The organism is Chelativorans sp. AA-79 (assembly GCF_029457495.1).
Taxonomy (GTDB): domain Bacteria; phylum Pseudomonadota; class Alphaproteobacteria; order Rhizobiales; family Rhizobiaceae; genus Chelativorans.
The window spans coordinates 5,134,816-5,246,899 of sequence record NZ_CP120361.1 but is presented as its reverse complement, the minus strand read 5'-3'; the positions used below and the strand labels follow the sequence as shown (position 1 = coordinate 5,246,899).

General features: G+C 63.2%; 110 protein-coding genes, 3 tRNA genes and 4 pseudogenes (1 of these 117 cut by a window edge). 39 read left to right on the top strand and 78 right to left on the bottom strand.

What is annotated here, in order from left to right:
- Nucleotides 1-695 carry the 5' portion of a cytochrome P450 gene (locus tag PVE73_RS25560; protein WP_277364922.1) on the bottom strand. The gene continues 679 nt to the left of window position 1, outside the view, so 695 of the gene's 1,374 nt are visible here — the first part of the coding sequence; its start codon is at nt 693-695; its stop codon lies off the left edge, out of view.
- A 140-nt stretch (nt 696-835) separates the two neighbouring features.
- Between PVE73_RS25560 and PVE73_RS25555 the strand changes: the two genes are divergently transcribed.
- Complete coding sequence (locus tag PVE73_RS25555; protein WP_277364921.1) at nt 836-1,033, top strand: CsbD family protein; 198 nt, start codon at nt 836-838, stop codon at nt 1,031-1,033.
- Nucleotides 1,034-1,096: 63 nt separating this feature from the next.
- On the opposite strand, the gene aztD is transcribed toward PVE73_RS25555, so the two are convergent.
- The gene (gene aztD, locus PVE73_RS25550; RefSeq protein ID WP_277364920.1) at nt 1,097-2,299 is read right to left on the bottom strand and encodes a zinc metallochaperone AztD; all 1,203 of its coding nucleotides are present in this window, start codon (nt 2,297-2,299) and stop codon (nt 1,097-1,099) included.
- Nucleotides 2,300-2,401: 102 nt separating this feature from the next.
- Nucleotides 2,402-3,343, bottom strand: a complete 942-nt coding sequence (znuA, locus tag PVE73_RS25545) for a zinc ABC transporter substrate-binding protein ZnuA (protein ID WP_277367580.1) — start codon at nt 3,341-3,343, stop codon at nt 2,402-2,404.
- Between the two features lie 130 nt (nt 3,344-3,473).
- Here znuA and PVE73_RS25540 point away from each other — a divergent pair, with 130 nt between their 5' ends.
- From PVE73_RS25540 to PVE73_RS25530, 3 genes are read left to right on the top strand one after another with little or no spacing between them, the layout of a single operon-like run.
- Nucleotides 3,474-4,307 carry a metal ABC transporter ATP-binding protein gene (locus PVE73_RS25540; RefSeq protein WP_277364919.1) on the top strand — a complete coding sequence of 278 codons (834 nt, stop codon included), beginning with the start codon at nt 3,474-3,476 and terminating at the stop codon, nt 4,305-4,307.
- Complete coding sequence (locus tag PVE73_RS25535) at nt 4,297-5,118, top strand: metal ABC transporter permease (protein WP_277364918.1); 822 nt, start codon at nt 4,297-4,299, stop codon at nt 5,116-5,118. Before PVE73_RS25540 ends, PVE73_RS25535 begins: the two co-directional genes overlap by 11 nt.
- Nucleotides 5,115-5,525, top strand: coding sequence for a Fur family transcriptional regulator (locus tag PVE73_RS25530; protein WP_277364917.1), 411 nt, complete (start codon nt 5,115-5,117; stop codon nt 5,523-5,525). The genes PVE73_RS25535 and PVE73_RS25530 overlap by 4 nt, the downstream gene beginning before the upstream one ends.
- A gap of 3 nt (nt 5,526-5,528) precedes the next feature.
- Here the strand turns inward: PVE73_RS25530 and PVE73_RS25525 are convergent, their stop codons facing one another.
- From PVE73_RS25525 to cpaB, 7 genes are read right to left on the bottom strand one after another with little or no spacing between them, the layout of a single operon-like run.
- Complete coding sequence (locus PVE73_RS25525; protein ID WP_277364916.1) at nt 5,529-6,527, bottom strand: type II secretion system F family protein; 999 nt, start codon at nt 6,525-6,527, stop codon at nt 5,529-5,531.
- Between the two features lie 7 nt (nt 6,528-6,534).
- Nucleotides 6,535-7,548 (bottom strand): type II secretion system F family protein, encoded by a 1,014-nt coding sequence (locus tag PVE73_RS25520; RefSeq protein ID WP_277364915.1) that lies wholly within the window; start codon nt 7,546-7,548, stop codon nt 6,535-6,537.
- Nucleotides 7,548-9,041, bottom strand: coding sequence for a CpaF family protein (locus tag PVE73_RS25515; protein WP_277364914.1), 1,494 nt, complete (start codon nt 9,039-9,041; stop codon nt 7,548-7,550). Before PVE73_RS25515 ends, PVE73_RS25520 begins: the two co-directional genes overlap by 1 nt.
- Nucleotides 9,042-9,049: 8 nt before the next feature.
- Nucleotides 9,050-10,318: an AAA family ATPase gene (locus PVE73_RS25510; protein WP_277364913.1), complete on the bottom strand. Its 1,269-nt coding sequence runs from the start codon at nt 10,316-10,318 to the stop codon at nt 9,050-9,052.
- An 11-nt stretch (nt 10,319-10,329) separates the two neighbouring features.
- The gene (locus PVE73_RS25505) at nt 10,330-11,013 is read right to left on the bottom strand and encodes a CpaD family pilus assembly lipoprotein (RefSeq protein WP_277364912.1); all 684 of its coding nucleotides are present in this window, start codon (nt 11,011-11,013) and stop codon (nt 10,330-10,332) included.
- 11 nt (nt 11,014-11,024) lie between these two features.
- Complete coding sequence (locus PVE73_RS25500) at nt 11,025-12,584, bottom strand: type II and III secretion system protein family protein (protein WP_277364911.1); 1,560 nt, start codon at nt 12,582-12,584, stop codon at nt 11,025-11,027.
- A gap of 13 nt (nt 12,585-12,597) precedes the next feature.
- The gene (cpaB, locus tag PVE73_RS25495; RefSeq protein WP_277364910.1) at nt 12,598-13,410 is read right to left on the bottom strand and encodes a Flp pilus assembly protein CpaB; all 813 of its coding nucleotides are present in this window, start codon (nt 13,408-13,410) and stop codon (nt 12,598-12,600) included.
- Between the two features lie 401 nt (nt 13,411-13,811).
- Between cpaB and PVE73_RS25490 the strand changes: the two genes are divergently transcribed.
- Entirely contained in the window at nt 13,812-14,033 is a 222-nt protein-coding gene (locus PVE73_RS25490; RefSeq protein ID WP_277364909.1) for a hypothetical protein, read from the top strand.
- 69 nt (nt 14,034-14,102) lie between these two features.
- On the opposite strand, the gene rpsU is transcribed toward PVE73_RS25490, so the two are convergent.
- The 6 genes from rpsU to cysG all read right to left on the bottom strand — a co-directional run bounded on the left by rpsU (nt 14,103) and on the right by cysG (nt 19,231).
- Entirely contained in the window at nt 14,103-14,330 is a 228-nt protein-coding gene (gene rpsU, locus PVE73_RS25485) for a 30S ribosomal protein S21 (protein ID WP_277364908.1), read from the bottom strand.
- Nucleotides 14,331-14,532: 202 nt separating this feature from the next.
- Nucleotides 14,533-15,075: a DUF934 domain-containing protein gene (locus tag PVE73_RS25480; RefSeq protein WP_277364907.1), complete on the bottom strand. Its 543-nt coding sequence runs from the start codon at nt 15,073-15,075 to the stop codon at nt 14,533-14,535.
- 8 nt (nt 15,076-15,083) lie between these two features.
- The gene (locus tag PVE73_RS25475; RefSeq protein ID WP_277364906.1) at nt 15,084-15,821 is read right to left on the bottom strand and encodes a phosphoadenylyl-sulfate reductase; all 738 of its coding nucleotides are present in this window, start codon (nt 15,819-15,821) and stop codon (nt 15,084-15,086) included.
- Entirely contained in the window at nt 15,796-17,466 is a 1,671-nt protein-coding gene (locus PVE73_RS25470; RefSeq protein WP_277364905.1) for a nitrite/sulfite reductase, read from the bottom strand. The genes PVE73_RS25475 and PVE73_RS25470 overlap by 26 nt, the downstream gene beginning before the upstream one ends.
- A 9-nt stretch (nt 17,467-17,475) precedes the next feature.
- A complete protein-coding gene (locus PVE73_RS25465) occupies nt 17,476-17,784 on the bottom strand; it encodes a DUF2849 domain-containing protein (protein ID WP_277364904.1) in 309 nt (102 codons plus the stop codon).
- Between the two features lie 4 nt (nt 17,785-17,788).
- Nucleotides 17,789-19,231 (bottom strand): siroheme synthase CysG, encoded by a 1,443-nt coding sequence (gene cysG / locus PVE73_RS25460; RefSeq protein WP_277364903.1) that lies wholly within the window; start codon nt 19,229-19,231, stop codon nt 17,789-17,791.
- A gap of 229 nt (nt 19,232-19,460) precedes the next feature.
- On the opposite strand from cysG, the gene PVE73_RS25455 reads away from it, so the two are divergent.
- On the top strand, nt 19,461-19,952 hold the full coding sequence (locus PVE73_RS25455) for a host attachment family protein (protein ID WP_277364902.1): 492 nt from the start codon (nt 19,461-19,463) through the stop codon (nt 19,950-19,952).
- A gap of 21 nt (nt 19,953-19,973) precedes the next feature.
- On the opposite strand, the gene PVE73_RS25450 is transcribed toward PVE73_RS25455, so the two are convergent.
- Both PVE73_RS25450 and PVE73_RS25445 read right to left on the bottom strand, forming a co-directional pair.
- Entirely contained in the window at nt 19,974-20,723 is a 750-nt protein-coding gene (locus tag PVE73_RS25450) for an SDR family oxidoreductase (protein WP_277364901.1), read from the bottom strand.
- 63 nt (nt 20,724-20,786) lie between these two features.
- Nucleotides 20,787-22,946 carry a transglycosylase domain-containing protein gene (locus tag PVE73_RS25445; protein WP_277364900.1) on the bottom strand — a complete coding sequence of 720 codons (2,160 nt, stop codon included), beginning with the start codon at nt 22,944-22,946 and terminating at the stop codon, nt 20,787-20,789.
- 282 nt (nt 22,947-23,228) lie between these two features.
- Here PVE73_RS25445 and PVE73_RS25440 point away from each other — a divergent pair, with 282 nt between their 5' ends.
- The gene (locus PVE73_RS25440; RefSeq protein WP_277364899.1) at nt 23,229-23,546 is read left to right on the top strand and encodes an SMR family transporter; all 318 of its coding nucleotides are present in this window, start codon (nt 23,229-23,231) and stop codon (nt 23,544-23,546) included.
- Between the two features lie 12 nt (nt 23,547-23,558).
- Here PVE73_RS25440 and PVE73_RS25435 read toward each other — a convergent pair whose 3' ends face one another.
- On the bottom strand, nt 23,559-23,762 hold the full coding sequence (locus PVE73_RS25435) for a hypothetical protein (RefSeq protein ID WP_277364898.1): 204 nt from the start codon (nt 23,760-23,762) through the stop codon (nt 23,559-23,561).
- A 253-nt stretch (nt 23,763-24,015) separates the two neighbouring features.
- On the opposite strand from PVE73_RS25435, the gene PVE73_RS25430 reads away from it, so the two are divergent.
- Complete coding sequence (locus PVE73_RS25430) at nt 24,016-24,300, top strand: hypothetical protein (protein WP_277364897.1); 285 nt, start codon at nt 24,016-24,018, stop codon at nt 24,298-24,300.
- A 65-nt stretch (nt 24,301-24,365) separates the two neighbouring features.
- Here the strand turns inward: PVE73_RS25430 and PVE73_RS25425 are convergent, their stop codons facing one another.
- From PVE73_RS25425 to PVE73_RS25410, 4 genes are all read right to left on the bottom strand, one after another.
- A complete protein-coding gene (locus PVE73_RS25425) occupies nt 24,366-24,983 on the bottom strand; it encodes a ribonuclease D (RefSeq protein ID WP_277364896.1) in 618 nt (205 codons plus the stop codon).
- A 254-nt stretch (nt 24,984-25,237) separates the two neighbouring features.
- Nucleotides 25,238-26,233, bottom strand: coding sequence for a BMP family ABC transporter substrate-binding protein (locus tag PVE73_RS25420; RefSeq protein ID WP_277364895.1), 996 nt, complete (start codon nt 26,231-26,233; stop codon nt 25,238-25,240).
- 188 nt (nt 26,234-26,421) lie between these two features.
- Complete coding sequence (gene msrA, locus PVE73_RS25415; RefSeq protein ID WP_277364894.1) at nt 26,422-27,084, bottom strand: peptide-methionine (S)-S-oxide reductase MsrA; 663 nt, start codon at nt 27,082-27,084, stop codon at nt 26,422-26,424.
- Nucleotides 27,085-27,105: 21 nt separating this feature from the next.
- Nucleotides 27,106-27,429, bottom strand: coding sequence for a hypothetical protein (locus PVE73_RS25410; RefSeq protein ID WP_277364893.1), 324 nt, complete (start codon nt 27,427-27,429; stop codon nt 27,106-27,108).
- A gap of 199 nt (nt 27,430-27,628) precedes the next feature.
- Between PVE73_RS25410 and PVE73_RS25405 the strand changes: the two genes are divergently transcribed.
- Nucleotides 27,629-27,718, top strand: a tRNA-Ser gene (locus PVE73_RS25405).
- Between the two features lie 523 nt (nt 27,719-28,241).
- Here PVE73_RS25405 and PVE73_RS25400 read toward each other — a convergent pair.
- The 13 genes and pseudogenes from PVE73_RS25400 to PVE73_RS25340 all read right to left on the bottom strand — a co-directional run.
- Nucleotides 28,242-29,311: pseudogene (locus tag PVE73_RS25400) on the bottom strand (IS91 family transposase); the annotation flags it as partial.
- 13 nt (nt 29,312-29,324) lie between these two features.
- Nucleotides 29,325-29,444, bottom strand: a pseudogene (locus tag PVE73_RS25395) (integrase); the annotation flags it as partial.
- 74 nt (nt 29,445-29,518) lie between these two features.
- Nucleotides 29,519-30,451, bottom strand: a complete 933-nt coding sequence (locus PVE73_RS25390; protein WP_277364892.1) for a 3-keto-5-aminohexanoate cleavage protein — start codon at nt 30,449-30,451, stop codon at nt 29,519-29,521.
- Nucleotides 30,452-30,492: 41 nt separating this feature from the next.
- Nucleotides 30,493-31,524, bottom strand: a complete 1,032-nt coding sequence (locus PVE73_RS25385; RefSeq protein WP_277364891.1) for an SMP-30/gluconolactonase/LRE family protein — start codon at nt 31,522-31,524, stop codon at nt 30,493-30,495.
- 21 nt (nt 31,525-31,545) lie between these two features.
- A complete protein-coding gene (locus tag PVE73_RS25380) occupies nt 31,546-32,322 on the bottom strand; it encodes a cyclase family protein (protein WP_277364890.1) in 777 nt (258 codons plus the stop codon).
- A 13-nt stretch (nt 32,323-32,335) separates the two neighbouring features.
- Nucleotides 32,336-33,652, bottom strand: a complete 1,317-nt coding sequence (locus PVE73_RS25375; RefSeq protein WP_277364889.1) for a TRAP transporter large permease — start codon at nt 33,650-33,652, stop codon at nt 32,336-32,338.
- Nucleotides 33,649-34,218: a TRAP transporter small permease subunit gene (locus PVE73_RS25370; RefSeq protein WP_277364888.1), complete on the bottom strand. Its 570-nt coding sequence runs from the start codon at nt 34,216-34,218 to the stop codon at nt 33,649-33,651. The genes PVE73_RS25375 and PVE73_RS25370 overlap by 4 nt, the downstream gene beginning before the upstream one ends.
- A 62-nt stretch (nt 34,219-34,280) precedes the next feature.
- Entirely contained in the window at nt 34,281-35,345 is a 1,065-nt protein-coding gene (locus tag PVE73_RS25365) for a C4-dicarboxylate TRAP transporter substrate-binding protein (RefSeq protein WP_277364887.1), read from the bottom strand.
- A gap of 69 nt (nt 35,346-35,414) precedes the next feature.
- Complete coding sequence (locus PVE73_RS25360) at nt 35,415-36,062, bottom strand: TetR/AcrR family transcriptional regulator (protein ID WP_277364886.1); 648 nt, start codon at nt 36,060-36,062, stop codon at nt 35,415-35,417.
- A 368-nt stretch (nt 36,063-36,430) separates the two neighbouring features.
- Nucleotides 36,431-37,459, bottom strand: coding sequence for a 2-dehydropantoate 2-reductase (locus PVE73_RS25355; RefSeq protein WP_277364885.1), 1,029 nt, complete (start codon nt 37,457-37,459; stop codon nt 36,431-36,433).
- Nucleotides 37,456-38,424: an isoaspartyl peptidase/L-asparaginase gene (locus PVE73_RS25350; RefSeq protein WP_277364884.1), complete on the bottom strand. Its 969-nt coding sequence runs from the start codon at nt 38,422-38,424 to the stop codon at nt 37,456-37,458. The genes PVE73_RS25355 and PVE73_RS25350 overlap by 4 nt, the downstream gene beginning before the upstream one ends.
- A 69-nt stretch (nt 38,425-38,493) precedes the next feature.
- On the bottom strand, nt 38,494-40,083 hold the full coding sequence (locus PVE73_RS25345) for an ABC transporter substrate-binding protein (RefSeq protein ID WP_277364883.1): 1,590 nt from the start codon (nt 40,081-40,083) through the stop codon (nt 38,494-38,496).
- Nucleotides 40,084-40,087: 4 nt separating this feature from the next.
- Nucleotides 40,088-40,657: a MarR family transcriptional regulator gene (locus tag PVE73_RS25340; protein WP_277364882.1), complete on the bottom strand. Its 570-nt coding sequence runs from the start codon at nt 40,655-40,657 to the stop codon at nt 40,088-40,090.
- 145 nt (nt 40,658-40,802) lie between these two features.
- Between PVE73_RS25340 and PVE73_RS25335 the strand changes: the two genes are divergently transcribed.
- From PVE73_RS25335 to PVE73_RS25305, 7 genes are all read left to right on the top strand, one after another.
- Nucleotides 40,803-41,504 carry a creatininase family protein gene (locus tag PVE73_RS25335; protein WP_277364881.1) on the top strand — a complete coding sequence of 234 codons (702 nt, stop codon included), beginning with the start codon at nt 40,803-40,805 and terminating at the stop codon, nt 41,502-41,504.
- Between the two features lie 47 nt (nt 41,505-41,551).
- Nucleotides 41,552-42,523: an ABC transporter permease gene (locus PVE73_RS25330; protein ID WP_277364880.1), complete on the top strand. Its 972-nt coding sequence runs from the start codon at nt 41,552-41,554 to the stop codon at nt 42,521-42,523.
- A complete protein-coding gene (locus PVE73_RS25325; RefSeq protein ID WP_277364879.1) occupies nt 42,520-43,401 on the top strand; it encodes an ABC transporter permease in 882 nt (293 codons plus the stop codon). The genes PVE73_RS25330 and PVE73_RS25325 overlap by 4 nt, the downstream gene beginning before the upstream one ends.
- Nucleotides 43,398-44,375, top strand: a complete 978-nt coding sequence (locus PVE73_RS25320) for an ABC transporter ATP-binding protein (RefSeq protein ID WP_277364878.1) — start codon at nt 43,398-43,400, stop codon at nt 44,373-44,375. The genes PVE73_RS25325 and PVE73_RS25320 overlap by 4 nt, the downstream gene beginning before the upstream one ends.
- Entirely contained in the window at nt 44,372-45,385 is a 1,014-nt protein-coding gene (locus PVE73_RS25315; RefSeq protein WP_277364877.1) for an oligopeptide/dipeptide ABC transporter ATP-binding protein, read from the top strand. The genes PVE73_RS25320 and PVE73_RS25315 overlap by 4 nt, the downstream gene beginning before the upstream one ends.
- A 31-nt stretch (nt 45,386-45,416) precedes the next feature.
- Nucleotides 45,417-46,289 (top strand): polysaccharide deacetylase, encoded by an 873-nt coding sequence (locus tag PVE73_RS25310; RefSeq protein ID WP_277364876.1) that lies wholly within the window; start codon nt 45,417-45,419, stop codon nt 46,287-46,289.
- 337 nt (nt 46,290-46,626) lie between these two features.
- Nucleotides 46,627-46,815, top strand: a complete 189-nt coding sequence (locus PVE73_RS25305) for a hypothetical protein (RefSeq protein ID WP_277364875.1) — start codon at nt 46,627-46,629, stop codon at nt 46,813-46,815.
- A gap of 164 nt (nt 46,816-46,979) precedes the next feature.
- Here PVE73_RS25305 and PVE73_RS25300 read toward each other — a convergent pair whose 3' ends face one another.
- On the bottom strand, nt 46,980-47,717 hold the full coding sequence (locus PVE73_RS25300) for an SDR family oxidoreductase (protein WP_277367579.1): 738 nt from the start codon (nt 47,715-47,717) through the stop codon (nt 46,980-46,982).
- Between the two features lie 50 nt (nt 47,718-47,767).
- Between PVE73_RS25300 and PVE73_RS25295 the strand changes: the two genes are divergently transcribed.
- The 6 genes and pseudogenes from PVE73_RS25295 to PVE73_RS25270 form a co-directional block, all read left to right on the top strand.
- Nucleotides 47,768-48,706 (top strand): AraC family transcriptional regulator, encoded by a 939-nt coding sequence (locus PVE73_RS25295; RefSeq protein WP_277364874.1) that lies wholly within the window; start codon nt 47,768-47,770, stop codon nt 48,704-48,706.
- 398 nt (nt 48,707-49,104) lie between these two features.
- Nucleotides 49,105-49,347 (top strand): hypothetical protein, encoded by a 243-nt coding sequence (locus PVE73_RS25290; protein ID WP_277364873.1) that lies wholly within the window; start codon nt 49,105-49,107, stop codon nt 49,345-49,347.
- 240 nt (nt 49,348-49,587) lie between these two features.
- Nucleotides 49,588-50,346: pseudogene (locus PVE73_RS25285) on the top strand (IS5 family transposase).
- Nucleotides 50,347-50,688: a hypothetical protein gene (locus tag PVE73_RS25280; RefSeq protein WP_277364872.1), complete on the top strand. Its 342-nt coding sequence runs from the start codon at nt 50,347-50,349 to the stop codon at nt 50,686-50,688.
- Between the two features lie 135 nt (nt 50,689-50,823).
- Nucleotides 50,824-52,023, top strand: coding sequence for an IS256 family transposase (locus PVE73_RS25275; RefSeq protein ID WP_277364871.1), 1,200 nt, complete (start codon nt 50,824-50,826; stop codon nt 52,021-52,023).
- Between the two features lie 344 nt (nt 52,024-52,367).
- Nucleotides 52,368-52,861, top strand: a pseudogene (locus tag PVE73_RS25270) (transposase); the annotation flags it as partial.
- Between the two features lie 628 nt (nt 52,862-53,489).
- On the opposite strand, the gene PVE73_RS25265 reads toward PVE73_RS25270, so the two are convergent.
- Both PVE73_RS25265 and PVE73_RS25260 read right to left on the bottom strand, forming a co-directional pair.
- Nucleotides 53,490-54,020 (bottom strand): dihydrofolate reductase family protein, encoded by a 531-nt coding sequence (locus tag PVE73_RS25265; protein ID WP_277364870.1) that lies wholly within the window; start codon nt 54,018-54,020, stop codon nt 53,490-53,492.
- A 375-nt stretch (nt 54,021-54,395) separates the two neighbouring features.
- A complete protein-coding gene (locus PVE73_RS25260) occupies nt 54,396-55,430 on the bottom strand; it encodes a helix-turn-helix domain-containing protein (protein WP_346772390.1) in 1,035 nt (344 codons plus the stop codon).
- Between the two features lie 203 nt (nt 55,431-55,633).
- Here PVE73_RS25260 and PVE73_RS25255 point away from each other — a divergent pair, with 203 nt between their 5' ends.
- A complete protein-coding gene (locus tag PVE73_RS25255) occupies nt 55,634-56,575 on the top strand; it encodes a homocysteine S-methyltransferase family protein (RefSeq protein WP_277367578.1) in 942 nt (313 codons plus the stop codon).
- A gap of 364 nt (nt 56,576-56,939) precedes the next feature.
- Here the strand turns inward: PVE73_RS25255 and PVE73_RS25250 are convergent, their stop codons facing one another.
- Entirely contained in the window at nt 56,940-57,269 is a 330-nt protein-coding gene (locus tag PVE73_RS25250; protein ID WP_277367577.1) for a septal ring lytic transglycosylase RlpA family protein, read from the bottom strand.
- A 303-nt stretch (nt 57,270-57,572) separates the two neighbouring features.
- Between PVE73_RS25250 and PVE73_RS25245 the strand changes: the two genes are divergently transcribed.
- On the top strand, nt 57,573-58,157 hold the full coding sequence (locus tag PVE73_RS25245) for an SH3 domain-containing protein (RefSeq protein WP_277364868.1): 585 nt from the start codon (nt 57,573-57,575) through the stop codon (nt 58,155-58,157).
- Nucleotides 58,158-58,200: 43 nt separating this feature from the next.
- On the opposite strand, the gene PVE73_RS25240 is transcribed toward PVE73_RS25245, so the two are convergent.
- From PVE73_RS25240 to PVE73_RS25215, 6 genes are all read right to left on the bottom strand, one after another.
- Nucleotides 58,201-58,285 (bottom strand) — tRNA-Leu (locus PVE73_RS25240).
- A gap of 102 nt (nt 58,286-58,387) precedes the next feature.
- The gene (locus PVE73_RS25235) at nt 58,388-59,185 is read right to left on the bottom strand and encodes an ABC transporter permease (RefSeq protein ID WP_277364867.1); all 798 of its coding nucleotides are present in this window, start codon (nt 59,183-59,185) and stop codon (nt 58,388-58,390) included.
- Nucleotides 59,182-60,063, bottom strand: coding sequence for an ABC transporter permease (locus tag PVE73_RS25230; protein ID WP_277364866.1), 882 nt, complete (start codon nt 60,061-60,063; stop codon nt 59,182-59,184). Before PVE73_RS25230 ends, PVE73_RS25235 begins: the two co-directional genes overlap by 4 nt.
- Nucleotides 60,056-61,123: an ABC transporter ATP-binding protein gene (locus tag PVE73_RS25225; RefSeq protein ID WP_277364865.1), complete on the bottom strand. Its 1,068-nt coding sequence runs from the start codon at nt 61,121-61,123 to the stop codon at nt 60,056-60,058. The genes PVE73_RS25230 and PVE73_RS25225 overlap by 8 nt, the downstream gene beginning before the upstream one ends.
- A 48-nt stretch (nt 61,124-61,171) precedes the next feature.
- Nucleotides 61,172-62,296 (bottom strand): extracellular solute-binding protein, encoded by a 1,125-nt coding sequence (locus tag PVE73_RS25220; RefSeq protein ID WP_277364864.1) that lies wholly within the window; start codon nt 62,294-62,296, stop codon nt 61,172-61,174.
- A 156-nt stretch (nt 62,297-62,452) separates the two neighbouring features.
- Complete coding sequence (locus PVE73_RS25215; RefSeq protein ID WP_277364863.1) at nt 62,453-63,274, bottom strand: tetratricopeptide repeat protein; 822 nt, start codon at nt 63,272-63,274, stop codon at nt 62,453-62,455.
- A gap of 112 nt (nt 63,275-63,386) precedes the next feature.
- On the opposite strand from PVE73_RS25215, the gene PVE73_RS25210 reads away from it, so the two are divergent.
- From PVE73_RS25210 to PVE73_RS25200, 3 genes are all read left to right on the top strand, one after another.
- On the top strand, nt 63,387-64,757 hold the full coding sequence (locus PVE73_RS25210) for a leucyl aminopeptidase family protein (protein WP_277364862.1): 1,371 nt from the start codon (nt 63,387-63,389) through the stop codon (nt 64,755-64,757).
- Between the two features lie 63 nt (nt 64,758-64,820).
- Nucleotides 64,821-65,171, top strand: coding sequence for a MarR family winged helix-turn-helix transcriptional regulator (locus tag PVE73_RS25205; protein ID WP_277364861.1), 351 nt, complete (start codon nt 64,821-64,823; stop codon nt 65,169-65,171).
- On the top strand, nt 65,168-66,019 hold the full coding sequence (locus PVE73_RS25200; protein WP_277364860.1) for an NlpC/P60 family protein: 852 nt from the start codon (nt 65,168-65,170) through the stop codon (nt 66,017-66,019). Before PVE73_RS25205 ends, PVE73_RS25200 begins: the two co-directional genes overlap by 4 nt.
- 3 nt (nt 66,020-66,022) lie before the next feature.
- Here PVE73_RS25200 and PVE73_RS25195 read toward each other — a convergent pair whose 3' ends face one another.
- The 4 genes from PVE73_RS25195 to PVE73_RS25180 form a co-directional block, all read right to left on the bottom strand.
- Nucleotides 66,023-66,466, bottom strand: coding sequence for a hypothetical protein (locus PVE73_RS25195; RefSeq protein ID WP_277364859.1), 444 nt, complete (start codon nt 66,464-66,466; stop codon nt 66,023-66,025).
- 135 nt (nt 66,467-66,601) lie between these two features.
- Complete coding sequence (locus PVE73_RS25190; protein WP_277367576.1) at nt 66,602-67,210, bottom strand: nucleoside triphosphate hydrolase; 609 nt, start codon at nt 67,208-67,210, stop codon at nt 66,602-66,604.
- A gap of 14 nt (nt 67,211-67,224) precedes the next feature.
- Nucleotides 67,225-67,914: a D-lyxose/D-mannose family sugar isomerase gene (locus PVE73_RS25185; RefSeq protein ID WP_277364858.1), complete on the bottom strand. Its 690-nt coding sequence runs from the start codon at nt 67,912-67,914 to the stop codon at nt 67,225-67,227.
- 80 nt (nt 67,915-67,994) lie between these two features.
- The gene (locus tag PVE73_RS25180) at nt 67,995-68,231 is read right to left on the bottom strand and encodes an Lrp/AsnC ligand binding domain-containing protein (protein WP_277364857.1); all 237 of its coding nucleotides are present in this window, start codon (nt 68,229-68,231) and stop codon (nt 67,995-67,997) included.
- Nucleotides 68,232-68,377: 146 nt separating this feature from the next.
- Between PVE73_RS25180 and PVE73_RS25175 the strand changes: the two genes are divergently transcribed.
- The 3 genes from PVE73_RS25175 (at nt 68,378) to polA (ending at nt 73,528) form a co-directional block, all read left to right on the top strand.
- Nucleotides 68,378-68,809, top strand: coding sequence for a Fur family transcriptional regulator (locus PVE73_RS25175; RefSeq protein WP_277364856.1), 432 nt, complete (start codon nt 68,378-68,380; stop codon nt 68,807-68,809).
- Between the two features lie 61 nt (nt 68,810-68,870).
- The gene (gene gndA, locus PVE73_RS25170) at nt 68,871-70,286 is read left to right on the top strand and encodes an NADP-dependent phosphogluconate dehydrogenase (RefSeq protein ID WP_277364855.1); all 1,416 of its coding nucleotides are present in this window, start codon (nt 68,871-68,873) and stop codon (nt 70,284-70,286) included.
- A gap of 305 nt (nt 70,287-70,591) precedes the next feature.
- Complete coding sequence (gene polA / locus PVE73_RS25165; protein ID WP_277364854.1) at nt 70,592-73,528, top strand: DNA polymerase I; 2,937 nt, start codon at nt 70,592-70,594, stop codon at nt 73,526-73,528.
- 26 nt (nt 73,529-73,554) lie between these two features.
- Here polA and PVE73_RS25160 read toward each other — a convergent pair whose 3' ends face one another.
- Nucleotides 73,555-74,556 (bottom strand): D-glycerate dehydrogenase, encoded by a 1,002-nt coding sequence (locus tag PVE73_RS25160; RefSeq protein WP_277364853.1) that lies wholly within the window; start codon nt 74,554-74,556, stop codon nt 73,555-73,557.
- Nucleotides 74,557-74,838: 282 nt separating this feature from the next.
- Here PVE73_RS25160 and PVE73_RS25155 point away from each other — a divergent pair, with 282 nt between their 5' ends.
- Both PVE73_RS25155 and PVE73_RS25150 read left to right on the top strand, forming a co-directional pair.
- The gene (locus tag PVE73_RS25155) at nt 74,839-75,336 is read left to right on the top strand and encodes an SH3 domain-containing protein (RefSeq protein ID WP_277367575.1); all 498 of its coding nucleotides are present in this window, start codon (nt 74,839-74,841) and stop codon (nt 75,334-75,336) included.
- Nucleotides 75,337-75,646: 310 nt separating this feature from the next.
- Nucleotides 75,647-75,820, top strand: coding sequence for a hypothetical protein (locus tag PVE73_RS25150; protein ID WP_277364852.1), 174 nt, complete (start codon nt 75,647-75,649; stop codon nt 75,818-75,820).
- Between the two features lie 62 nt (nt 75,821-75,882).
- On the opposite strand, the gene irrA is transcribed toward PVE73_RS25150, so the two are convergent.
- Nucleotides 75,883-76,317 (bottom strand): iron response transcriptional regulator IrrA, encoded by a 435-nt coding sequence (irrA, locus tag PVE73_RS25145; protein ID WP_277364851.1) that lies wholly within the window; start codon nt 76,315-76,317, stop codon nt 75,883-75,885.
- Nucleotides 76,318-76,589: 272 nt separating this feature from the next.
- Here irrA and fabA point away from each other — a divergent pair, with 272 nt between their 5' ends.
- Genes fabA through fabI form a run of 3 tightly spaced genes read left to right on the top strand, consistent with a single transcriptional unit; the run spans nt 76,590 to nt 79,212 of the window.
- Nucleotides 76,590-77,102: a 3-hydroxyacyl-[acyl-carrier-protein] dehydratase FabA gene (fabA, locus tag PVE73_RS25140; RefSeq protein WP_277364850.1), complete on the top strand. Its 513-nt coding sequence runs from the start codon at nt 76,590-76,592 to the stop codon at nt 77,100-77,102.
- Nucleotides 77,103-77,150: 48 nt separating this feature from the next.
- A complete protein-coding gene (gene fabB / locus PVE73_RS25135) occupies nt 77,151-78,371 on the top strand; it encodes a beta-ketoacyl-ACP synthase I (protein WP_277364849.1) in 1,221 nt (406 codons plus the stop codon).
- A gap of 10 nt (nt 78,372-78,381) precedes the next feature.
- The gene (gene fabI / locus PVE73_RS25130; protein ID WP_277364848.1) at nt 78,382-79,212 is read left to right on the top strand and encodes an enoyl-ACP reductase FabI; all 831 of its coding nucleotides are present in this window, start codon (nt 78,382-78,384) and stop codon (nt 79,210-79,212) included.
- Nucleotides 79,213-79,221: 9 nt separating this feature from the next.
- Here fabI and PVE73_RS25125 read toward each other — a convergent pair whose 3' ends face one another.
- The 10 genes from PVE73_RS25125 to rimP form a co-directional block, all read right to left on the bottom strand.
- Nucleotides 79,222-80,232, bottom strand: a complete 1,011-nt coding sequence (locus tag PVE73_RS25125) for a class I SAM-dependent methyltransferase (RefSeq protein WP_277364847.1) — start codon at nt 80,230-80,232, stop codon at nt 79,222-79,224.
- A 110-nt stretch (nt 80,233-80,342) separates the two neighbouring features.
- Complete coding sequence (gene pnp / locus PVE73_RS25120) at nt 80,343-82,490, bottom strand: polyribonucleotide nucleotidyltransferase (RefSeq protein ID WP_277364846.1); 2,148 nt, start codon at nt 82,488-82,490, stop codon at nt 80,343-80,345.
- A 267-nt stretch (nt 82,491-82,757) separates the two neighbouring features.
- Entirely contained in the window at nt 82,758-83,027 is a 270-nt protein-coding gene (gene rpsO, locus PVE73_RS25115) for a 30S ribosomal protein S15 (RefSeq protein ID WP_277364845.1), read from the bottom strand.
- 142 nt (nt 83,028-83,169) lie between these two features.
- Entirely contained in the window at nt 83,170-84,885 is a 1,716-nt protein-coding gene (locus PVE73_RS25110; RefSeq protein ID WP_277364844.1) for an HWE histidine kinase domain-containing protein, read from the bottom strand.
- 90 nt (nt 84,886-84,975) lie between these two features.
- Nucleotides 84,976-85,914 carry a tRNA pseudouridine(55) synthase TruB gene (gene truB / locus PVE73_RS25105; protein ID WP_277364843.1) on the bottom strand — a complete coding sequence of 313 codons (939 nt, stop codon included), beginning with the start codon at nt 85,912-85,914 and terminating at the stop codon, nt 84,976-84,978.
- A gap of 46 nt (nt 85,915-85,960) precedes the next feature.
- On the bottom strand, nt 85,961-86,356 hold the full coding sequence (gene rbfA, locus PVE73_RS25100) for a 30S ribosome-binding factor RbfA (RefSeq protein ID WP_277364842.1): 396 nt from the start codon (nt 86,354-86,356) through the stop codon (nt 85,961-85,963).
- A gap of 123 nt (nt 86,357-86,479) precedes the next feature.
- On the bottom strand, nt 86,480-89,047 hold the full coding sequence (gene infB / locus PVE73_RS25095; RefSeq protein ID WP_277364841.1) for a translation initiation factor IF-2: 2,568 nt from the start codon (nt 89,045-89,047) through the stop codon (nt 86,480-86,482).
- Nucleotides 89,044-89,679, bottom strand: coding sequence for an RNA-binding protein (locus tag PVE73_RS25090; protein WP_277364840.1), 636 nt, complete (start codon nt 89,677-89,679; stop codon nt 89,044-89,046). The genes infB and PVE73_RS25090 overlap by 4 nt, the downstream gene beginning before the upstream one ends.
- A gap of 41 nt (nt 89,680-89,720) precedes the next feature.
- Nucleotides 89,721-91,337: a transcription termination factor NusA gene (nusA, locus tag PVE73_RS25085; protein WP_277364839.1), complete on the bottom strand. Its 1,617-nt coding sequence runs from the start codon at nt 91,335-91,337 to the stop codon at nt 89,721-89,723.
- Between the two features lie 55 nt (nt 91,338-91,392).
- Nucleotides 91,393-92,007: a ribosome maturation factor RimP gene (gene rimP, locus PVE73_RS25080; RefSeq protein WP_277364838.1), complete on the bottom strand. Its 615-nt coding sequence runs from the start codon at nt 92,005-92,007 to the stop codon at nt 91,393-91,395.
- 248 nt (nt 92,008-92,255) lie between these two features.
- Here rimP and PVE73_RS25075 point away from each other — a divergent pair, with 248 nt between their 5' ends.
- Nucleotides 92,256-92,420, top strand: coding sequence for a hypothetical protein (locus tag PVE73_RS25075; RefSeq protein ID WP_277364837.1), 165 nt, complete (start codon nt 92,256-92,258; stop codon nt 92,418-92,420).
- 122 nt (nt 92,421-92,542) lie between these two features.
- Here PVE73_RS25075 and PVE73_RS25070 read toward each other — a convergent pair whose 3' ends face one another.
- The 15 genes from PVE73_RS25070 to PVE73_RS25000 all read right to left on the bottom strand — a co-directional run bounded on the left by PVE73_RS25070 (nt 92,543) and on the right by PVE73_RS25000 (nt 107,862).
- Nucleotides 92,543-93,241, bottom strand: coding sequence for a tRNA (guanosine(46)-N(7))-methyltransferase TrmB (locus PVE73_RS25070; protein WP_277364836.1), 699 nt, complete (start codon nt 93,239-93,241; stop codon nt 92,543-92,545).
- 16 nt (nt 93,242-93,257) lie between these two features.
- On the bottom strand, nt 93,258-94,538 hold the full coding sequence (gene metK, locus PVE73_RS25065; protein ID WP_346772389.1) for a methionine adenosyltransferase: 1,281 nt from the start codon (nt 94,536-94,538) through the stop codon (nt 93,258-93,260).
- A gap of 88 nt (nt 94,539-94,626) precedes the next feature.
- Nucleotides 94,627-95,046, bottom strand: a complete 420-nt coding sequence (locus PVE73_RS25060; protein WP_277364834.1) for a helix-turn-helix domain-containing protein — start codon at nt 95,044-95,046, stop codon at nt 94,627-94,629.
- A gap of 792 nt (nt 95,047-95,838) precedes the next feature.
- Complete coding sequence (locus tag PVE73_RS25055) at nt 95,839-96,900, bottom strand: hemolysin family protein (RefSeq protein ID WP_277364833.1); 1,062 nt, start codon at nt 96,898-96,900, stop codon at nt 95,839-95,841.
- Nucleotides 96,901-96,927: 27 nt separating this feature from the next.
- A complete protein-coding gene (gene ybeY, locus PVE73_RS25050; RefSeq protein WP_277364832.1) occupies nt 96,928-97,419 on the bottom strand; it encodes an rRNA maturation RNase YbeY in 492 nt (163 codons plus the stop codon).
- Nucleotides 97,419-98,459, bottom strand: a complete 1,041-nt coding sequence (locus tag PVE73_RS25045) for a PhoH family protein (protein WP_277364831.1) — start codon at nt 98,457-98,459, stop codon at nt 97,419-97,421. Before PVE73_RS25045 ends, ybeY begins: the two co-directional genes overlap by 1 nt.
- A complete protein-coding gene (gene miaB, locus PVE73_RS25040) occupies nt 98,456-99,805 on the bottom strand; it encodes a tRNA (N6-isopentenyl adenosine(37)-C2)-methylthiotransferase MiaB (RefSeq protein WP_277367574.1) in 1,350 nt (449 codons plus the stop codon). Before miaB ends, PVE73_RS25045 begins: the two co-directional genes overlap by 4 nt.
- A 156-nt stretch (nt 99,806-99,961) precedes the next feature.
- Nucleotides 99,962-100,750 (bottom strand): 1-acyl-sn-glycerol-3-phosphate acyltransferase, encoded by a 789-nt coding sequence (locus PVE73_RS25035; RefSeq protein ID WP_277364830.1) that lies wholly within the window; start codon nt 100,748-100,750, stop codon nt 99,962-99,964.
- Nucleotides 100,751-100,777: 27 nt separating this feature from the next.
- On the bottom strand, nt 100,778-101,269 hold the full coding sequence (gene rimI, locus PVE73_RS25030) for a ribosomal protein S18-alanine N-acetyltransferase (protein ID WP_277364829.1): 492 nt from the start codon (nt 101,267-101,269) through the stop codon (nt 100,778-100,780).
- Nucleotides 101,269-101,946: a tRNA (adenosine(37)-N6)-threonylcarbamoyltransferase complex dimerization subunit type 1 TsaB gene (gene tsaB, locus PVE73_RS25025; RefSeq protein ID WP_277367573.1), complete on the bottom strand. Its 678-nt coding sequence runs from the start codon at nt 101,944-101,946 to the stop codon at nt 101,269-101,271. The genes rimI and tsaB overlap by 1 nt, the downstream gene beginning before the upstream one ends.
- 17 nt (nt 101,947-101,963) lie before the next feature.
- On the bottom strand, nt 101,964-102,425 hold the full coding sequence (locus PVE73_RS25020) for a GNAT family N-acetyltransferase (protein WP_277364828.1): 462 nt from the start codon (nt 102,423-102,425) through the stop codon (nt 101,964-101,966).
- Entirely contained in the window at nt 102,413-104,593 is a 2,181-nt protein-coding gene (locus PVE73_RS25015) for a malate synthase G (protein WP_277364827.1), read from the bottom strand. The genes PVE73_RS25020 and PVE73_RS25015 overlap by 13 nt, the downstream gene beginning before the upstream one ends.
- A 61-nt stretch (nt 104,594-104,654) precedes the next feature.
- On the bottom strand, nt 104,655-106,655 hold the full coding sequence (locus tag PVE73_RS25010; RefSeq protein ID WP_277364826.1) for a hydantoinase/oxoprolinase family protein: 2,001 nt from the start codon (nt 106,653-106,655) through the stop codon (nt 104,655-104,657).
- Between the two features lie 168 nt (nt 106,656-106,823).
- Nucleotides 106,824-107,213: a hypothetical protein gene (locus tag PVE73_RS25005; RefSeq protein ID WP_277364825.1), complete on the bottom strand. Its 390-nt coding sequence runs from the start codon at nt 107,211-107,213 to the stop codon at nt 106,824-106,826.
- Nucleotides 107,214-107,553: 340 nt separating this feature from the next.
- Complete coding sequence (locus PVE73_RS25000) at nt 107,554-107,862, bottom strand: hypothetical protein (RefSeq protein ID WP_277364824.1); 309 nt, start codon at nt 107,860-107,862, stop codon at nt 107,554-107,556.
- 598 nt (nt 107,863-108,460) lie between these two features.
- Between PVE73_RS25000 and PVE73_RS24995 the strand changes: the two genes are divergently transcribed.
- The 3 genes from PVE73_RS24995 (at nt 108,461) to PVE73_RS24985 (ending at nt 110,992) form a co-directional block, all read left to right on the top strand.
- Nucleotides 108,461-108,537: transfer RNA gene (locus PVE73_RS24995), tRNA-Arg, on the top strand.
- 452 nt (nt 108,538-108,989) lie between these two features.
- Nucleotides 108,990-109,652 carry a response regulator transcription factor gene (locus tag PVE73_RS24990; protein WP_277364823.1) on the top strand — a complete coding sequence of 221 codons (663 nt, stop codon included), beginning with the start codon at nt 108,990-108,992 and terminating at the stop codon, nt 109,650-109,652.
- Entirely contained in the window at nt 109,652-110,992 is a 1,341-nt protein-coding gene (locus tag PVE73_RS24985; RefSeq protein ID WP_277364822.1) for an ATP-binding protein, read from the top strand. Before PVE73_RS24990 ends, PVE73_RS24985 begins: the two co-directional genes overlap by 1 nt.
- Before the next feature lie 103 nt (nt 110,993-111,095).
- Here PVE73_RS24985 and PVE73_RS24980 read toward each other — a convergent pair whose 3' ends face one another.
- Nucleotides 111,096-111,752, bottom strand: coding sequence for a L,D-transpeptidase (locus PVE73_RS24980; protein ID WP_277364821.1), 657 nt, complete (start codon nt 111,750-111,752; stop codon nt 111,096-111,098).
- Nucleotides 111,753-112,084: the final 332 nt, after the last annotated feature.

Below are 112,084 nucleotides of genomic sequence, written 5' to 3'. Positions count from 1 at the left end.
GCCAGCTTCTCCTTCCGCATCTCCATGGTGCGGGCGACGATGCCGCGGAAGAAGGCGAGCGAGTTGCGCCCCAGGATGCGCGTGATGCGCGGCAGCCAGTCCGGGGCGCCGAGAAGATCGAGCGGGTCGACGCGGCCCATGGTCTCGAACAGCCGGTCCACCTGATGAGCGAAGCCTCCGGAATCTCCGGCGACCTCGCCGGAAAAGAGCGTTTCGGAGAGGATATCGAAGGTGAGCATGGTCATATCGCGGGAGACATCGACCGTAGCGCCGAGCGCCTGCTCGTAACGCTCCGCGAAAGCTTCCGCCTTCTCCAGCATGGGGCGGGCGAAGCCGGCGATGTGGCGCGGCGTGAAGACGGGCGCCATGGCCTTGCGCGAGCGGCGCCAGACCTCGCCTTCGGCGGTGAGCAGCCCATCACGCAGGATGGGCCGCAGGATCTTCTGGCGCACGCGGGCCATCTTGTAGTTCCTGGCGTTGTCCACCAGCACATGGCGGATAAGGCCGGGATCGTTGGCGATGAGCAGGGGACCGCCCACCGCCGCGGTAACGAAGATCCATGGCTCGTTGTAGGACGGCTCGCCCCACAGCTCCAGCGGATTGCGGTAGACGATCCGCATCATCTGCAAGGTCGAGGGCGGCTTTTGCCGCGGGCTCGGCGCTGGCGGGCGGAAGGAGGCGGGGGCGACGTCCATCAAAGTAGCCATGCCTCATAGCTAGGCCTTTGTGGCTGGGGCTTCAATCGGGATGGGGAACGGGGACCCGGTTCCGTGCGTTTGGTATTCAGAAGCCGCGCTTGCAGCCAGCGTCGGTAAACAGGATATGAGGAGCCGAGATGAACTGGAATCAGATCGAAGGAAATTGGGAACAGTTCAGAGGTAAGGCCCAGCAGAAGTGGGGCAAGCTCAGCAATGACGATCTCGATGTGATCAAGGGCAACCGCCGCGAGCTCGCCGGCCGGATCCAGGAGCGCTACGGCAAGACGCAGGAAGAGGCCGAGCGCGAGATCGACGAGTGGGCGTCCCGCCACTGAGCGTTGGGGAAAGATGTCGGAAGGGGCCTGCGGCGAGCCTCGCCGCAGGCATTTTTATGGTGATCAGTCGTGCACGGCGCCCGAGCCGCCGATGGCGACCATCTCGTAAGGCGTACCGCCGGTGATGAGCTCGCGTTTCTTCTCCAGCGTCTCGGCGTCGAGGGCGTGGATGAGGCCACGCAAGGGATCGGTGATCATGATCTCTTCTCCCGCGACGGCGATGCGCGGGCGGGGATCGTTCCAGTGGCCGTCCATGGAATAGGGCTCGGTCACCCCGACGGACTTCACGATCCTGCCCGAAAGCACGTTGATCTGGTGGAGCCGGCCGTCCTCGGTGAAGACATAGGCGAATTTCGGCCGGACCGGATCGACCGCGAAATGCACCCGCCGAAACGGCAGTTCGATGAGCCGGAAGGCGTTCTCGTCTTCCGGATCGATCAGCACGATCGCCTTCTGGCCGAAATTGCCGAGGAAATATTGCAGGCCCTTGCCGCCGAGCAGCGTAGAGACCTTCGCGTCCTCCGGCAGGCCGCTGCCATAGGCGAGATGCGCGATCTCCGGCTTTCCGCCTTCTTCCTTGACGATCAGCAGGCCCGTCTCGCAAGCGATCGCCACGAGATGGCCCGAGGCGGATTCGCCATGAAGACCCGGGCATTCGGCCACCTCGCCCACTTGAGCACCCGACGCGTCCACGACGCGCACGCCCACGGGAAGCTCGGACGGGTCTTCTTTGTTCGGAACAGAGAGCACCAGATGGCCCCCCAGCGGGATTGCGACGCCATGATGCGGCGCAGGTGTCGCGATTGAGCGGATGTCGGGCTTGCCGTCCAGGACGTCCTTCTCCCGGACGAGGCGCACGACGCCCTCACCGTCGTAGAAGATCGCGATCTCGCCGTCATGCGGCACGAAATGCACCGGCTTCTTGCCGGCGATCTCCACGCCGAGCGCCTTCGGCTCGGTGACCTGCAGATCCGCGTGATCGCCGTGATCGTCCATGCCGATACCGGTCGCGAAGGCAGCGGCGATACCGGCATCCGCCTGCACGGCGAAGACCGTCTTGCCGCTTTCGGTGGCGTAGAGGCGGCCCTGGCTCTCGAGCGGGAAGCTCTCGATGATCTTGCCTTCCGCCGCGTCCAGCACATGCACGACGGGCTGATGGCGGTCCGCCACGAACAGGCGCCAAGCGGTCTCCGCTTTCTCGTCCGCCTGCGCCGGCATCAGTCCGAGCGCCAGCCCGAAAGCGAGCGATGAGAGATACGGTCTCACTTCAAACCTCCTATATGTCATAACGTTACAAATGATAGACTGAAGATCGCCGTTCATCCCTTGACGAGCGGCGATGTCCTTAGTGGATGACCGGGGGTGCGGCTATTCCGCGCCGGAAAGGCAGTCGGCCAAGGATTTCGCGAGATTGCCGACGAGCGTGAAGTAAAGGTCGGGACCCTGATCGATGTTCGCCCCCTCCGGATCAAGCATGCCCGTGCGGGCGTCGGTGCCTTCCGTGACGATGTTCACGAACTTCGGCTCGAACTGCGGCTCAGCGAAGACGCAGGCCGCGTTGAGTTCCGTGACTTTGTCGCGGATCTCCTGCAGCCGCTGCGCGCTCGGCATTTGTTCCGGGCTGACGGTAATGGAACCTGCCGCTTCCACCCCGAAGCGATTCTCGAAATAATGATAGGCGTCGTGGAAGACGATAAATGGCTTCCCCCGAACGGGTTCGACGGTCTTCTCGGTGTCGGATATCAGCTTTCCAAGCCGCTCGTCCAAGGCGGCGGCGTTCTTCTCGTAGGTTGCAGCATTCTGAGGATCCGCCTCTACGAGCGTGGATGTGATCTCGCGCGCCATGAGCCGGGCGTTCTCGGGGTCGAGCCAGACATGCATGTCCTTGCCGTGGCCATGATGGTGGTCCGCATGCTCCTCGCCGTGGTCATGGCCCGCTTCCTCGCCTTCATGGTCGTGTTCCTCGTCGCCGTGGCTGTGCGGTTCGAAGGCGCCGCCCTCGCGCATGTCGAGAAGCGTGATGCCGGGGGTCTCGGAAAGGGTAACCACCTTCGCGCCGCCTGCAAGCGAATCGAGCGGCTTTTCCAGGAAGGTCTCGATCCCCTCGCCCACCCAGAAGATCACCTTTGCATCCTCCAGCATGCCGGCCTCCGAAGGCCGCATGGTATAGGTGTGCGGTGAAGCGGCGCCCTTGACCAGAAGCTGCGGCTCCCCCGTGCCGTCTATTATGGCGGCCACAAGCGAATGGACCGGCTTGATGGAGGTCACCACTCCTTCCATCGCAAAGGTCTGGGTGGCGGAAAAGGCCATTGCAAGCGCGGTGGCGACAAGAAGCGTACGTGATTTCATCGGATCCTCGTGCTGAATGTTATGACATTACATGCGGATTGCGTTACGCTATAACGTGTGCCATATGACTTGACAAGAAGGTGCGCGGAGAATGTTGCAATCGATGAGAAATGACGCCGGAACGCTCGTTGAGATGCGGAATGCCGGCGTTCACCGCGCCGGGCGCTGGCTGGTGCGCGGCGTGGATCTCAGCGTCCGGCGCGGCGAGATCGTGACGCTGATCGGGCCCAACGGTTCGGGCAAGAGCACGACTGTCAAGACGGCCATCGGCGTGATCCGGCCCGACGAAGGGACGGTCGCACGGGGGCCGGCGCTGAAGATCGGCTATGTGCCGCAAAAGGTAGTCGTCGATTGGACCCTGCCGCTCAGCGTCGAGCGGTTGATGACGCTGACAGGTTCGCTTGACCGGAAGAAGATTGCCGAGGCGCTGGAAGCGGCGGGCATCGCCCATCTGGCGCGCGCGGAGGTGCAGACGCTTTCGGGCGGCGAGTTTCAGCGGGCACTGCTGGCCCGGGCGCTGGCGCGCGAGCCCGATCTGCTCGTGCTCGACGAGCCCGTGCAAGGCGTGGATTTTTCCGGGGAGATCGCGCTCTATCAGCTCATCCGCGACATCCGCGACCGTACGGGTTGCGGGGTGCTTCTCATTTCACACGACCTGCATGTGGTGATGGCCGAGACGGATACCGTGCTCTGCCTCAACGGTCATGTCTGCTGCCGCGGCACGCCTGAAAACGTGTTGAAGAGCCCGGAATATATGCGGCTGTTCGGCGCCCGTGCCGACGAGACGCTGGCCATCTACCGCCACCATCACGACCACACGCATCTGGCCGACGGCCGCGTGCGCCAGGCGGACGGCACGATCACGGAAAGCTGTTCGGACCACGACCATCACGGCCATCCGGAGGAGCATGGGCATGCTCGATGATTTCTTCACGCGCGCGCTTGTCGCCGGTGTTGGTCTTGCATTGGTGGCTGGCCCGCTCGGCTGCTTCGTCGTCTGGCGGCGGATGGCCTATTTCGGCGACACGATGGCGCATTCCGCACTGCTCGGCGTAGCGCTCGCCTTCCTGTTCGAGATCAACCTGATGGCGGGGGTCTTTATCGTGGCAGCGCTCGCCTCGCTGGCGCTTCTCTTTCTGCAGCGGCACGGCTCGCTTTCCACGGATGCCCTGCTCGGCATTCTCTCCCATTCCACACTGGCGCTCGGATTGGTTATGGTCGCCTTCATGAGCTGGATCAGGATCGATCTCATGGCCTTTCTCTTTGGCGACATCCTCGCCGTCTCGCGCCTGGATATTGCGATGATCTATGGTGGCGGCGCACTGGTGCTCCTGGTGCTCGCCTGGCTTTGGCGGCCGCTTCTCGCCGCGACCGTGAACACCGAGATCGCCGAAGCGGAGGGCATGCGGCCCGAACGGGCCCGATTCCTCTTCATGCTGCTCATGGCCGGCATCATCGCCATCGCCATGAAGATCGTCGGCATCCTGCTCATCACCTCGCTGCTCATCATTCCCGCGGCGGCCGGCCGGCGCCTCGCCGCGACGCCTGAGATGATGGCAGTCGCGGCCTCCATCGCGGGCGCGATCGCCGTCATCGGCGGGCTGACGGCGTCTCTCAACTTCGACACGCCTTCAGGCCCCTCCATCGTGGTCGCCGCACTCATCCTCTTTCTCCTGAGCCTCGCCCCACTGCCAGGCCGGCGGCGGACGCCGCTCTCATCTCCAGGACAGTCATGACCGTTCATCCGGAACTCACCCGCAACCAGTCGCTTGTTCTGAAGGCGCTCGACAAGGCGGAGGGACCACTCAGCGCCTATACGATCCTCGACCGGCTCCGGGACGAGGGCTTCCGCGCGCCGCTGCAGGTCTATCGTGCGCTCGAGAAGCTGCAGGAATTCGGCCTCGTGCACCGGCTGGAGAGCATCAACGCCTTCGTTGCCTGCGCCCATCCGCACTGCCACGGACACTCGATGATCGCCTTCGCCATCTGTGAGACCTGCGGCCGGGTGGACGAGTTCTCCGACGAGATCGTCGAGGCTCGACTCGGCGAGTGGGTGGCCGCCCACCGGTTCAAGCCGGCCAAGACGACGATCGAGATCCGCGGCAAATGCGTCGACTGCGCGGACGCGGCGCAGCTGGCCTGAGGATCAGTTCCCGAACAATCCGTCCCTGGAGAGCTGGATCGCCGCCGGTCCAAGGATGACGGCGAACAGCACCGGCAGGAAGAACATGATCATCGGCACCGTCAGCTTTGGAGGCAAGGATGCCGCCTTCTTCTCCGCCTCGTGCATTCGGGCCTCACGGCTTTCATTGGCAAGCACCCGTAGCGCCTGACTCACAGGCGTCCCGTAGCGCTCCGCCTGGATCAGCGCCTGCGAGACGGCCTTGACCGATTCCAGGCCCGTGCGGGCGGCCAGGTTCTCGTAGGCTTGCCTGCGCTCCTGCAGGAAGGAGAGCTCGGCATTGGTGAGCACGAATTCCTCCGCGAGCGCGACCGACTGGCTGCCGATCTCGTCTGCCACGCGGCGGAAGGCCTGCTCGACCGAGATGCCCGATTCGACGCAGATGAGGAGCAGGTCCAGCGCGTCCGGCCAGGCGAGCTGAATCGACTTCTTGCGCTTGGAGGCCTGGTTGGAAACGTAGAGCACCGGCAGATAGAAGCCGGTATAGGCGGCCAGGATGCACGCGAAGATGCGGATCACGGACGGCTGGCCGGCAAGCCCGCCAAGGAAGAAAACGTAGAAGACGCTCAAGGCAAGGCCGATGAGCGGCAGGACAAGCCGGAAGAAGAGGAATTTCGTCAGGGGACTCTGGCCGCGATAGCCGGCCGTGCGGAGCTTGGCCATGGTCGATTCGTCGGCAAGCGCCCGGCGCAGGTCCAGCCGGTCGACGACGGTGCGCATGGGAGAGCGATCCTCGTGGCGCAGTCCGCCGCGCCGTCGGCGTTCGGCTTCCGCGGCAAGACGCGCCTGCTGCTTGGCGCGCAACTCCTCCCGCTCCAGGGCCACGGACTTCATGCGCGCCTTGAGCGTATCGCCGCCCGTTACCGGGATGACGGTGAAAATCGTCGCGAAGACGGCGATCGAGACCAGGAGTGCGAGCAGGAAACTCGGATCGGCGAGCGTTTTGACGACGGTATCGGCCATGGCGGGCTCACACTTCGAAATTCATCATCTGGCGCATCACGAAAATGCCGATGGACATCCACACCGCCGAAACGCCGAGGATCAGATGGCCGATGCTTTCGGTGAAGAGTGGCATGATGTAGGCCGGGCTCGTGATATAGACGAGGACGGCGACCACGATCGGCAGCGCGCCGATGATGACGGCGGAGGCCTTCGCTTCCATCGAAAGCGCCTGCACCTTGGCCTTCATCTTCTTGCGCTCGCGCAGGACGCGCGAGAGATTGCCGAGCGCTTCCGACAGGTTGCCGCCCGCCTGGGTCTGGATTTGGATGACGATGCCGAAGAAATTGACCTCCGGGCAGGGCATGGTCTCGGACATGCGCATGGCCGCCTCGGCCATCGGGAGGCCGAGTTGCTGGGATTCGACCAGGCGGCGGAATTCGGTCCGAACGGGTTCCTGCGCCTCGCTCGCGATCATGCGCACGGCGTCGTTCAACGGCAAGCCGGACCTGACCGCGCGCACGATGATGTCGAGCGCATTGGGAAACTCGCTGAGGAAGGCCTTCACGCGGCGCTTGCGCAGATAGGCGACAATCCATCGTGGCAGACCGAAAAAGCCGGAAATCGCCGCTCCGCCGACGGCCAGAAGCGGCGCCCCCAAGATGAAGATGATGACGGCGAGAAGCAGTGCCGCAATGCCCGACAGGATGTAGAAGCGCTGGATTCCGATCTCCAGCCCCGCCTGCCGGATCTGGATCTTCAGGGGCGGTCTGGTGATGAAGCGCTCACGGTCCTTCTGCTTGGCTTCAAGATCCTTCAGCGTCTCCTGGATGGACCTGCGCCGCTTGGCCACTTCAGCCGCGCGGTCGCGCGCAACCCGAACGGCACGGCCATCTGTCTCCGCCCGTTTGACCGTCTCCAGCCGCCGCTCGACCTTCTTCTCGCTGGCGATTGTGTTGAACATCAGCGCATAGGCGAGTGCCCCCGCGCTGCCGGCCGCGAGCAGGATGAAGGCGAGCAGGCTGAGCGACATGCCGAACATCAGCCCGCCTGCTTTTCCATTGCTTCCAGCGCGGCCGCAAGATGCGCTTCCTCGCCATAGTAGCGCGCGCGGTCCCAGAAGGCGGGTCGGCCGATGCCGGAAGACACATGTTGACCGAGGATGCGGCCGGAAGCGTCCTCGCCGCTGATGTCGAAGAGCATCAGGTCCTGCGTGATGATCACGTCGCCCTCCATGCCGACCACTTCCGTGACATGGGTGATGCGGCGCGTGCCGTCACGCAGGCGCGCGGCCTGGATGATGACGTCCACCGAGCCCACGATGATCTCGCGCACGGTCCGCTGCGGCAGGGTGAAGCCGCCCATTGCCACCATGGATTCGATGCGGTTCAGGCATTCGCGCGGGCTGTTGGAGTGAATCGTACCCATCGAACCGTCATGGCCGGTGTTCATGGCCTGCAGGAGGTCGAATACCTCCGGCCCGCGCACCTCGCCGACGATGATGCGCTCGGGCCGCATGCGCAGGCAATTGCGCACGAGGTCGCGCATGGTCACCTCGCCCTCGCCTTCCAGGTTGGGCGGCCGCGTCTCGAGCCGCACGACATGCGGCTGTTGCAGTTGGAGCTCGGCCGAGTCCTCGCAGGTGATGATGCGTTCGTCGCGGTCGATAAAGTTCGTGAGGCAGTTGAGCAGCGTCGTCTTGCCGGAGCCGGTGCCGCCGGAGATGATGACGTTGCAGCGCACCCGGCCGATGATCTTGAGCAGTTCCGCACCCTCGGGCGAGATGGTGCCGTAGCGCACGAGCTGGTCGAGCGTCAGCTTGTCCTTGCGGAACTTGCGGATGGTGAGCGAGGGCCCGTCGAGGGCGAGCGGCGGCGCAATGACGTTGACGCGCGAGCCGTCCGGCAGGCGCGCATCGCAGATGGGGCTCGCCTCGTCGACGCGCCGGCCCACCTGGCTGACGATGCGCTGGCAGATATTGAGGAGCTGCTGGTTGTCGCGGAAACGGATATTGGTCTGCTCGACCTTACCTTCGACCTCGATGTAGACGTTGCGGGCGCCGTTCACCATGATGTCGGCGATCTCGTCGCGCGCAAGCAGCGGCTCGAGCGGTCCGAAGCCCAGCACGTCGTTGCAGATGTCCTCGAGCAGCTCTTCCTGCTCGGCGATCGACATCGCGAAGTTCTTGATCGCGATGATGTCGTTGACGATATCGCGGATCTCCTCCCGCGCGCTGTCGGCATCGAGCTTGGCAAGTTGCGACAGGTCGATCGTGTCGATGAGCGCGGAGAAGACCTGGCTCTTCGTGTCGTAGTAGCCTTCGTTACGGTCACGCGGCATGGTCTGCGGCCGCTGCTGCCGAGGAGCCGCGGATTTTTCCGCTACGCTGCGCGCAGGCGGTGGAGCGGCCGCGGGGTCAGGTGCCGGCGTGGACGTCTCCTGCCCGGATCCTTCGCCGAAGGCAGGCTGTCCTACGGGCGAGCCGGGCCGCTGGGACCCGCCGTCGAAACTGCCTGAGCCTCTTCTGCCGAACATGAGCGCGACTATTTCTTCAACCGGCCGAGAAGCGAGGAGAGACCGGATTTCCGTTTCGGTTTGATCTCTCGCCGGCCGGTGAGAACATGTGCCAGCTCATTGATCGTCTGCGCGACCGGGTGGTTGCGATCCATCTCGCCCAGCATGCGGCCATTGTTGGCGGCTCTGCCGAAGAGCTGCGGATCGAAGGGGACGACGGCGAGCGGCGCAATGCCGAGCGGTTCGGCGAAATCCTCTGCGCTGATTTCAGGCCGCTTCGGTACATTCGCCTGATTGATGATGAGCCTCGGAGGATCGTCATTGGGGCGCAGCCGCTTCAGAGCGTCGACGAGGTTCTTGGTGTTGCGCAGATTGGCGAGCTCCGGTGTGGCGGTTATGACGATGTCGTCGGCGCGCGTGAGCGTGGTCCTGGCCCAGCTCGTCCACAGATGCGGGACGTCGAGCACGACCATCGGCGCGGTGCGCTGGGCGATGTCGATGATCTGGGCAAAGGCCTCCGCGTCGAAGTCATAGACGCGGTCGAGCGTTGAGGGCGCCGCGAGGAGGGAGAGGCGCTCGGCGCACTGGGCGAGAAGCCGGTCGAGATAGACCTCGTCGATGCGCTCGGGTGCGAACACCGCCTCGGCAATGCCCTGGGCAGGGTCCTGGTCGAAATTGATGTTGGCGGTGCCGAAGGGAAGGTCGAGATCGGCCACGACGACCTCGCCCTCGAAGAGCGAGGACATCGCCCAAGCGAGATTGTGGGCGAGCGTGGAGGATCCCACCCCGCCCTTGGCACCGACGAAAGCGATGGAGCGGCCCACAGGTGCGGCCTGCGGATCGATGAAGATCCCGGCGATGACGCCAACGATGTCCGTCATCGAGACCGGCGCCACCAAATATTCGGAAATGCCGGCGCGGATCAGCTCGCGATAGAGCCAGACATCGTTGTGGTGGCCGATGACGACGACCTTGGAACTCGGGTCGCAGACATCCGCCAGCTCCTTGAGCAAGGCGATCAGCTCCGTCGGCTCGGCGCGCGTTTCCAGGATGATGAGGTTGGGCGTTGCGGCAGTCTGGTAGAATGTGATCGCGCCGGGTATGCCGCCCATGCTCACCTTGAGGTGGGTCTTGGCCATGCGCCGGTCTTCGCCCGCGCGCGCGATCGGCTTTGCCACCGCCTCGGTTTCGCAGAAGGCCTGGACGGAGATGCGCGGCACCGGCCGCAGCGATTGCAGCAGGCGATCCTGCTCCACGCGCCAGCTCTCCTCATCACGATCGTAGGCAAGGCTGCTCATTGTCTTACGCCCTAGTAGTCGACTTCCGAGCGTACCCAGAAATCGTCAGCCACTTCACCGTTCTTGTACCTGCCGATCGCCGTACCACGGTTCTCCGCATCGATTGGCGTCGTCTTGCGCGGGCCCAGGAAGTCCATCGGGTTGGCGACCTGGGCGGCGAGGTTGTTCTGATAGGCGCAGCCGAAATTGGCGTAATGCCTGTTCCCGGCGTTGTCGAGAAGGTCGTCCGGCCAGCGGCCGCACTGGCCGGTGGCGGCCTTGACCACCGCATAGCTGATGCGGATCGGCGCAACCTGATCCGACGGAGCCTGATAGGGGAGAATTTGGAGCCGCCCCTTGGGTACACCCCCGCGATAAAGGAAAGCCGCGATGTCCTCGGAGACCCGGCCTGCGGCCGGTCCGTTCGGAGAGCCTGCGGGCACCAGGATCGTGACGATCGCCTGCCCGCTCTCGCCATAGTGCTCCATGAAACCGTCGATTGCCGCCTTCTGCTGCGGCGTCATGCGGTAGGCGAGGATGGCGACCGGCAGGTCGAGCGTCTGCTCCTTTTCGGTGAGCACGATGGGGTGGTTCGTGCGGTAGTCGTCGGGAACTGCGCCGACGGCGATGGAGTCGCGCCTGGCGCAACCGGCGATTGCCGCGGCAGCTGCGATGACCAGGATTGCCGCCATCCCACGTTTTAGAGATCCCGACATGGCCGCCCCCGTTATTTGTAGATGTAGCCGACAACGCCGTGGTAGCGGCCGTTGGGCAGGCTGGTCTTCATGGTTCCGTACACCCGGTTGACGCGGCCGAGGAAAATCCCCGCCCCTTCGCTTGCCGGATTGAAATTGTCGTCCGGCTTGGCGAGTGCGGTGCGCGCCACCGGCCGGGCAAGATAGGGTGTAATGATGACGACAAGCTCCGTTTCGTTGCGAACGAAGCCGCGGCTGCGGAAGAGAGCGCCGAGGACCGGGATCTTGGAAAGACCCGGCAGGCCGTTGATCGTCTGGCGCACGTCGTCGCGCACGAGGCCGGCGATCATCATCGAGCCGCCGGAAGGGAGTTCGACCGTGGTATCTGCCAGCCGCTTGCGGATCGAGAGCGCGTTCATGCCGGGAACGTTGTAGCGACCTCCGATCGACGGCGCGCCGAGGGAGACGGAGCCTTCGAAAGTGGGCTCGGAGACCGAGGTCCGCACTTTCAGGCTGATGCGTCCCGGGGACAGCACGGTCGGCGTGAATTCGAGGCCTATGCCGTATTCGATCTTCTCCACCTCGTAGACGATCTGGTCCGACTGCCCCTTCGTGGCATCACCCTGCTCGATTTTCTGCGAGGTGGCCAGGTTGAACTCTCCGCCGACCTTGAAGGTCGCCTTCTCGCCCGAGATCGCAGTCAATGTGGGCTCGGAAAGCGTCTTCATCACGCCTGCCTGCTCCATGGCGTTGAGATAACCCTGGAGAAGCGAGCCGCCGAGTGAAAGCTGCGAAGCGGAAGCGGGCACGCCCAGACCGCTCGGATTGTCGAGGATGGCACCCCAACTGATCCCGTCCACGTTGCCCGAGCCGATCATGTTCACGCCGAGCTGCTTCATCACAGAGCGGCTGACCTCGGCCACTGTGACTTTCAGCGTCACCTGGTCCTCGCCGATGATCTGCAGCATGTTGACAATCTTGCTCTGCTGCCGCCCGAAGAAATCGGGGTTGCTGATGGCGACGCCACCGCCATCGGTCGGTGCGGCCGCAGTCTGGGAATACTGCCCGGTGGTCGCCTCGCCGCCCGTCACGAAGATGGTCGCAAGTTGCGCTGCGCGCGAGGCGTCGAGCGGCGTTTCCACCGTACCGGTGAGTACGACGTTGTCGTTGATGAGCTCGACATCGATTTCGGAGTTCGGGATGAAGCGCTCGAGATATTTCTCGAGTCCGGCCACGTCGCGCTCCACCGCCACATCGATGCTGGCGATCTGTTCGCCGCCGGCGCCGAAGACGAAGATGTTCGTCTCGCCGACCTGCTTGCCGAAGAGATAGATGCGGCGCGCCGTCCGCGTGACGGCATCGGCTACCGCGGGATTGGCGACAAGAATGTCATAGGCATCCGTCGGCAGATCGATCACCAGCGACTTGTTGAGCCCAAGTTTCAACCGCTGGGACCCTGTTCCGCCGACGCGGACGATATCCTCGGCATGCGCCGCCGGAGGCAGGAGCGCCTGCCCGGGGACCGCGAGCACCAAGGCGGCCAGCAGCAAGGCTCCATTGCGCCGTATTTCCGCTGCCCTGCGGGATGTCATGCTTCCGCCCCCTTCATCGCCGCGTTCCTTCGATCTTCACTTCGCCGGATCTGATGACGCGCACGCTGTCGCCACGCCCCATCCCCGTGACGAGGTGGAAGCCGGGGTCGGTCGATTGTTCGCTGGAATCCGATACGGAGCGAAGGGAAAGCGTCAGGCGGTCGGCCATTTGCTGCGCCACGGTGATGACCTCGGCCTCCTCCGGCGTGAGCTCCAGTGTGGCGGTCTCGCCGATCTTGACACGGCGTCCGTCCTCGTCCTCGTGTATGGTCTGGTCGATCGCGAGAACGCGTATGTTCTCCAGCACCGTTTCGGTGATGAAGCCGTTGGGGCTCGTTGTTTCGTCGGTGCGGCGGGTCATGATCACGTCGACATGATCGTTGGGCAGGATGAAGCCGCCCGCCGAGGTGTCGGCCGAGATCCGGGTCGCCACCGCGCGTTTTCCTGGCGGCAGGATGGCCGACAGAAAGCTCTGTCCGTCTCCGACGAGCTTCGAGCGGCGCAAGGGTTCCCCGGCCAGGAGCGGCACGCGCGCGACGGCATTTTGCAGCTCATCGAGTGCTTTCGGATCAGCCTCGCGCGTGATGAACGTGCCGTTGACGGTCTCCGACGGCCAGGGCTGCCATTTCACGGCGCTGCCGACCATTTCTCCCATCGGTATGTCCTGGGTGAGCACGAGGACGTCGGTAAGCTGCACCGTGGGTTGTTCAGGAGCCGGCGCGACCACGACCTGCTGTGGCGGCGAGGCGAGATTCTTGGCGAGATAGCCCGCACCTATGGCTGCGCCAACGGCGACGCCGAGAATGATTATGCGGGATTTGTTCATGCCACCGCCCCTCACGCACGAACCGTTCGGTCCGTTGCTGCGGACCATGAAGGCGGAAAGGTCAAATTATGGTTAATAAATTCGATATGATCGCGACTAAATCCGTCCTGCCTGCAATTTTCCGGCTCGCCTTTCCGGTCGGCTGTATTCGCAAGAATGGATGCTGGTTTCCACCATCGGATGGATAGCATCGCCCGGTGTGGAACAAACAGTCTGGGCTCTTCTTCAGGCTTCTGCCGCCGACGGTTCCGGGGGGGCGCCGTTCAAAGAAAGATTAACGTCAAACTTTACGAAAACTTTACTCTACCGGGCTGGATTCGCAGCCTTAGGCACTGTTTCGGAACGTTTTTTGTCCCGCAATGTTAAGTCTACAAGTGAAACCAGGCCTTGCGAGTGAGATGATGCTGCGAAAGGACGGAAAGGCGGAGGATGCGTCGGATACGGCGCAACTCATCAGCCGGCAGATTCGTCACGCAGACAATGCGCGGTTTCTTCGCCGGCTGCCGGGCTTCGAGCTCCAGCGGGAACTGCCGTCGCAGCTTGTCGATCTCCTCTGCAACCTGCAGGACACCGAAGGCACCTACGGGGGCCACGGTATGCGGCGACAGGAAGATACCCGCTGACTGGAAGCAAAAAAGAGGGCCGGACGGTTGTGCCGTCCGGCCCTCTGCTTGTCGATGCTGCCTAAGCGCTTACGCGGCGCGCTTCTTGCCCGGAAGCAGGCCCTCGCGCTGGGCCTGCTTACGCGCAAGCTTGCGGGCGCGGCGAATGGCTTCCGCCTTCTCGCGCGTGCGGCGCTCAGAAGGCTTTTCGTAAGCCCGGCGCGCCTTCATCTCACGGAAAACGCCTTCGCGCTGCAACTTCTTCTTGAGGACCCTGAGGGCCTGATCGACATTGTTGTCACGTACGACCACCTGCAATGTTTTACACCTCACTCGGTTCGATGTTTCTGCAAAAGCCCGGCAAACGCCTGGAAGGCGCACAGGGGCGGCATTAAGCCGCCGGCTCGGACGACTCGGAATGGCGCGAGCTATAGCAGCATTCGCGCAATGTATCCACCTCAGCCACATATAATACGAAACGGGGTGGATTGAAGGGGCAGATAGCGGTGCTTCGACCGCTTTATCCCTCCTGCGCGGCGCGCCGCCAGGAATATTTGCCGGCTCGGGCGGGGGCTGCGGAGCTGGGCTGGTAGTGCAGCGGAACGCCGCCGCGGCGACCGGTCGCGAGACGGTGGATCGTCGTCTCGTTCTTCACTTCGAAACTTGAGAAGCCGCAGCGCAGCATATGCGGGATCTGGTCGATCAGGACATCGCCCACGGCGCGAACCTCGCCCGTGTAGCCGTGGCGAGAGCGCAACAGCTCGGCTTTCGAATAGCTGCGCCCGTCATTGAAGGCTGGGAAGGCGAGCGCCACCAGCAGCAAGCGATCGAGAAAGGGAACGAGCGGATCGATAGCCTCTCCGGGCAGCACTTCCACACCCAGCCTCGGCATCGCCATCTCGCGCTTCGCCGGATCGAGAGCGAGGAAAGCCTCGAACGGCAGAAGGAGATTGCCGTTGCCGGCCAGCGCTTCCGCGCCTTCGGCGCGCTCCCATCTATTTTCCTGGAACCCGTCCACTGCCCATAGCCGGACCGCTGGCGCTGTGATCTCTGTGGCGCTCATTTCGTGCCTCAAGCTGCGTTGGTGAGGGTTTCGAGGCCGGGCAGGTGGATGCCGCACTCGGTTTTTGAGAAACCCGCCCAGCGGCCGCTGCGCTCGTCCTCGCCGGGCTTCACGGGCTGGGTGCAGGGGAAGCAGCCGATGGAGAGATAGCCGAAGGCGACCAGCGGGTTCTCCCGGAGATCGTGGGCGCGCATATAGGCGGCCTGGTCGGCGGTGGTCCAGCGCGCAAGCGGGTTGATACGGATGCGCGGACCGACCGTCTCGAAGACTGGCATCTGCGATCGCGTCTGCGACTGGTGCCGCTTGCGGCCGGTGAACCAGGCGGCATAGGGCTGCACGGCGCGCGCCATAGGCTCCACCTTGCGGATCTCGCAGCAGGAATCGGGGTCCGACTTGTGGAGGTCGTTCCGCGGATCGTGCTCGGCAAGCGCCACGGGCAAGGGATGCACGATGATCAGGTTCGAAAGTCCGAGGTCCTCCGCAAGCTGGTCGCGATATTCGATCGTCTCGCCGAAATGCTGTCCGGTGTCGAGGAAGAGCACGGGCAGGCTTTTGTCAACATTCGCAACCATGTGCAGAAGGACGGCCGAATCGGCTCCGAACGACGAGACGGTGGCGATACCGCCCTCCGCGCGGAAGCGCTCGACCGCAAGCTCCACGATCGCCTCGGCCTCCAGATGGCCGTAGCGGGCGTCGAGCTCGATCGCCTCGATTTCGGCATCAAGCGGCTTTGGCTTCACTGCCATAAAGGGCCTCCTTGAAAGGTGCAGGGCCAAGCCGGCGATAGGCGGCGAGGAAGGTTTCGGAATTGTCCCGGCGCACGCCGAGATAGGTGTCGATGATGGTCTCCACGGCATCGACGATCTCGTCCGGGCCGAAGCCGCGGCCGATGATCTCGCCAAGCGAGGTGTTCTCGTCGCCCGAGCCACCGAGTGTGACCTGATAGAGCTCCGCGCCCTTCTTCTCCACGCCCAGAATGCCGATATGGCCCACATGGTGGTGGCCGCAGGCATTGATGCAGCCGGAGATCTTGATCTTGAGATCCCCGATCGTCTCCTGCCGCGCCTGGTCGGCGAAGCGGGTGGAGATCTGCTGTGCCACGGGAATGGAGCGGGCATTGGCGAGCGCGCAGTAATCGAGCCCCGGGCACGCGATGATATCGGTGACAAGGCCGGCATTGGCCGTCGCAAGCCCGATCTGCACCAGCCGGTCAAAGACCGCCTTCAGGCTCGCACGCGCCACATGGGGCAGGACGAGATTCTGTTCGTGGCTGACGCGGATCTCGTCGAAGGCGTACCGCTCCGCGAGATCGGCGACGGCCTCCATCTGGTCGGCGGACATGTCGCCCGGCACCTCGCCGATGCCTTTGAGCGAGATGGTGACGGAGGCATAGTCCGGGTTGTTGTGCGTATGCAGGTTGCGCTTCAACCAGGTGGCAAAGCCGGGATCGGCCGCCGCAGCCTTGGCCAGCACCGCATCACCTTCGGGGCGGGCGGGGAGCGCGGGAGGCGCGAAATAGGTTTCGATTGCGCGGATATCGGCTTCGGGCAGCTTCAGCTCGCTTTCCTTCAGTGCGTCGAACTCCCGCTCGACCTGTGCTGCCAACTCCTCCGCGCCCGTCTCGTGAACGAGGATCTTGATCCGCGCCTTGTACTTGTTGTCGCGGCGGCCATGGAGGTTGTACACGCGCAGGATAGCTGTCGTGTATGACAGGAGATCCCCTTCCGGCAGGAAATCGCGTATCTTCTTGGCCACCATGGGGGTGCGACCGAGACCGCCGCCCACATAGACCGCAAAGCCCAGCTCGCCCGCCGCGTTCTTCTTCAGATGCAGGCCGATGTCGTGCACCTGCACGGCGGCACGGTCGCGTTCGGCGCCGGTGACCGCAATCTTGAACTTGCGCGGGAGATAGGAGAACTCCGGATGTAGCGAGGACCACTGGCGCAGTATTTCGGCGTAGGGGCGCGGGTCGGCCACCTCGTCGGCGGCCGCGCCGGCGAAATGGTCGGCCGTCACGTTGCGTATGCAGTTTCCGCTGGTCTGGATCGCGTGCATCTCGACCGAGGCGAGCTTCTCCAGGATCTCAGGGATGTCCTTCAGCGCCGGCCAGTGAAACTGCAGGTTCTGCCGTGTGGTGAAGTGACCGTAACCTTTATCGTAAGCGCGCGCGATGTGAGCCAGCATGCGCATCTGCCGCGGCGACAGGGTGCCATAGGGGATTGCGATGCGCAGCATATAGGCGTGGAGCTGGAGATAGACGCCGTTCATCAGCCGGAGCGGCTTGAACTGCTCTTCCGTCAGCTCGCCAGAAAGGCGCCGCTCCACCTGGTCGCGGAACTCGGCGACGCGGGCTTGCACGAATGCGTGGTCGAATTCGTCGTAGCGATACATGCTTCTTCCTCAGACCAGGGAGACGGCAGGCTTCTTCGCCTGCTTTCCGAGCTCGGGGTGGATGGAGGGGCCGGCAGCGCGGATGCGCTCACGCAGCCTCAGCGGGCGAACAGTGCCGTCCACGATCTCGACATCGATGAGTTCGACGTCCAGCACTTCGTTCCGGACGAACGCCTCGCGGCCGGTTCGCTCCAGGCGCTCCTGCGTTTCCTTGTCGCGAGCGATCTCGGCCTCGGAGATATCCTCTACCCAGCCGCCATCCGGGCCGAGCCAGACGGCAACACCATCGATCAGGCGATTGGCGGCGACGAGCTTCATGTTTCTACTCCTCCTGCGCCGGAATGCGCGCGCCGGTCTCGTGCCAGGCGGCGAGCGACTCCGAACGCGTGAAATTGGCCCCGGCCACCGCATCGCCGATGATAGTGAGCACCGGGCCGGCAAGATCCGTACGCTTCTCGAGAGCGGGCAGGTCGGAAAGCGTCCCGTGGAACAGGCGGCGCTTGCCGAGGCTTGCGTTTTCGACCACGGCAACGGCCGTATCGCGGGAAAGACCGGCTTCGCGAAGGCGACCCGCGACCTCGGCTGCGGTCGAGCGGCCCATATAGACGGCGACAGTCGCGCCTTCGATGGCAAGCTTCGCCCAATCCGGTAACGCGACGCCCTTGAGGTCGTGTCCGGTCGTGAAAACCATCGAGGAGGCCACGCCGCGCAAAGTCAGCGGCAGCTCGAAGTCGGCGGCCGCGGCGAAGGCGGCCGTGACGCCCGGCACGACCTCATAGGAGATGCCGGCATCCCTGAGCGCCGCCATTTCCTCCCCGGCGCGACCGAAGACCAGCGGATCGCCCGACTTGAGTCGCACGACACGCTTGCCAGCGCGCCCGAGCGCAACGAGGAGTTCGTTGATCTCGGCCTGAGTCTTGGAATGGCAGCCCTTGCGCTTGCCGGCGGCGATGCGTTCCGCATCGCGGCGCCCCATGGCGACGACAGCTTCCGGCACCAGCGCGTCATGCACGATCACGTCGGCTTCCATGAGCAGCCGCTGGGCGCGCAATGTAAGCAGATCTTCCGCACCGGGGCCGGCACCCACCAGCGCTACGTGACCGGGCTCGGCGCCCTGCGCCAGCAGCAGCGCCTCGGCTGCTTCGGCCGCGCGTCGGGCGTTACCCGCCTCGATGGCACGGGCCGGGCCGCCGGTGAAGAACGCTTTCCAGAAGCGGCGGCGCACCACACCTTTGGCCAGGCGGCGCTCCACCGCATCGCGGTAAGAGGCCGCGAGAACAGCGAGCCGCCCGAGCGAGGGCGAGAGCATCCGGTCGATGCGGGCGCGAATCATCTGGGCGAGCACCGGGCCGGCCCCTTCCGTGCCGATCGCCACGGCGACCGGGGCACGGTTGACGAGCGCGGGCGTGAAGAAATCGCAGAGTTCGGGCCGGTCCACGGCATTGGCGGGAATGGCCCGCGCGCGCGCATCCGCGACAACGGCGCGATCCGACCGCTCCTCGCCGGTGGCGGCGAAGGCGAGAGCGGCTCCATCGAGATGAGCAGCCTCGTAGGGGGCGCGGACAAGTGTCACCCCGTTCGCGGCCCCCCAATTGACGAGCGCCGGCTCCGGCGCTTCGGCGACAACCAGGATCTCGGCAGCCGATTGTGCCATCAGCCGTGCTTTGGCCAAGGCTTCTTCGCCGCCGCCGATGATGACGACGCGACGTCCGTCCACCCGCATGAAAACGGGGAATGCGTTCAGCTTTGCCGTTTCGCCAGCCATGAAAGCGATTGCTCCTGATCAGTGGGTCGAATTGTGCCCGTGGGTGCGAAATTTCAGAAGAAACCCAGTCGCGTGCTGCAATCCAGCGCGCAATCGCTTTTTCGCCCCCGACCTTGCGGAAGGAAAAATCATCCCCCTGTGTTTCCGGGTTGCCACGCCATTGTGGAACGCCGCCCGCACTCCGGGAGTTTTGTGTATGAGCGAGTGAACTTCAAGCATGGAGAGTGAAATGGCCGGCATCCGGCTCCAAAACGGCATCTGGGTTCTCGTCGCGGATGGCGAGAAGGCGCTGTTCCTGCACAACAAGGGCGACGCCGAATACCCCAACCTCGAAGTGGTGCGTGAGATGCGCGACGAGAACCCGCCCACGCGCGAACAGGGCACCGACCAGCCCGGCCGCTATTTCGACGGCGCGAACGTGCACAAGAGTGGCTTCGCCGAAACGGATTGGCACCGTATCGAGAAGGAGCGTTTTGCAGAGGAGATCGCAGAACGCCTATACAAGATGGCTCACAAAGGCCGGTTCGAGAAAATCGTGCTCGTCGCACCGCCAGTCGTGCTCGGCGCTTTACGCAAGGCGCTGCACAAGGAGGTCGACGCGCGGGTGACCGGAGAAGTGCCCAAGACGCTCACCAACCACACGGTATTCGATATCGAAAAGGCGTTGACGGGTGGCGGAGCACCCACCTTCCCCTTGCAGGGCGGCTCTCGCGTACGGTGAGCCGTGGCGGCCAGCCAGCGCTCAGACGTGCTGCCCGCCATTGATGTGGATCTCGGCACCGGTCACGTAAGAGGCGTGCTCGGAGCAGAGGAAGAAAATCGTGTCGGCGACTTCGGACGTCTGGCCGAGGCGGCGAAGCGGGATGGATTCCACCAGCGTGTCGGTGCCGGGCGAGAGGATCGACGTCTCGATCTCTCCCGGAGCAATCGCATTCACGCGGATCCCGTGCGGCCCGAAATCGGCGGCCATCTCGCGTGTCAGCGCCACCAGAGCGGCCTTGGAGGTGGCATAGGCCGTCCCGGCAAACGGGTGCACACGGCTGCCCACGATGGATGTGACGTTGACGATGGAGCCCTTGGCAGCGGCGAGTTCCTTGAAGAGCCCGCGCGCCAGCATGATCGGCGCGAAGAAATTCACCTGAAAGACATCGCGCCAGACATGCATGGGCGTGTCGATGGAGTTCATGCGCTTGCCACCTTCGAGCTTGGGCGAGATGGCGGCATTGTTGACCAGCGCGTTGAGCCGGCCCCCATTTGCAGCGAGCCGATGGCGGATCTCTCCGATCGCGATGCCCACGCCCTCCTGGTCGGAAAGGTCGAGCTGAATGTGGTCCTCCGGCCCCGCCGGCCAAGGGCAGTCTTCCGCGAAGGGATGCCGCGAGCAGGTGATTACTCGCCAGCCCTCGCGCGAGAAGCGCTTCACCGTCGCATGACCGATGCCGCGGCTCGCGCCTGTCAGGACCAGGGTCTTTCGATTGTCGGTCTCGCTCACCGCATCCTCCGTGCTTCCCGGCCTATGTAAGCCCTGAACATGGCGAAAGCGATAGCGTCGGAGCTAATTGCCAAGGATGACGTCGAGAATGGAGAGATGGCGCCGCTGCGGCGGGCCACCCACATCCGCAGGGGGAACCGGCCGGCCATCGATCCGGCCGCGCTCTGCCGAGGACGGGATTGCCTCGGGCCGCACGTCGTCCCCCACGGCGTTCTGCGGTGCAGAGTTCGACGCCTGGAGGGGCCGGGCCGTTTGAGGTTCCGGCCGCCACTTGCCGGGGAGTCCCGCCACCGGCACGCCCTTATGAGCTGCGGTCATGAATTCGCGCCAGGCCTGCGCCGGCATCGAACTGCCCGTGGCCTCTGTGGGGCGGCTGTCGTCATTGCCGAACCAGACACCCGTCACCAGGTTGGAGGTGTAGCCGACAAACCAGGCGTCGCGCGAATCTTGCGTGGTGCCGGTCTTGCCTGCCGCCGGCCAGCCGAAGGCGGCGGAACGCCCGCTGCCGTATTCGATCGTGCCCGCCATCATCGAGTTCATCATGCCGGTGATCTCCGGACTCGCCACGCGCGGGACGCGGCCGGTGTTGTGCTCGTAAAGCACCTTGCCGGAGGCCGTCGCCACCCGCTGCATGAAATGCACGTCGGGCCGGAAGCCGCCATTGGCGAAGGGCACATAGGCGGCTGTCAGCTCCAGCGGCGTGACTTCCGACGTGCCGAGTGCGATGGAAGCGTTGGCGTTGAGGTCCGATTCAATTCCCATGCGATGGGCCACCTCGACCACCGCTTTCGGCCCCACCTCCATCGTGAGCTGTGCCGCTACCGAGTTCAGGGACCGCGCCAGCGCCTCGGCCAGCGTGACCTGGCCGTAATACTTGCCGCGATAATTTTCCGGCCGCCACCTGCCGATCCTCACGGGTGCATCGTTGCGCACGCTGAGCGGCGTACGCCCCTGTTCGAGCGCAGCCATATAGACGAAGGGCTTGAAAGCGGAGCCAGGCTGCCGGCGCGCCTCGGAAGCGCGATCGAACTGGCTGTTGGCATAGTCGTATCCTCCGACCATCGCGCGCACGGCACCTGAGCCGTCGATCGAAACCAGTGCGCCCTGGCTGACTCGCAGCTTCTTGCCTTCTTCGTCGATCAGGCGGCGGATCGATTTCTCGGCAACCCTCTGCAAATGGAGGTCGATCGTCGTCCTGACGACAAGATCCTGCTGGACCGTGCCCACGAGGGCCGGCAGTTCCTCCATGATGCGATCGGCCACATAGTGTTCCGAACCCGTCCAGAACGCCGCCGCGCGCGTGGCGGGCGCACTCATCGCCGCCGTGAGTTCGCTGTCGCCGATCATGCCTTCTTGCCGCATGGCGGCGAGCACCACCTGCGCGCGCCCTTCGGCCGCCTGCGGATCGCGGGCGGGAGAGAGCCGCGACGGGGCCTTCAGCAGACCGGCAAGCAAGGCGGCCTCGGAAAGCGTGACATCGCGCGCGGATTTGTTGAAATAGCGCTGCGAGGCAGATTCCACGCCATAAGCGCCGGAACCGAAATAGACGCGGTTCAGGTACATCTCCAAAATCTGGTCCTTGGTGTATTTCTGCTCGAGCCAGATGGCGAGCAGCATTTCCTGCACCTTACGCTCGATCGTACGGTCGGGCTTTAAATAGAGGTTCTTGGCAAGCTGCTGGGTGATGGTGGACCCGCCTTGGCTGAGTTCGCCTTGCACGACGTTCTCGGCCATCGCGCGGGCAAGCCCGATCGGATCGACGCCCCAATGGGAATAGAATCGCCTGTCCTCGATGGCGATCACTGCCTGCGGGATATAGGGCGACATTTCATGCAGCCCGATCGCCTCACCGCCCGTCATGCCGCGATTGGCGATCAGCGAGCCGTCGACCGCCAGGATCTTCACATTCGGCGGCCGGTCGGGAATGGCCCAGGTGGTCAGGCTCGGCATCTGCGCGCCATAGAAGGCTACGAGACCGACCGCGGCGATGCCGGCCCAGAGGCCGAGAACGATCGACCAGTAGACGACTCCTTTCAGAAAGCCGGCGAAACCGCCGCCCCGCCGGGAGCGGCTCGGGCGCCGGCGGGCCTTCTTCTTGCTCTTCCGCCTTCGCTGCGGCGGCACGACGCGGTCCGCGGCGGTCACCGACAGCGTGCCGGCACGCCGCGAAGCGGGCGTGCCGAAGGTCGGCTCTATACGCCTTTTCCGAGTGGCTTTTGCCATTCCCCAACAATTCCCTGTCGCCAAAGGCGGCGTCGTCCCGCCCTGGAGGCTAAACGTCGCAATTTAAGGGGGCGTTAATGTCATCTTTTTGGAAAGCCTTGCTTTTTCAGCATATTGTACAGATCACAGGAGTGTTGCTGCACAGCGCTCTTCCGGTGTCATGCCCGCCAAGCGCCCTCTTGAAACGGGCCTCAATCGACATAGGTTGGCAAGCGAGGCAACGACCTCGCCCAATCGGGTGGAACGTCCGGGACGGCCCGGCCTTGCAGAAGGAGGGCCGTTATGGCTTGGATATTGCTGATCGGCGCGGGATTGCTGGAGATCGTCTGGGCTTTCTACATGAAGCAGTCAGACGGGTTCAGCCGCATGATGCCGACGATCATCATGGCGGTTGCGATGCTTGCCAGCGTGGCGTTGCTCGCGCTTGCGATGCGGTCGCTTCCCCTCGGCACGGCCTATGCCGTCTGGACCGGCATCGGCGCGGTTGGGGCTTTCGTGATGGGCATTGCCGTTCTCGGGGAGGCGGCAACCCCGGCGAGGCTCATCGCCGCCATCCTCATTCTCGCCGGTCTGGTTATCATGAAAGTTGCAAGTTCCTGAGGAAATCCGGGTTCAGGCGGCTGCCTTCGCGGTGCGCCTCGAGAGCCGGTCGTGCAGCTTGTTCATGAGCCGGCAAGCCGATTCGGCCTCTCCCCTGGAAAGACCCATCAGCGCCTGCTGGCCAAAGCTGGCCGGCTGGTCCGTCAGCCGGTCCCAAACCAGCCAAAACCCTGTCGGATCGAGGAAAAATTCATATCGGAGCCCTTCGACGCTCATTCTCTCAAACCTCACTTGTCATTGTTTGCCGGGGAACTATCGCCAGCAGGTAAACAGAGGTTGAAAGGTCCTTACACCTTTGCGGAAACCGCCGTACTGCGCTCGTGCCTGGCAGCGGCCCGTACAATTTCTGAAACCCTGGCCGGACTGCGACGTTTGGCCACCATGATGCAGGATGAGACACGTGATCGCAGGAACCAGCTAGCGGCGGACCCGCACGGTCTTCGCCGCGGAGCGCACCTATGCGGCCTGGGTGAGGACCGGGCTCGCCGCGCTTGCGAGCGGCATCGGCGCCAAGGCCCTTCTGGAGGACATGGTTCCGGATTTTCTGATCGTCGCCACCGGCACCATCCTGGTCCTGTTCAGCGCCTTCTGCTTCGGCACGGCGGTCTGGCGCGAGATCAATCAGGGGCCGCCGCCACCGCCCCACGAGATTAAGCGCCTCCCGTCTCATCTCCTGGTGTTCGTGAACGGCTTCCTCGTTCTGGTGGCGTTCGCGGCACTTGTCGGCATCTGGTTCGGAAACACGGGCGGTTAGCCGCAACGCCTCCTTCCGCCCTCCTGCGCGGCCGAGGACCTTCGCCGCGAACCGCGGCTTACTCCTCAACTATGCGCGAAGATATCTTCCTCGTCCCAACCCATGAGGTCGAGCTTTGCCCGGGTCGGCAGAAATTTGAAGCAAGCTTGCGCCTCGCGCACCCGGCCGTCGCGCTCGAGGCGGTAGGCAAGCACCTCGCGAAGGCGGTGAAGATACAGCACGTCCGATGCAGCGTATTCGAGCTGCTCGGGCGTCAATTGCTCGGCCGCCCAGTCCGAGGATTGCTGGGCTTTTGAGATGTTGACACCCAGGAGCTCGGAGCAGATATCCTTGAGCCCGTGCCGGTCCGTGTAGGTGCGGGTGAGCCGTGAGGCGATCTTGGTGCAGAAGAGCGGATCGGCCATGACGCCGAACGTATGGTGGAGCACGGCGACGTCGAAGCGGGCGTAGTGAAACAGCTTCGTGACGCGCCGATTGCGCAACAGCGCCACGATGTTTGGCGCGCGCCGCTGCCCCGCCGCGATCTGGACGACGTCCGCCGTGCCGTCCCCCGGCGAAAGCTGAATGACGCACAGCCTGTCACGATGCGGATTCAGGCCGAGCGTTTCGGTGTCGATGGCCACGGCCTCCACGTCGTAGAGGGACAGGTCCGGCAGGTCGTACTGGTGAAAACGGATGGTCATCGGTTCAATTTCCTGGCCGGCGCGGCGAGGACCCGCGACCCAGGAACGCGGGCCTTATGGAAGGACTGAAGCTCATATTTCTCGCTCGGGAAATGAATACGGTCGTCCGCGACAAGAGTGATTCCATGCCGGGAGCGCGCTGAAAATTGCCGACGATCGGATTGGATCCGCGCATGGCGGTGATCCTTTCAGGCCGGAGGTGAGGGAGGTGAAAAAGGGGCCGCAAGTGCCCCTTTCCGTTCCTGGCGCATGGCTTACCAGTAAGGGCAGCTATTGTCTTCCAGGTAGTTGTGCACGGTGACCGCGCCGGAGATGATGTCCGCCTTGGCCTCCTCGACGGCATTCTTCATCTCGTCGGTGATGAGCGACTCGTTGTACTCGTCCACTGCGTAGCCGACTCCTTCCTCCTTCAGGCCGAGATCCTGCGCGCCATAGGTGAATTCGCCGTTCTTGGCGTCCATGAAAGAATCGTAGACCGCCTGATCCACGCGCTTCACCATCGAGGTGAGCACATGGCCCGGATGGAGGTAGTTCTGGTTCGAATCCACGCCAATGCCGAGCTTGCCCGCATCCGCCGCCGCCTGCAGCACACCGACACCGGTTCCGCCGGCCGCATGATAGATCACGTCGGCACCTTGGTCGATCTGCGTGCGGGTGATCTCCCCGCCCTTGGTCGGATCGTTCCAGGCCGCCGGCGTGTCGCCGGTGTAGTTTCGGATGACATTGGCGTCCGGCTTTGCCGCCTTCACGCCGCCCACATAGCCGCACTCGAACTTGCCGATAAGCGGCACCTGCATGCCGCCGACGAAGCCGACGGTGCCGGTCTCCGAAGCGAGCGCGGCGAGCATGCCGACGAGATAGGAGCCTTCCTGCTCCTTGAAGGTGACCGAGCGCACATTGGGCTGGTCCACCTTATCATCAATGATGGTGAAGCTCACATCCGGGTAGTCCGGAGCCACCTTGTCGAGGAACTCGACCCATGTGAAACCCGCCATGACGATCGGATCGTGGCCGCGTTCGGCGAAGCGTCGCAGCGCCTGCTCCCGCTGGGCATCGTTGGAGATCTCGAATTCGGCATATTCGATGCCGGTCTCCTCCTTGAATCTCTCCGCGCCCATATAGGCCATTTCATTGAAGGATTTGTCGAACTTGCCACCTAGATCGTAGAGGATGGCCGGCGACAGCTCCTGGGCCGTGGCCGAGGTGGCCATCGCGGTTGCAGCCAGGAGGCCGAGAACGATACGCTTCATGTGATCCACACCCTGTCGGTTGCTCTGACACCAGGCCCGCGCCATACGGGAATGCGCACGGCGCGTTGAGCCCAGGCAGGATTTTTCATCCTGCTTGGGCGTCACTCTTGCACGGGCGTTTTGAAAATTCCACGCGGAAATTGCAGGTGGGGAGCGCTTCGCCCCCACGCATTTCGCGCCCCGGCGCGCTACTGAAGGGCGGATGCTCCGGGCGTGGGGCAGCTCACGCCCGTGCCCTGAAGGCCGCAATAGCCGCCGGGATTCTTGGCCAGATATTGCTGATGCTCCTCCTCGGCGAAATAGAAGACCGGCGCAGGGGTGATCTCCGTCGTAACCGGCTCGTGGCCGGCACCCTTCAGCGCCTTTTCATAGGCGTCGCGTGAGGCCTCCGCCTCCGCGCGCTGCGTGTCCGTTGTCGTGTAGATGGCGGAACGGTAGGTGGTGCCCACGTCGTTGCCCTGGCGCATGCCTTGCGTGGGATCGTGGCTTTCCCAGAACACCTTCAGAAGCCCAGCGAAGGAAACCACCTTCGGATCATAGACGACGAGCACCACTTCCGCGTGGCCTGTGAGCCCCGTGGTGGTCTCGCGATAGGTCGGGTTGGGCGTCAGTCCGCCCGCGTAGCCGACAGCGGTGACCCAGACGCCTTCCATCTGCCAGAACAGACGCTCCGCACCCCAGAAGCAACCCATCCCGAACAGCACCTGCTCGGCCCCTTCGGGATATGGACCCTTGAGCGGGCGGCCATTGACGAAGTGCTTCTCTGCCGTGGGGACCGGCTGCTGACGGCCGGGCAAGGCCTCCTGCGGAGAGGGAAGCCTGAGTTTCTTTTCCGAAGCCTGAAAGAACATCGTGGTCCTCCTTAATGGGGCCTACCGAGCCGCGGCGAGGAGATCACCTGGCCGGTGCCGCCGGCGGCCGGCGGCATGAAACAGGAATGCGATGAGGGCAAAGACGAGCCAGCCCGGCAGCAAAAGGATCGAGGTTATCGCCGGGTCCCAAAGGAAGGGGACGTGGTGTGCCTTGAGGAAGTGCTGAATCGCCACGAGTGTCTCGGGAAAGTTCTCCCGCCAGCTCTCGCCGAGCGGCGTGAAGATCCACGCGCCGGCGGCAATGGTGCGCGTTGCGTCGACCACCGCCATCACGACCGCGACGGCAAGGGCGAAGAGCGCGAGGAGCCGGAAGATGAAACGCATCGTTACAACCCGATACCGATTGATAACAGGAAATAGGCAGGCAAGCGACGTTTGGCAATCTCATTCCGGGTCCATATGCCGCCGAAGCGGGAGAAAAGCCGTCCCGGCATCTTGGCATTCGCCGGCAATTCGACTAGATGAGCCCCGGGCATCGCCGGATGCCCCGTGCAGCAGGTCGCTCCGGCGCCTTGCTGCCCGCGGAGAGGTGGCCGAGTGGTTGAAGGCGCACGCCTGGAACGCGTGTATACGGGAAACCGTATCGAGGGTTCGAATCCCTCTCTCTCCGCCATTGCCGCCGATTGCCGCACAAGTTAGCCAGTTATCTCTTTAACTATCCAAACAGATAGCGTCTTGCGAGGCGATTGCCCTATGGATAGAGGATCTCGCACGTTCTACCATGTAAGATATACGCCATAGTCTGCTTTGCTTTTGCTCGGGCATGACCGGCTTGGGGCCGACAGCCGACCGTCCGTTTTCAGGTCGCACCCAGCGGATAGCTGCTCTTCAGCAAGCGTGAAGAGTTTCGGGTGCCGGCAGGCGTGACGAACGTCCCCGAGGAAGGAACCCGCGGGCCACAGTCGACGGCTATGGAGATTTCGATCTGCGGCTGATGTCGGCGATGGCGTAGCCGCCAGCGGCAAGCATCGGTATGGACGCGGACGGGCCGCTTCGTTGCGTCTCCGCGCGGTGTTGCCGGCCCGGCACGCGGCTGGTTGTGGCCCTGTCGGCCTCGCTGATTACCACGGGCACGCGTGGATCCGTTGCCGGAGATTGAGCGCCTGCGGCTCGGAGCTGAAGCATGTCATGCCGGGTCATGGAACGTCTCCCGGTTCGCCGTCGAAGTGTCCGACGGTCCACGAAGGCTGCCTCCACCGTTCAAACACCTCGATGACGATCATGCGTCTGCCGCAGCAGGGGCATGCCGGGCGGAAGTCTTCCGGCTCCGGCGGTTGATCATCCCTGACGGGAGTGGCGACCACGAGCAGTTCGCGGGCGAGCGCAAGGCCGCCTTGCGTGCGGAGCTGGCGAGCAGGCCGTAGTGCCGAATGCGGTGGAAGCCGCGCGGCAAGACGTGGAGTAGGAAGCGGCGGATGAACTCGTCGGTCGCGAGCGTCATGACCTGCCGCCGATCCGCTCCGTCGCGGCGATAGTCCTTATAGCGGAAGGTGACGCCGCTCTCGTCGAAGGCGATCAGGCGACGGTTCGAGATCGCGACCCGGTGCGTGTAGCGCGACAGGTAGGCGAGCATGGCCTCCGATCTCGCGAACGGCGCCTTCGCGTAGACCACCCAGCGCTTCTTCCTGACGGGAGACAGGTACCGCAGGAAGGCGCGTCGGTCTGCCAGCTTCGCCGCCGATCCGAAGAAGACGAGACGGCCGGCGTCGTGCAGCACGACAAGCCGGGTCAGGAACAAGCGGCGGAACAGCTTGCCGAGCACGCGCACCGGAAGAAGGAAGGCTGGGCGCGACGAGACCCAGCGCTTCTCGTCCGGCGCGATGCCGCCGCCCGCCGCGATCATGTGAACATGCGGATGGCGCGTCATCGCCGAACCCTCAGGTGTGGAGCACGGCCGTGATGCCGATGCACGCGCCGAGGTGCCTGGGATCGGCGGCGATCGTCAGCATCGTCTCCGATGCCGCCTTGAACAGCAGGTCGTAGACGAGCGCCTTGTTCTGGAACGATCCCGGCGACCTCGGTGGGCAACGTGAACGCGACATGGAAGTAGCCGACCGGCAAGAGGTCGGCCTCACGCTCGGCAAGCCATGTCCGCGCTGCCGCGCCCTGGCACTTGGGACAATGCCGTTGCGGCAGCTGTTGTAGGCGACCCGCCAGTGGCTGCAGTTCTCGCGGCTTCGATGTGACCGCCGAGAGCGGCTGTTCTCGATCGCCGTCATGACCTTGTCGAGCGGGCTCGTTACCGTGCGCACCGTCCGGGTCGCGACCTTGGCGTAGAAGGCGGTGCTGTTCAGCTTGGCGTGCCCGAGCAGGACCTGGATGATCCGGATGTTGGTACCGGGCGTCGGGATCTGCCGCGCGCGCACCTTCGGTGACAAGGCAACCCGGACAGGACGCATCGCGGCTGTTCTAGTCAGAAGTTGACGCGGTCGCCGCCCTTGAGCTCAAGGATCTCGCGGGCGTCGTCCGGCGTGGCGATCTCGAGGCCGAGGCCCTCGATGATCTGGCGCACCTTGGCCACCTGCTCAGCATTTGACTTGGCAAGTTGACCCGGAGCAAGCCACAGCGAATCCTCCATGCCGACGCGCACGTTGCCGCCCATGGCGGCCGCGATCGCCGCAACCGGCATCTGGTTGCGCCCCGCCCCCAGCACCGACCAGCGATACTGATCGCCAAACAGCCGGTCGGCCGTGCGGCGCATATGCGCGACATCTTCGGGATGCGCGCCGATACCGCCGAGGAGGCCGAACACAGACTGCACGAAGAAGGGCGGCTTGACGATGCCGCGATCGGCGAAATGAGCAAGCGTGTAAAGATGGCCGATATCGTAGCACTCGATCTCGAAGCGCGTGCCGTTCTCAGCGCACTTGGTCAGGATGTACTCGATATCAGAGAACGTGTTCTTGAACATGCCTGCGCGGGAGGCCTCAAGATAAGGCTTTTCCCACTCGTACTTGAATTCCTTGTAGCGATCGAGCATCGGGTAGAGGCCGAAGTTCATCGTGCCCATGTTGAGCGAGGCGATTTCCGGCTTGAAGTGGGCAGCGGGCCCGACGCGCTCCTCGATAGGCATGGTCGGCGCGCCGCCGGTGGTGATGTTTACGACTGCTGCCGAGCGCTGCTTGATCACTTTCAGGAACGGCTCGTAGGCTTCCGGCGTCTGCACCGGCCTTCCGTCCTTGGGGTCGCGGGCGTGCAGGTGGACGACGGCCGCGCCCGCCTCGGAGGCGGCGATTGCGCTGTCGGCGATCTCTTCGGGCGTGATCGGCAGATGCGGCGACATGGTCGGCGTATGAATCGAGCCGGTGATGGCGCAGGTGATGATGACCTTGCGTTTGGCGGCCATGAAAGTCTCTCCCTTTGAAATCGTGGTGCGGATCGCCGCGCCTACCAGTGGACCAGGGGAAGGCCCGCCACCGGCGCGCGGAAATATGGAATGGTGTTGCCCTTGAGGCTACCGAGATAGACCGTGCGAAGGTCAAGACCGCCGAAGGTGACGCTGGCAAGCCACGGCGCGATCGTGCCACCGGATGCGGCGAGCGTGTCGAACCGCATCGGCTTGCCAGAGGCGAACTCGGCCTCGAAGGCGGCCGTCTGCTGCGGATCGCCATCCTCGAGCAACGTCAGCGCCTCACCATCGGGCGTGATCGCGACGAGCCGGTCGGCGAAGATCATGGTGCACCACAGATTGCCATAGGCGTCGAAGGCAAAGCCGTCGATTAGCCCGTCGCCGAGGTTGGACGGACCGTACACCTCGCGGTCCGTCAGCGAACCGTCCGGTTGGACCTTGAGACGGACAACGCGCTTGCCGCAGGTCTCCGCGACGTAGAGCCACTCTTCTTCCGCATCGAGCCGGATTTCGTTGGTGAAGGCGAAGCCGTCGGCGACGACGCGGATGCCCTTCTCGTCGACGAGAGCGATGTAACCGTCGGCCAGATCGCTGCGGATCGCATCGCTCCAGGGGTTCACCATGGTCGAAACCGTGATCCAGATGCGATCCTTGGAGTCGCGAAGGACGAAATTGACCTTGCCCATCGGCTTGCCGTCGATCGTGTCGTGGAGAACGCGCGTCTCGCCCTTACGGGTCATGATCTCAAGCCGATCGGTGCCGAAGTTCGAGATCAGAATGTCGCTGTTGCGCGCAAATGCAAGACCGTTTGGCAAGGTGCCGGTAAGGAGGCTCTTGGCCTGGTCGCCGGCAAGGTCGAAATGCTGGCTTTGCGACTGGGTGACGAGATCCTGCCCGCCATCGGGGGCAATCCGCATTACGCCACCGCGCGCGTCGGCAGCCCAGAGCGTTCCATCGCGCTCGGCGAGGATGCATTCGGGCCGTTGCAGATTCGTGCCGATGGTGCGGATCTGCGACCGGTCGACCTGCCAGCCCTTCAGCGGGTTCGGTCCTTTTGGCGATGCGCTCATCGTCTCCTCCCTCCGTGGCACCTAGTCTTCGAAAATCGCGACCGCGCGAGTAAAGCCGGCCGAAGCCTTTTCGATCTTGAAGGGGAAGCAGGCGATCACGTAGCCGGTCGGCGGTAGCTGATCGAGGTTCGCGAGCTTCTCGATATGGCAGTAGCCGATTTCCATGCCGGCCCGGTGGCCCTCCCAAATCAACGAGGCGTCGCCGGTCTCGGCGTAGCGCCGGGCGGTATGTATGAAGGGCGCGTCCCAGCTCCAGGCGTCGGTGCCAGTGACGCGCACGCCGCGGCTCGTGAGGTATAGCGTCGCGTCCCTGCCCATGCCGCAGCCGGAGGCGAGGTAATCGTCCTGCCCGTATTTGACGGCAGCCGAGGTGTTGACCACAACGATGTCGCCCGGCTGGATCTCGTGGCCGACACGCTCCAGCTCTGCTTCGACCTCGCCGGCCGTGACGACATGCCCGTCCGGCAGATGACGGAAATCGAGCTTCACGCCGGGGCCGAAGCACCATTCGAGCGGAACCTCGTCGATGGTGAGCGCGCGCTTGCCGCCATCCATGGTCGAATGGAAGTGATAGGGCGCGTCGAGATGCGTGCCGTTGTGCGTCGACACGACCAGTTGCTCGACCGCCCACCCCTCGCCCGCCGGAAGCTGGTCCTTGGTCAGGCCGGGAAAGAAACCGATAAGCTGGCCGATCGATTGCTGGTGGTCGATATACGTGATCTGCGGTTCGGTGCCCCTGGGATCGGAGGCGATGCCTGCCTTGAGCGCGGTGGAGATATCGACGATGCGACGTGCCATGGCTTGAACTTTCCTATAACAGGCCGAGGGAGATGCTCGGGAAGAGCACGATCAGGATGAGGCCGAAGAGCATCATGAGGGCGAACGGCGCGGCGCCCATGAAGACGTCTTTGAGCGAGATGGCGGGGTCGTCCAGCGCGCCCTTCACCACGAAGACCGACAAACCCATCGGCGGCGTCAGAAGGCCGATCTCCACAGCCAGCACCGTGATAATGCCGAGCCAGATAAGGTCGATGCCGAGCGATTGGGCCACGGGCAGCGCCAGCGGCACGGTGATCAGCATGATCGAGGAGGAATCGAGAAGCGTGCCGAGCAGCACCAGAACGGCGATGTAGAAGAACAGGAAGCCGTAGGTCCCGACATCGAGCGCCACGATCCATTCGGTCAGGAACACCGGCAGGCCGGTGAGCGCCAGCATGCGGCTGTACATCGTCGCCGCGATGATCAGGAAGCAGATGGCAGCCGTGATGTGGCCGGTCTCCAGCGTCACCTGCCACAACATCTTTGGCGACAGGCGCCGCTTGGCAAACGCGATGAGGATGGCGCCGAGCGCCCCGATCGCGCCCGCTTCAGTTGGCGTAAAGATGCCGCCATAGAGCCCGCCGAGCACCAGCCCCACGAGCAGGACGATCGGCAGCAGCTTACTGGCGATTTCCTGCACTGCGGTCCAGCCGGAGGTGTCATAGCTGGACGGTGCCACCGCCTTGCCTGTAAAGCCGCTCCAGAAGCGCACCATCAGCCAGATGCCGACGCAGAAGATGACCGTAACGAGGACACCCGGGCCGATGCCTGCGATAAAAAGCGCGCCGACCGACTGTTCCGCCAAAATCCCGTAGAGGATCATCAACAGGCTCGGCGGGATGAGCATGCCGAGGATGGACGAGCCGACGACGACTCCGGTCGCAAAGCGGCCACTATGGCCGGCGCGTATCATCTCCGGCACGGCGATCTTGGTGAAGACCGCCGCTGATGCGATCGAGATGCCGGTGATCGAGGCGAAGATGGCGTTGGCGCCTACCGTCGACATGCCGAGCCCGCCGCGCAGGCCCCCGAGAAAGCGCGTCGCGACATCGAAGGTGTCGCGGCCGATATTGGCGCGGCTCACCACAAGGCCCATCAACACGAATAAGGGTACCACGCCGAAGAGGTAGCTGGAGATACTCTCGCGCGTAGCCAGCGACAGGATGCGCGCAGCCTGGTCGGCATTGTCGCGCAGAATCCAGATGCCGAAGAAAGAGACGAGCGCCAGCGCGATCGCTACATGCATGCCGGTATAGATGAGGACGAGGATCGCGCCGAGCGACCACAGGCCGATCTCGATGCCGCTCATCGTGCCGCCTCCCTCGACACGCTGCGGAAGGTGGCAAGCAGGATGGCCAGCCCGCGCAGCGCGAAGGCGATCAGGAGCGCGCTCGCCCCGATGAGGACGATGAGATAGGTCGGCCAGATCGGCGCCAGAAACTGGCCGACCGTGCCGATCATCTCGTTGCGCCCGTAGCTGCGCACAAACAGCGGATAGAAGGCGTAGACGAGCACACCGACGAGGCCGGCACCGATGAAGTGCATCGTCGCGTCCAGCACGCCTCCGACTTTCGGCGCCCTTGAACGCAGCAGCGTCAGGAGGCCGTCTGCGCGCGTCAGCTTGCCGCGCAGAAGCGTGTTGGCGATCTGCAGGAACACGATGCTGAGGATCAGCATCGACACGATCTCCGGTACGCCGGCGATCGGCCGCCCGAAGAAGAACCGGCCGACCACGTCCGTCGTGATAAGGACCATGATGAACAGGATTGCGGCCGTCCCGATCACGCTCATCGCCGCGGTGACGCGATCGAAGGAGCGGGACAGGGTGTCGAAGCTCCGCAGACCGGTGGCTTGATCTTCCGGTGTTTGGGACACGGGTTTCTTTCCGGGGCTCGTGTGGGAGGCTGCGGAGCACGCGCCCCGCAACCCCGGCGCGATCAGCGCTGCGACCAGTCGCGTGCCAGGTTCACGCCGGCATCCTTGAGCTGCGAAACGTAAGCGTCCAGCACCTCGGAGCCGGCAAGTCCCTGACCGTCGGCATTCATCGCCCAGGTGTCGGCGATCTGCGGCAGGGCAGCCGCCCACCTGGCCCGCTCCTCGTCGCTGAGTTCGGTGATCGTGGCGCCGCCGTCCTCGAGCTGCTTCAGCGCCGCCTCGACACGCGTGTTCTGCTCGGCGATGTAGGCTTCGGTGTAGGCGATAGCGCCTGCGCGCAGCGCCTCCTGCACCTCGGCCGGCTGGCTGTCGTACCAGTCCTTGTTTGCAACGAGCGAGCCGGCATACTGCGCACCGAAATTGGTGATAAGCACATGCGGCGCCACCTCCTGCAGCTTGGCCGGGGCCGCTGCCGTCGGGAAGACGATGGTGCCGTCGAAGACGCCGGTCTGGATATCGTTGTAGTAGGTGGTCAGGTTGCCCGCCACGCCGACGGCGCCGGTTCCCTCCAGCCAGTTCACGGCCGGTCCCGGCGCGCCGATCTTATGACCTTTCAGATCATCCATGGAATCGACCGGGAAGTTGGTCATCAGGAGATAGTTGTCGAGCGCGAAGCCGCCGCCGAGATATTCGGCATTGTAGTTCTCCCAGGACTCGATCATGCCCGGGATGTCCCGATGCAGCTTGTCGACGGCATTAATGACGATCTGCGGGTCGGACGAACCGAACGGCGTGTAATAGGTCACGTTCTGCAGCGGCAGCGCCGTTGGCTCGAACACCGTCGGCACGACGCCGACTTCGGCAAGGCCGTCCTCGATGGCTTCGAGTTCGCCGCCCACTGCAGCAAGCGTGCCGCCGTAGGCCTCGCTCCACCGAATGGTGTAGTCGGTGCCTTCCAGCGCCTTGTTGACGGTCGGAATGAACGTCTCGGTGATGTGCTTGACCCACAGGAACACCGGCGGGTGCCCGTTGACGACGGTGACAGGAATATCGCCGGCCTCGGCTGGCATCACCGCCGAACCTGCCAGCATTGCGGCCATTGCGGCCAGACGGATCGAATTCCCCATTTTAACCTCCCTGAATGATCTTCCACCCTGCCGGCATCCCGACCTCCACGTCGAGCTGACCGGATATTCCTAGTCGGCTCCCGCCAGCGCGCGCGTGCCCGCGGCCAGGTAGCGCACGACCCTTTGGATCGAGGCTTCCGTGCTCTCCTCGTCACACAGCCCGTCCGACAGCGCGCCGACGCGTCCGGTGCGGGCGATCATCAGCATGCCGACGGAGATCGCGTTCATGTAGGCCCAGACAGCGTTCTCGCGATCCAGGCCCTCGACATGCTCCTGAAGTGCCGCGATGAACTCCTGAGCGATGGCGTCGAAATTTCGCGAGGTCAGTTCTACCGAGCGTTCGTCGGTGCCAGACGCGATCTGGACAATGATGCGCGAATAATGTTGGCCATCGCCGGCGCTGAGTTCGATGGTCGGACGCATCAGCGCGTCGAGGATCGCTTCGAGCGTCACCGTCCCGCTACCGAGAACCGCATGCAGCAGGCGGCGCCGACGGTCGTTCACCTTGCTCGCATGGCGCGCGACGACCTGTTCGAACAGCGCTTCCTTCGATTGGAAATGATAGTGGATGAGCCCGAGATTGACGCGCGCTTCATCCGCGATAGCCCGCGTCGTCGCGCCGTCGAAGCCGAGATCGGCAAATACACGCTCGGCGGCATCCATGATGTCCCCGCGCACATCTCGCCGCACTGCCTTACTCTCAGCCGCCGTGGTCACCACGTCCCTCCGCCCTCAATCGCCAACCGGTCTCCTCGTGACGAATAGGTCAACTGACCAAGTCATATGACCAAAGGGATCTCCTGTCAATTTGGCCGGGCCTGACCTTTCCATCGACGATGCCGTCCCCGGTCTGATCGGTCGGGTTAGGGGACTTCGCTGCGGCCGCTGACCGGCACCCTTGGCCGTCTTCTGCCGGTCCGGTTTCGGGAAGAACGCGCGCGGAGCTGTCGTTCGTGCTATGATTGCCGCCTCACGGCGTGCTCCAACATCGACTGGGACACGTTGGAAGATGCGATGCGCGAGGAGCTTGAGGCGCTGTTCGCCGATACGAGCTTTGGCCGGCAGAAGCAGATATAAACCAAGCGTTAACTTTGCGTTCTCGCTGCCCGCAGAAGCAGGTCGAAAGCTTCGGTCCCTTGCTTGAGCGCACCGTCTTCGATGCGGTGAATGAGCGCAATCATCTCGCACAGGACCGGTGTAGCGACGCCGGCAGCGCGGCCAAGATCGCAAATGACTCCAAGCTGAGCATCGACTTCGGTGCGGCGCTTGCGTACGGCAAGATCGCGCCAGACGCCGGAATGAGTTTTGGCCGTATGCCGGTTGAATTCCGCCAGATTCGCAATCGACCGGCGTGCTTCCACTTCTCCCGCATTCGCCACGAATGCGGCCGGGTCGAAGCCGTTGAAGCCCTTAGGGGCAACATTGCGCGCCCTTGCCACGGCGCAGACTTCGCGTCCAAGACAGTCAAACACCGCAAAGCGAGCCGGATCGGCGAAATTCTCCGACATGCTGTCATGAGTGAGCGCCGTTGCATACAGCATCGCGCCATAGGCGAGCTTGCCCCAGAGATAAGCCCAGATATCCTCTGTAAGGGTCGCCTCAGGTTCGAAGTCGTACAACAACGCGTGCATGGCGCGCGTACGCTCCCGGATCTGTCCATCGATTTCGCCGACCACCACCGCACCACGATTGCCATAGAGCACACGTCCCGGGCCGAGCCAATCGGCACCGAAATTGACGAACGCTCCCATGGTCCGTTCCTGGCCGACGATCGACGCGATCGCCAGCTCGTTCAGCCCGTTCTGGGCTGAAAGGACAAACCCACCCTCGGCCAGATGCGGCAGGAGCATGCGGCAGGCTTCGCCGGTGTGCTGCGCCTTCACGGCCAGCACAATGCGTTTGTACTCACCCGTGAGCGCGTCCGGTGTCACCGCATCAACCCGCTGACGAAACTGCGCCACAGGACCTTCGATGGTCAGCCCCTCGGACGAAATCGTATTCACATGGTCGGCAACCACATCGACCATCAGAATCAGATGGCCTGCGCGCCCCCAGTGGGCACCCAGAGCACCTCCAACCGCCCCGGCACCCCAGATGAGAGTCGGCTCGCTCATTGCGCCCCATCTTCCAGCGTTTCGACGAAGAACACCTCACCGTGGCTTGCCACATGCAGCCTGCCGTCGCTCGTCACCCAGCCGCGGAACATGCCGTCGGTATTATAGGGCGCGGTGACATTGCCCTTAGCATCCACCGCCACCGCGCCGGCGCCGATGCCGTAAGATTTCAGGTCCTCGCGGATGACCCTGTTCGCCGCTGCCTCCAGCGTCTCGCCCAGATACGCGACGCGGCTGGCGATCTCGTGCCCCACCACGAGACGAATGAAGTATTCGCCCTGCCCCGTGCCGGACACGGCGCAGACGCCATCGCGCGCGTAGGTCCCGGCGCCGACGATCGGCGAATCCCCCACCCGGCCTACGGGCTTGTTGTTGTAGCCGCCGGTCGAGGTGGCCGCGGCAAGATGACCGCTGCCGTCGAGCGCCACCGCGCCCACTGTCCCGTGCTTCTCCGATTCGGAAGCGGCCGCAAAAGTGCCGGCCTTGGCGTGCGCCTTCATGGCTGCGAGTGCCTTCTGCCGACGCTCCGTAGTGAAATAGTCGGGAGCAACGATGTCGAGACCGTTGCGCTCGGCAAAACAGTCAGCGGCGGCGCCGGTCAAAAGCACCGCGCTGCTTTTTTCCATGACCGCGCGTGCCGCCTTCACAGGGTTCCTGATCCGCGTTGCCGCACAGACCCCGCCAGCATCGAGGTTCGAGCCGTCCATCATCGAGGCGTCGAGTTCGTGCTCGGCATTCTCGTTAAGCGCGGCGCCGTAGCCGGCATTGAAATGCGGAGAATCCTCCATGACAACGACGGCCGCCTCAACAGCGTCGAGCGCGGAGCCGCCCTTCACCAGCACGGCCCATCCCGCCCGGAGTGAAGCTGCCAGATCGGCGCGGGCGGCTTGCCATTCCTCCTCGCTGAGACCGAGCTTGGCCATCACGCCGCAGCCGCCATGGATCGCCAGTGCAATGGGTGTCATCGTCGCTCCTTCCCTGGCTTCACAGGTCCGCCCGCCGGAAGACCTGCGGGCGGAAGGCTTCGCGGCTTGTTATTTCGCCGGACGGATGTTCATGGCCAGCGTGTCCTCGTCGGAACGGGGCACGATGGTGAGGTTCTTCTTCATCGCCCAAGCCGTAACGATGGAAGCGATGGGGAGGTTCGGCCGGTCGGTCGCGACGAGCGCGTTGGCCTCCTCGAGCAGCTCGCGCCGCTTCTCCTCGTCCATCTCCACCGCCGCGTCCTCGATCAGCTTATCCATCTCCGGATTGGAATAGCCGCGCACGTTGAAGGCGCCGAGCTTGGTCTCGGGGTCGTTGGTGTGAGCGAGCGAGGACAGCGTGTAGTTCGCTTCGCCGGTGAGGGTGCCCCAGCCGGACATGGTGAGCGAATATTCGCCGCGCGTCTTGGCCGGGAAGTACACCGCGCCCGGCGCCGCGTTGGCTTCCGCCTTGACGTTGATACTGGCGAGCATTTGGGCGATGGTCGTACCGACGTCCTTGTCGCCCGGCAAGCGATCGTTAGTGAAGGAGAAGGTGACGGTGAATCCGTCCGGATAGCCAGCCTCCGCCATCAACCCCTTGGCCCGCGCGACGTCGTATTCGGGAACCTCAATGTCGGGATTGTAGCCGAAAATGTTCGGCGTCACGAGTTGGCTCTGCGCCGTGCCCATGCCCTCCATGGCGATCTCGGTGATCGTATCCCGGTCGATGGCAAGATCGATTGCCTCCCGCACCCGCGGATCCAGGAACGGGTTCTTATCGAGCTTGGATCCATCCTTGGCCGTGATCTGCGGGCTGTCTTCGCGGAAATCGAACTCGACATTGAACAGATAGACGCTGTTCTCCTTGATGACGGTCAACGAGGAATCGCGCTCCAGCACCGGCACGTCGGCGGACGGCACACGGGCGATCAGATCGACCTGCCCCGCCTTCAGCTGCGCCACGCGCGCGGCATCGTTCGGAATCTCCTTGCGGACCACCTTGTCCCAAGGCTCTTCGCCGCCCCAGTAGCCGTCGAATTTCTCCAGAACCAGCTCTTCCTTCGGAGTCCAGGAGACGAATTTGTAGGGTCCGGTGCCGATGGCGGCTTTGCCGGAATTGAAGCCCTCGTTCGCCGTTTCCTGCGTGGAATAATCCTTGGCGGCGGTGTGCGAGACGACGAACAGGCGGATAAAGTCGTTGGGCAGCGTGGGCGCTGGACCGTCCGTCTTCACGCGGATCGTGTACGGGTCGACGATCTCGACCGACTGGACGCGGCGCACATAGATCGTCGTCGGGTTCGGGCCGGCCACGTTCGGGATGCGCTCGATGGAGAACTTCACGTCTTCAGCCGTGAAGTCCGAGCCGTCGTGAAACTTCACGCCCTTGCGCAGCTTGAACTCCCAGGTGGTATCGTCGATGGCCGTCCAGCTCTCGGCGAGCCCCGGCTCCAGCTCCAGATTGTTGCCGGATTTCACAAGCGTGTCGTAGATGTGCTTCATCGCCTCGGCGTGGGTGCCGGCGGCGGTGAAATGCGGATCTATGGACAGCGGTCCGGCGCGCACGCCGATGGTCAGGTCCTCCGCCAGCGCATAGCCCGATGTGCCGGCCATCAGGGCTGCGGCAAGTATCGCCGCGCGTAAGTGCGTCTTGAAATTCATCGCTTTACTCCTCTGGATGGATTTTGGTTGGCCAGTTCTTCGAATCGACGACCATCTTCGCCAGAAGCTCGGACAGCATCAGGCGCTCGGCCTGGGTCAGCCGGGCGAGAAGCACATGCTCCCGCTCGACCATCGGCCGAAGCGTTTCGTCGAAGATTTCCTTCCCCTTCTCCGTCAGGCGAAGGACGAAGCTGCGCTGGTCGTCTGGCGCGACCTCACGCAAGATGATCCCCTTGTCCAGGAGCTTTTGCACGGCGCGGCTGATCGTGTTGCGGGGGAAGCCCGAGGACGAGCAGATGTCCCGCGCGGCGATGCCGTCCTTGAGACCGATGGAATAAAGCACCACGAATTCCGGCCGCGGCAGGCCGTAGCGCTTCTCGATCCAGCTATAGACGGGGATATTGAAGCCGAGAGCCAGGTAGTTCAGCCGGAAGGAGAACCAGCACGGGTTCTTCCACAGCTTGACGCCGACGAGATCGTCCACCGCCCTGGCGGCATCCTCCGTCAGCCCGCCCCCCATGGCCGGATCCTGAAACCCGTGCGCGGCGGAACCCCACTCCTCTCGTTCGTTCACGAAATTTCCTTTCGCAATTTTGTTCCATATGGAACTTGACGTAACGATTTGCCGCCGTCAATGTCTTTTTTACTGTCTTATATGGGACTACTTGCCATCGCGTCGGGCCGTGTGGCGCCGCGAACGAAAAGAAAAAAGGTGCAGGATGCGCATTGCCGACATGAACTGGATGCAGGTCGAGGAACGGACTGCCTCGGATGACCGCTGCATTCTGCCGCTCGGCAGTGTCGAGCAGCACGCCTATCTGAGCCTTGCCGTCGACATGATCCTGGCCGAGCGCTTGTCCATCCAGGCGGCCGAACCCTCCGGCGTGCCGGTGTTCCCCGTCATCCCCTACGGGATGGCATCCAGCTTCGCCGATTTTCCCGGAACGGTCTCGCTCAGGCTTTCCACCTATGCAGCACTCGTCGGCGACGTGCTGGACAGCCTGCACCGCTCCGGCTTCCGCCGCATTCTCGTCGTCAACGGCCATGGCGGCAACACGCCGGTGACTGCGCTCGTGTCGGAATGGCTGAACGGCAAGCGAGATACAGTGGTGAAGTTCCACGACTGGTGGCGCGCGCCCAAGGTCTGGGCCAAGGTGCAGGAGATCGACCCGGCAGCCTCGCACGCTTCCTGGATGGAGAATTTTCCGTGGACAAGGCTCGCCGGGATTGCGATGCCGGAGGAGAAAAAGCCGCAGGCCGACTATGCGCGGCTCGCCCGTGTCGATGCCGGCCGCAAGCGGGAACTGCTCGGCGACGGCAACTATCACGGGCTCTACCAGCGTCCGGACGAGGACATGACGGCCATCTGGGAGGTCGCCGTCGCCGAGACCAGGGCGCTCATCGAAACCGGATGGGACTGACCCGTGCGGCAAAAAGAACATAAGAAAAAGAGGGGGCGGGAGATCATATGCTCGGCTTCATTATTCAGCGCTTGTGGCAGGCGATCATCGTCATCCTTGCCACGTCGGTGCTGGTCTTCTGCGGGGTCTTCGCGGTCGGCAACCCGATCGACGTTCTGATCTCGCCCGACGCGACGCAGGACATTCGCGCCCAGGTGATCGCCCAGTATGGGCTCGATCAGCCGCTGTGGCGGCAATATTTTAGCTTTTTCGGCCGCATGCTGCACGGCGATTTCGGCCAGTCCTTCGTCTACAACATGCCGGTCACGCAGCTCATCCTCTCACGCCTCCCGGCAACGCTCGAACTCGTTCTCTTCGCCGTCATCGGCGCAAGCCTGATCGGCATTCCGCTCGGCATGTATGCCGGCTATCGGCATGACAGGCCTGCCGCCAAGATAATCATGGGCCTGTCGATCCTCGGCTTTTCCGTGCCCAGCTTCTGGATCGGCCTGGTGCTGATAATGACCTTCGCCGTGCAGCTCGGCTGGCTGCCCGCCGGCGGGCGCGGCGAAACGGCCCGTCTCTTCGGAGTCGAGTGGAGCTTTCTCACCGCTGACGGGCTGAGGCACATGCTGCTTCCGGCTATCAATCTCGCCCTCTTCAAGCTCGCCATGATGATTCGGCTCGCCCGCGCCGGCACGCGTGAGATCATGCTGACGGACACGATCAAGTTCGCCCGCGCCACCGGCCTATCCGAAGGCACGGTGCTCCTGCGCCACGTGCTGCGCCTGATCGCCATCCCGCTGGTGACGATCTTCGGGCTAGAACTGGGCTCCACGCTGGCCTTCGCCGTCGTCACGGAAACGATCTTCTCCTGGCCCGGCCTCGGCAAGCTCATCATAGACAGCATCACCTCGCTCGACCGTCCGGTGATGGTCGCGTATCTGATGCTGGTCGCCCTCCTTTTCGTCATGATCAACTTCTTCGTCGACCTGACCTACGCCGTACTCGACCCAAGGCTCAGGAGGGCGCGCGCATGATCTCGAAAGAAGGCTTTCTCGGGCGCTTCCTGCAGGAATTCACCCGCAACAGGACGGCGACGGTGGCAGCCGTCATCGTGCTCGTTATCGCGCTTCTGGCGATCTTCGCGCCGCTGGTCGCCCCGCAGGATCCATACGACCTCGCCAACCTCGTGCTGCGCGATGCGCGCCGGCCGCCGGGCTATGTCGGCACCACCGGCACGCTGCATCTGCTCGGCACGGATTCACAGGGGCGCGACCTCCTGTCGGCAATCCTCTACGGCCTGCGCATTTCACTGGAAATGGGCCTGTTCGCCGGCGCCATCGCCTTCACCTTCGGTGCTGTGGTCGGCACGTCGGCCGCCTATCTCGGCGGCCGCTTCGAAGCGCTCATCATGCGCATCATCGACCTGCAACTCTCCTTCCCGGCGATCCTGCTCGCCTTCGTCATCGCCGCCCTTCTCGGCCAGGGCGAATGGCAGCTGATCATGGCGCTGGTCTTCGCCCAATATGCCTATTTCGCCCGCACCGCTCATGGAGCCGCTTCGGCCGAGCGGCACAAAGACTATGTCGAGGCGGCGCTGTCGACGCCGCTCAGCGCGCGGCGGGTCGTGCTGCGCCACATCCTGCCCAATTCGCTGCCGCCGCTGATCGTCGTCGCCACAGTGCAGGTGGCGAGCGCCATCGCGCTCGAAGCGACGCTCTCCTTCCTCGGCGTCGGCCTGCCGCCGACCGAACCCTCGCTCGGCATGCTGATCTCCAATGGCTTCCAATACCTCCTGTCGGGGCGCTACTGGATCTCCATCTATCCCGGCGTCGCCCTCATCATTCTCATCGTCTCGATCAATCTGGTCGGCGACCAGATCCGCGACCAGCTCAATCCAAGGCTGAAACGATGAGCGCGCCGCTTCTCGAAGTCTCCGGCCTGAAAACCCAGTTTCCCACCGCAACCGGTGTGGCGAAAGCCGTCGACGGCGTCTCCTTCACGCTCGAACGCGGTGAGGTGCTCGGCCTCGTCGGCGAATCCGGCTCGGGAAAAAGCGTCACCGGCTTCTCGCTGATCGGCCTCGTGGACGAGCCCGGCCGTGTCGTCGAAGGCTCGGTGCGCTACCAGGGCCGCGAGCTCATCGACCTTTCGCCGCGGGAATTGCGGCGCATCCGCGGGCGCGAGATCGCCATGGTGTTCCAGGACCCGATGATGACGCTCAATCCGGTCCTGAGCATCGCCACCCAGATGCGGCTTGCGATCGAGGCGCATGAGCGCGTCTCGAAGGCTGCGGCCCGTGCCCGTTCGGTGGAGGTGCTCGCCCGCGTCGGCATCCCCTCCCCCGAAGCGCGCATCGACGCCTACCCGCACGAATTCTCTGGCGGCATGCGCCAGCGTGTGGCGATCGCCATCGCGCTTCTGCATCGGCCGAAAATCATCATCGCCGACGAGCCCACCACCGCGCTCGACGTTTCCATCCAGGCGCAGATCCTCGCCGAGATGAAGGCGCTGGTGGACGAAATCGGCATGGCGATGATCTGGATCAGCCATGATCTCGCCACCGTCTCCTCCATCGCCGACCGCATTGCGGTCATGTATGCGGGATGCATCGTCGAATCCGGCCCGGTGGGCGCCGTTTTGCGCGCGCCGTGCCATCCCTACACGCAAGGGCTGCTCGATTCCCTGCCGTCCCGCACCCGACCCGGCGAGGAGCTGCGGCAGATCCCCGGCACCACGCCCTCGCTGCTCAACCTGCCGGAGGGCTGTGCCTTCGCGCCGCGCTGTCGGCGCGCCGATACGCTCTGCAAGACCGTGCCGGTCGAGACCGCGTCCGGGGATCGCACCTATCGCTGCCACCATCCCGAGAGCCGGAGGACCGCGGCATGAGCGCCTTTCTTACCGTCGAGGGCGCCGTCAAGCGCTTTTCGCCGAGCGTCAATTTCGGTGACAGGGTCGCCACCTGGCTCGGCGCGCAGAAGCCGCCGCGCACCGTTCACGCCGTCGATGGCGTCGATCTTTCCATTCAGCGCGGCGAGGTGCTCGGCCTCGTCGGCGAATCCGGCTGCGGCAAGTCTACGCTCGGACGCATGATCACCGGCATCCACGTGCCGACCGAAGGCCGCATCCTGCTCGACGGCGCGCCGATCATGTCGGGCGGCAGCCGCCCGCGCAAGATCACCACACGCGTGCAGATGGTGTTCCAGGACCCCTTCGCCTCGCTCGACCCGCGTATGCGCATCGTCGACACAGTTTCGGAGGGCCCCATTGCCCATCGCCTGACAACCCGCGCCGGAGCGGCCGAATATACGCACCGCTGGCTGGAGGCGGTGGGGCTCGACCCCGACTTTGCCACCCGCTATCCGCACCAGTTCTCCGGCGGCCAGCGCCAGCGCATCGCTATTGCGCGCGCGCTCGCCATGCAGCCGGACCTGATCGTCTGCGACGAACCCGTGGCCTCGCTCGACGTGTCGATCCAGGCGCAGATCATCAATCTTCTCATGAAGCTGCGCCGGGAACTGAACCTGACTCTTCTGTTCATCTCGCATGATCTCTCCGTGGTACGCCACCTCTGTGACCGCGTGGCGATCATGTATCTCGGGCGCGTCGTCGAGGAAGGCGCAACGGCAGAAATCTATACCGATCCGCAGCACCCCTACACGAAGGCGCTGCTCGACAGCGTACCGAAGCTGGAAATCGACGACGAGGTGGAGGTGGTCTTCAAGCCGATCGAGGGCGAGCTGCCCTCGCCGCAGAGCCCGCCCGCCGGCTGCCACTTCCACGCGCGCTGCCCGGTTGCGATCGACCGCTGCCTGAGCGTTCGGCCGCCGCTCGTCGAACCCGCGCCCGGCCGCCGCGTCGCCTGCCATCTCGTCCCGGCGCTGCAGACGGCCGGCTGAGGTCTTTTCATCATCATCATCGGAGATCGACATGGAACCCTGGGAATGGAGCGAGGACGTCTGGCGAGCGAAGGTCGACAAGGTGCGCGCGGGCCGCTCGCTCAAGCCCCGGCACTGGAAAGATGGCGCCCGCTGCGCGGTGGCGCTCTCTTTCGATAGCGATCACGAGACCAACGAGCTGCGCGACGGCGGCAATTCCATCGGCCGCATGTCGCAGGGCCAGTACGGCAACCGCGTCGGCGTGCCGCGCATTCTCGATGTGCTGGCGAAGAACGACGTAAAGGCCAGCTTCTTCGTGCCCGCGGTCAGCGCGCTTCTTTACCCGGACGAGCAGCGCCGGGTGGTCGCCGAAGGCCACGAGGTGGCCCTGCATGGCTGGATCCACGAGCTCAACACCAAGTTGCCGGCGGACAAGGAGCGCAAACTGCACCTGCGCGCGGCCGACACGCTGGAGAAGATCACCGGCATCCGCCCTGTCGGCATGCGCACGCCCTCGTGGGATTTTTCCGACTCGACGCTCAAGATCGAGCGTGAGCTCGGCCTCCTCTACGACAGCTCGCTGATGGCCGACGACGATCCCTACGAGATCGTCGAGGACGGTGAGCCGACGGGGATCGTCGAACTGCCGGTGGAATGGATCCGCGACGACGCGGTCTATTTCAACATGAACCGCTTCCAAGCGCTGCGCCCCTATACCCCGCCCACGGACGTGCTCGACATCTTCAAGCGGGAGTTCGACCGCGCCTATGCTGAAGGTGGTCTCTTCCTGCTGACCATGCATCCCCATGTCAGCGGCTACCGCTCGCGAATATTTATTCTGGAGGAGCTCATCGCCCATATTCGGACACATGGTGACGTCTGGTTCGCCACCCATGCCGACATCGCGAGCTACGTCTCCGATTAGGAGCGCTCTGGAACGGTCGTCTCCAAATGGTGAAAGTTGCCCCAGTGCGGATGCCGCCTCCGCCGATCCGGCATAGCGGTGCGCCGCGGCTTTTACGCTGCAAGCGCGCTCATGATATATGCGCGTGGCTTCGAGGCGGGCACGCTGGCGGCGCCCGAAGATGGAAAGGTCGCATGGAGGACGCATGATGACCTGGCTGCCGCAAATGCCGCCCTGCTGGCTGGAACCAAAGTGATCGACGGCCCGACTCCGCCCTTGACGGGTAGCAAGGCGCTTGATCTGCGGATCTGGCGCAGGTCGCGGGTACAATCTCGGACGGCCCATTTCGCAAATAATGATGAACGAGGGCGAGATGCAAGTGGACGCGCGGAAAGCCGGCGCTCCCGAAGGGGCAATCGCGGTCATGCTGGGATACTACCGGGCTGCGCAGGCAGGTGAGTTCACGGTGGTCGATCGCACCCTGCACAAGATTCTTGACCGCGCGCTCGAGACGATGTGCTTATTTCTGAACAGAAATCTCCGCTGAACCTTCTGCTGTCTCGTAAGCCGGCATTCGACGGATGGCAAAGCTCGTGCGAAGGGTCGACACCGAGGGCGCCGAGTGGTCGCTCCGCATCTGAATATGTTGCCATCCCCCGCTTACAGCGGACGTACATGCTTGGGCGCCAAGCCAGTTCGCTCCTTTTAACGTCAATTCTGTGCGGTCGGGCGCACAACGATGCTGCCGATTTCGACGCCGTCTGGTTGTTCGACTGCGAAAGCTATCGCTCGTGCGATCGCATCCGGCGAAATGGCAAGCTCTTCCTTCCGCTTTTTGATCGTTGCATTGATGTCCGGATCGGTAATGGCGTCCGCAAAGGTCGTGTCGATGAATCCCGGCGATACTTCCGTAACGCGCAGGTTTGAGCCCGATTCCTGCCGCAGTGCTTCGGTGGCTGTCCGCAGTGCGTTCTTGGTCGCAGCGTAGACGCCCATTGTCGGCACGATTTGGATGCCAGCCGTCGAGAGGACGTTGACGACATGCCCGCTGTCCTGGCGGCTGAACACGGGAAGCGCCGCAGCGATACCGTAAAGCGCGCCCTTCAGGTTCACGTCGATCATGGCGTCCCAGTCATCGACCTGCAGAGCGTCGAAACGCGAGAGCGGCCCGATGCCTGCATTGTTGACGATGACGTCGAGCCTCCCGAAACGCTCGCAGGCAAGGTTGACCAGCACATCCAGGTCCGCGCGTCTGGTGACGTCGGTTGCCTGATATATGGCTTCGCCGCCCGCCGCTTCGATCTCTTCTGCCACTGCGGCGATTTCGGCCTCGCTTCGCGCCCCGAGCACGAGGCGCGCGCCGTGCGCGGCAAGATAGAGGGCGGATGCCCGGCCGATGCCGCGCCCGGCTCCGGTGATGGCGACGATCTTGTTCTCTATGGTCACGATATAGGCTCCGTCTTCTGAGTGAAAAGCCAGACCTATGCGCCGCAGGCCGGATGATCTATGCTCAAATAGCCATGTCTTTATCGCAATCCGCCGAAATCACCCCTGATCCGTTCTCCAAGGTCCTTGCAGCACTCGGTGCACGGAGCGTTCGGGGAACCGGTCTCGAAGCGGCAGGAGACTGGGCACTCGCTTTCGACGGGCGGGCCAGGTTGAAATTCGTCGCGGTAACTTGCGGCCGATGCTGGCTCCTGCTTCCGGACCACCCGCCGGAAGTCCTGGAGGAAGGCGATGTCGTCCTTATCAGCAACACGCGTTACGTTGTGGCGAGCAATCCGGCAGTTGAACCGATCGACGGTATGCCGCTCTATGCTCCGCCAGGACACGATTTGGTGCGTCTCGGCGCGGGAGACGAGACGGCCATTATGGGCGGCGGCAGCGGCTTTGCGGATGGCAGCGCCGCGTTCGTTCTGGATGCGCTCCCGAGGTTTCTGCGCGTCGACCGGACCTCGTCCACCGCCGAAGCTGTCGCGAGAACGCTGAAATCCTTGAGAGCGGAGGTCAGCAGCGCGGACGTGGGCGGTGTGCTCGTTGCAGAGCGATTGGCGGAAATCCTCGTCATCGAGGCAGTCCGCGCTTTCGTGGCCACCAGTTCGAAAAACAGTGTCGGCTGGATCACCGCGCTGGCGGACCCACGGATCGGCAAGGCGCTTAAACTGTTGCACGGCGATGTCGCACGTCGTTGGACGGTGCCGATGCTGGCATCGGAGGTCGGCATGTCACGCTCGGCCTTCACCCAACATTTCACCGACCGTGTCGGCCGGCCACCGCTCGACTACCTCACGCGCTGGCGCATGGTTCTGGCGCAGCGAAAGTTGAATGAGGGCCAGACTGTCGCGGAGGCCGCCACTGCGGTCGGCTATAACTCGCAAAGCGCTTTTTCTCACGCCTTCAAGCGCACCTTTGGCCGGACACCACGATCTGCTGGCTGATGACATCTTTTCCGGCCGCTTGTCAGGGCCAGAGCTGACCTTCGACATCGTCGGTGAGGCGATCTTTGGCACCACTGAAGAACAACAGCTTATCGTCGCCTTCTCCGCGGCAAGCGGACGAGCTGCTTCCATCGATCACAGCCGCTTCCCTGTTCCTTGTTTCGAAGATCATCGTCACGGAAACGAGCCGGGGCAGTTGCCCACCTATCTGCTGACGACTGCAGTCGAGCGGTCGGCCTCCCAGCAGTTCCGGCGTAGCCTCACTGCGTCCCACCCGCACGGACGGGTTGTGAGTTTGCCTTTCGTCATTTGCCCTTCCGCACCTGATAAACGGTGCCGCGTGAGATGCCGAGATCATAGGCGATTTGCGTCGGACCCTGACAGGCAAGTGGAACAGTGTGTGGAAGCGCTTCGACCGGCTGAGCAAGTCAGGTGTGTTCGAGACCTTCTTCGATCACCTCGCCGCGCTGTCGTCGTCGGCGCACCTGGTGCAGATGTTCGACAGCACCGTCGTGCGCGCCCATGTCTCGGCAGCCGGCGCCCAAGGGGGCAGAAGGTCAGGCGCTCGGTCGCTCGCGCGGCGGCTTCTCGATCAAAATCCACCTGAAGACCGATTTCGACGGCCATCCCATCGCTTTTGATCTGACCGGCGGGGAGAAAGGGGATCCTGCTCGGGTTTAGCCCAGAAGTCGATCCGAGGGCGGCCGTCGCCGACAAGGGCTACGTCAGCAAGGCCAACCGGCAGATGGCACGAGCCCGCGTGGCATCATTCCCGTCATTCCGCGAAAGGCTGACGAGAAGAGCAAGCTAGGAAGGGGACCTATAGATTTGCTTGAAATTATTAGGTTCTTCGTCTGCGATTTGAGGATCGGAGGCGAAGAATGGCAAAGCAGTCCTTGTTTTGGCTGTCGGATGAGGCATGGGCTGCGCTTGAGCCTCATCTGCCACACGGACAGCCCGGCAAGCCTCGTGTCGATGACCGCAGGGTCATATCCGGCATTCTCCATGTGCTGAAGGTTGGGTGCCGCTGGCGGACGTTCCCCCTGAGTACGGCCCCGCAAAGACCATCTATAACCGCTACCACCGCTGGTCCCAGCGCCGCATCTGGCATCGCATCTTCGAGAAGATGGCGGCAGTTGGCCCTGTGCCGGAAGAGCTTTCCATCGACAGTACCCACGTCAAGGCGCACCGCTCCGCCCAAGGCTCAAAAGGGGGGCGTGGGCGCAAGCGATTGGCACGTCGCGTGGCGGAAGAACAAGCAAAATCCATTGTCTGGCCGATGATCGCGGCCGACCGGTCGCCTTTGCCCTGACACCTGGCAACATCGCCGACATCAGGATGGCGATCCCGCTGCTGGAAATAGCGCGCCCGACCAAACGGCTGATCGCCGACAAGGCCTATGACGCCGACAGTTTGCGACAGTGGCTTTCAGGAGCGAAGATCAAGGCCGTCATCCCATCCTCGGCAGCGCGAAGAACGCCCTATCCCTAGACCGCAAGGCTTACAGACGGCGAAACGTCATCGAGCGCCTCTTTTGCAAGCTCAAGAACTGGCGGCGCATTGCAACCAGATACGACCGCCTCGCAGCCAACTACCTATCCGCCCTCGCTCTCGTCGCGGCAATCAGCACCTGGATATGAATGAGCCCCCATCCTAGGCCTTCCGGTCGTGAATATCTGGAGAAGGAACGACCGCACAGAACCGGAACGTACGTCTTTCCCGGCCAGGGCATCGACAACGCGATCGGCAAGCTCAAGCGCTTCAAACGTGTCGCCCTACGCGGCGAAAAGACGAAGCGAAACTTCGCATCCATCGTCGCGCTCGCAGCCGCATTCGCCTTGGTCAAATCCGCCCACAGAATCGCCATTCAATACAAGGAGCGGTTCTGCTTAGAAGAGAATTCCAAAACGGCCTTTCGGTGCCTTGAATCCGGAATCACATTCTTTCGACATCTGGAACCGACAGCAACGTGGATGCTTTGAAGCGAGCATACCTCCAGAACTGTGTTTAAAGAGGTGACGTCCCCGGACGTGGTGTAGCTCGGTAGCGCGGTGGTCATCGGCGCTTTCCGGTAGGGTCTGGTTGTCGACACCAACCCCTCTCCGAAAGGACCACCGATGACCGACGACATGATGAACCTGCGCGCGCTCGTGGAGAAGAGCGCGGATGCCGATCTGCTGCGCGAGATGATCGGCTTTGCGGCCGAGAAGCTGATGGAGATGGAGGTGGGCGCGGCCACCGGCGCCGCCTGGGGCGAGAAGTCGCCGCTCCGGACGGCCCAGCGCAACGGCTATCGCGACCGGGACTGGGAGACGCGCGCCGGAACCGTCGAGCTGCGCATCCCGAAGCTCAGGAAGGGCACCTACTTCCCGGGCTTCCTGGAACCGCGCCGCATGGCCGAGAAGGCGCTGACGGCAGTGATCCAAGAGGCATACGTCCAGGGCATCTCGACGCGCTCGGTCGACGACCTGGTCAAGGCCATGGGCATGAGCGGCATCTCCAAGAGCCAGGTGTCGCGGCTCTGCGAGGAGATCGACGGCAAGGTGAAGGCCTTCCTCGATCGCCCGATCGAAGGCGACTGGCCCTATTTGTGGATCGACGCGACCTACCTCAAGGTCCGTCGCGGCGGGCGCATCGTCTCCGTAGCGGTGATCATCGCGGTCGGCGTCAACAGCGACGGCCGGCGCGAGGTGCTGGGCATGGAGATCGGCACGTCCGAGGCCGAGCCGATCTGGACCGAGTTCCTGCGCAAGCTGACGCGCCGCGGGCTGCGCGGCGTGAAGCTGGTCGTGTCCGATGCCCATGAAGGCCTCAAGGCCGCCGTCACCAAGGTCCTCTCCGCCACCTGGCAACGCTGCCGCGTCCACTTCATGCGCAATGTGCTGGCCCATGCCGGCAAGAGCGGCCGGCGCGTCGTCTCGGCCTTCATCGCCACTGCCTTCGCCCAGGAGACGCCGGAAGCCGCCAGCGTCCAGTGGCGGGCCGTCGCCGACCAGATCCGGCCCAAGGTGCCCAAGCTCGCCGCCATCCTGGACGACGCCGAGCCGGACGTGCTCGCCTACATGACCTTCCCGAAGGAGCATCGGGCCAAGCTTCACAGCACGAACCCGATCGAGCGGCTCAACGGCGAGATCAAGCGGCGCACCGACGTGGTCGGCATCTTCCCCAACGACGACGCCATCGTCCGCCTCGTTGGCGCCTTGCTGCTCGAACAGAACGACGAATGGGCCGTCCAGCGCGCCCGCTACATGACGCTGGAAAGCGTCGGCCAGTTGAGCGATGATCCCCTCATCAGCCTGCCAGCAGTGGCGCGCTGATCAGCCCGGCTAAGCCGGAGAGCGCGGCCCACCAATGCCGCCAGCTACACCACGTCGTGGGACACGATCTTTAAAGATCGGACTGACTACTATCATTTGATATTGGGCAGCGCGGATAGATTACCGCATGTTGTGCAGGTTGGGGATGTCCCACATGCTTGGGCAAGAAGTGAATTCAGTCGAGAGTGCGACAGTGCGGCTAACGATCCTTTGAAATCTGCATCAAGGAGAGTTTTATAGGGCTATAGACCCTATGCCCGCCCATTTCCCCCGATGCAGGGAGTAAGTTGCATAGCTGATTTCGACGCAGCTTACTTTCGGGAGGAGAGTCATGATAAAAATTCATTGGCCTTGATGTTCACAAGGAAACAATCGCAGTCGCGGTGGTCGATGAGGAGCGCGCCAGCGCGGCTCGTTTCTACGGGTTGATACCCAATACCCCGGATGCGGTGCGCCGCTTATTCGACAGGCTCTCCGGCCCGGGGATTGAACTGCACTTCTGCTATGAAGCTGGTGGCTGCGACTATGGGCTGTATCGCCAACTGACGCAGCTGGCCGCATCCTGCGCCGTCGTCGCGCCGTCGAAAATACCGAAGAAGCCGGGTGACCGGATCAAGAATGACCGTCGCGATGCAGTTGCCCTGGCGCGGTTGCTGCGCGCCGGCGAACTGACGGTAGTGTGGGTGCCGGACGAACATCACTGAGCCGCTTCCGTTCTCCGAAGCATCTGATGAGCTGGCTGGGGCTCGTGCCGTCGGAGTCTTCGAGCGGCAAACGCACCCGTCGCGGCGCGATCACCGGAGGAGGCAATGGCGAGGCGCGGGCCATGCTGGTGGAAAGGAGATTGACCCGGCAATATCGATCACAACCTGACCGGCGTGCCGCGATATCCTGGGATGATGGGTAATCCTCGATCTACGCTGGGGCGAGCTTTGCGCTTAAGCGCGTCTATAGACAGAGGCAGGCCCGCGGCGGACATGGGAAATGCGGTAGCCAATCCGCGGATGAGAGCATGATTGATCGTCGCCGATCGGATCGCGGCACACCCGCCAGGTTGAAAAGAACACACGTCGCGTTATCATCGACGCCGCTTTGCTATGCTTCTACTCCCAAATGACGGGCATGAGAGCGTAGACGTAGTTCTCCGTTTCGTCGTTCTCTCTCCGCCACGCTGTTTTAGGCCAAACTACGATAGAGCTCTCTGATCCAGCTATTGCCATCGCTCTGTATGCCGATTGAGCGTCCGCCATCGCGCCATAGAGCGGTTTTCAGGATTGGTGGTATTGAAGGCCGAGGTGGCCGGGAGCAGACCGACAGGCTCCGGACGGGTTTGGTGGGATTGCTGCCCTTTGTGCATGCGCCATGTCTGCGGTCGCTCGGGGTTCGCGATCAAAGCGGCTGTTCACTCGCTTCGGGTCCAACCAAAGCCGGGCTTCAGCGGCGATTTCCATCAGTGTGTTGCGAGATTAAGCGGGAACGTAGGTCAACCTGATCACATCCTCGCCGATCCGATCACTGGCCACAAGATGAAGCGGCGGCCTCGGTCCGGCGAAGTATGGCTTGCCGTGGCCTAGCACGACGGGGTGCAGGTAGATTCGATACTCATCGATCAGGCCAAGGTCGGTGAGGCTTCGCGCCAAGGCTGGGCCAGCAACTTCGATCTCCCCGGTGCGCTCGGCCTTCAGCTCACGGATGGCGCCCTCAAGATCATCCTCAACAAGCGTGGCGTTAGGGCCGACCGACTTCAACGAGCGCGAGACGACCCATTTCGGCTGGCTCCGCCACGCCGCCGCGAAGGCGCGTTCCTCTGCATTCCACTCAGGATGATCGTCGTCCCAATAACGCATGACCTCGTACATTTGGCGACCGTACACACTGCCTGCCTGCCCCTGAGCCTCCTCGATGAAGTGGCGGAAGAGCGTGGGGCATGGCGCAAACGCCATATGGTCGACGTAGCCGTCCAGGGACTGGTTCATTCCGAACACGAGCTTTGCCATGCCTGCTTTCCTTCTCGTGTGGCACATCCGCGCGGTTCTGATTGCATATGCATGTGATCTTATATGAACTGATTGTAAATTGCAATCGGTTTTTGGAATTCCGACGGATGCCAAACTCTGGAACACAATCTTCATGCACCACCTGATGCCCGGTAGCCGCCGTCACTTCCGCGAGGTGCTGACCCGGTCTAAGGAGGGGTAGCGGGTCATTGATTCCGATACTGATGATATCTCTTCGAAGAGCCCGGCTGAGAAGACTTCAGCAACAAAAACGCCGATCGAAGAAGATCGTAGTTTCTGCGAGTGCTTGTGGCCTCGGAGAGGAATGGTGAAACGGGAAGAGTGGGAGAAATTGGTGGGTTAGGCCCCCTTTGATCATTTCAGTACTCCACCAGATCGCGCGCCCTGAGAACTCGATCGAACATAGTCGGGAATTCTGAAGCGGCGGCGGTAGTCGCCGGGCGAGATGCCTGTCAGACGCCGGAACAGGCGACTGAAGGAAGAAGCATCCTCATAGCCGACCTCGCGGCCGATCGCATCCACGGGGGCGGAGCCGGTCTCGAGCATCTGCTTCGCCTCTTCGATGCGCAGCGCCTGGACATAGGCAAGCGGCGAGTAACCGGTGGCCGCCTTGAAGCGCCGGTCGAACGTGCGCTTGGGCAAGCCCGATATGCGCGCCGCCTCGGTGATGACATCCGCGCGGTCGTAATTGTCCGCAAGCCAGGTCTGGCACTTGAGGATGAGGCCGTCATCGTGAACCACATTGACGGCCATGGAGGCGTAGGGGAGTTGTCCGTCGCGGTGCCACTGGTAGAGGAACAACCTGGAAATGCGGATTGCTTCCTCGCCGCTGCCATAGCGAGCAATGAGAAGGAGCGAGAGGTCCTGCCACGACGAGGCGCCTCCGCAAGAGATGATGCTGTGGCCCTCTCCGGTCTGGACCAGGATGCGGTCCTCATGCAGCCGGACGTCGGGAAACTCGCGGCGGAACACGGGCACATGGCTCCAATGCGTCGTCGTTTCGCGCCCCGAAAGCAGCCCGGCTGCGGCCAGCACCAGTGAGCCGCCACAGGCGGAGCAGATCACGGCGCCCTGCCGGTGCATCTCGGCAACCCACGCGATGAGCCGGCGATCGAGAGCGTGGAGCTCCTCCGGCGTGAAAACGATCACGTTCGGCACGAACACGATGTCAGTCCGCTCGATGTCGTCGATCGAGTCCTGCGCAACGATGCTGACCCCGGTGATGAGCTCGAGCGGCCCGCGCGCGGCCGCGACAATCCGCGGCTCGAAAAGTGGCTCGCCGGAAGGGGTCTTGAGAAACCTCCCCGCCGCCCAGAGCGTATCGAAGACGCCGTAGATGATCGAGGGATCGCACTCCCGGAAGACCACGATGCTGACGTGCTTCGGCACCCAATGTCCTCCTGCTTGGCCCATCTCGCACGGTTCCGGCCATTCTGCCTCTCTTGCGCACGCCGCGCCACGCCTATTTTCGCGCTGATGTGCCAAGGGCACGACGGCATCATGAAAAGACGGTGAACGACAAAGGCAGGGCTCAGGTCCCCTGGGCAGGAGACATGAAAATGGAACACATCCAACAATCAAAGGACACACCAATGACCGGCAACAGACTTCGTCTGCCGCAGCTAGCCGACAGCTTCTTTCTGACCGATGGTGGTATGGAGACCACGCTGATCTTCCACCAGGGCTTCGAGCTCCCTCTTTTCGCATCATATGTCCTGCTCGAAAGCGCGGCCGGGCGGGAGGCGCTGAAGCGTTATTATCGCGATTACCTCAAGATCGCCGAGGAGCACGGCATCGGCTTTATTCTGGAAAGCCCGACCTGGCGCTGCTCACGCGGCTGGGGTGCGAAGCTGGGCCACGACGCCCGCAGGATTGACTCCTTCAACCGCACGGCCATTGAGTTGATGGAGGAACTGCGGCGGGAGGCCCGCACCGGCGCGCCGATCGTGATTTCCGGCAATATCGGCCCCTGCGGCGATGGCTATGCGCCGGAAGCACAGCTTAGCCCGGACGAGGCGGAGGAGTATCACAGCCACCAGATCCGCATCTTCGCCGACACAGCTGCGGAGATGGTTGCCGCGATCACCATGACCCACACCGGCGAGGCGATCGGCGTGGTGCGCGCAGCACGCTCCGCCGGGATGCCCGTCGCCATAGCGTTCACCTCGGAGACCGACGGACGGTTGCCCTCCGGGGAGGCTCTTGGCGAGGCAATCGAGAAGGTGGATGAAGCCACCGGTGCAGCGCCGGTCTACTACATGGTCAATTGCGCCCACCCCGACCACTTCGCCGGGGCGCTCGGCAAAGGAACATGGCGCTCACGCATTCGTGGCATCCGCGCCAACGCCTCGCGCAAGAGCCACGCCGAACTGGACAATTCGAACGTGCTCGACCCCGGCGATCCGGTCGAGCTGGCACGGGACTACACGCGCCTGCGTCGGATGCTGCCAAATCTCTCGGTGTTCGGCGGGTGCTGCGGCACCGATCACCGCCACATCGAGCAGATATGCTTCAGTTGCCTGGAAGCGGCCTGAGATCGCAATCTGGAAAACGATACATTGTCTTATCCGTTGACCGCTCTCATGCCGCGCGATTGCATCCGCCCGGCGCTGCGGGAAGAAGCTGGCGAAATCGCCAGCCTTTTCCTGATCTCGTCGGATGGGCTTGCGGCCTATATCTGGAGCAAGATAAACGCGCCCGACTCTCCAACTCGCGGCAACTCTCTCCGGCGTCGCAATCTACGAGCATCTCGGCTATCGAACCGAAGAAGCCGCCGCGGTGTGTTTGACGAATCAAACCCGCCTCGCCTGCGTTAAGCCGGCGTCCAGGTCGCGGCGGTGCCCAACCGCGGCGGAAACGGAATCCAGCGAGCGAAGCTCGCCTGTTCTTGGCGGGATTCTAGTCTACCTCCAGGCACACGCGCGTATGCCCCGCGCGGAGAAATCCCAGCTTCGCCGCCGCAGCCTTGGAGAGATCCAGGATGCGGCCACGCACAAACGGTCCACGATCATTGATGCGAACCACAATGGCCTTTCCGTTCCGCCGGTTCACGACCTTCACTTTCGTGCCGAAGGGGAGGCTTCGGTGGGCCGCGGTCATGGCCGCCGGGTTCATGCGCTCGCCGGAAGCCGTCTTGGATCGCAGAGCATACCAGGAAGCGCTGCCGCATTGGGCATGAGCCGCTACCGGAACTGTGGCAAGAAGCATCGTGGCGGCAAGGGCAGGCATGCCCCGTCGGCGGAGAAAGTGTTTCATTTCTATTGTCCCCGGATCGAAGTTGGCTTCCGCCATAAAAAGGAAATGCGGCGAAGAATCGACAAATTTTGGTAAGAGGAAGAAGCGGTATTTTAATTCGGGCAGAGATAATCTCCGGGATAGGAATGCGCTCGACGCATAACGTGAATGTAACTGTGAATTACAATTGGTTTACTGAACGGGATCCCGGCACCTGGTTTCTTACCGGCCGGGCGGAACCTCCCTCCGGCAAGGCGTGTTCTTGACGAGAAGGGATGCGAAATAGGAGCATTCGAGATGATACCCCGCTTTTTCCTTGCGGCCGTGGCATTCGGGGCGATCCTGGCGTCAGCCGGCACCGCGGCTGCCGCGAACGCCTTCGCCACCGGCAACGTCAATATGCGCGCCGGTCCCAGTACTCAGTATCCCCGCGTGACGACGATCCCGCGCGGATCGGCTGTCGAGGTCTACGGCTGCACCAGCGGCTGGCGCTGGTGCGACACGGTCTGGCGCGGGAACCGGGGATGGGTGAGCGCTTCCTATCTCCAGATGCAATACCGGGATCGCCGCGTCTACGTGCCGGACTATGCACCGCGCCTCGGGCTGCCTGTCATCACGTTCCAGTTCGGCTCCTATTGGGACCGCTGGTACAGCGACCGGCCCTGGTACCATGACCGCGACAGATGGGATCGCCGGGACCGCGACCATTGGGACAGGGATCGCCGGGACAGAGATCGCTGGGATCGGGATCGCCGAGATCGGGATCGCGACGTATGGGATCGGGACCGCGACAGGCCAGAACCGCCGCGTAGAGCGGAAAGCAACGAGGGAGGCCCTGCGCAGCGAAACAATCTCGGGTTGTGCAGATTGGGCCGCTGCTAATTCCGGCCGGGCGACGGAGTTGTCCGCCTACATATGGGATGGGTGGTGCCCAGGAGAGGACTCGAACCTCCACGCCTCGCGGCACACGGACCTGAACCGTGCGCGTCTACCAATTCCGCCACCTGGGCTAGGTGCGCAGCCGATGTAAGCGGCGGCGGAGCCCGTGTCAACGAGGTTTCTGAGTTTTTCGCCAGCGTGCGAGACACGGGCGGCTCGCGGGAAAGGGAGACTTAACCGGCGCTGCGGGAGCGCCGGCGCACCACCTCGTAAGCGATCGCGCCGGTGATGGTGATGCCGATCATGATGAGCGCCAGCGCATTCACCGCCGGCGTCAGGCCGGTCCGCACCTTTGTGGCGATAAAGACGGTGAGCGGCGTGTCGAAGCCGCGCACGAACAGCGTGGTATTGTAGTTCTCGATGGATTGCAGCACCGCCAGGAAGGCCGCCGCGGCGAGTGCAGGTCTCAGGAAAGGCAGCAGTACGCGGCGGAACACCATGAACTTGGAAGCCCCGAGGCCGATCGCCGCCTCTTCCTGGGTGCGGTCGAACCGCTGTAGGCGGGCCGCTACCATTAGCATAACATAGCAGATGATGAAGCTCGACTGCGCGAGCACGATGAGGAAAACGCCGCCGCCCACGCCGAGCTGCCGCCAAAGCACGAGGGTGGAGATGCCGATCACCACACCTGGGGTGAGCAGCGGTGATACCATCACTGCATAAAGAAAGCCCCGCGCCCGCATGTGCAGACTGGTCAGCAGCAGGGCTGCGGCTGTGCCGACCGGCAGAGCCAACAGCACGACGAAGAAAGCGACCACGACCGAGGTCCAGAGCGCCTGCCACATGCCGGTGTCGCGCCACAACGCATTGAACCATTGCAGCGTGGTGCCCTGCCATGGCGTTACGGTGGGGAACCGGCTCTCATTGAAGGTCGCCGCCGCCATGATGCCAAGCGGTGCGAAGAGGTAAACGAAGAAAACGGCAAGGTAGATGCCGAACAGGCCTCGGGCGATGCGGTCGGCCGTGCTCATTTCGCCACGTCCGTCAGGTTGACCCGGGCGATCTTCAGGGTGACGAGCACGACGCTCAGGCAGAGGACGAGCAGCACCAGCGCATAGGCGGCGCCCCGGTTCCAGTCGCCGCCCTCGAAAAACCAGTTGTAGATGATCTCGGTGAACCAGCGGCTGCCGGGCGCCCCGAGCAAAGCGGGCGCCACATAACTACCGGCTGCCAGCATGAAGGTGAAGACGCAGCCCGTGGCGATGCCCGCCTTGGCGTGCGGGATCACCACCCGCCAATGCGTGCGCCAAACGGACGCGCCGAGATCCCGTGCAGCCTCGATCTGCGACTTGTCGAGCGACTCGATCGCGTTGTAGATCGGGAAGAGCATGAACAGGATGTAGGCATAGACCATGCCGGCAAGCACGCCCGCATCTCCGTACCATCGTATCGGCTGGTCTATGATGCCAAGCGAGAGGAGGAGGGCATTGAGCGGACCGCGGAAGGCGAGCAGGATATACCAGGCGAGCGTGCGCAGCACCTCGTTGATCCAGAAGGGGATCGTGAGCGCAAGCAAGACAACTGCGGTGCGGTTGGGCGTGGCGGTCTGCGCCAGCCAGTAGGCGAGAGGGTAGCAGACGACGAGCGTCAGGAAGGCGACGAGGGCGCTCGCCCACACGGTCTTGAAGAAGATCGCGCGGTGGACGCCTTCCCTGGCGAGGTAGTGGATGTTCTCCAGTGAATACACGTCGCGCGGACCACCGATCTCTGCCGGCGGGAGGTTCGGCCTCAGCGCGTAGTCGACCATCATGATGTTGGGCGCCAGAACCATGCCCGCCAGCCAGACAACCACCAGCGCGAGAAAGGTGGTGCCGAGCCCGCCGCCGAAGCGCCTGTAAAGCTCAGTCATCGGGCAGCACCACCGCATTGGCGCTGCGGAAGCCGAAGCTGATCGGCACCCCGATGGGGGGAGCATCGGTGAGCTCGGTGCTGGATATGGAGGCGATAAGCCCGCTTCCGTCACCGAGCCTGCCATAGGCGAGCGCGAAGGCGCCTTCGAAATCGATGCGGTCGATCGTGGCCGTCAGTCGGTTCTCACCGTCGCTGCGGTGGCCGAGAGCCTCCGGCCGAACGTAAAGTTTTGCCGCGCTTCCTGCGGAGAGGCCGTTGCCTATGCGGCCGTGCAGAACTCCCTGTGAAGACTGGATGGCTGCAGTGTCACCATCGATCGAGACGACCTTGCCGGGAATCGCGTTCGTCTCGCCGACGAAACGCGCCACAAAGGGTGTGGCGGGATCGTTGTAGAGCGCGCGCGGAGCGCCCACCTGCTGCAGCACGCCGGCGCTCATCACCGCCACACGATCGGACATGGCGAGCGCCTCCGACTGGTCATGCGTGATGTAAATGAAGGTTACGCCGGTTCGTTTCTGCAGCGCGCGCAATTCCGAGCGCATATGCTGCCTGAGCTTGAGGTCGAGCGCGGAAAGCGGCTCGTCGAGCAGGAGCACCTGCGGCTCCACCGCGAGCGCCCGGGCGATGGCGACGCGCTGGCGCTGTCCGCCGGAAAGCTCCCCCGGCATCCGGTCACCGAAGCCTTCCAGCGCCACAAGGTCGAGAAGCTCCTCGGCCCTGGCCTTTCGCGCATTTTTCGCGACGCCTCGCGCCTCGAGCCCGAAGGCGATGTTCTGCCAGACGGGCATCAGCGGAAAGAGCGCGAGCGACTGGAAGATCATCGCGGTCGGGCGCTGGTCGGGACCCAGTCCCTTCATGTCCTGCCCGCCGATCAGGACCTTTCCATCGGTCGGCTCCAGGAAGCCCGCGATCATGCGCAGGATCGTCGTTTTTCCGCAGCCCGACGGGCCGAGAATGGAAAAGAACTCGCCGCCTTCGACAATGAAGGAGACGTCGGAGACGGCCCGGGTCCCGCCAAAGACCATGCCGACGTGTTGCAACTCTACCGAATGTGACATGGCCCCCCGGAGCACGAGAGGGCGGGCGTGAGCCCGCCCTGAAGCGGATCAGGCGGAGAGGAACCGGTCCTGATACTCGTTGCGCTTGGCGACGAACCAGCTCTCCTGGATCGGCCACCACCAGAGTTTCTCCAGCGCATCGCCAGGATAGGCGGCCGCGAAGAAGGCCTTGGCCTCGTCGGACGTGAGGTCGGCCGCGCCCACGGCGGTGGAGTTGATGGAAGTGGTGTTGGTGTATATGGCGCCGGCTTCCGGCGTCAGGAACCAGTTGATGAAGGCGTAGGCCTGCTCGACATTCTCGGCGCCTTTCGGAATGGCGACGCCTTCCATCCAGGTCAGCGCACCTTCCTTCGGCGCAACAAAGCCGATCGGCAGTCCTTCCTTGGCGAGCGCGGCGGCCGTGGAATCCCAGGTCTGGCCGATGGCGCAGCCATTGACGCGGAAAGCACCCTGCGCCTCGTTCTCGTTCGACCAGAACTGGGCGATGTTGGCTTTGCGTGCGATCGCCTCGGCGAGGATGACGTCATATATCTTCGTCATCTTCTCTTCCGACTTGAAGGCTTCGAGCATCGGCATGGGCAGTTTGCCCTCGGCCTCAAGCCAGAGGCCGAGACCGACGAGGCCCGAATGCCCGCGCAGCGTGGCCTTGCCTTCCATCTCCGGCTTCCAGATATCGCCATAGGAGGCGGTGCCGTATTCGAGCGGCGCCTGGTCCTTGTCGAATGCGATGGCTTCGGTGCCCCAGTCGGTCGGCACCTGGTAGCGTTTGCCGTCGATCACCGCGCCGAGATTCTTCGAATTCTCCCAGGCGCTGGGCAGGCACTTTGCCACCTCGACTTTGGATTCGTCGATCGGCTGCACGAGATCGAACTCGACATAGTTCGGCACGCGGTCCACCGTCGGCCAGATGATGTCGAAGCCTCCGCCATTGTTGGCGCGAAGCTGGTTCAGAAGCTCGTCGTTGGTGCCGTAGGGCGTGTAATTGGCTTTGATGCCCGTCGCCTTCTCGAAGGCGGCAAGCATCTCGTCATTGAGATAGCCGGCCCAGGCGAAGATGTTCACCGTACCGGAAGACCCCTGCGCGTGAGTGCGCGAGATGTAAGGAGCGGCGAGTGTCAGGCCTGCGATGGAAGCCGCGCCCTTCGTGAAACGACGCCGTGTGATCGGATTCATGGAACTCTCCCCTTCAGCCCGTGCTTGACCTGCGCAGCGGTTACGCCCGTCATGTTACACCTAGATGAAGGGCGGGCAACGAAAATACGCGCGGGGAGGGACAGCCGGCAAAGGATTGAAGGCGCAACGTCTCTCCAAGCGATGGGGATGGCCGCTTCAGTTGGTGTTCCGCGCGTCCTCGCGGGCGATTTCCGACCAGCTATCGGTCTGGGCAAGCATGGCGCGAAGATAGGCCATGTTGGCCTCGGCCTGTTCGGGCGAAAGCTCGCGGCGGGCGATCGCCTCAGCCTCGCGGAACCGGCCTTGCAGACCGACCACGAGAGCGAGGTTCTGGCGCACGCGGCTGTCCGCGCCTGGAGTGGCCACAGCCTTGCCCATGTAGGCCTCCGCCGTCCTGAGATCGCCTTGAAGGAGATAGGACATGCCGAGGTTGGAAAGCACGGAGGGCTCGTCCGGCTGAAGGTCCAGCGCGCGGCGGTAGAGCGCACGCGCCGCATCGGGCTGACCGAGCTGGTCGAGAATCGCACCTTCCGCCGAAAGCAGCTTCCAATCGGGATATTCCGGCGTCTGCGCGCGCCGGATCGCATCCAGCGCCGGCTCCAGCTCGCCTGCCGCGGCCAGCGCCTTGCCATAGGCTGCCAGCACCTCGCGGTCCTTGGGATGATCGATCGCAAGTTTCCGCATCACGGCGAGCGACTGGTCCGTGCGCCCGCTCATTTGCAGGATGTTGGCGTAGCGCAGCGCTATCGCCTTGTCCTTGGGGTCGCGGATATAGAGCCTGCCGAGGCTGTCGGCGGCCGCCTCCACTTCCGATGTGGACATGGCGGCGATGTTCTGCTGTGCCGGGGCGCCGGTGGAGGCGGTGGTTACATTGCTCACCCCGGTGCGCGCGGCCTGTGAGCACCCGGCGAGCGTGGCGGTGATCACCAGGGCCGCCGCCGTCGCTGCAAGCCGCCTTGCGCGTGCCGAATTCCGCATTCCCGCTCCCCGCAGTGCCCTCTGCCGCCCCGATGCGGCCTTTTCAGCAGGAGAAGTAATCTGTTAACCCTAACGGAGCGTTAACTTTGCCGCTCCGGCCAGGAAAATCACGATGCCTCTCACGCTTACCGACAAACAGACACCCGCCTCCCTGCCCGTCCATCTCGTCCCCGGAGGCGGGCTGGAGGACACGAGTGCCGACGCGGCAGCATGCGCTTGGGCACGGGCGAATGGTTTTTCGGGATCGGAAGGCGCGGTGCTGACAATCCCCGGCCGCGACGGTGCGCTGGCCGGCGCCTTTTTCGGTGTTGGCGGCGGCGCGCCCTCGCCCCTGGCCTATGGCAAGCTGGCGCGCGCTCTGCCCATGGGGGACTGGCATTTCGCCCGACCGCCGCAGGATCCGGCTCTGGCAACAATCGCCCTTCTTCTGGGGAGCTATACCTTCACGCGCTATGGAACCAGGTCGACCGCCGAGATCAATTTTGCGGCGCCGGATGGTGCCGATATCGAAGAGGCCCGCAGGGTGGCAGACGGTGTTTTCCTGGCGCGAGACCTCATCAACACGCCGGCAAACGACCTGGGACCCGACGCGCTCGAGAAGGCCGCCGGGGAACTGGCCAAGGCGCAGGGCGCGTCGATCTCCACGGTCGTCGGCGACGATCTCCTCGCGCAGGATTTCCCGATGATCCATGCCGTCGGCCGCGCAGGCGCGATTGCTCCGCGGCTGATCGACATCCGGTGGGGACAGGAAACGGCGCCCAAGGTGACGCTGGTCGGTAAGGGCGTGTGTTTCGACACCGGCGGGCTCGACATCAAGCCCGCAAGCGGCATGCTCCTGATGAAGAAGGACATGGGCGGTGCCGCCAACGTGCTGGGACTTGCCTCGATGATCATGGCGGCAAAGTTGCCTCTTCGCCTGCGCGTGCTCATCCCGGCCGTGGAAAACTCGATTTCCGGCAACGCCTTTCGCCCCGGCGACATCCTGAGGAGCCGCAAGGGCGTCACGGTGGAGATCGGCAACACGGATGCGGAAGGGCGGCTGGTGCTGGCCGACGCTCTTGCTCTTGCCGACGAGGAGGCGCCTGAGATCATGATAGACATGGCGACGCTCACCGGTGCTGCGCGTGTAGCGCTGGGGCCGGATCTGCCGCCGTTCTACACGCGCGACGAGGAGTTTGCCGCCGCGCTCGCCGGTGCATCGGAAGAGCGCGCGGACCCGCTCTGGCGCATGCCCCTCTGGCAGCCCTATGCCGAGAAGCTGCGGTCCAAGGTGGCTGACATCAACAACGTCACCTCGGACAGTTTTGCCGGATCGATCACGGCGGCCCTCTTTCTTGAACGCTTTGTGGAGAAAGCGGGGACCTGGGCGCATTTCGACATCTTCGGGTGGAACCCTGTCGAGAGGCCTACCTGTCCCGTGGGCGGGGAGGCGCAGGGCATCCGCGCGATCGAGGCCGTTTTGCGCCGGCGATATCGGATGTGAACCCTTCCTGCGAAGGAGAAACAAGGGTAATGATACGGCGCCGAAACGATTTCGGATGTGCCGATGCCGGTTGTGCTGCGACCGATCCAGGCACTGCGGCTATGGCAGCAGGTGTGCCTTGCCGAGGTGCAGAATGACATGCCGGATCTCAATGAGCGGCAGATGGCGATCCTGCTCACCATTTACCTCGACCCGCCGCCGCATACGGTACGCGGGCTTGCGGAGAGGCTGAACGTGACGAAGCCGGTGATCACGCGAGCGCTGGACACGATGGGCGCCCTAAAGCTCGTCTCTCGCCATCGGGACGATCGGGACCGGCGCAACGTCCTGATCCGCCGGACGGTGGAGGGCGCGCTGTTCGTCGAGCGCTTCGGCGATGTGGTGGTCGCCAGGGCAGGGGGGCTGCCGCTGTGAACGCGCTTGATGGCCGACTGAACGCATTCCGCCCGGACCTTGCCGACGAGCGCCTGCAAGGCCGTGTCGAGGCCGCTCGTTTCACGGCCGGAGAATCGGCCATGGTGGCGGTGCCTCTCGCGGATGTGCATACGGCGCCGGATCCGGCCGCCGGCATGGATACGCAATTCCTGCATGGCGATGCCGTGCTCGTCTTCGAACGCCGGGGCGGCTGGGCGTGGGTCCAGGGGGAACGCGACGGCTATGTGGGCTATGTGCGGGAAGGAGCGCTCGGTTCCGCTGCCTCCAAGCCCACGCATATCGTGCACGCCGCGCGCAGCTTCGTTTATCCTGAGCCGGACATGAAGACGCCACGGTCGGGCGCACACAGCATCGGTGCGCGGCTGACGGTGGTGGAAGAGGTGGAAAGGCGCGGCACGCGTTATGCGGTGCTCGATTCGGGCGGCGCCATGATCGCGAAGCACATCCGCCCTGTCTCGGAGCATGCTGCGGACTACGTTTCGGTTGCGGAGCAGCTTCTACAGACGCCCTATTTGTGGGGCGGCGTCAGCGGTTTCGGCATCGATTGCTCCGGGCTCGTGCAGCTGTCGCTGTTCATGGCTGGCCGCACCGTTTTGCGCGACACGGATATGCAGGAGTACAGCCTGGGGACGCCGATCGAGCCCAAGACGCTGCGGCGCGGAGACCTCGTCTTCTGGCGTGGTCACGTGGCCATCATGACCGATGAAAAGAGCATAGTTCACGCCAATGGCTACAGCATGATCGTTTCGCTGGAACCGCTCGCCGAGGCAATCCGGCGGATCGAGCTGCTTTATGGCCTGCCTGCAGGCTACCGCAGGATAACGTAGGCGCTATCGCTCGCCACCAGTGACGAATATGGCGACATTCTCGTTATCGGCGAATTCGACCGCCACGACATCCTGAAGCAGGATTTGCCGCGAATCGATCGCATGATAGAACATCGCGCTGCCTTCGATGGAATCGCGCAGCGTCTCGATTTCCTCGTCATGCTCCTCGATCGCCTTCTCGATCTCGCCGCCTTCTTCACCCAGATCAGGCAGGAACACGATTTCGAGCGTCTCGACGTTGAAGGCCTTCCGTACACGCTCGGCACTCTCCCGCGTGTTTTCGATCGCGGCGAGAATTCTCTCCACCTGATTCTCTTTGGTCGTTTCTTCCGTCTTCACATCGGAACCGACAATGGCGTCGATCGCTTCCTCGCTCTGCAGGCCTTGGGCCAGCGGCTGCTGCGCAAGCGGTACGAGCAGGAAAGCGACCACGACAAGAATGAACATCATCTTCTCGACAGGTCCAGCGCAAACGGGCTGGTGAATATCCGTGCAAAACATCCTATCTCCTTGGCAATCCAACTGGCCCGCAATGATCGCAACGGCAAGCGTATTGAAAGGGTTCCACAGTGGGACCTGCTTTCACAGAACCATGTCCGCCGTGCGACGGCAACCCGCGACGCGGTCTATATTGGGCAGATCATTGGTGTCTATCCATCGGCGTGCGGCTTCCCGCTCCCGGCCATGACGCTCCCATCGCTCGACGAGCCGGCGTTCGAGTTCGGCCCGTGGGACATGGAGATAAACTGTAAAGTCGAACATGGCGTCGAGCGTGTTCCACGGCTCCTCATCGAGCAGAAGGTAGTTCCCCTCGACAAGCAGGAATCGAACATCGCTGTCTACGATGGCGGCGGCTGCGCGCGAAAGCTCCATCGAGCGGTCGAAAATCGGGATTGCCACCTGCGGTTCGCGGTTGCGCAGGCGCTGTAGTAGAGTTCTGAAACCCGCAAAGTCGAAGGTTTCAGGCGCTCCCTTGCGGTGAGACAGATCGCGTGTCCGCAACACTATATCGTCATAGTGAAACCCGTCCATGGGTACGACGGCAGCACTTTGCCCGCGCGTTTCAAGTCCGGTGGCGAGGCGCTCCGAAAAGGTGGACTTGCCGGCGGCAGGCGGTCCCGCAATGGCGATCATGAAACGCGGCACATTCGCCGCGCGTGCAAGGATCTCTTCGGCCAAGCGCACGTCCATGCCGTCAGGACGCCTCAGGACGCCAGCCATGTGGGGTAATCGGAAACGAGCAGCCGGTAGGGCTCCTCGTCCTCCTCGATGGTGGAGAACCGGTCGATCGGCTCGGCGAAGATGTTGTCCGTCAGGTCGTCGTTGACGGTGGAGACCTCGCCGATCAGCACGTCGGTTCCCTCGCCCCAGAACTCGTGCCAGATGCCGGGCATGAGGGTGACGCTCTCGCCTGGCGAAAGCCTGAGGATGCCGCCCGCGTCGAAGCGGCGGGGGACACCGTCCGTCGGCACGGAAACGGGCGCCTCGTAATCGATGCTGCCGTCGGGCGCGGACGCGTAGAGCTTGATGCAGAGGCTTCCGCCGCCACGATTGATGATGTCCTCGGCCTTCACTGCATGCCGATGCATGGGCGATATCTGGTCGCGGCGGGAGATCATGATCTTCTCGGCGTAGAGCATGCCGCGGCCTTCCTTCAACGCTGCCGCGTCGCCATTGCGGACCGTGAAGAGAAAGAGTCCTTTGTTGGCGAAGTCGCCCACACCGTAATCCGTGATGTCCCAGCCGAGCCGCGCGACGACGATGCCATCGATCTCCTCCCGGCGGGCCTTCATTTCGGCCGGCGACCAGTCGGCGAAAGGCGGCAGCACATAGCCGAACGAACGGATGAAGCCCGCGCCCTCGCGCAGGATATCGTTGACCTTCGACCTTTTCATCGCAAGCTCCTCCTTGTGGAAACGCAGCCCACGCGCGTGGTACACGATGCGGCGCGTGGAGAGAAGCCCGTACCGGCGAATCAGAACGCCTTGAAGGTGAGCGTCGTCAACGAGCGAACGATCCCAGGCACATCGGCGATGTTCTCGTTGACGAACTTGCCGATATCCACGCCATCCTCGATATAGACCTTCATCAGAAGATCGTATTCGCCGCTTGTGGAATAGAGTTCGGATGCGATTTCCCGTTTGTAGAGCTCGTCGGCGACCTCATATGTCTTGCCGGGCTGGCAGCGCAACTGAACGAAGACGGGTCTCATGGTTTCCTTCCCGGAGTTTGGGTTTCTCTGCAAAGAGGGTTGAGCCAACGCGGGAGCCTGTCAACAGGTTTGGCTGCCGCCTCCGGCGGTGTTAAGGAGCCGGCCCGGACTTTGCAACAAAGGCCGATTTGAAGCATAGTCATGCCATGAACGAAGCAGCGCCGAACAAGGCGAAATACGAGGAGGAGCTGCGCCGTGCCGGCGTCAGAATCACACGGCCGCGGCAGGTGATATTGCGCATCCTCTCGCAGACGGAAGATCATCCGGATGCGATGGAGATCTTCAATCGCGCCTCCGAGGTCGATCCCAGCATCTCTCTCTCCACCGTCTACCGCACAATGAAGCTGCTTGAGGAATTGGGGACGATTCATCGTCATGCCTTCGAGGGGGGGCGCGCGCGGTTCGAACAGGCGAGCAGCGAGCACCATGACCATCTGATCGATATCGACACCGGCGACGTGATCGAGTTTCATTCCACTAAGATCGAGGCGCTGCAGGACGAGATCGCCCGCTCGCTCGGCTACGACATTGTTCACCACAGGTTGGAACTATATGGCAGGAAGCGGCGCCGCCGCTGAGACGGTGCCATAGTGACGAGGAACTGCGCGCGCCCGCGCGCATGAAGGTGGGTCTTCATTCATGAAAAAAGCAGATATCGGCCTGATCGGCCTTGGAACGATGGGGGCCAATCTCGCCCTTAACATTGCAGAGAAGGGCTTTCGCATCGCCGTGTTCAACCGCACGACGGCGCGCACGCATGAATTCGCGGAGGAGGCAGGCCCGCTCGCCGACAACATCATGCCTTGCGAAAGCCTCGAGGCGCTGGTGGGAGCGATCGAGCCACCGCGGCCGATCATCCTGATGGTGCCGGCCGGCTCCGCCGTGGACGAACAGATTACAGCCCTCGATCCGCTGCTTGCGCGCGACGACATCATCATCGATGCCGGCAACGCCAATTTCCGCGATACGCGCCGGCGCATGGCGGCGCTTGCCACGACGGGCCCGCATTTCATCGGCATGGGGGTGTCGGGTGGCGAAGAGGGCGCGCGACATGGTCCGTCCATCATGGTCGGCGGCCCAGAAGACTCCTATCGGCGCATCGAGAAGGTTCTCGATGCGATTGCTGCGCGCTATCAGGGTCAGGCCTGCCAGGCGTGGCTCGGGCCGGATGGTGCGGGCCATTTCGTGAAGACCATCCACAATGGCATCGAATATGCCGACATGCAGATGATCGCCGAGATTTACGGCATCCTGCGCGACGGGCATGGGCTTGCCGCCCGCGAGATCTCCCCGATCTTCGCCCGCTGGAACGAGGGCAGGCTCAACTCCTACCTGATCGAGATCACCGCAAGGGTGCTGGAGGCGGTCGACCCGGAAACGGGAAATCCGATCGTGGATATGATTCTGGACCGCGCCGGACAGAAAGGCACGGGCCGCTGGTCGGCGATCGAGGCGCAGTCGCTGGGCATCCCGGCCACCGCCATCGAGGCGGCAGTGGCCGCCCGCAGCCTGTCGGCGATGAAGAACGAGCGCGAAGCGGCGCAGAAGCGCTTCGGCGTGCCGGCGCCTTCCGCCGGCGCACCGAGCGAGGAGAAGCTCGCGAGCCTTGAGGCGGCGCTCTTCGCAGGCAAGATCGTGGCCTATGCGCAGGGCTTCTCGGTCATGGCAACTGCTTCGCGCGAGTTCGGCTGGAACCTGCCGCTCGGCACGGTCGCACGTATCTGGCGGGCGGGCTGCATCATCCGTTCGCAATTCCTGGGCGAGATCGCCGAAGCCTTCGACGGTGCGCCGGAGACGGAGAATCTGCTCGCGACGCCGGCCTTCTCGGCGTTCATCGAGGAAGCCCACCCCCACCTACGACAAGTGGTTGCGCAGAGCGCGGAATCCGAGCTGCCCGTGCCCTCGCTCTCGGCGGCGCTTGCCCATTTCGACACCTTCCGCCGTGCGCGCGGAACCGCCAATCTCATCCAGGCGCAGCGCGATTTCTTCGGTGCGCACGGGTTCGAAAGAGTGGACCGCGATGGCAGCCATCACGGCGCTTGGCATGGGTCCTGACCTGCAGGCAAAAAAGTGCCGCCGTGGTGGAGGGGAACCACGGCGGCCTTATATTATGGGCGGCAGCCCGGAGAGGGGGATAGGCTGCCGCTTTTTTGTCCGGTTCGGCGGGGGACGAGCCTTTGCCGGACTTCGGCGGAATATTGCCGATGCCCTTTATGTTGTTCGCCAAAATGGCTATTCAAGGGCCGCAAGATTACACATTGTTAATATTTCGCGAGCGTCTGCCAGGATTTGGCGGTAGATGCGGCGGTCTCACGCCTTTGTGATGGACAGAGAGAATAGCCCGCGCTACCCGTTTGCCCATGAAAAAAGGCGACCATCTCTTCCTTGTCGACGGCTCGGGCTATATCTTCCGGGCCTATCATGCCCTTCCCCCACTCACTAGGAAGTCCGATGGACTGCCGGTCGGTGCGGTGTCGGGCTTCTGCAATATGTTATGGAAGCTTTTGCGTGATGCCCGGGACACGGAGGTGGGCGTGACGCCCACCCATTTCGCGGTCATCTTCGATTACTCCTCTAAGACCTTTCGCAACGAGCTCTATCCCGAATACAAGGCCAACCGCACGGAACCGCCGGAGGATCTCATTCCTCAATTCGGATTGATTCGCGAGGCCACCCGCGCCTTTGACCTGCCCTGCATCGAGATGGAAGGCTATGAAGCCGACGACCTGATCGCCACCTACGCACGTCTGGCTTGCGAGGCGAACGGCGATACGACGATCATCTCCTCGGATAAGGATCTGATGCAACTCGTCGGCCCCACGGTCTCCATGTACGACCCCATGAAAGACCGGGAGATCAAGGTTCCCGAAGTGATCGACAAATGGGGCGTGCCGCCGGAAAAGATGATCGACCTCCAGGCGCTGACCGGCGACACGATCGACAATGTGCCGGGCGTGCCGGGCATAGGGCCGAAAACGGCCGCCCAGCTTCTCGAAGAATATGGCGATCTCGACTCGCTGCTTGCGCGCGCCCATGAGATCAAGCAGCAGAAGCGCCGTGAGAACCTGATCGCGCATGCCGAAAATGCCCGGATCTCGCGCGAACTCGTGCGGTTGAAGAATGACGTGGCGGTGGATCTTGGGCTGGACGCGCTGGCGCTGAACCCGCCGGACGGGCCGAAGCTGATCGGCTTCCTGAAGGCGATGGAGTTCTCCTCGCTCACCCGCCGGGTGGCTGAGGCCACGGGCGCGGATGCTTCGGCGATCGAGCCGGCCTATGTGGACGTGCAGAAGGGCGCCACGGCCCATGGGCCGGACCTCACCGTGCCGGCATCCGGCACTGATGAACCGGGCGCGGAAGGCGAAGTCGCGCCCGATCGCGAGGATGGCTTGGCGACGCCGGAAAAGCTCGCGCGCAAGCTGGCCGAGGCCGCATCGCACGAGGCTTTCGACCATTCGAAATATGTCTGCATCCGTGACATCGAAACGCTGAACCACTGGGTTGCGGAGTCCCGGGAAGCGGGCATTCTCGCATTCGATACCGAGACCAGCTCATTAGACCCCATGCAGGCCGAGCTTTGCGGCATCGCGCTCGCCACCGCGCCTGGCCGCGCGGCCTATGTGCCGTTTTCGCACAAGAACGGTTCCGAGGACCTTCTTGGTGGCGGCATGGTCGACGGGCAGATCGGGATCGAAGCGGCGCTCGCCGTGCTTCGGCCGCTGCTTCAGGATCCCTCGGTGCTGAAGATCGGCCAGAATTTGAAATATGACTGGCTGCTGCTCTATCGGCACGGGATCGAGATCGCACCGTACGATGACACGATGCTGATCTCCTATGTGCTGGAAGCGGGCACGCAGGCGCATGGCATGGATGCCCTCGCCGAGCGCTGGCTTGGCCACACGCCGGTTTCCTATAAGGAAGTAACGGGATCGGGGCGCTCTAAGGTGACCTTCGATATGGTCGATCTGGAACGGGCGACCGTCTATGCAAGTGAGGACGCCGACGTCACACTGCGCCTCTGGAAGGTCCTGAAGCCGCAACTCGTAGCCAAGGGGCTGGTCTCCGTCTATGAGAGGCTGGAGCGGCCGATGATCTCGGTCATCTGCCGCATGGAGCATCGCGGCATCACCGTCGACCGGCAGATCCTCTCCCGTATGTCCGGCGACTTTGCGCAGACTGCAGCGTCCATGGAGGAGGAGATCTATGCGCTTGCGGGGGGCCGCTTCACCATCGGCTCGCCCAAGCAGCTTGGTGACATTCTGTTCGGCCGCATGGGCCTGCCGGGCGGGGCCAAGACCAAGTCCGGCCAATGGTCCACCTCCGCCCAGGTGCTGGAGGAACTGGCGGCGGCCGGCCACGAATTGCCGCGCAGGATCGTCGACTGGCGGCAGGTCACCAAGCTGAAATCCACCTACACGGACGCGCTGCCGGGTTACGTGCATCCGGATACCGGGCGGGTGCACACGTCTTATTCGCTCGCCTCAACGACAACGGGGCGGCTCTCCTCATCCGAGCCCAACCTGCAGAACATTCCCGTTCGCACGCCGGAGGGGCGGAAGATCCGCACCGCTTTCATCGCCGCACCCGGGCACAAGCTGATCTCCGCCGACTACAGCCAGATCGAGCTACGCGTACTTGCACATGTGGCCGACATCCCGGAGCTGAAGAAGGCTTTCGCCGAAGGCGTAGACATTCATGCCCTGACGGCTTCCGAGATGTTCGGCGTGCCCGTGGATGGCATGCCGGCGGAAGTACGCCGGCGCGCCAAGGCCATCAATTTCGGCATCATCTATGGCATATCGGCCTTCGGCCTCGCCAACCAGCTCGGCATCCCGCGCGAGGAGGCCGGTGCCTATATCAAGCGCTATTTCGAACGCTTCCCCGGAATCCGTGACTATATGGAACGTACCAAGGCGTTCTGCCGCGAGAAGGGATATGTCGAAACCATATTCGGGCGCCGCGCACATTATCCGGAGATACGCTCGTCAAACCCCTCCGTCCGCGCGTTCAACGAGCGCGCTTCCATCAATGCGCCGATACAAGGATCTGCCGCGGATGTCATCCGCCGTGCCATGATGCGCATGGATTCCGCGCTCGGGGATTCCGGCCTCGGCGACGTGCAGATGCTCCTTCAGGTTCATGATGAGCTGGTGTTCGAGGCGCCTGAGGATGCGGTGGAGCGCGCAATCCCGGTCATTCGCACGGTGATGGAGGGCGCCGCCTGGCCCGCCCGCTCGCTTTCCGTCCCGTTGAAAGTGGATGCCCGCGCCGCCGACAATTGGGAAGAGGCGCACTGAGCTTGATCTGGAGGCGAACGCCTCCTCTATGCCTTCCGCGGCAGCACGCGGTCAGGCGGGCGGTGGCCGTCGAAGAAGGTGCGGATATTGATGATCACCTTCTCGCCCATGTCGATCCGGCCCTCAATGGTGGCCGAGCCCATGTGGGGGAGGATCACCACCTTGCCGATCTCGGTGAGCTTGACCAGCTTCCTGTTGACGGCAGGCTCATGCGCGAAGACGTCGAGTCCCGCGCCCGCGAGCCTGCCTTCCTCGATCATGCGGATCAGCGCGTCCTCGTCGACGATGTCGCCACGCGCCGTGTTGACGATATAGGCCGAGGGCTGCATGAGCGCGAGCCGCCGCGCCGAAAGCAGATGGAAGGTTGCCGGCGTCGACGGGCAGTTCACCGAGATGATGTCCATCCGGGCCAGCATCTGGTCCAGACTGTCCCAATAGGTGGCTTCAAGCTCGTCCTCGATCATCGGTGCCACGCGATGGCGGTTGTGGTAGTGGATCGAGAGACCGAAAGCCTTCGCGCGACGCGCGACGGCCGTGCCGATCCGTCCCATGCCGACAATGCCGAGCCGCTTGCCCCAGATGCGCCGGCCGAGCATCCAGGTGGGCGACCAGCCGGCCCATTTGCCATCCTGCTTCAGGATCTCTGCGCCTTCCACCAGCCGCCGGGGCACGGCGAGCATCAACGCCATGGTCATGTCGGCCGTGTCTTCGTTGAGCACGTTGGGCGTGTTGGTGACGGTGACGCCCCGCTCGGCCGCGACCGTCACATCGATGTGCTCGACGCCGTTGCCGTAATTGGCGATCAGCTTCAGATTCTCGCCCGCTTGGGCGAGAAGGGCCGAATCTATGCGGTCTGTGATGGTGGGGACAAGCACGTCCGCCTCCTTCACCGCCGCCACCAATTCGGGCTGCGTCAATGGACGGTCGTCAATGTTGAGCCGCGCGTCGAAGAGCTCCCGCATGCGCGTTTCGACCTGGTCCGGCAGTTTTCGGGTGATGACGACGTGAGGTTTTTTACGCCCGGCCATTCTGTCTTCCTGCCTCCCCGCGTTGAGGCCCCGTTAACCAAGACCGAGCGATACTGCAAGGTGCCGCCCTGCTTCGATGCCTCAGCCCGATGTCTAACAAGCAGGCGCAAGGAAGACAAAGAAAAAGACCGAAATGCGCTGCATGGGTCCCGAGTGAAGGTGATGGAGTCGAGAGCTGGTCGCTCCCCTCTGGAAAGCTCGGGACGAGGGGTAAAGATGCCACTATTCACGAAAAGCCGAGGCTTGCTGGCCCTTTCGATCATTGCCGTGCTTGCGGCCGCAATGCCCGCCTATGCTCAAGATCAGGAGAGGGCGGCTGCCGAGGCCCTGAAGCGGGGGCCGAGCGGATTGCCGCTACCACGTTTCGTCAGCCTCAAATCCGGCCGAGTGAACATGCGTGTGGGGCCGGGAACGCAATACGCCGTGGCTTGGCTCTACCTGAAGCCCGGCCTGCCGGTCGAGATCATCCAGGAATACGATAATTGGCGGCGCGTGCGCGATGCCGATGGTGCCGAAGGCTGGATTAACCAGGCGTTGCTTTCAGGCCGGCGGACGGCGGTCGTGGCGCCCTGGTTCAAGGGAAAGGAGAGAGCCGCCCTGCCTCTCATGACGGAACCGAAGGAAGACTCGGCCGTGATTGCCGAAGTGGAGCCCGGCGTGGTAGGCGAAGTGGCCGCGTGTAACGGCACCTGGTGCCGCATGAATTTCGCTGGCCATGAGGGCTGGATCAGCCAGGAAGCCATCTGGGGCGTTTATCCCGGTGAAACGGTGCAAGAATAGCATATCAGCTTCCAGCATGCCCCCCAATGCCGGCGTCATTGGTGAGCTAGCCTGTATCGAAGAGACATTCGACGGCTCGTTGCCGAAGCGATCTATCTGCAGGACAGGTGATTCGATGAAATTCGAACGGATACCGAGCGTTCTATTTTAGAAAAATACGATAAATTCAACAATCCTTCGCCTGGATATCTTCATTGAACGTCCAGAGAGGTGGTTTCCTGCTCTCCGCGATACATTTTGTTTTGCAGTTGCAGGGCTTGCGCTAAGAAAGCATACCTGCCCAAAAGGGGGCAGGGTAGGAGAGGGAAAAATGCAGCTCAGTGCACCGACCACCGTGGTCTTTCTCATTGCTCTGGTTCTGGCCGTCGTTTCGTTGTTGCCGGTGATCGGCATCACGCTTGGCGGAATCGGCGCCTACAGCTACTGGATTCTTTTCGTGGGATTCGTAGTGCTGGCACTCGGCAATCTGATGAAGGGCCTGTAAGGCGTGATGGCGAGGAGCCGGTCGAGTAAGCGACCGGCTCTTCTCAGAAAGCCTGATCAGCGCTACCGGTTGACCTTCGGGCGCAGCCGCACGAGGATGTCGACATGGGCGATCTCCATGTTGTCGGGCGGCGCGGGCAGGTTGGAGACGGTTACCGGACCTTCGGGGATGTCCACCAGCCGGTTTTCCCCCTCGAGGAAGAAGTGGTGATGGTCGGAAGTGTTGGTGTCGAAATAGGTTTTCGACCCCTCGACCGGAAGAATCCGCAGCATGCCCGCTTCGGTGAACTGGTGCAGCGTATTGTAGACGGTGGCAAGCGAGACGCGCACGCCCGCGCTCAACGCCTCCTCGTGCAGTTCTTCCGCCGAAACGTGGCGGTCACCTGCCGCGAAGAGCAGTTCCGCCAATGCCACGCGCTGGCGCGTCGGGCGCAGCCCGGCCGCGCGCACACGGCATTCCAGCACGAAAGGTTGAATCTCGGCACTTGCAGCGGTCAAGGAAACCTTTCCTGTCGCTCGCGGTTCGAAAAGGGCGGCATAAACCGCACACACTGCCTCACATATATTCCGGCGGGTTCCTCCGATCAATAGCAGCGAAACGTTCGCGAGGACCCTTTAACGCAGACCGGGATAATCGTTGCGGGCTGTTTCCCACGGGAAACAAGCTGTGATAGGGAGAGTCCCCGAAAATGCGGTGCCGCATCGCGGCGGCGCGGTCATGGTGAGAAGCGGGCCGGGAGACCTCCGGCCGCGAACGAGAACGGGAATACATGGCGCAGACGAAATCCAGCTACGATTACGAAGAACTTCTGGCCTGCGCCCGTGGCGAGCTCTTCGGCCCAGGCAATGCGCAGCTTCCGGCACCCCCGATGCTGATGTTCGACCGCATCACGCAGGTGAGCGAGGAGGGAGGCGCGTTCGGAAAGGGGCTCATCCGCGCCGAGCTCGACATCAAGCCCGATCTTTGGTTCTTCCCCTGCCATTTCATAGGCGATCCGGTAATGCCCGGTTGCCTCGGCCTCGATGCGCTCTGGCAGATGACCGGCTTTTTCCTTGGCTGGCTCGGTGAACTGGGCAAGGGTCGTGCCATTTCCACCGGTGAAGTGAAGTTCAGCGGCATGGTCACACCGAGCGTCAAGAAAGTCGAGTATGGTGTCGATCTGAAGCGCGTCATGCGCGGCCGTCTTGTGCTGGGCATCGGCGATGGCTGGTTGAAGGCCGACGGGGAAACCATATACAGGGCCACCGACCTGCGTGTCGGCCTCTTCAAGCACGAAGCCTAGGCCGGTCGCATACCGAAACACCGCCCTCTAAGCCCCAGGGAGAGCAATATGAGACGCGTCGTAGTCACCGGCCTCGGCATTGTATCCTCGATCGGCAACAATGCCGAGGAAGTGACGTCTTCGCTGAGAGAGGCGAAGTCGGGTATCAGCTTTTCGCCGGAATTCGCCGAGCACGGCTTCCGCTGTCAGGTCTGGGGTGCGCCGACGCTCGACCCCACGGATCTCGTCGACCGCCGCGCCCTGCGCTTTCTCTCTAAAGGCGGTGCCTGGAACCACGTGGCGATGGAGCAGGCGATCGCCGATGCTGGCCTCCAGGAGCAGGACATCACCAACGAGCGCACCGGCATCATCATGGGGTCGGGCGGGCCGTCCACGCGCGTGATCGTGGAAGCCGCCGACACCACGCGGGAGAAGGGCAGTCCCAAGCGCATCGGCCCCTTCGCAGTGCCGAAGGCGATGTCGTCCACCGCGTCGGCCACGCTCGCGACCTGGTTCAAGATCCACGGCGTGAATTACACGATCACGTCCGCCTGCTCGACCTCGGCACATTGTATCGGCAATGCAGCGGAGTTGATCCAGTGGGGCAAGCAGGACATGGTCTTCGCCGGCGGGCACGAGGATCTCGACTGGACCATGTCGAACCTGTTCGATGCCATGGGCGCCATGTCATCCAAGTTCAACGAGTCGCCGGCCGTGGCCTCGCGCGCTTATGACGTGCGGCGGGACGGTTTTGTGATCGCTGGCGGTGCGGGTGTTCTGGTGCTGGAGGAACTCGAGCACGCGAAGGCCCGCGGCGCCAAGATCTATGGCGAGCTCGTGGGGTATGGCGCTACGTCCGATGGCTACGATATGGTGGCGCCCTCCGGCGAGGGCGCCACGCGGTGCATGCGGCAGGCTCTCTCCACCGTGAAGGGGAAGGTCGACTATATCAACACTCACGGCACGGCCACCGAGGTGGGGGACTCGCGCGAGGTCAGCGCAATCCGCGAGGTGTTCGGCAAGGAAATACCCCATATCGCTTCCACCAAATCGCTGACCGGTCACTCGCTAGGTGCCGCGGGCGTGCAGGAATCGATCTATTCCCTCCTGATGATGCAAGGGGACTTCATAGGCGAAAGCGCCCATATCGAGGAACTGGATCCTGAATTCGAGGGTGTGCCGATCGTGCGGAAACGCATCGATGGGGCGAAGATAGATACAGTGCTGTCGAATTCCTTTGGTTTCGGCGGCACAAACGCGACGCTTGTCTTCCAGCGTTATGCAGATTGAGGAACGCTCCATGGAATCTCTGATGAAAGGCAAGCGCGGTATCGTGATGGGCGTGGCGAACGACCATTCGATCGCCTGGGGGATCGCAAAACGCCTTGCCGGGCAGGGGGCGGAGCTCGCCTTCACCTATCAGGGCGATTCCTTCGGGCGCCGCGTGAAGCCGCTCGCGGACCAGGTGGGCGCCAAGCTGCTCCTGCCCTGCGATGTGGAGGACAGCGCCTCTATCGACAGCGTCTTCGAGACCCTTGCCGGCGAGTGGGACTCGCTCGATTTCCTCGTTCACGCCATAGGCTTTTCCGATCGCAACGAGCTCAAGGGCCTTTACGCGAATACCACGAAGGAGAACTTCATACGTACCATGGTGATCTCCTGCTACTCCTTCACCGAAGTTGCGCGCAAGGCGGCGGCGATGATGGAGAAGGGCGGCAGCCTGCTCACGCTGACCTATGCCGGCTCGATGCGCGTGATGCCCAATTACAATGTGATGGGGGTGGCCAAGGCGGGGCTGGAGGCCAGTGTCCGCTATCTCGCCAACGACTACGGCCCACGTGGCGTCCGCGTGAACGCGATTTCAGCAGGTCCCGTGCGTACGCTGGCGGGCGCCGGCATTTCGGATGCGCGTCATATGTTCACTTACCAGAGCCGCAACTCGCCGCTGCGGCGCACCGTCACCATCGATGAGATTGGCGGTTCGGCGCTCTATCTCCTATCGGACCTTTCCTCGGGTGTGACCGGTGAAATTCATTATGTGGACTCGGGTTACAACATCGTCTCCATGCCCGTTCTGGACGAGCTGAAACGTTCGGGTGAGGCGGCGGAGAGGATGGAGGCGGCGAAATAGAAACGGGCTCTATTTCGTCCCGCACAGCACCTTGTAGGTCTCGTCGCGGCAAATCTCGCCGTGCTGTGTGAACAGCCGCTGCATCTCTTCTTCATAGGGCAGGCCGCGATTGGCGACGAGAAACAGCCGCCCTCCGGGCTTGAGCGCCGCCGCCGCCTCGATCATGCCTCGACCCATATCCGGCTCCGCGGCCCGGCTGCGGTGGAACGGCGGATTCATGACGATCACGTCGTAGCGGTGCGCAACCGACTCCCCGAGGAGATCGTGCCAGAAGAAGCGGCAGTTCGCGCCCGGTGCATGGGAAGCGAGATTCCGTCTCGCCATCTCGAGCGATGGGAAATGCGCTTCGTAGAGATCGAGTGACGAGACGGGAAAGCATTCGGCCACGCGGAGCGACAGGTACCCCCAACCGGCGGCGAAGTCCGCTATGTCCCCTGAAATGTCCGGCGGCAGGCTGTCGGCCAGCAGCCGAGAGCCCGCGTCGACCGCTCCCTCGGAAAAGCCGCCGGCCGCAGTCTGATATCCGTCCACCGTTGCCTCTGCCGGAGCCGTGAGGATTGCGAGGGTGCCCTCTTCGAGGGCCGGAGGGCGGCGAAGCCAGAAGACAACGCCGTGGTATTTGGATAGGTGACCTTCGAGCGGCAAGGACTCGGCGATCCGGTTGCGGAAACTCGACGCACCGTCCTGTTTTGCACCGGCGGCAAGGATGAGTCCGGCAGGGCGGACTCGCTCGAGAGCTGCGGCCAGCCGCACCTCGTTTTCCCGGCGATGACGACCGAGGAGCAGCAACGCCGCGTCGTAGGCCTCGCCTTCCACCTGCGGCGTGACAGAGTAGCCGGCCCTCTGCAGCGCCAGGAAATCCGGGCGAAAATCCTGGACCATATGGAGCGTAGCGGTGAAACCCTCAGGCGGGGGAAAGCCCGCGGAACCGCCGAAGAAAAGCGCCCGCTCGCCGTTGCCCGGCAACTCAAGGATGCCGCGCTCGAAGGGGAAGAGGAGTGTGGGTAAAGCCTCGTTCATAGATCGATCTTGAGGGTCGGTTGGCGGAGCCACCGGTTAACGGAGACAGGCTGGAAAGCAAAACGGGCGCGGCAATTGCCGCGCCCGTTGCAAACATCAGGTCGAAGAACTCAGTTCTCGACCTCTTCGGTCTCTTCCTTCTTTTCGCGCGCGATTTCCTTGCCGGTCGTCTGGTCGACAACCTTCATGGAGAGGCGGACCTTGCCGCGCTCGTCGAAGCCCATAAGCTTGACGAAGACCTTGTCGCCTTCCTTGACGACATCCGTAGTCTTCTGCACGCGTTCCGGCGCGAGCTGGGAGATGTGGACTAAGCCATCGCGCGGCCCGAAGAAGTTCACGAAGGCGCCGAAATCGGCGGTCTTGACGACCGTGCCCTCGTAGATCTCGCCCACCTCGGGCTCTGCCGTGATGGAATGGATCCACTTGCGGGCCGCCTCGATCTCCTTCGCACTCGAGGAGGCGATCTTCACCGTGCCATCATCATCGATGTTGATCTTCGCGCCGGTCTTTTCCACGATCTCGCGGATCACCTTGCCGCCGGTGCCGATCACGTCGCGGATCTTGTCGGTCGGGATCTGCATCACCTCGATGCGGGGGGCGAACTCGCCGAGCTCTGAGCGTCCTTCGGAGATGGCCTGGGCCATTTCATCCAGAATATGGAGACGACCGCCCTTAGCCTGGTCAAGGGCGACCTTCATGATCTCTTCGGTGATGCCGGTGATCTTGATGTCCATCTGGAGTGAGGTGATGCCATCGGCCGTGCCGGCGACCTTGAAGTCCATGTCGCCGAGATGATCCTCGTCGCCGAGGATATCGGACAGCACGGCAAATCGGTCATCTTCCTTGATGAGGCCCATCGCGATGCCGGCCACCGGCTTGGCGAGCGGCACGCCCGCGTCCATCAGCGCCAGCGAAGTGCCACAGACGGTGGCCATGGACGAGGAGCCGTTCGATTCGGTGATCTCGGAGACCACACGGATTGTGTAGGGGAACTGGTCCGGCGTGGGCAGCAGGGGATGAACCGCTCGCCAGGCGAGCTTGCCATGGCCGATCTCGCGTCTTCCGGGAGAGCCCATACGGCCTGTCTCGCCCACCGAATAGGGCGGGAAATTGTAGTGCAGCATGAACGCTTCTTTATAGGTGCCGGTAAGCGAGTCGATATACTGCTCGTCCTCACCGGTGCCCAGCGTGGCAACCACCATCGCCTGCGTCTCGCCGCGGGTAAACAGGGCCGAGCCATGCGTGCGCGGAAAAACGCCCACTTCCGCCGCGATCGGGCGGACGGTCTTCAGGTCGCGACCGTCGATGCGGCTGCCGGTGTCGAGGATGTTCCAACGCACGATCTTGGCCTGAAGCGCCTTGAACACCGTGGCGACCTGTTCGGGCGCCCACTTGTACTCTTCCGCACCCTCGGGAAGGAACGTCTCCTTCACCTTGGCCTTTGCGGCGTCCACCGCACCATAGCGCTCTTGCTTGTTGGTGATCTTGTAAGCCTCGCGCAGGTCGCTCTCGACCACCTTCAGCATCTCGGCCTCAAGCGCGGAAAGATCCTCGGGAAGGAACGCACGCGGCTCCTTCGCGGCGACTTCCGCGAGCTTGATGATCGCGTCGATGACGGGCTGGAAGTTCTTGTGCCCGAACATCACGGCGCCAAGCATGACGTCCTCCGGAAGCTGCTGGGCTTCCGATTCGACCATCAGGACCGCGTCCTGGGTGCCGGCGACAACGAGGTCGAGCTTCGTCTCCTCCATCTCGTCGACATGCGGATTGAGCACGTACTCGCCGCCGATATAGCCCACGCGCGCCGCACCGATCGGGCCCATGAATGGCACGCCGGAAAGGGTGAGCGCGGCGGAGGCGGCGACCATGGCTACCACGTCCGGATCGTTCTCCAGGTCATGCTGAAGTACCGTGAGGACCACCTGCGTGTCGTTTTTGTAGCCGTCGACGAAAAGCGGGCGGATGGGCCGGTCGATGAGGCGGGAGACCAGCGTCTCCTTCTCGCTCGGGCGGCCTTCACGCTTGAAATAGCCGCCCGGGATCTTGCCAGCGGCGAACGTCTTTTCCTGGTAGTTGACGGTGAGCGGGAAGAAGTCGAGGCCCGGCTTCGGCTCCTTCGCGGAGACGACCGTGGCGAGCACGACCGTCTCTCCATAGGTGGCAAGGACGGCGCCGTCGGCCTGACGAGCGATCTTGCCCGTCTCGAGGATGAGCGGACGCCCACCCCATTCGATTTCCACTTTGTGTTGCTTGAACATGTCTTGTCCTTGATTCTCGAAGGGCCGGACGCGTTCATGCATCCGCCTTCATCCTTCTTCCTTGTTCAGGACGAGCCACGGGCAAGACAACGGGAAGCTTGGGTCTGCAGCCGCTTGAAACGGCCCGCAAGCATCCTGCAATCCTGCCCCATGACCTGTCCGTCGGCGGCGACCAGGACGTCGTGTCCGGGAAGCCATGGCACCCGTGTTCCGGCGGGTGCCGGCATGCTGGAGGCGGATCCTGCGGAGAGGACCCGCCAGCCAGAACTAGCGACGTAGCCCGAGCCTTTCGATCAACGTCTGGTAGCGGCTTTCGTCCTTCCGCTTGACGTAGTCGAGCAGACGGCGGCGCTGCGAGACGAGCTTGAGCAGACCCCGACGGGAATGGTTGTCCTTGTGGTGGTCTTTGAAATGCTCGGTCAGGTTCTTGATACGCTCGGTCAGGAGCGCCACCTGGACCTCAGGCGAACCGGTGTCGCCCTTGACAGTGGCAAATTCCTCCAGAAGCTCCTGCTTGCGCTCGGCAGTAATCGACATCGAACATCCTTTCTCTCGGTATAGAGGAGTTGGTCGCCCACAGCCGGGATGTCGTCCAGCAAGGGCCGGTCACATGGCGTCAAACACGCTATGATGCGGCGCATATAGGGCATAATGCGGTAAATTGCCAGCCAAAAGGCAATCACCCCTGAGCGGCGGTATGTATGCGTTCCGGCACGAGCCGCTTTAGCGGGATGCGGAAGATGCATTCAAGCCCGTCCCGGTGGAAGGTTCTCGAAATTTCCGCGTCAAGCGTCCCACCCAGCATGCGTTCGATGATCTCAGTGCCGAAGCCGCGCCTCACCGGGCGGCGCCGCAGAAGCGTGAGATGTTCACGCCAGTTGAGCACCAGCAGGTCCCCCTCGACCGCCCAGCTGACGGAGAGCCGTCCGGTTCGCGTGGCGAAGGCGCCATATTTGGCTGCATTGGTCGCGAGTTCGTGGATGGCAAGCCCGATCGTCTGCGCGGCCTGGTTCGACAGACGAAAGGGAGGCCCGGAAACCCCCAGCCGCTTCAAATCTTCCGGACGGAAGGGTTCGATCTGCGCCATGAGCAGCTCGCGAAGTTCAACGCCGGTGGCGCCGCCGGCGATCAGCAGGTCGGTCGAGCGTGCCAGGCCATAGAGACGCTTCTGGAAGGAATCCAGGAAGGCAGGCAGCGATCGCGAGCTGCGTGCCGTCTGCTTGGCCATCGAGGAGACGACGGTGAGCTGATTCTTGGCGCGGTGTGCCACCTCGCGCATGAGCAGCCGAATATCGTTCTCCGCGGTCTTTCGATCTGCTGCCGCTTCCGATAGTGCGGAAGAGACGGTGGTCACCTCCGCAATCGGGTAGCGCATGGCGTCTACCGTCTGTCCAGCGCCGAGTCTTCTTGCGTCATAGGCGAGACGGCGCACGGGCCCCGCGATCTGCCTGCCGAGCAGCCATGCGGCTAGCGTGCCGATCGTTATGGTGATCAGGCTTCCAGCGAAGAGGGAGCGCAGGGCGCGTCGCGTCGGCTCCTCCACCGTGGCGGTCGGGGCCCAAACGACCACTTTCCAGCCGCTATAGGCCGACTCGTCCACGATCGCCACATAGGATTGGGAATCAACGCTTTCCGAAAGGCGGGCCACCTGTGACGACGTGCCGGCGCCGATATTGAGGAAGAACGGCTTCCCCACCGTGGAAGACATGAAGGAGGATGAGATCACGGTACCGTCGCGATCAATGAGGGAGGCATTCCAGCCGCCGCGCAGCATCTGTTCCGAAAGCGCATCTGACATGCTTTCAGCATCCCGCGTGAGGACCAGAAGGAGAGGCGGCTGATCCTCGGGCAGAAAGGGCAGAATCACGTTGAAGACCCACTTCTGCGATACCTGGCCGAGGAAGACTCCGGAGATGACAGCCGTACGCGCCTCGAGTGCTTGTCTGGCGGAGGCTGGATCACTGGTCGGGCCGAGCGGTGTGCCGTATGGCACACGCGTGTTCATCAGCTGCCGCATACTCTCATCCAGCACGATGAGATAGGAGCCGGTGCCGGCAAGCGCCATCTTCGCCCGCTCGTAGAAATCTTGCAGATTGCCTACCGAGAGCGAACGTGTGGTGGACAGTACACGCAGCGTCGTCACCATTCCGCTCAATTCGCGATCCACAGCCTCTGCGATGGAGCCAGCCATGGCTTCGGCAAGCGTCTCGACCACCTCGCGTTGCGCCGCGTCGTTGCGCTGAAGCAGGACGGCCGAAATCGCCAGCGCCGGCACAATGGTGACGAGGATGAGCAGAAAAAGATAGAAGCCGATCGATTTCGGGCCGGTCAGCCACTTGCGCAAGCTCCGTCCGTAACCATCCTTCTCGTCAGGGCTATTAGCGCCGATCTCCAAGTCGCCTACCTTGCCAGTCCAACCCGCATTCTCGTTTCAATGCGGAACTCAGGCAAGTGTTGCAACAGAAGCCGGGAAGGTCGTCAATGCTCAGGCGCCGAATACCCGCTTCGGCTTGAACATGCCGGCTTCCACCATGCCGATCGCGATAAGCCGTCCGCGTGCACTGGCCCAAGCCTCCGGCGCTTCGACGGGCGCATCGCGTCCCCGGACGATCACCGGATTGCCGAGCCGGATGCGGCTTGCCGCATCGTCGCTGAGGGCCACCTCGGGCAGACCGTCGAGGGCCATTTCCGTGCCGAGAAGGAACGCATCGAGAGCCTTGAAGCGTTCGGCCTCGTCAGCCGCCTCCGCGGCGGCATCTTCCAGGGTCTTGAGGGGGACCAGCTGTGCGGGCCCGAATGGATAGACCTCCGTGCGGCGGAGGTCGGCCACATGCCCGTAACAGCCCAGATCGCGCCCCAGGTCGCGCGCCAGCGAACGCACATAGGTGCCCTTGCCGCATTCAACCTCGAACACGGCCCTGCCGCTCTCGGGAATGGAGACGAGGTCGAGGCGCCCGATTTCCACTTCGCGAGCGGCGATCTCAACGACTTCGCCCTCGCGCGCCAGATCATAGGCGCGCTCGCCGCCGATCTTGACGGCCGAAAACTGCGGTGGCATCTGCATGATCAGGCCAGTATAGCGCGGCAGCAGCGCCCTTATGTCCCCTTCGGACGGTGCTTTGCCGGACGATTTCGTGACTGGGCCTTCCAGATCGTCGGTTGAGCGCTCCTCCCCCCAGGCAACGGTGAAGCGGTAGATCTTCGCTCCTTCCATGACATAGGGCACGGTCTTGGTGGCCTCGCCGAGCGCAATCGGCAGCATGCCGGAGGCGAGCGGGTCGAGCGTGCCGGCATGGCCGGCCTTCTGGGCACCAAAAAGCCACTTCACCTTGGATACGGCCTCCGTGGAGCCGAGGCCCGCTGGCTTGTCCAGCACCAGCCAGCCGGAGACGGGCCGGCCCTTCTTCTTTCCGCGACGCGCCATCAGTACACTCTGTCGTCCATATGGTTCGGGGGCGGTGACGCCCTGCTCATTCTTCATTGTCCTCGTCATGCCCGAGGTCGCGCGCCACTTCGGGCGAACGCAGAATACGATCGATCTTCTCGAAGTTCTCGTAGCTGGTGTCGAGGCGGAAGCGGAACTCCGGCATGTACTTCATCTGCCGCAGGGCCGGGCTCACCCGACCGCGGATGTAGCGTGCGTTGCGGTTGAGCGCCTCGACAATCGCATCCTTGTCGCCGCTGAGGGGAGAAATGTAAGCCGTAGCGATCTTGAGGTCCGGTGACATGCGAACCTCGGAGACCGAGACGACGGCACCTTCGAGCGCGGGATCGCGCAAGTCCTCACGCTGGAGAACGTCCGAAAGCGCGTGTCGTGCCTGCTCGCCTACGCGGAGCTGGCGTTGGGAGGGAGCGGAACTGGGCATGGCGATTCGATCGTCAAAAGCTTCCGGCGGGTGCCTGGACGGCATCCGCCCTGGATTCTAGCTGGCGCCCGTTACCCGGGCGGAGTGCGCGAGGGACCGGCGGCCAGAAGCCGCCGGCATCCTTTAAAGTGTGCGCGTCACATGCTCGACGCGGAAGGCCTCGATGATATCGCCGACGCGGATGTCCTCGTAGTTCTCGAAGGCCATACCGCATTCCTGACCGGCAGGGACTTCCGAGACCTCGTCCTTGAAGCGCTTCAGCGTCTTCAGCTTGCCCTCGTGGATCACGACATTGTCGCGGATGAGGCGCACGCCGGCGCCGCGTTCGACCTTGCCTTCCGTGACACGGCAGCCGGCGACCTTGCCGACCTTGGTGATGTTGAAGACCTCGAGAATCTCGGCATTGCCGAGGAAGGTCTCTCGCCGTTCGGGCGAAAGCAGGCCAGACATCGCTGCTTTGATGTCATCCACGAGGTCGTAGATGATGTTGTAGTAGCGGATCTCGATACCAGCCTGTTCGGCGGCATCGCGCGCCTGCTTGTTGGCACGCACGTTGAAGCCGATGATCGCCGCTTCCGAGGTTTCTGCCAGGGATACGTCGCTTTCGGTGATGGCACCGGCGCCCGAATGGACGATGCGTGCCCGCACCTCGTCCGTACCAAGCTTCTCGAGAGCGCTGATGATCGCCTCGATCGAGCCCTGCACGTCGCCCTTGATGATGAGCGGGAACTCCTGGAGACCGCTCGCCTGCAATTGCGACATCATCTGCTCCAACGAGCCGCGCTGGCCGGCCTGCCGGGCCACAGCCTTTTCGCGCGCCAGGCGCTGACGGTATTCGGAGATCTCGCGCGCCCGGCCTTCCGAATCGACGACTGCGATGCGGTCACCAGCCTGCGGCGTGCCTTGAAGGCCCAGGATCTCGACCGGCGTCGAAGGCGGAGCCTCCTTCACCTGCTCGCCGCGCTCATTGACCAGCGCGCGGACGCGACCCCACTCGTTGCCGGCGACGACGATGTCGCCAGGGCGCAGCGTGCCTGCCTGCACCAGGACCGTGGCCACGGAACCGCGGCCGCGGTCGAGCTTGGCCTCGATGACCACGCCTTCCGCCGTGCGGTCGGGATTGGCCTTTAGCTCAAGGACTTCCGCCTGCAGCAGGATGGCCTCGAGAAGCTTGTCGAGGTTGGTCTGCTTGATAGCCGACACCTCGACATCGAGCACGTCGCCGCCCATGGATTCCACGAACACCTCGTGCTGCAGGAGTTCCGTGCGCACCTTCTGTGCGTCGGCGTCCGGCTTGTCGATCTTGTTGATCGCCACGATGATCGGCACACCCGCCGCCTTGGCATGATTGATGGATTCAATCGTCTGCGGCATCACGCTGTCGTCGGCTGCCACCACCAGCACGGCGATGTCGGTGGCCTGTGCGCCACGGGCGCGCATGGCCGTGAAGGCGGCGTGGCCGGGCGTGTCGATGAAGGTGATCGTCTGGCCGGCCTGCTCCACCTGATAAGCGCCGATGTGCTGGGTGATGCCGCCGGCCTCGCCCGACACGACATTGGCCTTGCGGATCGCATCGAGCAGAGACGTCTTGCCGTGGTCGACGTGGCCCATGATGGTGACCACCGGCGGACGCGACACCATGTCCTCCGGCTTGTCTTCGATGTTGAACAGGCCTTCCTCGACGTCGGATTCCGCCACGCGCTTCACCGTGTGGCCGAACTCGACCGCCACCAGCTCGGCCGTGTCGGCGTCGATCACGTCGCCGGGCTTCATGATCTGGCCTTGCTTCATGAAGTATTTGACCACGTCCACGGCGCGCTCGGCCATACGGCCGGCGAGTTCCTGGATGGTGATGGTCTCGGGAAGCACCACTTCGCGGGCGATCTTCTCGCGCGGCTCCTGTTGCAAAGTGCGCTTGAACTTCTCTTGTCGGCGACGCATCGAGGAGAGCGAGCGCGCACGCGTCTCCTCGTCCGAAAGGGCGGAGTTGAGGGTCAGCTTGCCGCGACGGCGCTCTTCCTCGCTGCGAGGCTTCGCAGGCCGTGCCGGCGCTTCCGGCTTGGGCGCGCCGCGCTTGGCGGTGCCGCTACGGCTGCTGCGCTCTTCTTCCTCGTCGTCCTTGGCCGGCTTTGCGGTGACGGGAGCTTCAGGCGACGGCGCTCGCCGGCGGGCTTCCTCCTCCGCACGCTTGCGTGCCTCGGCTTCGGCCTTCAGCCGGGATTCCTCCTCCGCCTGGCGGCGCGCAGATTCTTCGCGCTCGCGGAGGCGACGCTCTTCCTCTTCTGCACGCCGCGCGGCGTCCTCCGCGGCACGCTTGCGCTCCTCCGCTTCACGCACCTTGGAATCCTGCAGCGCGCGGCGGCGCGCCTCCATTTCATCCGCGGAGAGCTCGTTCAGCACCACGCTCGGGCGCTGCTGCGTCGGCTGGGGGCGCGGCGTTTCCCGCTGCTGCGGCGCCGGCGCAGCCGTCACCGGAGCAGCCGGCTTCGGCTGCGGCGGTGCAACCGGTTCGGCGCGCTCGTCGGGCCGCGAGAATTTCCGCTTCTTGGTTTCGACAACGACCGCCTTCGTGCGCCCATGCGAAAAGTTCTGGCGCACAGTGCCCTGTTCCACGCCCGGGCGTTTCAGCGTCAGCGTCTTCTTCGGGTTGACGCTCAGCGTCTTGTCGTCACCGGTTTTCGTATCAGTCATTCCATATCCTCTGCGGCATCTGCCGCACTCGACACTTTCCAGTCCGGGGCAATGCCTCGATATAGGGCGAGCGCTTCGATGCGCCTCAGCGCTGCCTCACCCGGCCCCCGGTCGAGCACGGCAGCATGTATCACATTTGTTGCCCCCAATGCCAAACCCAATTCCGCTTCCGAAAAGAGTTTGTATGCCGGCACCACGGGGCCGCCGACATGGACAATCGATTTTCGCGCGTTCGCGATCTTGCGGACGCCGTCCTCGGAAGCCTCTCTGGCATGAAGCACGGCCATAACCTTGCCGCTTCGAACGCCAGCTTCCACCTTCGCCGCTCCCAATGCCACGGCTCCGGCCTTGCGCGCAAGGCCAAGAGCGCCGAGTGCGCCGCTCGCAAGCAAAGATTCGACCATTTCGGCCAGTTCCGGAGGCACCTTAACCGGCGCCTTCAGGGAGCGGGCGAAGAGATTCTTCGCTGCTGCCTTCTCGACCAAGGCTTTCTCAGCGCCGACCCAGCAGCCTCGTCCCGGCAACTTCCGCTTCAGGTCGGGAACGACCATTCCGTCGGGGTCCGCGACGAACCGGATCAACTGATCCGGCTGTCGTGTCTCGCGCGTCACGATACATGTGCGGTCGTTCATCGCGTTTCACAAGACCCTTGGACAAGGAAGGCGGCATTTGCTTAAAGTTCCGGGCTTTCCGCCGGCTGGTTTTCTTCAGCTTCGACGTCCTCGCCCTCGGCCTGGAGATCCGCCTCGCTGATCCAGCCCATCTTCAGGCGGGCGGCGACGACCATTTGCTCTGCCTCGGCACGGGAGACATCGAGATCGGAGAAGACGCCCGGGAAGAACTTGTTTTCCCCATCTTTGCGCTCCTTCCAGCCGACGAGATCGTCCACTGCATAGCCGGCAAAATCGTCTATGGTCTTCACGCCATCTTCGCCGAGCTTGACCATCATCGCCGTCGTCATGCCGGGGATCTCGCGCAGTTCGTCAGAAACGCCGAACTCCCTGCGTTTGGCGTCCTGCTCGGCTTCGATCCGCTCGAGATACTCACGGGCACGGGCCTGGATTTCGCCTGCAGTCTCCTCGTCGAAGCCATCAATCGAGGCGATCTCGCCAGACTCCACGTAGGCGAGCTCTTCCACGCTGGTGAAACCTTCGGACGCAAGCACCTGGCCGACCATCTCGTCAACGTTGAGCGCCTCCATGAAGAGTGTCGAACGCTCGACAAATTCCTTCTGGCGGCGCTGCGATTCCTCTTCCTCGGTCAGGATATCGATGTCCCAGCCGGTGAGCTGCGAGGCAAGACGCACATTCTGTCCGCGCCGGCCGATTGCGAGCGAAAGCTGGTCGTCCGGCACCACCACCTCGATGCGCTCGGCGTCCTCGTCCAACACCACCTTGGAGACCTCCGCCGGCTGCAACGCATTGACGATGAAGCTCGCCGCATTCTCGTTCCACGGAATAATATCGATCTTCTCTCCCTGCAGCTCCGCTACGACCGCCTGCACGCGGCTGCCACGCATTCCCACGCAGGCGCCGACGGGGTCTATTGAAGAATCGTGACTGATCACCGCGATCTTGGCGCGGCTGCCGGGATCGCGGGCCACCGACTTGATCTCGATGATGCCGTCATAGATCTCCGGCACTTCCATGGTGAACAGCTTCGCCATGAACTGCGGATGCGTGCGCGAGAGGAAGATCTGCGGCCCCCGCTGCTCGCGCCGCACGTCGTAGACATAGGCACGCACGCGGTCGCCATATTTGAAGACCTCGCGCGGGATGAGCTCATCGCGGCGGATGATGCCCTCGCCTCGGCCGAGATCGACGATCACATTGCCATATTCGACGCGCTTGACCGTGCCGTTGACGATCTCGCTGACCCGGTCCTTGTACTCTTCGTACTGCCGGTCACGCTCGGCCTCCCGAACCTTCTGAACGATGACCTGCTTGGCCGACTGGGCGGCGATGCGCCCGAAATCCATGGGCGGAAGCTGCTCGGCGATGAAGTCGCCCACCTGCGCATCGGGATTGCGTGCCCGCGCGTAGGAGAGCGGAACCTGCCGCGCCGGTTCTTCCACATCCTCGACCACTTCCATAAGCCGCTGCAGCTTCATCTCACCCGTCTGCGGGTTGATGTCGGCGCGAATGTTGGTCTCCTGGCCATAGCGCGAGCGAGCGGCCTTCTGGATGGCATCGGCCATCGCCGCGATGACGATCGACTTGTCGATCGACTTCTCACGGGCCACCGCATCAGCGATCTGCAAGAGCTCCAGCCTGTTTGCACTGACTGCCATTGTTCATTCTCCTCGAAGCTGCGGACAAGGTGTTGTGTCCCGTCCGCGAGATCTCTCATTCTTCTTTGTTCTCGGCATCGTCGCCCTCTGCAGGCGCCTTTTCGCCGCGGCGGCGCGCCTTCTTGCGCTGCCGCCTTTCTTCCTTGTCCGCCTTCAATGCGTCGCGGATCAAGGCGTCCGTCAGCACAAGCTTTGCCTCGCCGATGGCGTCGAGCGGAATTTCGGTCAGCGGCTCCTCTTCTTCGCTGGCCCTATCACGCTCAATGCTAAGGATTTCGTCGGTGCAGGCGACGATCTGGCCGCGGAAACGCTTGCGCCCACCGACCATCACCGTGGTTTCGATCTTCGCCAGATGGCCCACGGCGGCCTTGAAATCGCCAAGCCGCACCAGAGGGCGATCAATTCCCGGCGAGGAGATCTCGAGCTGATAGGCGCTGTCGACCGGGTCCTCGACATCGAGCACCGGCGAGACCGCAAGGCTTACTTCCTCGCAATTCTCGACGGTCATGGTCCCGTCGGGCCGCTCGGCCATAATCTGCAGTGTCAGTCCATCCTGGGCTGAAAGCCGCACACGCACAAGCCGGTAGCCAAGCGCATCGAGCACCGGCGCAACGATGCCCGCCACCCGGGCCTCGGTTCCGGTCTCACGAATGATGCGGTCGTCCTGCATGCAGCCTTACATACCTCCACACGGGTTATGGTAACAAAAAAGAGCGGGACCGGCCGGACCCACTCTTCGTCATAGTGACCAAGAATTTCCGCTGCATATAGCGGAGACGCTGTCAGGTTTCAAGCGGGTTGGGGCACTGGCGGGATGTTGCAATGCACAATTGCATAGGTGCAATGCACAAACAGCCCTAACTCGAGATTATCGGAACGCTTATCTTCGCTGCGATAGAGAAGAATGGAGAACTTGAGATGCGTGCGCGCAATATCGTCAGCGGGATTGGTGGTTTTTTCGAGATGATGGACAGCGCCGTGCGGGTTTCGACCGCCGTGCGCAACCGGGTGCAGCCGAGGACCGCCGACCTCATCAAGCTCGGCATCGATCCGGCTGGCTTCCGCGAAATCAAGCTGCGTTAGAAGTTCTTCCCCGGCCAGTCCCCATGCGCGGTTCCCGTTCCGATTGACGGGAGCCGTGCCATATTTTTGTTTGGCTGTGCTTGTGCGACGGCAAGTAGTTCCACTCGCCTGCAAGATGTCCCTTAGACGCGGGCGAAGGTCAGATAGGTCGGGCGTCGGCCTTCGCGGATGGCTTTCGCCTCGTAACGTGTTCCGGGCCAGCCCTTATAGGGTGTGTGCCAATCCTCCGCGCTCCCTGCCACCCAAGCGAAAGCGGGATGAGCACGGCAGGCGAGAAGAGTCCAGTTCACATAGCTTTCAATGTCCGAGGCAAAGCGAAACAGCCCGCCCGGACGCATAACCCGTGCAAACCGGTCGAGATTGGCCTGATTGACGAAGCGTCGCTTCCAGTGGCGCTTTTTCGGCCAGGGATCTGGGTAAAGAAGATCAATCCGCCAGACCGAGGCGCCCGGCAGCCAGTCGAGGAGCTGTGTGGCGTCGTCGTCGTAAAGGCGCAGATTGGGAGGCATATTGCCTTCGAGAGCCGAGGTGAGCTTCGCCATGCCGTTGACGAACGGCTCTACGCCTATGAAGCCGATCTCGGGATGGCGCTGGACCTCGGTGAGGAGGTGCTCTCCGCCGCCAAAGCCGATTTCAAGACGGACTTCCTGAACGCGTTCACGAAAGAGGTCGCCAGAATCGTTCGGAGCCGGCGAATCCAGTTCTATCCGAAGGCGGGGTAGAAGTGTTTCCAGTGCGGCCGATTGCTGAGGGCGCAGACGCTTGCCGCGTCTGCGCCCGAAAAAGGCCTCGGTCGATCGCTCCGGATGGCTTTCGGCCATAGGGTTTGCAATCGTCTCAGGCGGCAGTTGCAAGCGCCTGCTTCAGGACCTTCGCCAGATCCATGCGCTCCCAGGAAAAGGAGCCGTCGCGTCCACCGGGCTTGCGGCCGAAATGGCCATAGGCAGCGGTCTTGGCATAGATCGGCTTGTTCAGGTCCAGATGGCGCCTGATGCCGGTCGGCGAGAGATCCATCACCTGCCGGATGGCAAGCTCGACCTCCTCCTCCGATACTCGGCCTGTGCCGTGCAGGTCCACGTAGACCGAAAGCGGCTGCGCCACGCCGATGGCGTAGGAAAGCTGGATCGTACAACGGTCTGCAAGCCCCGCCGCCACAACGTTCTTGGCGAGATAACGCGCGGCATAAGCCGCGGAGCGGTCCACCTTGGTCGTGTCTTTGCCCGAGAACGCACCGCCGCCATGGGGCGCGGCTCCGCCGTAGGTGTCGACGATGATCTTGCGGCCGGTCACGCCCGCATCACCATCCGGTCCGCCTATCACGAACTTGCCGGTGGGGTTGATGTACCAGCGGCAGTCGTCGGCAATCGCCAAACCACCATCCGAGAGTGCCTGGCGGATATAGGGTTCGACGACTTCGCGCACTTTCTTGTTGTCCCAGGTGGGATCAAGATGTTGAGTGGAGAGCACGATTTCGGTGGCGGCAGAGGGCTTGCCGTCGATATAGCGCACCGTAACTTGGCTCTTGGCGTCGGGCCCGAGCCTGGCGACGTCTCCGCTGCCCTCCTTGCGCGCCTCGGCGAGAGTCTGCAGGATGCGGTGAGCATAATAGATCGGTGCCGGCATGAGATCCGGTGTCTCGCGGCAGGCATAGCCGAACATGATTCCCTGGTCGCCCGCACCTTCCTCGCCCTGCCGGTCGGCGGCGCTGTCCACGCCCTGGCCGATATCGGGAGACTGAGCGTGAAGCAGGACGTCGATTTTCACAGTCTTCCAGTGGAAGCCGTCCTGCTCATAGCCGATGGAACGGATGGCGCGCCGTGCGGCTGCGCGGAACTTGGAGGGATTGACGACGGGGTGTCCCCGGCCGTCCATCTGGACGTTGCCTTCCTTGCCGCGTTTCAACAGGCTTTCCGGTACACGGACCTCGCCGGCAATGATAACGCGATTGGTGGTGGCAAGCGTTTCGCAGGCGACACGGACCTTCCACGGGTCCATGCCTTCCTTTTTTGCTTCGCGATAGACCAGATCGACGATCTCGTCCGAAATTCGGTCACAGACCTTGTCCGGATGGCCTTCGGAAACGGATTCACTTGTGAAGAGATAGCTTCTGCGCGCCACGGGTAACCCCTCTGAGAAAAGCCGGCGCATGCCGGCGACTGGCGGCATCTAGTTAGCCACCGCCAGTTAACCGGTCAAGAAAACTTACTCAGTCAGATGCGGCGGTATCCGCCGCGAGCGCCTTCACGAGATCCAGGACCCTGCGCCGCACTTTCGGGTCGGCAATCCTGACGAAGGCGCGGTTGAGCTGAATTCCCTCCGAACTGCTCAAGAAATCAGCGACATAGGTCGAGCCTTCCTCGCTGAAGCCCGCCCCTCCTTCCTTGTCGTCGCTGGGCGCCCCCTCGAAGAAGAAGGAAACCGGAGCGTTCAGGATCGATGCAATCGCTTGCAGGCGACTTGCGCCGACACGGTTTGTCCCCTTCTCGTATTTCTGAATTTGCTGAAAAGTTATGCCCAGGCTTTCGCCCAGCTTCTCCTGGCTGACCCCTAGCATGTTCCTGCGGAGCCGGATTCTGCTGCCGACATGAACATCAATGGGGTTCGGCCTCTTTTTGTTAATACTCATTCATCCCTCGCCGCTCGGGACAGTTGACAACGAAACCGACGAGGTCCACGCCCCCCTCTGCCGGGTCTCCCCAGCTTTGCGCGAATAGTCGGCCTGTTCATATGCGTAAGCCTGTCGACCGATGTCAATTCAAGGGTCAGTATGCTTACCCATATGCTTAACACTAGAGGGAATATGCCCAAATTATCAGAAATGTAAGGCCTCGGGCGACGTTTTTCCCAACTTCGCCCCACACTGGAGCACCACGTTTCGTGATAGCGGGAAGTAGCAGGCTCTCGTCGAGCGCGGCCGTGGAATGGGTTTGTCGTCTTCCTGCCGATATGTGTTTCACGCTAAGGGGAACGATCTTTGCGCTCGTTATGGATATGCCGCGCTCTGCGGCATCCAGTGCCGTGCAGGCTGCCGCCGAGGAAGGATTTCAGGCGGTGCTTTTTGTGGGAGGGCCTACGTTTCTTGATATGGCATGGACCTCTTCACCGCCGCGAAACGCTTCATCCTTTGGGAGGCCGCAGGACAAGAAGAAATGATCCGTTATCGGAGTTCGGTTCAAGAATCGCGTCGGGCATTTTACCGGTCGGCTTGCCAACCGGGAGCCCGCCCCTTGATCAAGTGGAGCGGGAATTACCTCGCGGGCGATTATGCGCGCATAAGTTTTTGTTTGCGTTTTCTTTTTCCGTCACAGCGCAGGGAATAAGCCAATAGCCGCGGCAATCTGACGCACAGCAGGACGACCCTGAATCCGTGCCGCCCGCGATCCAGTTGATCACGGGCGCACTCGACTGTGAGAAGGCGTTAAACGCCGGGGATTTCCGGCGATCTGATGATACGACGGCGGCGTTCGGCCGTCCGGCCTTGCACGATGCGCACTCTTTTGACACGGCGCGGGTCGGCGTCGAGCACGTGGAACTCGAAACCCGGGATCGCCTGCACCACTTCGCCGCGCGCCGGCACACGGCCGAGCGCATTGAAGATCATGCCCCCGATGGTGTCCACGTCCTCCGCATGCTCGCCAGCGCGGAAGCCGTCGCCGATCGCCTCGGCGACGTCCTCGATCTCCGCGCGCGCATCGACCAGGAAGATACCGTCGCCGGCCTTCTCGATCATTGGTTCGTCTTCGTCGTGCTCGTCCTCGATATCGCCGATAACCATCTCGACGATGTCTTCGAGTGAGACGAGTCCATCCGTTCCGCCATATTCGTCGATGACGAGCGCCATCTGTATTCGGGCCGCCTGCATGCGCGCCATGAGGTCCGAGGCGAGCATCGAGGGCGGAACGAAGAGGAGGGGGCGTATGATATCGAGATCGCCGATCGTGCGATTGAGATCGACATTGCCAAGCGAAAGTTGCGGATTGGCGGGCAAAGGCTTGCGGCTGCGGCCGTTCTTCTGCCTCGCCGCCCGGATCAGGTGGGCCACCACATCACGGATGTGCACCATGCCGCGCGGATCGTCGAGGCTTTCCACATAAACGGGCATGCGCGAGTGCGCGCCGCGCTCGAACTGGTTGAGAAGATCCCCAAGTGTGGTGGATAGTTCCACTGCCTCAATGTCGGCGCGCGGCACCATCACGTCCTCCACCCGGAGTTCTCGCAGCCGCAGGATGTTGTCGACCATCGCACGCTCGCCCAGCGAAAGCGGTGCGGCGTCGGTCGTGTGTTCCGCAAAAGCCTCGGCCAGATCGTTCTGCAGGGTGGAATTGCCGCGTGTGCGGAAAAAGCCCGCAATCCGAGTGAGCAGCGAGGGGCGGCTTTTGTGGCGTCGCGGAGGTTTACTAGAGCCCTCTTCCCCCTCCTCGGGGGAAACAGCTGCGCTCTCCGGCACACCGCCGGGGGCGATCATGGTAGCTTCAGTCATCGTCTTTCAGTCGTTGCTACAGCAAAGTTAGGCGTAGGGATCGCCAATGGCAAGGCTTTCCAGGATTTCCCTTTCAAGCTGCTCCATCTCCTCCGCCTCTTCCGGCATTTCGTGGTCATAGCCCAGAAGGTGCAGATAGCCATGGACGACGAGATGCGCGAGATGATGCTCGAGCAGCTTACCTTCGGCCCGCGCCTCGCCCGTCACCTTTTCATAGCCCAGTGCGATGTCGCCCAGATGACGCGGCGTTCCCGGAGGGGCCGTGCCCCCGATTGCCGGGAAGGAAAGAACATTGGTCGGCTTGTCCTTGCCGCGGAAACGGGCATTGAGCGCCCGCATCTCGGCATCGTCTGTGAAAAGGATCGTCAGTGTTTCGTCGCCCGTCCGGCCTATCCGGGCCGCAGCCGCCGCAATCGCACGTTCCGCAATCTGCTGCAGCACCTCTTCCGGCGGCCAACCTGGCGTCTCGACGGCACAATCGACGGCGATGGCCCGAGAACCCCCCGCACCCGCGGCCATCACTCGCCCGTGGCCGATCTTTTCGGGCCGCCAGTCTTCCGATCATAGGCATCGACGATCGCCGCCACCAGCGCATGGCGTACCACGTCCTTCTCGTTGAAACGGACGGTCACGATCCCCGGCACGTCCCGGAGAATGTCGAGCGCCTCCACGAGTCCGGACTTCGTGTTGGGCGGCAGGTCGATCTGGCTGGGATCGCCGGTGACGATCATGCGCCCGTTCTCGCCTAGGCGCGTCAGGAACATCTTCATCTGCATGGGCGTGGTGTTCTGCGCCTCGTCCAGGATCACCACGGCGTTTGAGAGCGTGCGTCCGCGCATGAAGGCGAGCGGCGCGATCTCGATCACGTCCGCGGCGAGAGCGCGCTCCACCTTGTCTGCCGGCATCATGTCATAGAGCGCGTCGTAAAGCGGGCGCAGATAGGGATCGACCTTTTCGCGCATATCGCCGGGCAGAAAGCCGAGCCGTTCGCCCGCCTCGACGGCGGGGCGCGAGAGCACGATGCGGTCCACCATGCCGCGCTCAAGCAGCATCGCCGCGTAGGCGACCGCCAGGAAGGTCTTTCCCGTGCCCGCTGGGCCGATGCCGAAAACGAGCTCGGAACGCTCCAGCGCACGCATATAGGCGTCCTGGTTGGCGGAGCGCGCATGGACCGTGCGCTTGCGTGTCGAGATTTGCGCCGCAGCAAGCTTTCCCTTGCTCTCCAGCGTGGGCAGGCTCAGCTGGTCGTCCGCCGCCTGGGCAAGACGCACGGCGCCGTCTACCTCGGAAGCCGAAAGTTCCGTCCCGCTCTGCACGAGCCCGTAGAGATAGTCGAGTGCGCGGCGTGCCTGCTCGGCCGCCGTCGACTCGCCCTTGATGGAAAGCCGGTTACCCTTTGAGCGGACATCGACCCCGAGCTTCTGCTCGATGCGGGCGAGATTTTCGTCGAACGGGCCATAAAGCGCGCCGGCGAGCTTGTTGTTGTCGAAAGTGAGCACGATATGCGCCATATCGGACGCCCCGGAGGGCGTGTTCTTCAGCTCCGTACCGGCGTTCAAACGCTTTCCCCCTTTGCAGCCCCCATCGGGTCCGCGTTCAAGTTCCGCATTGGCTCGCAAAACAGGCTGTGGCTGCCCGCACGCGTGATCCGCACACGGACAATGTCGCCGATTCGGCCGGCCCTTTCATCAACAATCACGGGCTGCAGCCAGGGGGAGCGGCCAACGAATTGGCCCGCCTGACGTCCCGGCTTCTCGATCAACAGATCGATCTCCCCGCCCACGAGGCTCTTGGCGAAGGCATGCTGCTGTTCCGCCAAAAGCGCCTGCAGCCGCTGCAGCCTCTCATCCTTCACCTTTTCCGGCACTTGGTCCTGCATCTCCGCACCCGGCGTTCCCGGCCGGGACGAATATTTGAAGGAGAAGGCCTGAGCATAGTTTACGTCGCGCACAATGCGCATCGTATCCTCGAAATCTTCGTCCGTCTCGCCCGGAAAGCCAACGATGAAATCGCCGGACATGGCAATGTCCGGCTTCGCGGCGCGGATGCGCTCGATCAGGCGCAGGTAATCGGCCGCGCTGTGTTTGCGATTCATCGCCTTCAAGATCCGGTCGGAGCCCGTCTGCACCGGAAGGTGCAGGTAAGGCATCAGCTTGTCGAGATCCCGATGGGCGGCGATGAGATCATCGTCCATGTCGCGCGGATGGCTAGTCGTGTAGCGTAACCGGTCGAGGCCGGGGATCTCGGCCAGCCGGAGGAGCAGGCGGGCGAGACCCCATTCGTTGCCGCCCGGCCCTTCGCCATGCCAGGCATTGACGTTTTGCCCGAGAAGAGTGACCTCGCGCACGCCGGCTTCCGCGAGCCGCTCTGCTTCCGCAACAATCTGTGTCACGGGTCGCGAAACCTCCGCGCCGCGCGTATACGGCACGACGCAGAAGGTACAGAACTTGTCGCAACCCTCCTGCACGGTGAGGAAGGCGGTCACGCCTCGGCTGCGCACGGATTTCCGTCCGGGTGCTGGCAGGTGCTCGAACTTGTCCTCGATGGCGTATTCGGTCTCGACGATCTTTTCGCCGGTCTTCGCCCGCTTCACCACCGAGGGGAGACGGTGATAGGTTTGCGGTCCTATAACGAGATCGACCACCGGCGCGCGGCGCAGGATCTCACGCCCTTCGGCCTGGGCGACGCAACCGGCCACCCCGATCACCGTCTCTCGGCCCTGCTTCGCGCGTTCATCCTTGAGGACGCGTATGCGGCCGAGCTCGGAATAGACCTTCTCCGCTGCCTTTTCGCGGATATGGCAGGTGTTGAGGAGCACCAGATCCGCATCTTCCATGATGTCTGTCGGACGATAGCCGTCTGCCGCCAACGCATCGGCCATGCGCTGGGAGTCATAGACGTTCATCTGGCAGCCATAGGTTTTCACGAACACCTTTTTGCCCGTGTGCGAAGCCCCTTCCGGACGGGAGGACGGGATGGCCGAACGATCCGTTGACAAATTCTGTTCCATGATGGCGTAACTAGCGTCTTTCGGCGTCGAACAACAGACGAATCTTGCGCCTCAGCGTTGCCGAAGCGCGACGACGAGCATTTGCCGCACCCGCCTTTCGGTGTTGAGCGCAACCGCCTTTCGATCCCCATCGGCCGAGAATGGGATGGGCTCGCCGAACCGAACCTCCACATCAATGGCCTTCTGGCCAAGCAGTGCCAGAAGATGCGGCACGAAATCCATGTTGCCGATCCAAGCGAGCGACCCACGCTCCCGCCGATCGAGCGGCAGTCCATTCCGGCGCAGATAGGCGATCGCCACCGGCTGCACAAGAACGCGCCCCTCTTGCATGCTTTCGAGCGCAAGCTTGGCCGCGCCGAAAAGGGTGCTCTTGAAGGGCAGCACACGGTTGCCGTCGCCCGTCGTCCCTTCCGCGAAGAGCACCATGGGATCGCCACTCGAAAGCCTCTCAGCGAGTTCGCGTGCCTGCTCCGGAGTGGCGCGCTTGCGTTCCCGTTCTACGAACACGGAGCGCTGCAGCCGGGCGAATGTGCCCAGCACAGGCCAGCCCCGCATCTCTGATTTCGCGACGAAATGAACGCCCGTAATCGAACCGAGCACGAGGATATCCGTCCAGGACACGTGGTTGGAGACGATGAGCAGCGGGCGCTCCGTCGCCGGCAACCCGGTTAGCCGTACGGAGATGCCCAGCACTTTCAGCGTGAGCCTGTGCCAGAGCCGCGGCGCGCTGCGGTCGCTCCACCAACCCGTGCGCAATGCCACTTCCTGGAACAGGATAAGAGGCAGCGTGTAGACTGCAATGAGCAGGACCTTGCCGATCAGCCGGACTTTGGCGAGCACTTTCCTGAACTCCCCCGTCTGTTCCAGCTACCGAAGGTCTCGTCGCATCACCAACGCACTGGAGCGGTGGGCGAAGGCGTCCCTGTAGTAGTCCGGCCTGCGCCCTACCTGACGGAAGCCGAGGCGCCGATAGAGCGCGATGGCCGGCATGTTGCTCTCGTCCACCTCCAGGAACAGCGCCTCGGCACGCTCGGCGTGCAGGGTGCGCAGGATCGCGTCCATCAGCATCCGGCCGATGCCGCGCCGGCGCAAAGCACGGGAGACGGTGAGCGTGAGGATCTCCGCTTCGCCGGCGGCGCGCCTTGCAAGCACAAAGCCGCAGGGCCTCGCTCCCGCTCCCTCCTCGATCGCAGCGAAACCAAACACGGTTTCCTGGGACAGAAGCGATTCGAATTCGCCGTCGGTCCATGGCCGCACGAAATCCTCTTCGTGCAGCGCCGCGAGCGCAAGGCTGTCGGCGATCTCCAACGGACGCACCGCGAAACTTCTGCGCAGGAGGCGGGAAAGGGATAGCGCCATTATCGTCCGTTCAGCGGCAGGGCAAAGACCGTTTGCGGCCTGGCATCGGGTGGACGCAGGTAAAGCGGCTTGGGCTTCTCCCCTGTCGCCGGCCGTTCGGCGGCAATGCGGGCGTAGAAACGAATATCCGCAGTCGTGGCGCGCGGCCCGATATCAAAGCCTCCGGCGGCCATCTGGGAAACACGTTCCGCCGCATCGCCTGCGAGCACGGACGCGTGCTCCTTCGCAATCTGCACGAGGTCGTCAGGAGAGGCGAGCCGGGGGCCGCCCACACACTGGCCCGCGGCATCGAATTGCATCATCGCGAGGGAATCTGCGCGCCCGATCGCGCAAAGCACAGGGCGGCCGGGGAAGGCCTCGCGTGTTTCGGCCGCAATCGCTTCCAACGTCGTCACCCCGACGGCGCTAATTTTCAATGCCAGCGCGAGCCCACGCGCGGCGGAGACGCCCACACGCACCCCGGTGAAGGAGCCGGGTCCGATGGAAACCGCAATGGCATCGATGGCCGCATAGGAAAGGCTGGCTTTCTCCAATACTTCCCCGATCACGGCCATGATGTGCTCGGCGTGGCCCTTGCCGAGATCGAGCACCGCGCGGCCCTTCTCCGCCCCCGCGCCGGCGTCATAGACACAGGCGGCACAAAGCGAAGCGGCGGTATCGATGGCGAGGATGTTCATGAGCTTCACGTCCGGCTTCAGGCGTCCGCTGCCTCGTTGAGGCGCAGCCGTAGGCGCGGCAGCATGCGACCGGGGATCGAGCCCGATGGTGACCGGCCAATGATCAGGGCGCCCATCTTCTCGTAAAAGGCCACGGCGCCGGGGTCGGCATCGAATGTCAGCACACGCGCGCCGCGTTTCGCCGCTTCCGTCCTTGCCCAGTCGAATAGCATCCGCCCGGCCCCCTTTTCGTAACAGGCGGGTTCCACGAAGATCTTTTCCAGTTCGGCTTCGTCGCCGGCCACCGATATCTCGGCCATTCCTACGCGGAGCCCGTCGATCTCTGCCACGGCGATATCGGGCCTCGACGGGTCCACGGTCAATTCCTTTCGGCATGCTTCCATAAAGGTCTGGTCATAGCCGTGCGAGGCCTTCGAGCGCAGGCACAGCGCCGTCAGCGCCGGACCTTCGTCAGCTCGTGGGGGTCTCAGCCGCAGCATCGGCCCCTGTCCAGTGCCTTTTTCTCGAGCCGCCGCGCATGCAGGACCGGCTCGGTATAGCCGTTCGGCTGTTCGCGGCCCTTGAAGACGAGATCGCAGGCCGCTTGGAAGGCTACGGACCTCTCGAAATTCGGCGCCATGGGCTCGTAATCCGGATCGGCAGCGTTCTGCCGGTCCACCACCTCGGCCATGCGCCTCATGGTTTCCATCACCTGCTCGCGCGTGACGACGCCGTGATGCAGCCAGTTGGCGATGTGCTGGGAGGATATGCGCAGCGTGGCGCGGTCCTCCATCAGGCCGATATTGTCGATATCAGGCACCTTGGAGCAGCCGACGCCCTGGTCGATCCAGCGTACCACGTAACCGAGGATGCCCTGCGCGTTGTTGTCGAGCTCCTGCTTGATTTCCTCGGGCGACCAGTTGGGCCGCGTGGCGACGGGAACGGACAGGATGTCGGCGAGCTTCGCGCGCGGGCGGGATTTCAGGCTCTCTTGTACGGCCTTGACGTCAACCTTGTGGTAGTGCGTCGCATGCAGCGTGGCGGCCGTGGGCGAGGGCACCCAGGCGGTATTGGCGCCGGCCTTCGGATGGCCGATCTTCTGCTCCAGCATGGCGGCCATCAGCTCAGGCATGGCCCACATGCCCTTACCGATCTGCGCCCGGCCGGAAAGCCCGCATTCGAGCCCGACGTCCACGTTCCAGTTTTCGTAGGCCGCGATCCAGGTGGATTGCTTCATGTCTCCCTTGCGGATCATCGGGCCCGCTTCCATGGAGGTGTGGATCTCGTCGCCGGTACGGTCGAGGAAGCCCGTATTGATGAACACCACGCGCTCGGAAGCCGCGCGGATGCATTCCTTGAGATTGACGGTCGTGCGCCGCTCCTCGTCCATGATGCCCATCTTGATGGTGTTGGGCTTCATGCCCAGCCCATCCTCCACCCGGCCGAAGAGCTCGACGGCGAAGGCCACTTCCTCCGGCCCGTGCATCTTGGGCTTCACCACATACATGGAGCCGGTGCGGCTGTTCATGCGCCGCCCCTGGGGGCCGATGTCGTGCAGCGCGATCATGGCCGTGAACATGGCGTCCATGATGCCCTCGGGCACCTCGTTGCCGTCACGGTCGAGGATCGCCGGATTGGTCATCAGGTGCCCGACATTGCGCACAAGCATCAGCGAGCGGCACTTGACCGGGAAGGGCGAGCCGTCCGGCGCGGTGTAGGTGAAGTCACCGTAGAGCTTGCGCGTGACCGTCTCGCCGCCCTTCTCGAAAGTTTCTTCCAGGTCGCCCTTCATCAGGCCGAGCCAGTTGCGGTAGACGAGCACCTTGTCCTCGGCATCGACGGCGGCCACCGAGTCCTCGCAGTCCATGATCGTCGTCAGCGCCGCTTCGACGTTGACGCCGGCAATGCCCGCCGGGTCGGTCTTTCCGGGGCCGTAGTCGCTGTTGATAAGAATCTCGATACCGAGGCCGTTGTTGACGAGCAGGACGTGCCGCCAGTCGCCTTCGCCTTCGGCGTGGCCGGCATACTGGGCTGGCCGCTTCAAAGCAACAGCATCGCTGCCGGTCGAGAGCCGTAGTTCCTTCCCGGCCTCGATCCCGGTCACCTCCGCCCATTTCGCTCCATCGAGCGGTACGGCTTCGTCGAGAAACGCCTTCGCCCAGGCGATCACCTTCTCGCCGCGCTTGGGGTTGTAGCCCTTGCCGCGCTCCGCCCCGTCTGCGTCGGGAATGACGTCGGTGCCGTAGAGCGCGTCGTAGAGGGAGCCCCAGCGGGCATTGGCCGCGTTGAGCGCGTAGCGCGCGTTCATCACCGGCACGACGAGCTGAGGGCCGGCTATCTCCGCAATTTCAGGATCGACATCGGATGTACTGACCTTGAAATCCGGCCCCTCCGGAAGGAGGTAGCCGACCTGTCGCAGGAAGGTCTCGTAGGCGGAAAGATCGCTCGGTGCACCGTGCTCGCGATGCCAGGCGTCGATCTGTTCCTGCAGCGCGTCGCGTTTGGCGAGAAGCGCCCGGTTGCGCGGCGAAAGCGCGTGCACCATCTCGGAGAGCGCGCGCCAGAACGTTTCCGCATCGACACCCGTTCCCGGCAGCGCTTCACTCACTGCAAAATCGTGCAGCCCGCGGGCAATCTTGAGCCCATTGATCTCGACGCGATCGGTCATGAGACACCTCGGTGTTTGTCACTGCGGCGTTTGACCATGGCCGGCGTGCGGGGTCAATCGCTCATGCGGCGATACGCGGTCTGCCGGCGGCGACTGCAGTCACCGTCGCTTCCAGGAAAAGCCGCTGGCCGTCGATGTCAGCCGTTCGCAGGGTCCGCGTCGTCGTCACTTCGGCGGTTTCCGCGCCCGCTTCCGCCGCTCGCGCTGTCGCCAGCATGCGTCCCTGTTCCTCCGCGAAGGCAAGCGCTTCCCCCTCTTCGCGAAAATCGCGGGTCTCTGCGCCTGCGCTTACACGGAACAGGCCTTCACGCGGTTGCGTCACGTCGACATGCACCGTCACCTGCACCTGACCGGCAATCGCGCCGATGGCATTTGCCACATCCAGGTTGTCGGGCAGCACGCACTCGCTCGAGAGAAACCGTTCCAGACCGGCATAATGCAGTCGGGCAGAGGCGCCGAGGCCGATCACCGGTCGGTCGAGAGAAAGCGACAGATCCACCACGCTACGCGTCCCGTCGAGCGCGCGCTGAACCAGAGGATTGGCCGGCGAAAAACCGGTGTCGTCTTCCGCGAATGCAGTCTCCAATATGGCTTCAGCCGAGCGCCGCGTCAGGCATCGCAGAACACTTTCGCTGATCGCGCCGGCACTGCCTGCAAGCGGGCGTCCACGGCCATCGCGGCGGCGTGCGAAGAGCTCCGCTCCCAGTCTGGCGGCCTCTGGGTCCCAGGTCGCCTGAAGCCCCGTGACGTGGGCGGCGTCCGACGGGGTGAAGCCGCTTATCTGGGCCAATCCGCGGGAGACCAAGCGCTGCAGTATCGCAAATTCGATATTGGAGCCGATGACGCGATCCAGTGGCTGCGGCGTTGCGGAAAAGCGCCGAAAAAGCTTCTCCTCGTTCTCGCTGAGCCCGGCGGCGAAGCGCTCCGGTAATCCGGTCAAATAGGCGAAACGACCGTCCAGCCGTCCGCCCTGAGCACGGCGCAACTGCCTCTCAAGCTCTGGTTTCACGAATCCCGGAAAGAGCGTCTCCGCCAGGGAAAGCGGTATGAGCCTCCGCGGACCGAGGCGGAGCCGCGGCTCCAGCGTGCCGTCCTCCAGCGCCACTTCCGAATCGCCCCCGAGACCGTAGGTACGCATGGCCACGGCTTCCACCATGGTGCGCCAGCCCCCCACCATCGCACCTTCGGGATCTAATCGCGGTCGGCCATTGGTGAGCAGGGCGATGTCCGTCGTCGTACCACCGATGTCGGATATGATGGCATCGTCGAGGCCGGTCAGGTGACGTGCTCCGACCAGGCTTGCCGCCGGGCCGGAAAGGATGGTCTCGATTGGGCGCATCCGGGCCAGCGAAGCGGAGATCAGAGCGCCGTCACCGCGCACGACCATCAGCGGCGCCTCGATTCCCCGCTTTTCGAGGAAGCTGGCCGTCGCCGCAATCAACCGTTCGATGAGGGAGATCAGGCGTGAGTTGAGTAGGGTCGTGAGTGCCCGGCGGGGGCCGCCGAGTTTCGCAGAAAGCTCATGGCTCGCGGTGACCGGAAGACCGGTCCGGGCGCGGATGAGGTCGCAAACGGCCATCTCGTGCGCCGGATTGCGCACCGCAAAGTAGCCGCAGACGGCTATGGCGGTCACAGTCGGGGCGACGGCGTCGATCCAGGGCCCAAGGGGGGTGAGGTCAAGCGGTGTTTCATTGCCATGCACATCGTGACCGCCCTGGAGGAGGAGCAGGGGATCCTGGCCGAGCGCGGTACGAAGGCCGTCGCGCTCCAGATCGGCTTCGGCAAACCCGATCATGACGAGGCCGACACGGCCGCCCTGTCCTTCCACCACGGCGTTGGTGGCGAGCGTAGTGGACATGGAGACGAGCCCAACCCGTGCCGGTTGCGTCCGGGCAAGAACGGCGTCGGCCGCCGCCGCGATTCCTTCGGCCAGATCGTGTCGCGTGGTCAGCGCCTTCGCCTTGGCCACGAGACCCGCTCTTTCACTGTAGAGCACGGCATCGGTGTAGGTTCCTCCGGTATCGATGCCGAGTAGAACGGTGTCGCGCGGCCCATCATGCATTCGGAGGATCTCGACAAAGGTGGTCGAGCGGCTTTAGCGCAGAGTGAGGGCTCCGCAAAGCCGTGCACGACAAAAAGACCGTCCCGGCCGGAGCCGGGACGGTCTGCTGCTGCCCTGGGAGGAGAAAGGGCTTCAGCGCCGCGCCCTTTCGAGGGCGTGGTTTCGCGATTATCTGCCGGGCGCTAGTTCGGGTTCGGGTAGATTTTCATCGCGCGCCGAAAAGGTCTCCGTCTCCTGACCCGCCAACGGGCGAAGGATCGGCGAAGCCGAAGTCATCGTGCCCGGGTCGATCTCCTCGTCGAAGGGGGTGTTTCCTGTTAGCGAGGGAGGAAGATCGTTCTCATCGCTTGGTCTGAATGCCTCTGTCGCCTGGTATCCCCGGCTGAGCGGGCGCAGCGGCTCGATGCTGCCCGTCGTCACGGTGGTGTCGACGCCCTGGTTCGTGGCCAGGTCTGGCGGCAGCGTGTCGCCGGAACGGTCGGTCTGATACTCCTGCGCCAGGCCCGAGCCCGCGCCAAGCAGCACCAGAGCCGAAGTCGCAATCAGGATCCTACGCATTTCGGTTCTCCTTCGGTCTTGGAGTGTAGGGCATGCGCCCCTTGTCCGCTCTAACGGTCGAGGAGAATCTGGGTTCCGATCTTTTTAGGGGGTTAGCCGATCGTCGCACGCCCGAAGCCCTCGGAGAGGGCACAAACGGGCAAGTCGGCTGGCGCCCAGCTTCAAGGTTGCAGGAAGCCATCTGCACGGTGGGCGAACTGCATCCTGAACGGAGGAATTTGCCGCCGCAAACGGCCGATTGCAGGGTTGGGCTCCCCGGGATCCGCCCATGCGACGATATGCGCATGGGTCGATCCCGGGCAGATGTAACCGGCACTCTAGCCGGCTCGCTCCGGCAGGTTTAGTCGTCGCTGACCTTGAACTGCTGAGTCGCAGCGTCGGGGAAGCGCGTCACGGGTACGCCGGAAGTCACAATGTCGCGATCAACATTGCCGTTCTGCGCCTGAGCACCCACCTCGCTCTTCGGGAGAGCGTTGTTCGAACTCGGGCCGAAGTCATCTGCGGCGGAGTAGCCGGCATTGACGGTCGAACCGACCTGAGAAGCGGGTGCGCTGATCTGCGGCGTCTGGAAGGGCGAATCGTTGCCGGCAAGGGCGGAGCCGGCACCGGCAACGGTGAGGATCGCAGTGATAAGGACGGTCTTACGCATAATGTTGTCTCCATTCTCAAATGCGAGGGGAATGTTCCTCGCCTCCATAAAATGGGCATGCAAATCCAAATTTCTAGACATTAATGATCACAAACTTGTGATCCGGCTGTCGTGGAGTGTCGATTGAGGACTGATGCCTCTGTGGCATCCGGAGGCTCGACGTTGCACCCGTAGCTCAGACCTGCATTGCCGGTGAAGGCGGTCTGGACATTCAGCCCATCGCGGTCCCATCCGTAACGCAAGCGGTGAGGCTCTGATTGCTGGATGAGCTGAGGAGCCAGCATTCAACCGCAGTCGTCGCCACAATCCCGGCACGCGCGGCGCAATGCTCCGATCTCGTGGCCCTACCTTCGGCGAACATCCATCGCCAATTCGCCGTTGATGCCCGCGCCGCCTTCGGCTATGAAGGCGCGCGTCCAATGTTTGGCGCAGGCACCCGTAGCTCAGCTGGATAGAGCGCTGCCCTCCGAAGGCGGATGTCAAGTCCGGCGATGCAAGCGAGTGAGTAAAAAAGTCGAAATAAAACAATAAGTTGCGAGTTTGAATTTTTGGGGTTAACACCCACACGAAAACCGCGTAAGCACTGCGTAAGCAGTAGGCACCCATAGCTCAGCTGGATAGAGCGCCACCCTCCGAAGGTGGAGGCCTCAGGTTCGAATCCTGATGGGTGCGCCAAATACCGCCGATTGTCCGACAGAACAGTGGCTACCGAGCCGAGATGTCGGGTGGCTATTCCCCTACTGCTCGTGTTGCAGGCTCAATTTCGGTCGCTATCCGCTCCCAAATCGTCGGAATGCCCCGCCTCCAAGCGGCGCTATAGGAGATTGGCCGACCATCCCGACGAAACGGATGGTTAGTTTTGCCCCAGTGCCGCGGCCAGCCGTCAGGCGAGTTCTCGAAATCCCCCTTCCGCCAATAAACCGTCGGGTAGATAACTGTTGTCCATCGCCTCGACGCCGCGCGGGTCGTTGAGTAGGTCTCGAAGACGTCCGATCCCGGCCTCAGGTAGCAGATGAGGTACATCAGGCGCCCGATCAATGAACGATATCGAGGCACGCTCAGCTTCGATCCTTAAGGCTGCCTTAAGCCTCGTATAGAAATGCGGCCTGGAACCTTGGGTGATAACCATGCGCGTGCTGATAGTCGAAGATGATGCGGTCCTCAGAGACGGATTAACGGTGGGCCTTTCGATTGGCGGCTTCACCGCCGATGCGGTCGAAACTTGCGAAGAAGCCGGCGCCGCTCTCACGAACCATGAGTTCGATGCGCTGGTGCTCGACCTGATGCTTCCCGACGGTTCCGGCCTCGATGTCCTGAAATCCCTGCGGGAGCGGCAGGACGCCACACCTGTGCTCCTTCTGACTGCGCGTGATCAGGTCGCCGACCGGGTTCACGGACTGGATGCCGGTGCCGACGACTATCTCGGCAAACCGTTCGATCTGGACGAGGTCGCCGCGCGGCTGCGCGCGCTCGTCCGCCGCGCAGCTGGCCGCCCGCAATCAGTGCTTGAATGGTGCGGCCTACGCCTCGATCCGGCGAACCAGAATGTCGAACGTCTGGGCGAGCCCATCCGTTTGTCCCGGCGCGAATACTCGATTTTGCACGCCCTCATGATCCATCCCGGTCAGATTCTGTCGCGGAGCCAGATCGAGGATAAGCTTTACGGCTGGCAGGAAGAGGTCGAGAGCAATGCCGTCGAGGTCCACATCCATCATCTTCGCGGCAAGCTGGGACCGGGCATGATCCAGACCGTCCGTGGGATCGGCTATCGCCTCGGAAACGAACCGTGATGCCGTCGATCTCCAAACGGCTGTTCCTGATCCTCGCTCTGACCACCGGCCTCGTCTGGCTGTCGGCGGTCGTCTGGATTTTCCTTTCCACGCGCGCCGAAGTGGAACGGGTTCTCGACGCGCGGCTGATGGAAGCAGGCCGGATGGTCTCCTCATTGATCGTCAGTCAGGAGATCGCCGTCGATCCGACGCAGACGATCGCGTCCGATCTGCCGGTGCGTACCCACAGCGCCTATGATCGCCAGCTATCGTGCCAGATCTGGTCGTTGCAGGGGACGTTGATCGGACGCTCGGATGCGGCGCCGGATCAAGCAATGTCCGAGCACACCGACGGGATCTCCGAGACGGTGATAAACGGTGAGCGCTGGCGGGTCTACGCGATCACCAATGCCGAGCGCGGTGTCCGCGTTCTGGTCGGTGACAATCTGAGCATCCGCAACGGGCTGGTGAACGACGTCATCCGCGGCCTTCTGCTGCCGGCCCTGCTGATCTTGCCGGTTCTGGCTATCCTGATCTGGCTCAGTGTCAGGCGCGGCCTCGAGCCACTCAGAAAGATCGCAGGCGATCTGGAAGCACGTCACGCCTCCGATCTCAGCCCGATCGAGGACGTGCAAACGGCCAGTGAAATCGCACCGGTCCTGCAATCGCTCAACGGGCTGTTCGCACGCGTGGCCGGACTTCGGGAACGCGAGCGCAATTTTACCGCCTTTGCCGCCCACGAGTTGCGCACGCCGCTGGCCGGCCTCAAGACGCAGGCGCAAGTCGCGCTTGCGAGCGGCGATGGCACGATCCGTGAGCAGGCATTGCGTCAGATCGTTGTCGGCGTCGACCGCACCGGCCGGCTCGTTCGGCAATTGCTGGATATGTCGGCGGTTGAAGCGCTCGACCAGGGCGAGCGCAGTGGGAGGGTACGGCCCGGGAGCATCCTGAGAGCGCTCGCGGACGAACTGTCCGATCCGGCCAGGGATGTTGAGGTCGAGGTTTCTCCTGATCTTGATGGCATCGAGTTGGACATCGAGCCGGAGCTGTTCGCTCTTGCTGCCCGGAACCTGATGGAGAACGCAGTGAACCATTCGCCGCCCGGAGGCGTCGTCCGGTGTCGTGTGGCCGGTCCCTCCGAAGAGGGCCGGATTATCATCGAGGATGATGGTCCCGGTATCCCCGAGGAGGAGTTGGCCCGCGTCACCGAACGCTTCTTTCGCGGCCGCAACAAAGTACCGGTCGGCAGCGGTCTCGGCCTCGCGATCGTCGAACTGGCGCTCGGGCGGAGTGGTTGGCGCCTACGACTTCAGAACCGCGACAGCGGGGGGCTGCAAGCAGTGATAGCGAATGCCGCGTAATCCGTTGCATCTGGTTCGGCGGCAGCCAATTCATCTCTCAAGAAGTTGGCGCAAGCAAGGAGCGTCAACGCACGCAGTAAGCTTCTTGCCGCACGCGACGCAGCTACCCCACCAGAAGATGGTCCATAGCCGGATCAGCTATCACGACCAGCGGGCTCCCGTCGCGAACGTTGTCGGCGAGGTGGATGACATCTTGATTGATCATCCGGATGCATCCGGATGAAACCGCCTGGCCGATTGTCCAGAACTCCGGGTTTCCGTGGATGCGGTAAATCGTGTCCCGGTTTCCTTCATGAATGTAGAGGGCACGTGCTCCAAGTGGATTTTTCAGCCCTGGATCCATGCCGCCATTGGCGATTGAGTAGGGCTCCAACTCGGGTTGCCGCGCGACCATTTCATCGGGAGGAGTCCAGCGCGGCCATTCCCGCTTGTATGCGATATGACGCCCTCGGCCAGCCCACGAAAAACCGTCCCTGCCGACACCCACCCCGTATCGGATTGCGCGGCCGTTAGGCTGAACGTGGTAGAGATAGCGGTTTGGCGTGTCGACGATGACAGTGCCGACTCGTTCATCGGTCGGATAGTTGACTTCCGTCCGCCACCATTTCGGATCGACCTTGGAAACGTCGACTTCCGGAATCGGAAAGCGCTCGTTCGGCAGTGCGTAGTACATTGGGGGCGTCGGCGGCGGGGGCGGCTGCGCGACCGGCGGCGCGACCTGCGGTGTTTGCCTCGTGGAAACGCATCCGGCGAGGGTCATTGCGCTGACGCCAATGAGGAACGCGCGCCGCGCAATTGCGGGTGTCGGTAGCTTAGTCACGTTTCGTACGCTCTCTGCTTGCAATCGTAAAGCCGCACAGCACGACGCCCGTCTTAAGGGCAGCTTAAGGCAGGCGCGGTCGAAGATAGCGATGCGGCGGGACCTCAGGCACCGACCTGCGGCTCAAATGATCCGGCCGAACAGACTGTCGATCGGGTGGGGGCACATAGTTGGAATCGCGGGCTTGCGTTGCACGCGAGGACAACTTTTTCATCCTTAAGCCGGCCTTAAGGTACGCCCGCTTTGCCGCCGGTCCTGAGAAGGAGACAAGA

Excerpts from the sequence above, each read along its gene's own strand:
- infB (WP_277364841.1), bottom strand. The coding sequence starts at position 89,047 with ATGACTGATACGAAAACCGGTGACGACAAGACGCTGAGCGTCAACCCG.
- ybeY (WP_277364832.1), bottom strand. The coding sequence starts at position 97,419 with ATGGCCGCGGGTGCGGGGGGTTCTCGGGCCATCGCCGTCGATTGTGCC.
- PVE73_RS25275 (WP_277364871.1), top strand. The coding sequence starts at position 50,824 with ATGACCGACGACATGATGAACCTGCGCGCGCTCGTGGAGAAGAGCGCG.
- PVE73_RS25280 (WP_277364872.1), top strand. The coding sequence starts at position 50,347 with ATGAGCCCCCATCCTAGGCCTTCCGGTCGTGAATATCTGGAGAAGGAA.
- PVE73_RS25180 (WP_277364857.1), bottom strand. The coding sequence starts at position 68,231 with ATGAGACCCGTCTTCGTTCAGTTGCGCTGCCAGCCCGGCAAGACATAT.
- rpsO (WP_277364845.1), bottom strand. The coding sequence starts at position 83,027 with ATGTCGATTACTGCCGAGCGCAAGCAGGAGCTTCTGGAGGAATTTGCC.
- PVE73_RS25540 (WP_277364919.1), top strand. The coding sequence starts at position 3,474 with ATGTTGCAATCGATGAGAAATGACGCCGGAACGCTCGTTGAGATGCGG.
- PVE73_RS25250 (WP_277367577.1), bottom strand. The coding sequence starts at position 57,269 with ATGCCTGCCCTTGCCGCCACGATGCTTCTTGCCACAGTTCCGGTAGCG.
- PVE73_RS25410 (WP_277364893.1), bottom strand. The coding sequence starts at position 27,429 with ATGCGTTTCATCTTCCGGCTCCTCGCGCTCTTCGCCCTTGCCGTCGCG.
- nusA (WP_277364839.1), bottom strand. The coding sequence starts at position 91,337 with ATGGCAGTCAGTGCAAACAGGCTGGAGCTCTTGCAGATCGCTGATGCG.
- PVE73_RS25255 (WP_277367578.1), top strand. The coding sequence starts at position 55,634 with ATGACCGGCAACAGACTTCGTCTGCCGCAGCTAGCCGACAGCTTCTTT.
- PVE73_RS25530 (WP_277364917.1), top strand. The coding sequence starts at position 5,115 with ATGACCGTTCATCCGGAACTCACCCGCAACCAGTCGCTTGTTCTGAAG.
- PVE73_RS25480 (WP_277364907.1), bottom strand. The coding sequence starts at position 15,075 with ATGAGCGCCACAGAGATCACAGCGCCAGCGGTCCGGCTATGGGCAGTG.
- PVE73_RS25075 (WP_277364837.1), top strand. The coding sequence starts at position 92,256 with ATGCGTGCGCGCAATATCGTCAGCGGGATTGGTGGTTTTTTCGAGATG.
- PVE73_RS25355 (WP_277364885.1), bottom strand. The coding sequence starts at position 37,459 with ATGAGCGAGCCGACTCTCATCTGGGGTGCCGGGGCGGTTGGAGGTGCT.
- PVE73_RS25555 (WP_277364921.1), top strand. The coding sequence starts at position 836 with ATGAACTGGAATCAGATCGAAGGAAATTGGGAACAGTTCAGAGGTAAG.
- PVE73_RS25315 (WP_277364877.1), top strand. The coding sequence starts at position 44,372 with ATGAGCGCCTTTCTTACCGTCGAGGGCGCCGTCAAGCGCTTTTCGCCG.
- PVE73_RS25060 (WP_277364834.1), bottom strand. The coding sequence starts at position 95,046 with ATGAGTATTAACAAAAAGAGGCCGAACCCCATTGATGTTCATGTCGGC.
- PVE73_RS25230 (WP_277364866.1), bottom strand. The coding sequence starts at position 60,063 with ATGACTGAGCTTTACAGGCGCTTCGGCGGCGGGCTCGGCACCACCTTT.
- PVE73_RS25320 (WP_277364878.1), top strand. The coding sequence starts at position 43,398 with ATGAGCGCGCCGCTTCTCGAAGTCTCCGGCCTGAAAACCCAGTTTCCC.
- PVE73_RS25325 (WP_277364879.1), top strand. The coding sequence starts at position 42,520 with ATGATCTCGAAAGAAGGCTTTCTCGGGCGCTTCCTGCAGGAATTCACC.
- PVE73_RS25190 (WP_277367576.1), bottom strand. The coding sequence starts at position 67,210 with ATGGACGTGCGCTTGGCCGAAGAGATCCTTGCACGCGCGGCGAATGTG.
- PVE73_RS25520 (WP_277364915.1), bottom strand. The coding sequence starts at position 7,548 with ATGTTCGGCATGTCGCTCAGCCTGCTCGCCTTCATCCTGCTCGCGGCC.
- rimP (WP_277364838.1), bottom strand. The coding sequence starts at position 92,007 with ATGCAGGACGACCGCATCATTCGTGAGACCGGAACCGAGGCCCGGGTG.
- PVE73_RS25150 (WP_277364852.1), top strand. The coding sequence starts at position 75,647 with ATGCAGCTCAGTGCACCGACCACCGTGGTCTTTCTCATTGCTCTGGTT.
- cpaB (WP_277364910.1), bottom strand. The coding sequence starts at position 13,410 with ATGAACAAATCCCGCATAATCATTCTCGGCGTCGCCGTTGGCGCAGCC.
- PVE73_RS25535 (WP_277364918.1), top strand. The coding sequence starts at position 4,297 with ATGCTCGATGATTTCTTCACGCGCGCGCTTGTCGCCGGTGTTGGTCTT.
- rbfA (WP_277364842.1), bottom strand. The coding sequence starts at position 86,356 with ATGCCCAGTTCCGCTCCCTCCCAACGCCAGCTCCGCGTAGGCGAGCAG.
- miaB (WP_277367574.1), bottom strand. The coding sequence starts at position 99,805 with ATGAACGTCTATGACTCCCAGCGCATGGCCGATGCGTTGGCGGCAGAC.
- PVE73_RS25125 (WP_277364847.1), bottom strand. The coding sequence starts at position 80,232 with ATGAACGAGGCTTTACCCACACTCCTCTTCCCCTTCGAGCGCGGCATC.
- PVE73_RS24980 (WP_277364821.1), bottom strand. The coding sequence starts at position 111,752 with ATGACCCTCGCCGGATGCGTTTCCACGAGGCAAACACCGCAGGTCGCG.
- PVE73_RS25000 (WP_277364824.1), bottom strand. The coding sequence starts at position 107,862 with ATGCGTAAGACCGTCCTTATCACTGCGATCCTCACCGTTGCCGGTGCC.
- PVE73_RS25420 (WP_277364895.1), bottom strand. The coding sequence starts at position 26,233 with ATGAAGCGTATCGTTCTCGGCCTCCTGGCTGCAACCGCGATGGCCACC.
- PVE73_RS25365 (WP_277364887.1), bottom strand. The coding sequence starts at position 35,345 with ATGGGGAATTCGATCCGTCTGGCCGCAATGGCCGCAATGCTGGCAGGT.
- PVE73_RS25155 (WP_277367575.1), top strand. The coding sequence starts at position 74,839 with ATGCCCGCCTATGCTCAAGATCAGGAGAGGGCGGCTGCCGAGGCCCTG.
- rimI (WP_277364829.1), bottom strand. The coding sequence starts at position 101,269 with ATGGCGCTATCCCTTTCCCGCCTCCTGCGCAGAAGTTTCGCGGTGCGT.
- PVE73_RS25295 (WP_277364874.1), top strand. The coding sequence starts at position 47,768 with ATGATCTATGCTCAAATAGCCATGTCTTTATCGCAATCCGCCGAAATC.
- pnp (WP_277364846.1), bottom strand. The coding sequence starts at position 82,490 with ATGTTCAAGCAACACAAAGTGGAAATCGAATGGGGTGGGCGTCCGCTC.
- PVE73_RS25505 (WP_277364912.1), bottom strand. The coding sequence starts at position 11,013 with ATGTCGGGATCTCTAAAACGTGGGATGGCGGCAATCCTGGTCATCGCA.
- PVE73_RS25020 (WP_277364828.1), bottom strand. The coding sequence starts at position 102,425 with ATGCTGCGGCTGAGACCCCCACGAGCTGACGAAGGTCCGGCGCTGACG.
- PVE73_RS25510 (WP_277364913.1), bottom strand. The coding sequence starts at position 10,318 with ATGAGCAGCCTTGCCTACGATCGTGATGAGGAGAGCTGGCGCGTGGAG.
- gndA (WP_277364855.1), top strand. The coding sequence starts at position 68,871 with ATGAAAAAAGCAGATATCGGCCTGATCGGCCTTGGAACGATGGGGGCC.
- msrA (WP_277364894.1), bottom strand. The coding sequence starts at position 27,084 with ATGTTCTTTCAGGCTTCGGAAAAGAAACTCAGGCTTCCCTCTCCGCAG.
- PVE73_RS25525 (WP_277364916.1), bottom strand. The coding sequence starts at position 6,527 with ATGGCCGATACCGTCGTCAAAACGCTCGCCGATCCGAGTTTCCTGCTC.
- PVE73_RS25515 (WP_277364914.1), bottom strand. The coding sequence starts at position 9,041 with ATGTTCGGCAGAAGAGGCTCAGGCAGTTTCGACGGCGGGTCCCAGCGG.
- PVE73_RS25185 (WP_277364858.1), bottom strand. The coding sequence starts at position 67,914 with ATGAAAAGGTCGAAGGTCAACGATATCCTGCGCGAGGGCGCGGGCTTC.
- PVE73_RS25210 (WP_277364862.1), top strand. The coding sequence starts at position 63,387 with ATGCCTCTCACGCTTACCGACAAACAGACACCCGCCTCCCTGCCCGTC.
- PVE73_RS25375 (WP_277364889.1), bottom strand. The coding sequence starts at position 33,652 with ATGAGCGGCATCGAGATCGGCCTGTGGTCGCTCGGCGCGATCCTCGTC.
- PVE73_RS25305 (WP_277364875.1), top strand. The coding sequence starts at position 46,627 with ATGAACGAGGGCGAGATGCAAGTGGACGCGCGGAAAGCCGGCGCTCCC.
- fabI (WP_277364848.1), top strand. The coding sequence starts at position 78,382 with ATGGAATCTCTGATGAAAGGCAAGCGCGGTATCGTGATGGGCGTGGCG.
- PVE73_RS25500 (WP_277364911.1), bottom strand. The coding sequence starts at position 12,584 with ATGACATCCCGCAGGGCAGCGGAAATACGGCGCAATGGAGCCTTGCTG.
- PVE73_RS25215 (WP_277364863.1), bottom strand. The coding sequence starts at position 63,274 with ATGCGGAATTCGGCACGCGCAAGGCGGCTTGCAGCGACGGCGGCGGCC.
- PVE73_RS25220 (WP_277364864.1), bottom strand. The coding sequence starts at position 62,296 with ATGAATCCGATCACACGGCGTCGTTTCACGAAGGGCGCGGCTTCCATC.
- znuA (WP_277367580.1), bottom strand. The coding sequence starts at position 3,343 with ATGGCCTTTTCCGCCACCCAGACCTTTGCGATGGAAGGAGTGGTGACC.
- cysG (WP_277364903.1), bottom strand. The coding sequence starts at position 19,231 with ATGGCTGGCGAAACGGCAAAGCTGAACGCATTCCCCGTTTTCATGCGG.
- PVE73_RS25440 (WP_277364899.1), top strand. The coding sequence starts at position 23,229 with ATGGCTTGGATATTGCTGATCGGCGCGGGATTGCTGGAGATCGTCTGG.
- PVE73_RS25350 (WP_277364884.1), bottom strand. The coding sequence starts at position 38,424 with ATGACACCCATTGCACTGGCGATCCATGGCGGCTGCGGCGTGATGGCC.
- fabB (WP_277364849.1), top strand. The coding sequence starts at position 77,151 with ATGAGACGCGTCGTAGTCACCGGCCTCGGCATTGTATCCTCGATCGGC.
- PVE73_RS25465 (WP_277364904.1), bottom strand. The coding sequence starts at position 17,784 with ATGAAGCTCGTCGCCGCCAATCGCCTGATCGATGGTGTTGCCGTCTGG.
- PVE73_RS25055 (WP_277364833.1), bottom strand. The coding sequence starts at position 96,900 with ATGACTGAAGCTACCATGATCGCCCCCGGCGGTGTGCCGGAGAGCGCA.
- PVE73_RS25455 (WP_277364902.1), top strand. The coding sequence starts at position 19,461 with ATGGCCGGCATCCGGCTCCAAAACGGCATCTGGGTTCTCGTCGCGGAT.
- PVE73_RS25235 (WP_277364867.1), bottom strand. The coding sequence starts at position 59,185 with ATGAGCACGGCCGACCGCATCGCCCGAGGCCTGTTCGGCATCTACCTT.
- PVE73_RS25160 (WP_277364853.1), bottom strand. The coding sequence starts at position 74,556 with ATGGCCGGGCGTAAAAAACCTCACGTCGTCATCACCCGAAAACTGCCG.
- PVE73_RS25330 (WP_277364880.1), top strand. The coding sequence starts at position 41,552 with ATGCTCGGCTTCATTATTCAGCGCTTGTGGCAGGCGATCATCGTCATC.
- PVE73_RS25225 (WP_277364865.1), bottom strand. The coding sequence starts at position 61,123 with ATGTCACATTCGGTAGAGTTGCAACACGTCGGCATGGTCTTTGGCGGG.
- PVE73_RS25490 (WP_277364909.1), top strand. The coding sequence starts at position 13,812 with ATGCTGCGAAAGGACGGAAAGGCGGAGGATGCGTCGGATACGGCGCAA.
- PVE73_RS25245 (WP_277364868.1), top strand. The coding sequence starts at position 57,573 with ATGATACCCCGCTTTTTCCTTGCGGCCGTGGCATTCGGGGCGATCCTG.
- PVE73_RS25345 (WP_277364883.1), bottom strand. The coding sequence starts at position 40,083 with ATGAATTTCAAGACGCACTTACGCGCGGCGATACTTGCCGCAGCCCTG.
- truB (WP_277364843.1), bottom strand. The coding sequence starts at position 85,914 with ATGGCGCGTCGCGGAAAGAAGAAGGGCCGGCCCGTCTCCGGCTGGCTG.
- PVE73_RS25265 (WP_277364870.1), bottom strand. The coding sequence starts at position 54,020 with ATGGCAAAGCTCGTGTTCGGAATGAACCAGTCCCTGGACGGCTACGTC.
- PVE73_RS24985 (WP_277364822.1), top strand. The coding sequence starts at position 109,652 with ATGCCGTCGATCTCCAAACGGCTGTTCCTGATCCTCGCTCTGACCACC.
- PVE73_RS25380 (WP_277364890.1), bottom strand. The coding sequence starts at position 32,322 with ATGGCACGTCGCATCGTCGATATCTCCACCGCGCTCAAGGCAGGCATC.
- PVE73_RS25015 (WP_277364827.1), bottom strand. The coding sequence starts at position 104,593 with ATGACCGATCGCGTCGAGATCAATGGGCTCAAGATTGCCCGCGGGCTG.
- PVE73_RS25205 (WP_277364861.1), top strand. The coding sequence starts at position 64,821 with ATGCCGGTTGTGCTGCGACCGATCCAGGCACTGCGGCTATGGCAGCAG.
- PVE73_RS25470 (WP_277364905.1), bottom strand. The coding sequence starts at position 17,466 with ATGTATCGCTACGACGAATTCGACCACGCATTCGTGCAAGCCCGCGTC.
- PVE73_RS25010 (WP_277364826.1), bottom strand. The coding sequence starts at position 106,655 with ATGCATGATGGGCCGCGCGACACCGTTCTACTCGGCATCGATACCGGA.
- PVE73_RS24990 (WP_277364823.1), top strand. The coding sequence starts at position 108,990 with ATGCGCGTGCTGATAGTCGAAGATGATGCGGTCCTCAGAGACGGATTA.
- PVE73_RS25445 (WP_277364900.1), bottom strand. The coding sequence starts at position 22,946 with ATGGCAAAAGCCACTCGGAAAAGGCGTATAGAGCCGACCTTCGGCACG.
- PVE73_RS25195 (WP_277364859.1), bottom strand. The coding sequence starts at position 66,466 with ATGTTCATTCTTGTCGTGGTCGCTTTCCTGCTCGTACCGCTTGCGCAG.
- PVE73_RS25310 (WP_277364876.1), top strand. The coding sequence starts at position 45,417 with ATGGAACCCTGGGAATGGAGCGAGGACGTCTGGCGAGCGAAGGTCGAC.
- fabA (WP_277364850.1), top strand. The coding sequence starts at position 76,590 with ATGGCGCAGACGAAATCCAGCTACGATTACGAAGAACTTCTGGCCTGC.
- PVE73_RS25475 (WP_277364906.1), bottom strand. The coding sequence starts at position 15,821 with ATGGCAGTGAAGCCAAAGCCGCTTGATGCCGAAATCGAGGCGATCGAG.
- polA (WP_277364854.1), top strand. The coding sequence starts at position 70,592 with ATGAAAAAAGGCGACCATCTCTTCCTTGTCGACGGCTCGGGCTATATC.
- PVE73_RS25005 (WP_277364825.1), bottom strand. The coding sequence starts at position 107,213 with ATGCGTAGGATCCTGATTGCGACTTCGGCTCTGGTGCTGCTTGGCGCG.
- PVE73_RS25070 (WP_277364836.1), bottom strand. The coding sequence starts at position 93,241 with ATGGCCGAAAGCCATCCGGAGCGATCGACCGAGGCCTTTTTCGGGCGC.
- PVE73_RS25390 (WP_277364892.1), bottom strand. The coding sequence starts at position 30,451 with ATGGCCGCCAAACGCAAGGTCATCATCACCTGCGCCATCACCGGCTCG.
- PVE73_RS25175 (WP_277364856.1), top strand. The coding sequence starts at position 68,378 with ATGAACGAAGCAGCGCCGAACAAGGCGAAATACGAGGAGGAGCTGCGC.
- tsaB (WP_277367573.1), bottom strand. The coding sequence starts at position 101,946 with ATGAACATCCTCGCCATCGATACCGCCGCTTCGCTTTGTGCCGCCTGT.
- PVE73_RS25090 (WP_277364840.1), bottom strand. The coding sequence starts at position 89,679 with ATGAACGACCGCACATGTATCGTGACGCGCGAGACACGACAGCCGGAT.
- PVE73_RS25435 (WP_277364898.1), bottom strand. The coding sequence starts at position 23,762 with ATGAGCGTCGAAGGGCTCCGATATGAATTTTTCCTCGATCCGACAGGG.
- PVE73_RS25425 (WP_277364896.1), bottom strand. The coding sequence starts at position 24,983 with ATGACCATCCGTTTTCACCAGTACGACCTGCCGGACCTGTCCCTCTAC.
- PVE73_RS25335 (WP_277364881.1), top strand. The coding sequence starts at position 40,803 with ATGCGCATTGCCGACATGAACTGGATGCAGGTCGAGGAACGGACTGCC.
- PVE73_RS25385 (WP_277364891.1), bottom strand. The coding sequence starts at position 31,524 with ATGAGCGCATCGCCAAAAGGACCGAACCCGCTGAAGGGCTGGCAGGTC.